114 protein-coding genes, 4 tRNA genes and 2 riboswitches (1 of these 120 cut by a window edge) are annotated in these 114037 nt (G+C 64.9%); of the genes, 60 read left to right on the top strand and 58 right to left on the bottom strand.

The genetic code is table 11. The features are described 5' to 3' along the window. On the top strand, positions 1–1229 hold the 3' portion of the coding sequence (locus ACQR3T_RS00590; RefSeq protein WP_428692209.1) for a DUF2232 domain-containing protein. Its footprint begins 805 nt before the window's first position; 1229 of the gene's 2034 nt are visible here — the last part of the coding sequence; its start codon lies off the left edge, out of view; its stop codon occupies positions 1227–1229. Beyond that, on the top strand, positions 1226–1963 hold the full coding sequence (locus tag ACQR3T_RS00585) for an energy-coupling factor transporter transmembrane component T family protein (protein WP_428692208.1): 738 nt from the start codon (positions 1226–1228) through the stop codon (positions 1961–1963). Before ACQR3T_RS00590 ends, ACQR3T_RS00585 begins: the two co-directional genes overlap by 4 nt. Before the next feature lie 3 nt (positions 1964–1966). On the opposite strand, the gene ACQR3T_RS00580 is transcribed toward ACQR3T_RS00585, so the two are convergent. From ACQR3T_RS00580 to ACQR3T_RS00515, 14 genes are all read right to left on the bottom strand, one after another. Then, positions 1967–3574 carry a VWA domain-containing protein gene (locus ACQR3T_RS00580; RefSeq protein WP_428692207.1) on the bottom strand — a complete coding sequence of 536 codons (1608 nt, stop codon included), beginning with the start codon at positions 3572–3574 and terminating at the stop codon, positions 1967–1969. A 149-nt stretch (positions 3575–3723) separates the two neighbouring features. Then, on the bottom strand, positions 3724–5379 hold the full coding sequence (locus ACQR3T_RS00575) for a substrate-binding domain-containing protein (RefSeq protein ID WP_428692206.1): 1656 nt from the start codon (positions 5377–5379) through the stop codon (positions 3724–3726). Positions 5380–5451: 72 nt separating this feature from the next. Then, positions 5452–5883 (bottom strand): type II toxin-antitoxin system Rv0910 family toxin, encoded by a 432-nt coding sequence (locus ACQR3T_RS00570; protein WP_032377358.1) that lies wholly within the window; start codon positions 5881–5883, stop codon positions 5452–5454. Positions 5884–5966: 83 nt separating this feature from the next. After that, a complete protein-coding gene (locus tag ACQR3T_RS00565; RefSeq protein WP_428692205.1) occupies positions 5967–7601 on the bottom strand; it encodes a solute symporter family protein in 1635 nt (544 codons plus the stop codon). Next, a complete protein-coding gene (locus ACQR3T_RS00560) occupies positions 7598–7897 on the bottom strand; it encodes a DUF485 domain-containing protein (protein WP_428693022.1) in 300 nt (99 codons plus the stop codon). The genes ACQR3T_RS00565 and ACQR3T_RS00560 overlap by 4 nt, the downstream gene beginning before the upstream one ends. Positions 7898–8094: 197 nt before the next feature. Next, entirely contained in the window at positions 8095–9837 is a 1743-nt protein-coding gene (locus ACQR3T_RS00555; protein ID WP_032377360.1) for a cation acetate symporter, read from the bottom strand. 6 nt (positions 9838–9843) lie between these two features. Beyond that, positions 9844–10149: a hypothetical protein gene (locus ACQR3T_RS00550; protein ID WP_230594602.1), complete on the bottom strand. Its 306-nt coding sequence runs from the start codon at positions 10147–10149 to the stop codon at positions 9844–9846. A gap of 67 nt (positions 10150–10216) precedes the next feature. Continuing rightward, complete coding sequence (locus ACQR3T_RS00545; RefSeq protein WP_032377362.1) at positions 10217–11017, bottom strand: LytR/AlgR family response regulator transcription factor; 801 nt, start codon at positions 11015–11017, stop codon at positions 10217–10219. Further along, a complete protein-coding gene (locus tag ACQR3T_RS00540; protein WP_428692204.1) occupies positions 11014–12186 on the bottom strand; it encodes a sensor histidine kinase in 1173 nt (390 codons plus the stop codon). The genes ACQR3T_RS00545 and ACQR3T_RS00540 overlap by 4 nt, the downstream gene beginning before the upstream one ends. Continuing rightward, positions 12183–13364 carry an alpha/beta hydrolase family protein gene (locus ACQR3T_RS00535; RefSeq protein ID WP_428692203.1) on the bottom strand — a complete coding sequence of 394 codons (1182 nt, stop codon included), beginning with the start codon at positions 13362–13364 and terminating at the stop codon, positions 12183–12185. The genes ACQR3T_RS00540 and ACQR3T_RS00535 overlap by 4 nt, the downstream gene beginning before the upstream one ends. Positions 13365–13392: 28 nt before the next feature. Next, on the bottom strand, positions 13393–15021 hold the full coding sequence (locus ACQR3T_RS00530; RefSeq protein ID WP_428692202.1) for a Na+/H+ antiporter: 1629 nt from the start codon (positions 15019–15021) through the stop codon (positions 13393–13395). A 78-nt stretch (positions 15022–15099) separates the two neighbouring features. After that, positions 15100–15288 carry an antitoxin gene (locus ACQR3T_RS00525; RefSeq protein ID WP_032377365.1) on the bottom strand — a complete coding sequence of 63 codons (189 nt, stop codon included), beginning with the start codon at positions 15286–15288 and terminating at the stop codon, positions 15100–15102. 40 nt (positions 15289–15328) lie between these two features. Then, positions 15329–17743 (bottom strand): HAD-IC family P-type ATPase, encoded by a 2415-nt coding sequence (locus tag ACQR3T_RS00520; RefSeq protein ID WP_428692201.1) that lies wholly within the window; start codon positions 17741–17743, stop codon positions 15329–15331. A gap of 23 nt (positions 17744–17766) precedes the next feature. Next, the gene (locus ACQR3T_RS00515) at positions 17767–18882 is read right to left on the bottom strand and encodes an MBL fold metallo-hydrolase (RefSeq protein WP_428692200.1); all 1116 of its coding nucleotides are present in this window, start codon (positions 18880–18882) and stop codon (positions 17767–17769) included. Positions 18883–18976: 94 nt separating this feature from the next. Between ACQR3T_RS00515 and htpG the strand changes: the two genes are divergently transcribed. Then, entirely contained in the window at positions 18977–20902 is a 1926-nt protein-coding gene (gene htpG / locus ACQR3T_RS00510; protein WP_037175500.1) for a molecular chaperone HtpG, read from the top strand. Between the two features lie 64 nt (positions 20903–20966). On the opposite strand, the gene ACQR3T_RS00505 is transcribed toward htpG, so the two are convergent. The 4 genes from ACQR3T_RS00505 to shbA form a co-directional block, all read right to left on the bottom strand. Then, entirely contained in the window at positions 20967–22613 is a 1647-nt protein-coding gene (locus ACQR3T_RS00505) for a purine-cytosine permease family protein (protein WP_428692199.1), read from the bottom strand. Positions 22614–22675: 62 nt separating this feature from the next. Beyond that, positions 22676–24013: a methyltransferase family protein gene (locus ACQR3T_RS00500; protein WP_428692198.1), complete on the bottom strand. Its 1338-nt coding sequence runs from the start codon at positions 24011–24013 to the stop codon at positions 22676–22678. Next, on the bottom strand, positions 24010–24981 hold the full coding sequence (locus tag ACQR3T_RS00495; protein ID WP_428692197.1) for a hypothetical protein: 972 nt from the start codon (positions 24979–24981) through the stop codon (positions 24010–24012). Before ACQR3T_RS00495 ends, ACQR3T_RS00500 begins: the two co-directional genes overlap by 4 nt. A 43-nt stretch (positions 24982–25024) precedes the next feature. Further along, positions 25025–25600: an RNA polymerase sigma factor ShbA gene (gene shbA, locus ACQR3T_RS00490; protein WP_428692196.1), complete on the bottom strand. Its 576-nt coding sequence runs from the start codon at positions 25598–25600 to the stop codon at positions 25025–25027. A gap of 197 nt (positions 25601–25797) precedes the next feature. Between shbA and ACQR3T_RS00485 the strand changes: the two genes are divergently transcribed. After that, positions 25798–26745 (top strand): alpha/beta fold hydrolase, encoded by a 948-nt coding sequence (locus ACQR3T_RS00485; protein WP_428692195.1) that lies wholly within the window; start codon positions 25798–25800, stop codon positions 26743–26745. Between the two features lie 67 nt (positions 26746–26812). Here ACQR3T_RS00485 and ACQR3T_RS00480 read toward each other — a convergent pair whose 3' ends face one another. From ACQR3T_RS00480 to ACQR3T_RS00470, 3 genes are all read right to left on the bottom strand, one after another. After that, positions 26813–27487, bottom strand: coding sequence for a hypothetical protein (locus tag ACQR3T_RS00480; protein WP_037175505.1), 675 nt, complete (start codon positions 27485–27487; stop codon positions 26813–26815). A 192-nt stretch (positions 27488–27679) separates the two neighbouring features. Then, positions 27680–29014: an ammonium transporter gene (locus ACQR3T_RS00475; protein WP_428692194.1), complete on the bottom strand. Its 1335-nt coding sequence runs from the start codon at positions 29012–29014 to the stop codon at positions 27680–27682. Further along, positions 29011–29742 carry an enoyl-CoA hydratase gene (locus tag ACQR3T_RS00470; RefSeq protein ID WP_428692193.1) on the bottom strand — a complete coding sequence of 244 codons (732 nt, stop codon included), beginning with the start codon at positions 29740–29742 and terminating at the stop codon, positions 29011–29013. The genes ACQR3T_RS00475 and ACQR3T_RS00470 overlap by 4 nt, the downstream gene beginning before the upstream one ends. 65 nt (positions 29743–29807) lie before the next feature. Here ACQR3T_RS00470 and ACQR3T_RS00465 point away from each other — a divergent pair, with 65 nt between their 5' ends. Beyond that, entirely contained in the window at positions 29808–30872 is a 1065-nt protein-coding gene (locus ACQR3T_RS00465; RefSeq protein ID WP_428693021.1) for an NAD(P)-binding domain-containing protein, read from the top strand. Between the two features lie 4 nt (positions 30873–30876). Here the strand turns inward: ACQR3T_RS00465 and ACQR3T_RS00460 are convergent, their stop codons facing one another. Beyond that, complete coding sequence (locus tag ACQR3T_RS00460; protein WP_428692192.1) at positions 30877–31704, bottom strand: uroporphyrinogen-III synthase; 828 nt, start codon at positions 31702–31704, stop codon at positions 30877–30879. Between the two features lie 40 nt (positions 31705–31744). Next, entirely contained in the window at positions 31745–32593 is an 849-nt protein-coding gene (locus ACQR3T_RS00455) for an aldo/keto reductase (RefSeq protein WP_428692191.1), read from the bottom strand. 89 nt (positions 32594–32682) lie between these two features. On the opposite strand from ACQR3T_RS00455, the gene ACQR3T_RS00450 reads away from it, so the two are divergent. After that, the gene (locus ACQR3T_RS00450) at positions 32683–34314 is read left to right on the top strand and encodes an ABC-F family ATP-binding cassette domain-containing protein (RefSeq protein ID WP_428692190.1); all 1632 of its coding nucleotides are present in this window, start codon (positions 32683–32685) and stop codon (positions 34312–34314) included. A 20-nt stretch (positions 34315–34334) separates the two neighbouring features. Here ACQR3T_RS00450 and ACQR3T_RS00445 read toward each other — a convergent pair whose 3' ends face one another. Next, a complete protein-coding gene (locus ACQR3T_RS00445; RefSeq protein ID WP_428692189.1) occupies positions 34335–35165 on the bottom strand; it encodes an alpha/beta fold hydrolase in 831 nt (276 codons plus the stop codon). Between the two features lie 81 nt (positions 35166–35246). Here ACQR3T_RS00445 and ACQR3T_RS00440 point away from each other — a divergent pair, with 81 nt between their 5' ends. From ACQR3T_RS00440 to ACQR3T_RS00415, 6 genes are all read left to right on the top strand, one after another. After that, complete coding sequence (locus ACQR3T_RS00440) at positions 35247–35702, top strand: MarR family winged helix-turn-helix transcriptional regulator (RefSeq protein WP_428692188.1); 456 nt, start codon at positions 35247–35249, stop codon at positions 35700–35702. A gap of 64 nt (positions 35703–35766) precedes the next feature. Beyond that, complete coding sequence (locus ACQR3T_RS00435; RefSeq protein WP_032377379.1) at positions 35767–36039, top strand: helix-turn-helix transcriptional regulator; 273 nt, start codon at positions 35767–35769, stop codon at positions 36037–36039. After that, a complete protein-coding gene (locus ACQR3T_RS00430; protein ID WP_032377380.1) occupies positions 36036–36587 on the top strand; it encodes a hypothetical protein in 552 nt (183 codons plus the stop codon). The genes ACQR3T_RS00435 and ACQR3T_RS00430 overlap by 4 nt, the downstream gene beginning before the upstream one ends. A gap of 16 nt (positions 36588–36603) precedes the next feature. Beyond that, a complete protein-coding gene (locus tag ACQR3T_RS00425; RefSeq protein WP_269605254.1) occupies positions 36604–37497 on the top strand; it encodes an ABC transporter ATP-binding protein in 894 nt (297 codons plus the stop codon). Further along, complete coding sequence (locus ACQR3T_RS00420; protein WP_032377382.1) at positions 37494–38693, top strand: ABC transporter permease; 1200 nt, start codon at positions 37494–37496, stop codon at positions 38691–38693. Before ACQR3T_RS00425 ends, ACQR3T_RS00420 begins: the two co-directional genes overlap by 4 nt. Positions 38694–38717: 24 nt before the next feature. Next, the gene (locus tag ACQR3T_RS00415) at positions 38718–40202 is read left to right on the top strand and encodes a carboxyl transferase domain-containing protein (protein ID WP_428692187.1); all 1485 of its coding nucleotides are present in this window, start codon (positions 38718–38720) and stop codon (positions 40200–40202) included. Positions 40203–40340: 138 nt separating this feature from the next. On the opposite strand, the gene ACQR3T_RS00410 is transcribed toward ACQR3T_RS00415, so the two are convergent. After that, positions 40341–40739 (bottom strand): hypothetical protein, encoded by a 399-nt coding sequence (locus ACQR3T_RS00410; RefSeq protein ID WP_428692186.1) that lies wholly within the window; start codon positions 40737–40739, stop codon positions 40341–40343. 127 nt (positions 40740–40866) lie between these two features. Here ACQR3T_RS00410 and ACQR3T_RS00405 point away from each other — a divergent pair, with 127 nt between their 5' ends. The 6 genes from ACQR3T_RS00405 (at position 40867) to ACQR3T_RS00380 (ending at position 46813) form a co-directional block, all read left to right on the top strand. After that, entirely contained in the window at positions 40867–41532 is a 666-nt protein-coding gene (locus tag ACQR3T_RS00405) for a methyltransferase domain-containing protein (protein ID WP_428692185.1), read from the top strand. Beyond that, a complete protein-coding gene (locus tag ACQR3T_RS00400; RefSeq protein WP_037175533.1) occupies positions 41529–42137 on the top strand; it encodes a TetR/AcrR family transcriptional regulator in 609 nt (202 codons plus the stop codon). Before ACQR3T_RS00405 ends, ACQR3T_RS00400 begins: the two co-directional genes overlap by 4 nt. 94 nt (positions 42138–42231) lie before the next feature. Further along, positions 42232–43476, top strand: coding sequence for a molybdopterin-dependent oxidoreductase (locus ACQR3T_RS00395; protein WP_428692184.1), 1245 nt, complete (start codon positions 42232–42234; stop codon positions 43474–43476). Next, on the top strand, positions 43473–43970 hold the full coding sequence (locus tag ACQR3T_RS00390) for a hypothetical protein (protein WP_428692183.1): 498 nt from the start codon (positions 43473–43475) through the stop codon (positions 43968–43970). The genes ACQR3T_RS00395 and ACQR3T_RS00390 overlap by 4 nt, the downstream gene beginning before the upstream one ends. Positions 43971–43980: 10 nt before the next feature. Continuing rightward, the gene (locus ACQR3T_RS00385; protein ID WP_428692182.1) at positions 43981–45837 is read left to right on the top strand and encodes a propionyl-CoA synthetase; all 1857 of its coding nucleotides are present in this window, start codon (positions 43981–43983) and stop codon (positions 45835–45837) included. 73 nt (positions 45838–45910) lie between these two features. Beyond that, complete coding sequence (locus ACQR3T_RS00380) at positions 45911–46813, top strand: DMT family transporter (protein WP_032378309.1); 903 nt, start codon at positions 45911–45913, stop codon at positions 46811–46813. A 6-nt stretch (positions 46814–46819) separates the two neighbouring features. On the opposite strand, the gene ACQR3T_RS00375 is transcribed toward ACQR3T_RS00380, so the two are convergent. Further along, positions 46820–48148, bottom strand: coding sequence for a cryptochrome/photolyase family protein (locus tag ACQR3T_RS00375; protein ID WP_428692181.1), 1329 nt, complete (start codon positions 48146–48148; stop codon positions 46820–46822). 141 nt (positions 48149–48289) lie between these two features. Here ACQR3T_RS00375 and ACQR3T_RS00370 point away from each other — a divergent pair, with 141 nt between their 5' ends. The 4 genes from ACQR3T_RS00370 (at position 48290) to ACQR3T_RS00355 (ending at position 51625) form a co-directional block, all read left to right on the top strand. Continuing rightward, positions 48290–48496, top strand: coding sequence for a hypothetical protein (locus ACQR3T_RS00370; RefSeq protein ID WP_032378310.1), 207 nt, complete (start codon positions 48290–48292; stop codon positions 48494–48496). A gap of 17 nt (positions 48497–48513) precedes the next feature. Then, a complete protein-coding gene (locus ACQR3T_RS00365) occupies positions 48514–49242 on the top strand; it encodes a response regulator transcription factor (protein ID WP_037175543.1) in 729 nt (242 codons plus the stop codon). After that, complete coding sequence (locus ACQR3T_RS00360) at positions 49239–50540, top strand: sensor histidine kinase (RefSeq protein WP_428692180.1); 1302 nt, start codon at positions 49239–49241, stop codon at positions 50538–50540. Before ACQR3T_RS00365 ends, ACQR3T_RS00360 begins: the two co-directional genes overlap by 4 nt. A 62-nt stretch (positions 50541–50602) precedes the next feature. Next, on the top strand, positions 50603–51625 hold the full coding sequence (locus ACQR3T_RS00355) for an isopenicillin N synthase family dioxygenase (RefSeq protein ID WP_428692179.1): 1023 nt from the start codon (positions 50603–50605) through the stop codon (positions 51623–51625). Here ACQR3T_RS00355 and ACQR3T_RS00350 read toward each other — a convergent pair. Next, positions 51618–51977: an FKBP-type peptidyl-prolyl cis-trans isomerase gene (locus ACQR3T_RS00350; RefSeq protein ID WP_032377394.1), complete on the bottom strand. Its 360-nt coding sequence runs from the start codon at positions 51975–51977 to the stop codon at positions 51618–51620. The two genes, ACQR3T_RS00355 and ACQR3T_RS00350, sit on opposite strands and share 8 nt — an antisense overlap. 85 nt (positions 51978–52062) lie before the next feature. Further along, positions 52063–52737, bottom strand: coding sequence for a DUF2848 domain-containing protein (locus tag ACQR3T_RS00345; protein ID WP_428692178.1), 675 nt, complete (start codon positions 52735–52737; stop codon positions 52063–52065). A gap of 130 nt (positions 52738–52867) precedes the next feature. Between ACQR3T_RS00345 and ACQR3T_RS00340 the strand changes: the two genes are divergently transcribed. After that, a complete protein-coding gene (locus ACQR3T_RS00340; protein ID WP_032377396.1) occupies positions 52868–54217 on the top strand; it encodes an MFS transporter in 1350 nt (449 codons plus the stop codon). Here the strand turns inward: ACQR3T_RS00340 and ACQR3T_RS00335 are convergent. Continuing rightward, on the bottom strand, positions 54189–54830 hold the full coding sequence (locus tag ACQR3T_RS00335; RefSeq protein ID WP_428692177.1) for a GntR family transcriptional regulator: 642 nt from the start codon (positions 54828–54830) through the stop codon (positions 54189–54191). The genes ACQR3T_RS00340 and ACQR3T_RS00335 overlap by 29 nt on opposite strands. Before the next feature lie 46 nt (positions 54831–54876). On the opposite strand from ACQR3T_RS00335, the gene ACQR3T_RS00330 reads away from it, so the two are divergent. Then, on the top strand, positions 54877–55677 hold the full coding sequence (locus tag ACQR3T_RS00330) for a carbon-nitrogen hydrolase family protein (protein ID WP_155293073.1): 801 nt from the start codon (positions 54877–54879) through the stop codon (positions 55675–55677). Positions 55678–55897: 220 nt separating this feature from the next. Here the strand turns inward: ACQR3T_RS00330 and ACQR3T_RS00325 are convergent, their stop codons facing one another. The 5 genes from ACQR3T_RS00325 to pdxH form a co-directional block, all read right to left on the bottom strand. Then, complete coding sequence (locus tag ACQR3T_RS00325) at positions 55898–57196, bottom strand: citrate synthase (RefSeq protein WP_032377399.1); 1299 nt, start codon at positions 57194–57196, stop codon at positions 55898–55900. A gap of 70 nt (positions 57197–57266) precedes the next feature. Then, a complete protein-coding gene (locus ACQR3T_RS00320) occupies positions 57267–58205 on the bottom strand; it encodes a carbohydrate kinase family protein (RefSeq protein ID WP_037175554.1) in 939 nt (312 codons plus the stop codon). Continuing rightward, positions 58202–59131, bottom strand: coding sequence for an aldose 1-epimerase family protein (locus ACQR3T_RS00315; protein ID WP_428692176.1), 930 nt, complete (start codon positions 59129–59131; stop codon positions 58202–58204). Before ACQR3T_RS00315 ends, ACQR3T_RS00320 begins: the two co-directional genes overlap by 4 nt. Beyond that, positions 59115–60398, bottom strand: a complete 1284-nt coding sequence (locus ACQR3T_RS00310; RefSeq protein ID WP_032378311.1) for an MFS transporter — start codon at positions 60396–60398, stop codon at positions 59115–59117. Before ACQR3T_RS00310 ends, ACQR3T_RS00315 begins: the two co-directional genes overlap by 17 nt. Before the next feature lie 5 nt (positions 60399–60403). Further along, positions 60404–61078 (bottom strand): pyridoxamine 5'-phosphate oxidase, encoded by a 675-nt coding sequence (gene pdxH, locus ACQR3T_RS00305; protein WP_428692175.1) that lies wholly within the window; start codon positions 61076–61078, stop codon positions 60404–60406. Between the two features lie 78 nt (positions 61079–61156). Here pdxH and ACQR3T_RS00300 point away from each other — a divergent pair, with 78 nt between their 5' ends. The 5 genes from ACQR3T_RS00300 to ACQR3T_RS00280 all read left to right on the top strand — a co-directional run bounded on the left by ACQR3T_RS00300 (position 61157) and on the right by ACQR3T_RS00280 (position 66126). Next, positions 61157–62275, top strand: coding sequence for a citrate synthase 2 (locus ACQR3T_RS00300; RefSeq protein WP_428692174.1), 1119 nt, complete (start codon positions 61157–61159; stop codon positions 62273–62275). A gap of 69 nt (positions 62276–62344) precedes the next feature. Further along, positions 62345–63466 carry a phosphoserine transaminase gene (serC, locus tag ACQR3T_RS00295; RefSeq protein WP_032377404.1) on the top strand — a complete coding sequence of 374 codons (1122 nt, stop codon included), beginning with the start codon at positions 62345–62347 and terminating at the stop codon, positions 63464–63466. A gap of 108 nt (positions 63467–63574) precedes the next feature. Next, entirely contained in the window at positions 63575–64246 is a 672-nt protein-coding gene (locus ACQR3T_RS00290; protein WP_428692173.1) for a rhomboid-like protein, read from the top strand. 111 nt (positions 64247–64357) lie between these two features. Beyond that, complete coding sequence (gene sepH, locus ACQR3T_RS00285) at positions 64358–65251, top strand: septation protein SepH (RefSeq protein WP_428692172.1); 894 nt, start codon at positions 64358–64360, stop codon at positions 65249–65251. 143 nt (positions 65252–65394) lie between these two features. Beyond that, positions 65395–66126, top strand: coding sequence for a DUF6928 family protein (locus tag ACQR3T_RS00280; protein WP_428692171.1), 732 nt, complete (start codon positions 65395–65397; stop codon positions 66124–66126). 5 nt (positions 66127–66131) lie between these two features. Here ACQR3T_RS00280 and ACQR3T_RS00275 read toward each other — a convergent pair whose 3' ends face one another. Further along, entirely contained in the window at positions 66132–66401 is a 270-nt protein-coding gene (locus ACQR3T_RS00275; protein WP_428692170.1) for a DUF2537 domain-containing protein, read from the bottom strand. Continuing rightward, positions 66398–67201 (bottom strand): TrmH family RNA methyltransferase, encoded by an 804-nt coding sequence (locus tag ACQR3T_RS00270; RefSeq protein WP_032377408.1) that lies wholly within the window; start codon positions 67199–67201, stop codon positions 66398–66400. The genes ACQR3T_RS00275 and ACQR3T_RS00270 overlap by 4 nt, the downstream gene beginning before the upstream one ends. 108 nt (positions 67202–67309) lie before the next feature. On the opposite strand from ACQR3T_RS00270, the gene ACQR3T_RS00265 reads away from it, so the two are divergent. Next, positions 67310–68509 (top strand): GNAT family N-acetyltransferase, encoded by a 1200-nt coding sequence (locus ACQR3T_RS00265; protein WP_428692169.1) that lies wholly within the window; start codon positions 67310–67312, stop codon positions 68507–68509. Here ACQR3T_RS00265 and ACQR3T_RS00260 read toward each other — a convergent pair. From ACQR3T_RS00260 to ACQR3T_RS00245, 4 genes are read right to left on the bottom strand one after another with little or no spacing between them, the layout of a single operon-like run. Further along, positions 68506–69831: an MFS transporter gene (locus tag ACQR3T_RS00260; RefSeq protein WP_428692168.1), complete on the bottom strand. Its 1326-nt coding sequence runs from the start codon at positions 69829–69831 to the stop codon at positions 68506–68508. The genes ACQR3T_RS00265 and ACQR3T_RS00260 overlap by 4 nt on opposite strands. 44 nt (positions 69832–69875) lie before the next feature. Beyond that, the gene (locus ACQR3T_RS00255; RefSeq protein ID WP_032404402.1) at positions 69876–70523 is read right to left on the bottom strand and encodes a response regulator transcription factor; all 648 of its coding nucleotides are present in this window, start codon (positions 70521–70523) and stop codon (positions 69876–69878) included. Then, the gene (locus ACQR3T_RS00250) at positions 70520–71662 is read right to left on the bottom strand and encodes a sensor histidine kinase (RefSeq protein ID WP_428692167.1); all 1143 of its coding nucleotides are present in this window, start codon (positions 71660–71662) and stop codon (positions 70520–70522) included. Before ACQR3T_RS00250 ends, ACQR3T_RS00255 begins: the two co-directional genes overlap by 4 nt. Then, the gene (locus ACQR3T_RS00245; protein ID WP_032404404.1) at positions 71659–72213 is read right to left on the bottom strand and encodes a CcdC protein domain-containing protein; all 555 of its coding nucleotides are present in this window, start codon (positions 72211–72213) and stop codon (positions 71659–71661) included. The genes ACQR3T_RS00250 and ACQR3T_RS00245 overlap by 4 nt, the downstream gene beginning before the upstream one ends. Positions 72214–72390: 177 nt before the next feature. Here ACQR3T_RS00245 and ACQR3T_RS00240 point away from each other — a divergent pair, with 177 nt between their 5' ends. From ACQR3T_RS00240 to ACQR3T_RS00220, 5 genes are read left to right on the top strand one after another with little or no spacing between them, the layout of a single operon-like run. Next, the gene (locus tag ACQR3T_RS00240; RefSeq protein ID WP_052070307.1) at positions 72391–72618 is read left to right on the top strand and encodes a hypothetical protein; all 228 of its coding nucleotides are present in this window, start codon (positions 72391–72393) and stop codon (positions 72616–72618) included. Further along, a complete protein-coding gene (locus ACQR3T_RS00235; protein ID WP_428692166.1) occupies positions 72615–73550 on the top strand; it encodes an ABC transporter ATP-binding protein in 936 nt (311 codons plus the stop codon). The genes ACQR3T_RS00240 and ACQR3T_RS00235 overlap by 4 nt, the downstream gene beginning before the upstream one ends. Next, positions 73547–74320 (top strand): ABC transporter permease, encoded by a 774-nt coding sequence (locus ACQR3T_RS00230; RefSeq protein ID WP_428692165.1) that lies wholly within the window; start codon positions 73547–73549, stop codon positions 74318–74320. Before ACQR3T_RS00235 ends, ACQR3T_RS00230 begins: the two co-directional genes overlap by 4 nt. 38 nt (positions 74321–74358) lie before the next feature. Further along, on the top strand, positions 74359–75495 hold the full coding sequence (locus tag ACQR3T_RS00225; RefSeq protein ID WP_428692164.1) for a sensor histidine kinase: 1137 nt from the start codon (positions 74359–74361) through the stop codon (positions 75493–75495). Then, the gene (locus ACQR3T_RS00220) at positions 75492–76097 is read left to right on the top strand and encodes a response regulator transcription factor (protein WP_032377416.1); all 606 of its coding nucleotides are present in this window, start codon (positions 75492–75494) and stop codon (positions 76095–76097) included. Before ACQR3T_RS00225 ends, ACQR3T_RS00220 begins: the two co-directional genes overlap by 4 nt. 6 nt (positions 76098–76103) lie before the next feature. Here ACQR3T_RS00220 and ACQR3T_RS00215 read toward each other — a convergent pair whose 3' ends face one another. Genes ACQR3T_RS00215 through ACQR3T_RS00205 form a run of 3 tightly spaced genes read right to left on the bottom strand, consistent with a single transcriptional unit; the run spans position 76104 to position 79365 of the window. Further along, the gene (locus ACQR3T_RS00215) at positions 76104–77375 is read right to left on the bottom strand and encodes an MFS transporter (RefSeq protein ID WP_032377417.1); all 1272 of its coding nucleotides are present in this window, start codon (positions 77373–77375) and stop codon (positions 76104–76106) included. A 57-nt stretch (positions 77376–77432) separates the two neighbouring features. Continuing rightward, entirely contained in the window at positions 77433–77879 is a 447-nt protein-coding gene (locus ACQR3T_RS00210) for a MarR family winged helix-turn-helix transcriptional regulator (RefSeq protein WP_032377418.1), read from the bottom strand. A gap of 34 nt (positions 77880–77913) precedes the next feature. Then, a complete protein-coding gene (locus ACQR3T_RS00205; RefSeq protein ID WP_037175673.1) occupies positions 77914–79365 on the bottom strand; it encodes an NCS2 family permease in 1452 nt (483 codons plus the stop codon). Between the two features lie 59 nt (positions 79366–79424). Between ACQR3T_RS00205 and ACQR3T_RS00200 the strand changes: the two genes are divergently transcribed. Together ACQR3T_RS00200 and ACQR3T_RS00195 are read left to right on the top strand one after the other, a co-directional pair. Further along, positions 79425–79664, top strand: a complete 240-nt coding sequence (locus ACQR3T_RS00200) for a DUF2530 domain-containing protein (protein ID WP_032377420.1) — start codon at positions 79425–79427, stop codon at positions 79662–79664. Between the two features lie 141 nt (positions 79665–79805). Beyond that, entirely contained in the window at positions 79806–79949 is a 144-nt protein-coding gene (locus ACQR3T_RS00195; protein ID WP_155289340.1) for a hypothetical protein, read from the top strand. On the opposite strand, the gene ACQR3T_RS00190 is transcribed toward ACQR3T_RS00195, so the two are convergent. The 3 genes from ACQR3T_RS00190 to ACQR3T_RS00180 are packed head-to-tail and all read right to left on the bottom strand — an operon-like array spanning position 79918 to position 84183. Beyond that, on the bottom strand, positions 79918–80469 hold the full coding sequence (locus ACQR3T_RS00190; RefSeq protein ID WP_428692163.1) for a phosphatase PAP2 family protein: 552 nt from the start codon (positions 80467–80469) through the stop codon (positions 79918–79920). The two genes, ACQR3T_RS00195 and ACQR3T_RS00190, sit on opposite strands and share 32 nt — an antisense overlap. After that, positions 80459–83188 (bottom strand): sacsin N-terminal ATP-binding-like domain-containing protein, encoded by a 2730-nt coding sequence (locus ACQR3T_RS00185; protein ID WP_428693020.1) that lies wholly within the window; start codon positions 83186–83188, stop codon positions 80459–80461. The genes ACQR3T_RS00190 and ACQR3T_RS00185 overlap by 11 nt, the downstream gene beginning before the upstream one ends. Then, positions 83185–84183, bottom strand: coding sequence for a DUF3027 domain-containing protein (locus ACQR3T_RS00180; protein ID WP_428692162.1), 999 nt, complete (start codon positions 84181–84183; stop codon positions 83185–83187). The genes ACQR3T_RS00185 and ACQR3T_RS00180 overlap by 4 nt, the downstream gene beginning before the upstream one ends. A 59-nt stretch (positions 84184–84242) precedes the next feature. Here ACQR3T_RS00180 and ACQR3T_RS00175 point away from each other — a divergent pair, with 59 nt between their 5' ends. From ACQR3T_RS00175 to ACQR3T_RS00165, 3 genes are read left to right on the top strand one after another with little or no spacing between them, the layout of a single operon-like run. Continuing rightward, positions 84243–85091, top strand: a complete 849-nt coding sequence (locus tag ACQR3T_RS00175) for a glutaminyl-peptide cyclotransferase (protein WP_428692161.1) — start codon at positions 84243–84245, stop codon at positions 85089–85091. A 4-nt stretch (positions 85092–85095) separates the two neighbouring features. After that, positions 85096–86790 carry an MFS transporter gene (locus tag ACQR3T_RS00170; RefSeq protein ID WP_428692160.1) on the top strand — a complete coding sequence of 565 codons (1695 nt, stop codon included), beginning with the start codon at positions 85096–85098 and terminating at the stop codon, positions 86788–86790. Next, positions 86787–87299: a DUF2771 family protein gene (locus tag ACQR3T_RS00165; protein WP_428692159.1), complete on the top strand. Its 513-nt coding sequence runs from the start codon at positions 86787–86789 to the stop codon at positions 87297–87299. The genes ACQR3T_RS00170 and ACQR3T_RS00165 overlap by 4 nt, the downstream gene beginning before the upstream one ends. Positions 87300–87311: 12 nt before the next feature. Here the strand turns inward: ACQR3T_RS00165 and ACQR3T_RS00160 are convergent, their stop codons facing one another. Next, positions 87312–87728, bottom strand: a complete 417-nt coding sequence (locus ACQR3T_RS00160; RefSeq protein ID WP_008719325.1) for a cold-shock protein — start codon at positions 87726–87728, stop codon at positions 87312–87314. A 188-nt stretch (positions 87729–87916) separates the two neighbouring features. On the opposite strand from ACQR3T_RS00160, the gene ACQR3T_RS00155 reads away from it, so the two are divergent. From ACQR3T_RS00155 to ACQR3T_RS00145, 3 genes are all read left to right on the top strand, one after another. Further along, complete coding sequence (locus ACQR3T_RS00155; protein WP_032378319.1) at positions 87917–88135, top strand: hypothetical protein; 219 nt, start codon at positions 87917–87919, stop codon at positions 88133–88135. Between the two features lie 3 nt (positions 88136–88138). Continuing rightward, positions 88139–88513, top strand: a complete 375-nt coding sequence (locus ACQR3T_RS00150; protein WP_032377424.1) for a YccF domain-containing protein — start codon at positions 88139–88141, stop codon at positions 88511–88513. A 276-nt stretch (positions 88514–88789) separates the two neighbouring features. Next, a riboswitch (cyclic di-AMP (ydaO/yuaA leader) is annotated at positions 88790–88991 on the top strand. A gap of 8 nt (positions 88992–88999) precedes the next feature. Further along, positions 89000–89611 (top strand): transglycosylase family protein, encoded by a 612-nt coding sequence (locus ACQR3T_RS00145; RefSeq protein ID WP_032377425.1) that lies wholly within the window; start codon positions 89000–89002, stop codon positions 89609–89611. Between the two features lie 78 nt (positions 89612–89689). On the opposite strand, the gene ACQR3T_RS00140 is transcribed toward ACQR3T_RS00145, so the two are convergent. Beyond that, positions 89690–89878, bottom strand: a complete 189-nt coding sequence (locus tag ACQR3T_RS00140; protein WP_008719333.1) for a hypothetical protein — start codon at positions 89876–89878, stop codon at positions 89690–89692. Between the two features lie 61 nt (positions 89879–89939). On the opposite strand from ACQR3T_RS00140, the gene ACQR3T_RS00135 reads away from it, so the two are divergent. From ACQR3T_RS00135 to ACQR3T_RS00125, 3 genes are all read left to right on the top strand, one after another. Next, on the top strand, positions 89940–92231 hold the full coding sequence (locus ACQR3T_RS00135) for a helicase-associated domain-containing protein (RefSeq protein ID WP_428692158.1): 2292 nt from the start codon (positions 89940–89942) through the stop codon (positions 92229–92231). An 89-nt stretch (positions 92232–92320) separates the two neighbouring features. After that, positions 92321–93976 (top strand): DNA repair helicase XPB, encoded by a 1656-nt coding sequence (locus ACQR3T_RS00130; protein ID WP_032378320.1) that lies wholly within the window; start codon positions 92321–92323, stop codon positions 93974–93976. Positions 93977–94015: 39 nt separating this feature from the next. Next, positions 94016–94705 (top strand): DUF3239 domain-containing protein, encoded by a 690-nt coding sequence (locus ACQR3T_RS00125; RefSeq protein WP_428692157.1) that lies wholly within the window; start codon positions 94016–94018, stop codon positions 94703–94705. On the opposite strand, the gene ACQR3T_RS00120 is transcribed toward ACQR3T_RS00125, so the two are convergent. Next, positions 94686–95672, bottom strand: a complete 987-nt coding sequence (locus ACQR3T_RS00120) for an LLM class F420-dependent oxidoreductase (RefSeq protein WP_094702552.1) — start codon at positions 95670–95672, stop codon at positions 94686–94688. The genes ACQR3T_RS00125 and ACQR3T_RS00120 overlap by 20 nt on opposite strands. 62 nt (positions 95673–95734) lie before the next feature. Here ACQR3T_RS00120 and ACQR3T_RS00115 point away from each other — a divergent pair, with 62 nt between their 5' ends. Both ACQR3T_RS00115 and ACQR3T_RS00110 read left to right on the top strand, forming a co-directional pair. After that, positions 95735–96907 carry a pyridoxal phosphate-dependent aminotransferase gene (locus ACQR3T_RS00115; RefSeq protein ID WP_428692156.1) on the top strand — a complete coding sequence of 391 codons (1173 nt, stop codon included), beginning with the start codon at positions 95735–95737 and terminating at the stop codon, positions 96905–96907. Then, positions 96904–97929, top strand: a complete 1026-nt coding sequence (locus ACQR3T_RS00110; protein WP_032377429.1) for an AraC family transcriptional regulator — start codon at positions 96904–96906, stop codon at positions 97927–97929. Before ACQR3T_RS00115 ends, ACQR3T_RS00110 begins: the two co-directional genes overlap by 4 nt. Here the strand turns inward: ACQR3T_RS00110 and ACQR3T_RS00105 are convergent. Beyond that, a complete protein-coding gene (locus tag ACQR3T_RS00105; RefSeq protein WP_428692155.1) occupies positions 97922–98347 on the bottom strand; it encodes a VOC family protein in 426 nt (141 codons plus the stop codon). The genes ACQR3T_RS00110 and ACQR3T_RS00105 overlap by 8 nt on opposite strands. A 58-nt stretch (positions 98348–98405) precedes the next feature. Here ACQR3T_RS00105 and ACQR3T_RS00100 point away from each other — a divergent pair, with 58 nt between their 5' ends. After that, positions 98406–99026 carry an alpha-ketoglutarate-dependent dioxygenase AlkB gene (locus ACQR3T_RS00100; protein WP_428692154.1) on the top strand — a complete coding sequence of 207 codons (621 nt, stop codon included), beginning with the start codon at positions 98406–98408 and terminating at the stop codon, positions 99024–99026. A 12-nt stretch (positions 99027–99038) separates the two neighbouring features. On the opposite strand, the gene ACQR3T_RS00095 is transcribed toward ACQR3T_RS00100, so the two are convergent. After that, positions 99039–100130 (bottom strand): 3-deoxy-7-phosphoheptulonate synthase, encoded by a 1092-nt coding sequence (locus ACQR3T_RS00095; RefSeq protein ID WP_428692153.1) that lies wholly within the window; start codon positions 100128–100130, stop codon positions 99039–99041. 237 nt (positions 100131–100367) lie between these two features. Next, a riboswitch (cobalamin riboswitch) is annotated at positions 100368–100578 on the top strand. A gap of 130 nt (positions 100579–100708) precedes the next feature. Here ACQR3T_RS00095 and metE point away from each other — a divergent pair. From metE to ACQR3T_RS00065, 6 genes are all read left to right on the top strand, one after another. Continuing rightward, entirely contained in the window at positions 100709–102964 is a 2256-nt protein-coding gene (gene metE / locus ACQR3T_RS00090; protein WP_428692152.1) for a 5-methyltetrahydropteroyltriglutamate--homocysteine S-methyltransferase, read from the top strand. A 107-nt stretch (positions 102965–103071) separates the two neighbouring features. Then, a complete protein-coding gene (locus ACQR3T_RS00085; RefSeq protein ID WP_428692151.1) occupies positions 103072–104118 on the top strand; it encodes an ABC transporter substrate-binding protein in 1047 nt (348 codons plus the stop codon). Between the two features lie 96 nt (positions 104119–104214). Further along, positions 104215–104673, top strand: a complete 459-nt coding sequence (locus tag ACQR3T_RS00080) for a MarR family winged helix-turn-helix transcriptional regulator (RefSeq protein ID WP_428692150.1) — start codon at positions 104215–104217, stop codon at positions 104671–104673. Further along, complete coding sequence (locus ACQR3T_RS00075; protein WP_032377436.1) at positions 104670–105095, top strand: organic hydroperoxide resistance protein; 426 nt, start codon at positions 104670–104672, stop codon at positions 105093–105095. The genes ACQR3T_RS00080 and ACQR3T_RS00075 overlap by 4 nt, the downstream gene beginning before the upstream one ends. Before the next feature lie 11 nt (positions 105096–105106). Next, entirely contained in the window at positions 105107–106102 is a 996-nt protein-coding gene (locus ACQR3T_RS00070) for an NADP-dependent oxidoreductase (protein ID WP_428692149.1), read from the top strand. A gap of 89 nt (positions 106103–106191) precedes the next feature. Further along, positions 106192–107109, top strand: a complete 918-nt coding sequence (locus ACQR3T_RS00065; RefSeq protein WP_428692148.1) for a pseudouridine synthase — start codon at positions 106192–106194, stop codon at positions 107107–107109. Here the strand turns inward: ACQR3T_RS00065 and ACQR3T_RS00060 are convergent. Further along, positions 107036–108154 carry a hypothetical protein gene (locus tag ACQR3T_RS00060; RefSeq protein WP_428692147.1) on the bottom strand — a complete coding sequence of 373 codons (1119 nt, stop codon included), beginning with the start codon at positions 108152–108154 and terminating at the stop codon, positions 107036–107038. The two genes, ACQR3T_RS00065 and ACQR3T_RS00060, sit on opposite strands and share 74 nt — an antisense overlap. A 90-nt stretch (positions 108155–108244) precedes the next feature. On the opposite strand from ACQR3T_RS00060, the gene ACQR3T_RS00055 reads away from it, so the two are divergent. Together ACQR3T_RS00055 and ACQR3T_RS00050 are read left to right on the top strand one after the other, a co-directional pair. Beyond that, complete coding sequence (locus ACQR3T_RS00055) at positions 108245–108829, top strand: helix-turn-helix domain-containing protein (protein WP_032377437.1); 585 nt, start codon at positions 108245–108247, stop codon at positions 108827–108829. 90 nt (positions 108830–108919) lie between these two features. Beyond that, complete coding sequence (locus ACQR3T_RS00050) at positions 108920–109219, top strand: ANTAR domain-containing protein (RefSeq protein ID WP_428692146.1); 300 nt, start codon at positions 108920–108922, stop codon at positions 109217–109219. Between the two features lie 14 nt (positions 109220–109233). On the opposite strand, the gene ACQR3T_RS00045 is transcribed toward ACQR3T_RS00050, so the two are convergent. From ACQR3T_RS00045 to ACQR3T_RS00020, 6 genes are all read right to left on the bottom strand, one after another. Further along, positions 109234–109536, bottom strand: coding sequence for a hypothetical protein (locus tag ACQR3T_RS00045; RefSeq protein WP_428692145.1), 303 nt, complete (start codon positions 109534–109536; stop codon positions 109234–109236). 84 nt (positions 109537–109620) lie between these two features. Further along, entirely contained in the window at positions 109621–110190 is a 570-nt protein-coding gene (locus ACQR3T_RS00040; RefSeq protein ID WP_032377440.1) for a DUF6584 family protein, read from the bottom strand. A 117-nt stretch (positions 110191–110307) separates the two neighbouring features. Further along, positions 110308–110384, bottom strand: a tRNA-Phe gene (locus ACQR3T_RS00035). 56 nt (positions 110385–110440) lie between these two features. Then, positions 110441–110514, bottom strand: a tRNA-Asp gene (locus ACQR3T_RS00030). Positions 110515–110638: 124 nt separating this feature from the next. Further along, a tRNA-Glu gene (locus ACQR3T_RS00025) sits at positions 110639–110711 on the bottom strand. 79 nt (positions 110712–110790) lie between these two features. Beyond that, positions 110791–111459 (bottom strand): TetR/AcrR family transcriptional regulator, encoded by a 669-nt coding sequence (locus ACQR3T_RS00020; RefSeq protein ID WP_032377441.1) that lies wholly within the window; start codon positions 111457–111459, stop codon positions 110791–110793. Positions 111460–112130: 671 nt separating this feature from the next. Between ACQR3T_RS00020 and ACQR3T_RS00015 the strand changes: the two genes are divergently transcribed. From ACQR3T_RS00015 to ACQR3T_RS00005, 3 genes are all read left to right on the top strand, one after another. Continuing rightward, positions 112131–113384, top strand: coding sequence for a lipase family protein (locus ACQR3T_RS00015; RefSeq protein WP_428692144.1), 1254 nt, complete (start codon positions 112131–112133; stop codon positions 113382–113384). A 67-nt stretch (positions 113385–113451) separates the two neighbouring features. After that, a tRNA-Lys gene (locus tag ACQR3T_RS00010) sits at positions 113452–113527 on the top strand. Positions 113528–113788: 261 nt separating this feature from the next. Further along, on the top strand, positions 113789–114037 hold a 249-nt coding region (locus tag ACQR3T_RS00005; RefSeq protein ID WP_428692143.1), incomplete at its 3' end, for an acyl-ACP desaturase.

Raw genomic sequence — 114037 nt, 5'->3', positions numbered from 1 at the left:
GCTCCGGAAAATCGACACTGACGAGGATCCTCGCCGGCCTCGAACCGTCGGAAGGCACAGTGAACAGGCCCGGCGCAACCGGACTCGGTCGGTACGGTGGCACCGCAATGGTTCTGCAGCGACCCGAGAGCCAGATCCTGGGCACTCGCGTCGCCGACGACGTGGTGTGGGGACTGCCGCCCGGCGACTCCCGTCCCGACGTCGACGCCCTGCTCGACGAGGTAGGTCTCGGCGGCATGGGTGCCCGCGACACCGCATCCCTGTCCGGCGGCGAGATGCAGCGCCTGGCCGTGGCCGCGGCCCTGGCCCGCCGTCCCGCCCTGCTCATTGCCGATGAGGCAACCGCCATGATCGACGCTGCCGGCCGCGAGCATCTGGTCTCGCTCCTCGCCGAACTACCTCGCAGACACGGCATGTCGGTCGTGCTCGTCACCCACCATGTCTCCGAAACCGTTGCCGCAGATCGCGTCGTACATTTGCACGAGGGGTATCAGGTACAGCACGACTCGGGGTGGATGCAACCGAATACTGCAAATGCTGCTGTACTGCAGGACAATTCGAGCCAACGCCTGCTCGAAGTAGCCGACGTTCGGCACACCTACAACCGTCGCACCCCCTGGGCGCAGGCCGCACTGAACGGGATCGACATCACAGTCAAGCGTGGTGAAGGAGTTCTCGTTCTCGGCGGAAACGGCTCGGGTAAGTCCACTCTCGCCTGGATCATGGCCGGACTCACCGGCCCGACGAAGGGCACCGCACAGCTCGACGGCAAGGCCATGACCACCCGGGTGGGCGACGTCGGACTGGCATTCCAGCATTCCCGCCTACAGTTGCAGCGCCGCACCGTCTCCGAGGACATCGCCGCGGCAGCCGGGCCCGAAACCGGTTCTGCCACAGTCTCGGCCGCCATGGATGCGGTCGGCCTCGACAGGTCTCTTGCTGCCCGCGAGATCGATTCGCTCAGCGGTGGTCAGATGCGACGCGTGGTGCTGGCCGGGCTCATTGCGCGTCGGCCTCGCGTGCTGGTTCTCGACGAGCCTCTGGCCGGCCTCGATCCACCCGGCCGCGACGACATCATCGGCGTTCTCGCCGGACTACGTGAACGCGGCGTCGGGATCGTCGTCATCTCACACGATGTGGACGGCATGGACACCGTCTGCAGCCGCACCATCACGATGTCCGACGGCCACATCGTCTCCGACTCGATCCTGGGGAGTGTGCCCTCGTGACCACCGTCGTACTGCGTCAGGTCCCCCGGCTCTCGCCGATCCATCGGCTGTGGGCCGGCACCAAACTCGTCGTCGTGCTGCTCCTCAGCGTCACTCTCGTGGTGGCACCGACGTGGCCCGCGCTCGGAATCGTGTTCGGACTGTTGGTGATCGCCGCGATCGTTGCGCACGTTCCGATCACGGCGCTGCCGCGTCCACCGTGGTGGATCTGGGCCTTGTTCGGCGTCGGAGCCTTGATCAATCTGCCGATCGGCAGCGCAGCAGTGCTGGTGTACCTGCGTGCGACGCTCTTCGTCTTCGTGCTGCTCGGTGCCTCGATGATGATCGGCTGGACCACCTCGATGAGTGACGTAGCCCCGGCCGTATCGAAACTCGGCGCACCCCTGAAGAAGCTGAAACTGCCGGTCGACGAGTGGGCGATCGCCGTGGCGTTGAGCCTGCGATCGCTTCCACTGTTGATCGAAGAGATGCGAACCCTCAACGCGGCCCGACGCCTTCGCCCCAAGCCCGTTGTGAACAGTGCCTCGGACAATTCGCTGGTCGACATCGTCACGACGGTCATGTCGGTGGCAATCCGACGGGCCGACGAGATGGGTACGGCCATCACCGCTCGCGGCGGCACCGGGATGATCACCGCCACCGACTCTCGCTTCAAAGCCTCGGACGCCCTGACACTGGCCGTGGTGACAGTGGCCTGCGCCGCAGCCATCTCCATCAGCTTCCTGTGGGGCTGAGGGCTATTCGCCCGCGAGGCGCTCGGTGCGAGAGTTCAACGCCTTCACGAACACATCGGGGATGTCTCGCGGATCCTCGGCGATGTAGCTCGTTCCACCCGTGACCGCTGAAATCTGTTGCAGTGCAACAGGATCTGCATCACTGGTGACGCCGACGGTAACGATGACGATGGGCCGCACCGGATCTTGTTCCTTCTGCAGCGCTGCCAGCAACTGATCCAGCGTGATACTGCCGTCGTCTTCGTTGGCTCCGTCGGTCAGGATGATGACGCTGTTGACGTAGTTCGGGTCGTAGCCCTCCTTGACCCGGCGGAATGCGGCCAGAGTGGTGTCGTACAGCCCGGTTCCGCCTCCGACCAGAGCAGGTAGACCACGAATGGCGTCGAGGATCGCCTGGCGTTGTGGCTTGCCGCCGAACGTGTTGCTCACCGGACCGAGCGGCACCAGTTCTCGATAATCCTGTTTCCCACCGCCGAGCCCGATGGAGAAAGCCCACAGACCCATCTGAGTCTGGTCACTGAACAGATCGTTGGCACCGACCGATGCATCGACAGTCAACGCGATGCGAGTCGAGTCACCCGATTTCGCGGCCATCGAACCGGATACGTCCTCGACGACGAGGGTGCGCAACGGCAGCGCGAGTACGGCCCAATCTCGCAGTGTCGTCTCGATGGACAGGGGGTTCTTGATCTCCAGCGAGGCCACGGATCCGACACCCTTGCCGTCGGGCAGCGGGGTGCCGCTCGCGGTACGGAAGCCGGCCGCGACAAGCGTGTCGGTGGCCGACTGGGTGGCCAGGACCGAGGCCAATGCCGCTCCGGCTTCCTTGACACGGTCGTAATCGGGCCCGGCCGGAGTGGTCACCGCCAACGGATAGTTGAGGAAGTAGCTGCCCGTCGGAGGAACCGACTCGGTGAGCGCCGCGCCCGGGTTGTCCGCCTCGTAGGCGAGCAACGCCTGCTCGGTAGCCACGCTCGTGCCACCCTCGGCGGCCACCTGGGCCACCAGATCCGGGGTGTCGTGGGGAGCGTCGGCAATCCGTCCGAAGTCCTGCGCCATGGGTACCAACGCTGCGGATACGGCCTTGGCATCCGAGATCGCGACCTCGGATTCGGCAAGCGCGCCGAGAATGGCCGCGTTCGACGCACTGCTGGTGAGGGGATCACCGATGCGTTGCCCGGGAAGTTGCAACACGCTGAGCCACGTATCGGTGACCGGCACCGCGTCGGACTTCGAGACCAGAACGGGCACCGTGTTCGCGACGGACGTCTTCGCCAGCTCGGGCAGAGCACCGGTCGAGCGCAGGGTCTTGAGCAGCCACAGCGTCGAATCCGGGATCCACAGGTCCGGGCGGTTCTCGGTGCCCGCGATCTCCGTCGCAGTATCGGTGGGACGCTCGGAGCGGACATCGAAGTTCACGCACCCACGATCGAACTCGCCGGCCCGAGAGACGATCTGCTGCACCGGCTCGGCGATGGACGCGTCCACCGCGAGCGAGACGGTGTCGAGGGAATCGCAGGAATCCGCACCGGATGCACGGACGGCCTGGACGCCGAACCAGCCGCCCGCCGCGACCACGACTACCGCGAGCGCAGCTGCGCCCCAGGTCACGACAGGATTGAACCTACGACTGCTGCCGCTGTGACGTCCCGACATCGACTTCGCCCCCTACTTCGACCCCCGACACACCTCTGCGCCACGGTTACTCCGCACTACCCCAGGTGACGGAGAGCACGCGGCGCACAGCATAGCCGCTCCCGTCACCGACCGGAACGGCTCCTCAGCGCATTCACGAAGACATTCGGGATTTCGGCCGGATTTCGCGCAACGAAGCTCGAACCACCGGTAGCAGCCGAAATTTGCTGCAGCACACCGGCATCGGCGTCGTCGGTGATGCCGATGGTGACGATGACGACCGGCTTGGACGGGTCCTGCTCGGCGCGCAGGGTCGACAACAGCTCGTCGAGCGAGATGCTGTCTGGATCCTCGTTGGTGCCGTCGGTGAGGATGATGACACTGTTCACGGCATCGGGGTCGTATCCCTCCTGCACGGTACGGAACGCTGCCAACGTGGTGTCGTAGAGGCCGGTACCGCCCCCGACCAGCGACGGAAGGGTTCGAGTCTGCTGCAGCAGCACCTCGCGCTGAGTGGTGTTGCCGACCTTCTCGTCCATGCGCCGGATCGGTGCCAGCTCTTTGTAGTCCTGGCTGCTGCCGCCGAGTCCGATCGAAAATGCCCACAAGCCCATCGACGCGTTGTCGGGGAACAGGCGATTGCCGGTCTCGCTGGCCTGCACCGTCATGGCGATGCGGGTATTCGCACCGGCGCTGTAGTTCATCGATCCGGAGACGTCTTCCATCACCAATGCCCGCGAGGGAAGCGCCAGCACCTGATACTGCTTCAGCGTCGACTCGGCGGCCTGCTGATCGGCAATCGTCAGGGGCGTCACCTCCCCGATCCCACGGTCGGAATCCAACACTGCATTGTCCGCGGAGCGCAGGGGTGCATTGTCCGCGGAGCGGAACCCGGCCTCGGACAACGCCTGTTGGCCCTGCTCGGATTCGATGGCCGCCGCCAGAGCCGTTCCGACGGACTTCGCGGCCTCGTGTCGGTCGCCTGCAGGCTCGGTCACGGCCAGCGGAAAGTTCAGGAAGATGCTGCCCGTCGGCGGTACCGTCGCACCGAGATTGTTGTCGTTGTCGATCTGGTACTGCAGGAAGGTCTGCTCCGAGACCACGGCAACTCCGCCGTCGGCGACCACGTCGTCCAGACGAGCATTCGGATCGGCCTCACCGCGGGTCGCGGCCTGAGCCTGTGCGATGGGCACGAGCGCCGCCGAGACCGAGTCGAGGGCCTTCTCGTCCGATCCGGCCTCGGCCACCGCGCCCAGGATCGCCGCGTCGGACATGGTGTTGGTCAACGGGTTTCCGATACGCAGGCCTTCGAGCTTCAAGGCAGTGAGCCACGTGTCGAAGAACGGCACCTCGTCCTTGCGGGCAGCGAGCACAGCGGGGGTACTGGCCACCGACTGACTCGCGAGGTCGATCAGCGACGCGGTGGACCGGACGGTCTTGCCGACCCACAGTGACGAATCCGGAATCCAGAGAGAGGGAACATCGGCACCCTTGGCCACCGCGGCCGAGACCTGACCCGATTCGCTCGCAGTCACGTCGATCCGAGCGCAATCCAGTTCCTCTGCGGACGTGCCGTCGACGATCTTCTGCAGCGCCGGCGCGATCGCGGGATCCGCGGCCAGCGAGTAGGACGCGGGGTCGCCGCATTCGGAACCGAAGGCCTTCTGTGCAACGACCACGCCGCCTGCGACCACGACGAGGAGCGCGACGGCAATGACGCCGTACTTCACCACTCCTCTACTGCTCGTCGTGGACGACGAAGCACTGTGCCTACCGGGCATGACATGACCTCTCCGTAGCGAGCGAGAGGGAGAAGTTCGCCCGCCCCGCCGTTCGGTTCGCCAGATACTACGTCAGGCGTAGATCTTGACGAACGTCTTCAACGAGTTCTCGATGTCGCCCTTGAGTGCACGGGCCACGCCGGAACCGATCGGACCGAACAGCGGTGCACCGCCCAGATTGATGTCGATGGTGATCTCGGAACCGTCGCCCTTGGATTTCACGGACATGTTCAATCCGATCTTGACTCCGCCCTTGCCGTTGCCCTTGAGCTCGAGCTTCTTGGGCGGATCGTAGGACTCGATCTTCCAGGACACCCGGTTGCGCATACCCTTCACGCTGGCGATCGAGTCGAGGGTGGTGCCGACGGCAAGCTGCTCGGGCAGCTCCCCCCGCCACGCCTCGTGGATGGAGAGCCACTGCTCGTACCCGGACAGATCGGACGCGTGCTCCCACGTCTGTTCGGGGGTCAGTGGGACGTCGAGGGAAACCTTCAGCTTGGCCACAGCAGGGATGGTAACCGCTGCGCGAGAAGTGCCCGTGTGAGGCCTTGCTCACACGGGCACTTCTCGACGCGTCTACAGGTGTACTAGTGCGCGCTGGCCTTCTCCGCACCGATGCCGGTGAGGGAGCGAACCTCCATTTCGGCCTGCTTGTCGGTGTTCTCGGTGTCCTTCGAGATCAGTGTTCCGACGATGCCGAGGATGAATGCCAACGGGATCGACACGATGCCCGGGTTGGAGAGCGGGAACCAGGCGAAGTCCGAGCCGGGAATCATCGACGTCTTCGATCCCGATACGGCCGGGGAGAAGATGATCAGCACGATCGTCGAGATCAGGCCGCCGTACATGCTGAACAGTGCGCCCGTGGTGGTGAAGCGACGCCAGAACAGCGAGTACAGAATGGTCGGCAGGTTCGCGGCCGCCGCGACGGCGAACGCGAGTGCCACCAGGAAGGCGATGTTCTGCCCGTTGGCGAGGATGCCGAGGCCGATGGCCAGGATGCCGATGACGACGGCCGTGATCCGCGAGACCTTGACCTGCTTCTTGTCGTCGACCTTGCCCTTCTTGATGACGCTCGCGTAGATGTCGTGAGCGAACGACGCCGACGCGGTGATCGTCAAGCCGGCGACCACGGCGAGGATGGTCGCGAAGGCGACCGCCGAGATGACACCGAGCAGAATGACGCCGCCGAGCTCGAACGCCAACAGCGGGGCCGCGGAGTTCTGACCGCCGGCCGAGGCCAGGATGCGGTCGGGTCCGACGATCGCCGCGGCACCGTAGCCGAGCACGAGGGTGAACAGGTAGAACGCGCCGATGAGCGCGATGGCCCACACGACGCTGCGACGAGCTTCCTTGGCGGTGGGCACCGTGTAGAAGCGCATCAGTACGTGCGGCAGACCCGCGGTGCCGAGCACGAGTGCGATACCGAGCGAGAGGAAGTTGATCTTGGAGGTGGCACTGCCGCCGTACTGAGCACCGGGCTCGATGACGTCGCGGGCACCGACGATCGGGTCGGCCGAGCTCGACACCATCGCCTGAGCGCTACCGAGAAGCTCGGAGAAGTTCAGGCCGAACTTCGCGAGCACGAGAACGGTCATGAATGCGGCGCCGGCGATGAGCAGAACGGCCTTGATGATCTGCACCCAGGTGGTGCCCTTCATGCCGCCGATGAGCACGTACGCGATCATCAGCACACCGACGATGGCGATGACGATGGACTGCCCGGTGCGGTCGGAGATGTCGAGCAACAATGCGACGAGTCCGCCGGCACCTGCCATCTGTGCGAGCAGGTAGAACAGCGAGACGGTCAAGGTGGACAACGCAGCCGCGGTGCGAACCGGGCCTTGCTTGAGCCGGAAGCTCAGCACGTCCGCCATGGTGAATTTGCCGGTATTCCTGAGCAACTCGGCCACCAGGAGCAGCGCGACGAGCCAGGCGACGAGGAAGCCGATGGAGTACAGGAAGCCGTCGTAGCCATACACGGCGATGGCACCGGCGATACCGAGAAAGCTTGCCGCGGAAAGGTAGTCGCCGGCGATGGCGACGCCGTTCTGAGGCCCGGAGAATCCGCCACCTGCGGTGAAGAACTCCGCGGAGGTCGCGTTCTTCTTCGATGCGCGAATGACGACGGCCATCGTGATGATGACGAACGCGCCGAAGATCGCGATGTTGACGAGTGGTTCGCCGACGGTGGTGTCGGCGGCCTGGGCTAATACGTTCACGACTTCGCTCCCTGGGAGGCTTCCATCTCGGCGCGCAAGGCTGCGGCGCGAGGATCGAGTTCACGGTTGGCGAACTTCACGTAGATGCCGGTGATGGCGAACGTCGTGACGAACTGGCCGAGGCCGAGCAGTAGGCCGACATTGATGTTGCCCCACACCTTGGTCGACATGAAGTCGACGGCGTAGGTGCTCAGCAGCACGTAGATGACGTACCAGACCAGGAAGAACCCGGCCATCGGGAACACGAAGCTACGCAGGCGGTGTCGGAGTTCCTGGAACTCGGGACTGGCTTGCATGTCGACGAACGCTTGCGCGTCCGGTGGCGAATTGGTTTCCGGTGCGGTCACCTTGGACTCCTGAAGTAGATGTGAGCTCTAGCTGAGTCGGAACAGTAATGAGAGTCAGGTCACAAAATCAGGAGGTGGCATCGATCACACGGCGGGCTGCGGGAGTGTGCGACGAGCGGTCGAGAATGGCAGATGAGCGGTGCGCCCTACAGTTCGCGCTCTCGGTCTTTGCCCATGTCGAGGCCCTCGGGCAGGTGCAGTCGGGCGAAGATGCGGGAGATGTCCGACGGCACCGTTTTTCGGGTGGCGAGGCTGACGACGATCATCGCGGCGAAGGCGACGGGAACGCTGACTGCGGCCGGGTAGCCGAGTATCGCTGCCGCCCAACCGCCGAGCACGCCGTCGGAGATGGGGGTGACGACGGAGATCGACGCGGCCACCAGGGAGATCCCACCGCCGAGGAACAGCCCGGTTGCTGCTCCTGCTGCAGTCAGTCCGCGCCACCAGATCCCGAGTACGAGCAGTGGGCACAGGGTGGACGCCGCGACTGCGAACACGAGCCCGACGGTGCGTGAGAGGTCGAGTGAGACAACGCCGATCGACAGGGCGAGCGGTACAGCGCCGGCGAGTATCGCGGCGACGCGGAAGTCTCGCACTTTGCCCGAGAGCACATCGGTACTCAACACTCCGGCGATGCTGACCAGCAGACCGGACGAGGTCGACAGGAACGCCGCGATGGCACCGGCGGCCACGAGAGCGGCGAGCAGCTGCCCTGGAATTCCGGACAGCACGGAGCCGGGCAACAGCAGTACCGCGGCGTCCGATGCTCCGGTGATGAGCAGTTGCGGTACGTACAGGCGAGCGAAGACGCCGAGCACCGTGGGGAACAAGTAGAACATGCCGAGCAACGCCAGGACGGTCAACGAGGTGAGACGCGCGGCTCGGCCGTCCGGGTTGGTGTAGAACCGCACCAGCACGTGCGGCAGTCCGAGGGTTCCGAGGAACGTGGCCAGGATCAGCGAATACACCTGATACAGCGGATGCGCGCCGCCCAGTCCCCCGCCGGGCATCGCCCATGCCCTGTCGGTGGTCGGCGCTCCCGCCACCACAGGGACGGGCGAGCCTGCGTCCAACGTGAGCACAGTGCCCGATCCCAGTTCGTGTTCGCCTGCCTCGAGACGCACTCGGCCGTCGACGCTCCCGCCATCGAGGGTGCCGGCCACGGATACGACGATCGGTGAATCCACCTGTACGAGAACATCGGTGGTGATGTCGACCACGGTCTGCTCGGACACGGTCGGTGGGGCCGGGCTGCCGACGCTGCGGTCGTCCGAATAGAAGTGCACGGCCAACACCAATGCCGGGATCGCGATCGCGGTGAGCTTGAGCCAGTACTGGAACGCCTGCACGAAGGTGATCGAGCGCATTCCACCGCCGACGACGTTGGCGATGACGATGAGCCCGACAGCCAGGGCCCCGACCCAACCCGGTACCCCGAGGAGGATGTTCAGGGTCAGGCCCGCGCCCTGGAACTGCGGCACCAGATACAGCGCGCAGATGACCACCACCACCAGCATGGCCACGGTGCGCAACCATGGTGCACCGAGCCGGAACTCGACGAAATCCGGCACCGTGTACGCGCCACTCCTGCGCAGGGGCGCGGCGACGAACAGCAGTAGACCCAGGTAACCCGCGGTGAAGCCCACGGGATACCACAGCGCATCGGCACCGTATTTGGCTATGAGACCGGCGACACCGAGAAACGATGCAGCAGAAAGATATTCACCGCTGATGGCTGCGGCGTTCCACCGCGGCCCGACCGAACGCGAGGCCACCAGAAAGTCCGAGGTGGTGCGGGCCAACCGAACTCCGTAGACGCCGATGCCCACGGTGGCCGCAGCTGCCAGGAGCAGCGCGATCACCGTTGCGACGGGAATGGACTGGTTCACCGGTGCCTAGTCCTCGACCAGACCGACGAACTCCGTCTCGTTGCGCTCGGCTCGGCGCACGTACGCCCAGCCGACCCCGAAGAGCAGCGGATAAATTGCCACCCCCAGTACCAACCACGGCAACCCGATACCCAGCAGGGCGACATCGGTGAAACGCTCGAGCAGCAAGCCCGACAACGGGATTGCGAACAGTATCGACAGCGTCATCACCGCCAACCGCACCGACAGGAGCAGTTGGGCACGAACGAGACTACGAACCAGAGCGTCGCCCACCTCGGTTTGCTCCTGCACTTCGACGCGGGTGCGCACCATCCGTGCGCCGCGACGCTGCGAGAGTACGACGCGCTGCCGATGCGGCTGGCTCACCGCGCACCCCTGATCATCGCGACGACCACGATTGCAGCGGCCCGCGGACCAGTCTGTCCTTGAGCTCCCTGGCGTGCCTGCGGCTCACCGGCAACTCGCAGGCAGCCAGATCGCCGCTGCCCCGCAAGCACACCACCAGACCCGAACCGACGCTGCGGATTCCCGTCACCAGTCGCAGCGAGACCAGATAGGAGCGGTGCACTCGCAGGAATCCTGCATCGGCCCAGCGACTTTCGAGTGCCGAGATCGGTATCCGCACGAGGTGCGAGCCGGTACCGGTATGCAATCTGGCGTAGTCACCGTCGGCCTCGACCCAGGCAACCGAGGACCGGTGCACCAACGTGGTGGTTCCGCCGAGTTCGACCGGAATCACCTCGTCGGCGGAGGTGTCGGCGGCCTGCGCCGGTCGACGGCGGGCAACCAGGACGCGTCGAACGGCCTCGGCGAGCCGATCCTCACGCAGTGGCTTGAGCAGATAGTCCACGGCACCCAGATCGTATGCGGCGAGTGCCCGATCGTCGTGGGCGGTGACGAACACGACGGCGGGTGGCCGCGCGAAGGCCGACAGGATGCCGGCCAGTTCGAGTCCGTCGAGGCCGGGCATGTTGATGTCGAGGAACACGGCTTCGACAACCGGTTGCGCGGAGGTCTGCTGGAGCTGCCGTAGCGCGGTGGTCGCGTCCTGCGCGGTGAACACCTCGGAGACGGCGTCCTGCTCGCGTAGCAGGAAGGCGAGCTCGTCCAACGCGGGGCGCTCGTCGTCCACCGCGAGCACGACCAATCCGCGTCCGCTCGAGGTTCCGGCCTGCGTCATGCCCGCACACCCGGCCTGAATTTCGGCACGCGCATGCTCACCTTGGTGCCTGCGCCCGGTGCGGTGTCCACGACGAGACCGTAGTCGTTTCCGAAGGCCGCCCGCAGCCGATCGTCCACGTTCGCCAATCCGACATGAGCCGCGTCCTCGGTGTGCAGGCTGCCCGACCGCAGCACCTCGGGGTCCATCCCCACACCGTCGTCCTCGATGCTGATCACCGCGTCGGTGCCCTCGTCGGCCGCGATGATCGTCACGCGACCGCCGTCCGCCTTGCCCGACAGGCCGTGCCGGACGGCGTTCTCCACGAGCGGCTGCAGCGCGAGGAACGGCAGCGCAACCCCCAACACCTCGGGCGCGACCTGCAACGAGACCTGCAACGAATCACCGAAGCGAGCGCGCTCGAGCGTCAGATACCGGTCGATGTTGCGAAGTTCGTCCGCGAGCACGGTGAACTCGCCTGCATTGCGGAACGAATATCGAGTGAAATCGGCGAACTCGAGCACCAGTTCCCGGGCCCGATCCGGATCGGTACGGACGAACGACGCGATGGTGCCCAGCGCGTTGTAGATGAAGTGTGGGCTGATCTGCGCCCGGAGCGCCCGCACCTCGGCGCGGTCCAACCGAGCCCTCGAGGCATCGAGTTCGGCGAGCTCGATCTGTCCGCACGCGTAACGCGCGACCTCGGCGATGGCACCGAGCACGCCGGGCCCCGGCTCGTCGACCATGGCCGCACCCAATACCCCGACCACGGGCGAATCGTCGGCTACCAGCGGCTGCGCCACCAGCGCCTTCACCGGGTGGATCGAACCGAGCGGCAGGCGCACCAGCACTCGCCGCTGCCCGTCCACGGCTCGCTTCGCCGCCTCCACGAACGCCGGTGTCAGCTCGTCCCACGGACCGTCCCAGGCCAGCAGGGAACCGTCGGGATCGCAGATACCGAGCGCGTCCGCGCCGGTCAGTACCCGCAGATGCGGCGCGGCGGCCGATGCCGAGCGGGCGTCGAGACCGTCACGCAGCGGCTTGGCCGCCAGGGATGCGGTGTGCAGGGTGGCGTGCACGGCTCGTTCGGCCGGTGTGGTCAGATCGCGTCGACCACGCAGGCTGATGACTGCGATCACCGTGACGATCAGCGCCACGATCACCGCCAGCCAGGCCAGGGCAGCCGTCATCGCCCGCACGTACCCGACGTCGGTACGTTCAGGAATCGTTCGACGAGCCAGTCGACTCCGGTGGCGTTGGCTGCCAGCTCGGCGTGGCCCTGTTGCGGTTCGGACCTGAACTCGACGTCGTCGCCCATGCTGCAGGCCGTCGCAACGGCATCCCGAGTCCACTGCGGATCGATCAGGTCGTCGCGCTCGCCGACCAGTACGAACAGCGGAACGTCGGTGCGCGACGTGGGCAGCGCCACCGATTCGAGCCAGTCCGTCATCCGATTCGCTGCCTGCTCGGTGGCCGGGAGAGCATCGGCCGGGTCGATGACAGCTCCGGCGTCGGCCTTCGAGAAGCCGAGCAGATCGCTGCACGCCGTCAGTGCGGTCACGTTGTCGGCGAACGTGCCGCGGATGTAGTCCGAGCGCTCGGCACTCGGATCCGCGACGTGCAGACCCTCGAACAGGTACGGCACCAGCAGCTGGCGCGGCAAGGTCTGTTCGGTCTCGGGGGCGAGGATGCGAGTCAGATCCGCGGTGGGCGAGAGCGCCGCGGCACCCACCAACTGCAAGCCGTCGCCGTAGTCTGCGCTGTGCTCGGCAGCTGCCCAGACCGCTTGCCCACCTTGGGAAGTGCCCACTGCACCCCACCGGGTACCGACGTCGGGCACCACGTTACGGGCCGCACGCACCGCGTCGATGACGTCGTAGGCGGCGGCGTCCCGGTCGAGGTACGCCGGGTCCCCCGGTGTCCCGAGCCCCTGGTAGTCGGTCACCACCACCACGGTGCCGCGCTCGAGGAACGGCGTCACCAATCCGATGGTGCCCAACAGATTCGGGTAGAGCGAGGGTGCACATTCGTCGGTGACGCCGGTGGTGCCGTGCCCCACCGACACGATCGGCCAGCCGCCCGGAGGCGCAGAACCTTTGGGCACGAACACCGTTCCCGACGTCTCGGTACCGCCACCGCTCACCCCGTCGGTGGTGCGGTAGACGATCTTGAAGGCCGTTCCACCGAGGTACGCGACGCCGATGTCGACCTGGCCCAGCTGCATCGACGACACGATCGCGCCGCGTTCGGAGCCCTCGGGCGCAGCAATCGCAGCAGGGACGGACGGTTCTGTCGGTGACGCCGGCGTGCTGCAGGCGGACAAAGCGAACGCCAGTGCCGTGGCCGCCACCAACCCGCTCGACCTCACTGTCTCTGCGCTCCTACATTGTGTTCGTCTACATCGTGCGTCGTTGGATGCGGGCCTCGGCCGCAATCTCTTCCACGTCCAGACCATTCAACACTGCGCGCAGAGCTTCGTCGTCCAGCTCCCCCGAGTCGCGGGCGGCGACCAGCGCCGCCCGCTGCGCGACCAGCACGTTGTGCCGCAGGGTATCGAACAGCGCTCCGGCCGCCGCGATTCGCTTCTCCCTGTCCTCGGTCTCGTCCGCGTCCAATCGTGCCCGCACCGAACGACGTACGCGCGAGATCACCTCGGCTACCCGATCGCTGTCGACGCCCGCGATTCCGTCCTTCGCGGCACGCTCGAGGTAGGTCTCGGCGGCGGTGCGGGCGATGGCCTGCGAGAGCAATCGCTGATTGTCGGTGCGTTGCTGCTCGAGTGGATCGGCGACGTCGAGTCGGCGGATCAGCAGCGGAAGTGTCAGGCCCTGCAGCAGCAACGTTCCGACCGCGACGACGAACGCGACGGCCTGAATCACTGCGCGACCGGGGAATTCGTCCCCCACCACCGTCGTCAACGGCACACCGGCGGCCGCGGCAAGCGTCACCACTCCGCGCATGCCCGCCCACGAGAGCACCAGGTTCTGCTGCCAGCTCAGACCGGTCTCACGTGGTGCCTTTCGCCGAAACAGTCTGCGAAACAACATATGTCGACCGGAATTGACGAAAATCCAGGCAGGACGGACGGCCATGACCACCACGAGCACCACCAGCGCGTATCCGAATACGTGGTGGACCGGCAGCCCCTCGCGTTGCACTTCCTCGATCACGAATTTCAGCTGTAAACCCATGTAGGCGAACACGAACGCCTCCAGGAGCAGATCAAGCGTGGGCCACACCTGGCGTTCCTGGACCCGAGTGGTGACCGAGACGTCTGCGGTGATGCGTCCCAACACGAAGCCTGCGGTGACAACGGCCAGGACACCGGAGGCATGAATTTCCTCCGCCGCCAGAAAGGCCGCGAACGGCAGCACGAGACCGAGCACTGTCTCGAGGGCCGAGTCGGCGATGCGCTTGCGGATGAACCGGACGATGCGCGACAGGACCAGCCCGACCAGAACGCCCCCGACGATCTCGTAGCCGAAGTACAACACCGGTGAGCCCAGTTCGATGCGGCTACCCGTCACCGACGCCACGGCCAGGGTGAACAGGGTCAGTGCGGCCGCGTCGTTCACCAAGCTCTCGCCGGTGAGGATGGCCATCATTCTCGCGGGGAGGCCGAGCTTGCGGCCGACGGCGATCGCAGACACCGCATCGGGCGGGGCCACGACGGCACCGAGCACCAGGGCCGCACCGAGCGTCAGTTCGGGAATCAGCAGATTCGCGAACCAGCCGACGGCGACCGTCGTCACGATCACCATGACCAGTCCGAGCCGAAGGATCTGGCCGAGGTTCCGGCGGAAGGTGACGAACGAGAAATCGAGCGCAGCCGAGTAGAGCAGCGGCGGAAGCACCACGCCGAGGATCAGCTGAGGCGAGAGACTCACATGCGGAACGCCGGGAACGAACGACGCGATCGACCCGACGGTGACCAGAACGAGCGGGACCTGAAGGTCCAGACGCTTGGCGAAACCGGCAACGGCGATCGCGAAGATGACTACGAGAAGAAGAATCGGTCCGTCCACCGACACGATTGTGCCGTCAGCCGCACACTATGGCGCGACCGACGGCCGCTATGACGAGCTCCGGACGACCGGTACGTCCTACTTGTCCGGAATTGCCTTCTTGGCTGCTTCCTGAACCTTGTCGATCTTGTCGGAGTACTTGCCACCGGTCTTGTTGTCGATGAAGTCCCCCGCCTTCTCGACGACGTCGTCGATCTTGTCCGAGTTCTCGGCCGCAAGGTCCTTGCCCTTGTCGACGATGCCCTTCAGATTGTCTGCGAAGCCCATGACTGTCTCCTGTCGCTGGAATGATCGAACACCTGGAAGCTTACGTTTTGTACTGCGTGTTGCGTAGTGATGTTCGATTGCGCAGTGCCGATCCGAACCGGTGCGCGACCTCGACGAGCGCGATTCCGATGCCGCCGATGATCAATGCACTGGTGGTGGCTCCGATGTTGGACGGGTCGAGCTTGAAGAAGGTACGGCAGAACGGGATTGCGAACAGCAACAGGTAACCGCCGACCGATCCGGCGAGAAGCAGGATCTTCCACCAGTTGTACGGCCGTGCCACGACGGCCAACACCCACAGCGCGATCATGATCAAGGTGATCAGCGCGGTCGTGCTGGCCTGCGTCACCTGAGTCTCGGTGGCGTTCGGGCCCGCGTACACCAGCAGGTAGGACACGAACGTGCACGAGCCGACGATCAGTCCGGACGGGACGGCCAGCCGCATCACCCGCGAGACGAACCCGCTGCGCGCTCGCTCGTTGTTGGGAGCGAGCGAGAGCACGAACGCCGGAATGCCGATGGTGAACCACGCCGCGATCGTCACGTGTCGCGGTAGGAACGGGTACGGAATCGGCTCGAAGTGGAAGATCTGCGACAGCACACCCGAAAGCCCGATGAGAAACGCCAACAGCACCGAGTACACGGTCTTGGTCAGGAACAGATTGGAGACTCGCTCGATGTTGCCGATGACACGTCGCCCCTCCCCCACGACATAAGGCAGAGTGGCGAACTTGTTGTCCAACAACACGATCTGCGCGACGGCTCGCGTGGCCGCACTTCCCGAGCCCATCGAGACCCCGATATCGGCATCCTTGAGAGCCAGCACGTCGTTGACGCCGTCCCCGGTCATCGCGACCGTGTGGCCGCGAGATTGCAACGCGCCTACCATCGCCCGCTTCTGGTCGGGCCGGACGCGGCCGAACGTGGTGGAATTCGCGAGAGTGTCGGCCAGCTTCTCGGAGTCCTCGGGCAGCTCTCGCGCGTCGATCGGGGCGTCGCCGCCGGGTAAGCCGAGCGACCCGGCAACCGCACCGACCGAGACGGCATTGTCGCCGGAAATGACCTTCACCTCGACGTGCTGACTTGCGAAGTAGTCCAACGTCTCTCGGGCGTCCTCGCGCACCTTCTGCTCGAGAATCACCAGCGCTCGCGGGGTCACGATGCCGGGTGCCGCTGCGTCGTCGACGGGGAGGTCGCTGCTGGCGAGCAGCAATACCCGCAGGCCTTTCGAACCGGTGGATTCGGCCAGTCGAGCCGTCTCGGAGCTCGGGTCGAGCAACACGTCGGGGGCGCCCAGCAGCCAGTTTCCGTGCTCCCCGTACGACAGGCCGCTCCACTTCTTGGCCGAGGAGAACGGGGCCACGGCGCTCTGCGTCCACCCCGGCGAGTCGGGGTACGCCTCGCCGACGGCCTGCACGCTCGCGTTGGGCCGCGGGTCGTCGTGCGCCAGAGATGCGAGAGCGGCTGTGGCAGAATCGGAATCGCTGTCGTCGATCAATACCAACTCGTGTAGCCGCATCCCGTTCTCGGTGAGCGTGCCGGTCTTGTCTGCGCACACCACGTCGACCCGGGCGAGTCCTTCGATCGCAGGCAGCTCCTGCACCAGGCATTGCCGTTGACCGAGCCGGATCACACCCACCGCGAACGCGATCGACGTCATCAGCACCAGGCCCTCGGGGACCATCGGAACGAGCGCGGCCACCATGCCGTTGAGGGCCGGCCTCAAAGCCTGCCCGCTGGAGAACAATTGGTTGTAGATGATGAGCGCGCCGGCCGGAATCATCAGGTACGTGATGAACTTCAAGATCTTGTCGATACCGCTGCGCAGCTCGGACTTGACCAGGGTGAACTTGCTGGCCTCCTCGGCGAGCTTGGCCGCGTAGGCATCGCGTCCCACCTTCGTCGCGCGATACGCCCCGCTGCCCGAGACCACGAAGCTGCCCGAAAGTACTTGCGCTGCCTGAAGTTTGTGCACCGTGTCGGCTTCACCGGTGAGCAACGACTCGTCGATCTCGAGGCTCGCGGTCTCGATCACCTCGCCGTCGACGACGATCTGATCACCGGGCCCCAGTTCGACGATGTCGCCGAGAACGACCTCGTCGGGCGGAATCTGTTGCGAGACACCGTCGCGTCGTACCTGCGGCTTGTTCTGACCGACGATCGCCAGCCGATCCAGCGTGCGCTTGGCGCGAATCTCCTGAATGATGCCGATGCCACTGTTCGCGACGATCAACAGCCCGAACATGCCATCGATCACCGAACCCGTCGAGAGCACGATGATCAACAGCACGCCGAGAATTGCGTTGATGCGAGTGAACACGTTGCCGCGGACGATGTCGCGAACCGAACGAGAAGCGCGGGCCGGAACGTCGTTCGATTTTCCCTCGGACTTGAGCCTGGCGACTTCCGCCTCGGTCAGCCCGGAATCACGCTGCGCATCGGCGTCGATAGACATGCGTGCAGCTTAAACCTGTTCGGTCAGCCCAGCCGGGACCACCAACGATCGTCGTGCAGGGTTCGCGTGCCGTCTATGCGCTGCCCCGGCATCGGCACCGCCACCTGCACTCCGACGTCCTGCGCGGCGGCGTGCAGGCGCACGATCGGCTCGGACCACGGGTGAAAAGCCAGGTTGAACGTCGCCCAGTGAATAGGCACGAAGATGCCCGACGCCGTCAGATCCACGTGCGCGGTGACCGCTTCCTCCGGATTCATGTGGATGTCCGGCCACCGCACGTCGTAGGCACCGACGGGAAGAAGCGTCAGATCGAAGGGGCCGTAGTTGCTGCCGATCTCGGCGAACTTCGGTGTGTAGCCGGTGTCGCCGCCGAAGAAGACGCGTCGCACCGGACCGGCGAAGGCCCAGGACGCCCACTGCGTCGAGTCCCGGGTCAGACCGCGGCCCGAGAAGTGCCGAGCCTCGGTGCACGTGACGGTGAGGCCACCGAGGTTCGTCTGCTCGTCCCAGTCCAGTTCGATGATGCGTTCCTCGGGCACCCGCCACTTGCGCAGGTGCGCGCCGGTTCCCAGCGGCACCACGAACGGTGCCGACTGCGTGCTCGCCAACTTCTGCACCGTTGCCTTGTCGAGATGGTCGTAGTGATCGTGGGAGATCACGATGGCGTCGACCCGCGGCAGGTCGATCAACTCGACCGGCGTCGGATGCAGCCGCGCCGGACCCACCACCGAGGACGGGGACACGCGATTGCTCCACACCGGGTCGGCGAGAACGCGATAGCCGTCGACCTCGATGAGCACACTCGAGTGTCCGTACCAGGTGACCGCCAGCTCGCCCGCGTCCACCGGCGCGATCGGCGGTGCCAGCGGAATCGGCCGCTGCGGCCTGCCCTTGCCGCGTTCGGTGACGAGCGAGACGAACATGTTCTTCTCGCCCTTCTCGCCGCGCCCGGGCACGTAGCTGGAACTGGGGTCGGAGTTGTGGAACCGGCGATCGCGGTATCGCGGGGACCCGGCGGCGTAGGGAGTGATGTGCACTCGCCGGGCACCGATGGCCGACGGCAGACCCCACAGGGCACGCGCCAACCATGCCCCGCTCAACGCTGCCGTGGCTCCCAGTACGAACTTCGTCTTCGTCACGGCCACCACAGTAGGCGGCGCCGACGTCTTCGCAGCTCACCCGTAGCCTTGCCGTAGAATATTCGCGTCGGTTTTGCTGCTAGAAGGGGAGACATTGAGTACCGAACAGCTCGAATTCCAGGCGGAGACGCGTCAGCTCCTGGATCTGATGGTGCACTCCATCTACTCCAACAAGGACAGCTTTCTCCGTGAACTGATCTCGAACTCCTCGGACGCGCTGGACAAGCTGCGCCTGGAGTCGTACCGCAACAAGGACTTGGACGTCGACGTCTCGGATCTGCACATCGAGATCGATATCGACTCCGCGGCCCGCACCCTCACCATCCGCGACAACGGCATCGGCATGTCCCGCTCCGAGGTGATCGACCTGATCGGCACGCTGGCGAAGTCCGGTACCGCCGAGGTCCGCAAGAAGCTCAAGGAAGCCAAGGATGCAGCTGCTTCCGAGGAATTGATCGGCCAGTTCGGCATCGGCTTCTACTCCACGTTCATGGTGGCCGAGAAGGTCACGCTGCTCACCCGCAAGGCAGGCGAGAGCACAGCCACCAAGTGGGAGTCCACCGGCGAGGGCACCTACGAGATCACCGACGTCGACGACGCCCCGCAGGGCTCCTCGGTGACGTTGGCGCTCAAGCCGGCCGACGAGGAGGACCACCTCCACGATTACGCGTCCGAGCGCAAGATCAAGGAACTGGTCAAGAAGTACTCCGACTTCATCGCCTGGCCCATTCGCATCGACGTCGAGAAGCGCGTCAAGAGCGAAGAGGAAGGCGGCGAGGACACGGTCACGATCGAGACCGAAACGATCAACTCACAGAAGGCACTGTGGACCCGCTCCAAGGACGAGGTGTCCGAGGAGGAGTACAAGGAGTTCTACAAGCACGTCAGCCACGCCTGGGACGAGCCGCTCGAGGTCATCCCGTTCAAGGCCGAGGGCACGTTCGAATACCAAGCGCTGCTGTTCATTCCGTCGCAGGCACCGTTCGACCTCTTCATGCGCGAGAGCAAGGCGGGCGTGCACCTGTACGTCAAGCGCGTGTTCATCATGGACGACTCGCAGGAACTGCTGCCCGAGTACCTGCGCTTCGTCAAGGGTGTCGTGGACGCAGCGGACCTCTCGCTCAACGTCTCTCGCGAGATCCTGCAGCAGGACCGGCAGATCCGCGCGATCCGTCGACGCCTCACCAAGAAGGTGCTCTCGACGGTCAAGGAACTGCAGAGCGAGCAGCCCGACAAGTACAAGACGCTGTGGTCGCAGTTCGGCACGGTCCTCAAGGAAGGCCTGATCTCCGACAACGACAACCGCGAAACCCTGTTGGGCATCGCGTCGTTCGCGTCCACCAACTCCGAGGAGGGCGTGACCACCCTCGCCGAGTACGTGGACCGGATGAAGGACGGCCAGCAGCAGATCTACTACATGACGGGCGAATCGCGTCAGCAGATCGAGAGCTCGCCGCACATGGAGGCGTTCAAGGCGCGCGGGCTCGAGGTGCTGCTGCTCACCGATTCGGTCGACGAGGTGTGGGTCGGCAACGTCACCGACTTCGACGGAAAGTCGTTCCAGTCCATCGCCAAGGGCGAGGTGGACCTCGACACGGAAGAGGAGAAGAAGGAGTCCGAGGCCAAGCGCGAGGAGCAGGACAAGGAATTCGCAGACCTGCTGACCTGGCTCACCGAGACCCTCGGCGAGGACGTCAAAGAGGTACGTCTGTCGACCCGTCTGACGACGTCACCGGCCTGCGTCGTCGGCGACGAGTTCAGCTTCTCCCCGCAGCTCGAGAAGATGTACAAGGCCTCGGGCCAGTTCGTGCCGACCTCCAAGCGGATCCTCGAACTCAACCCCACCCATGATCTGGTGACGGGATTGAAGAAGGCCCGCGAGGATCGCAGTGACGACCCGCACCTCGCCGAGACCGCCGAATTGCTCTACGCCACGGCACTTCTCGCCGAGGGTACGGAACTGAAGGATCCGGCCAAGTTCTCCCGACTGTTGGCCGAGAGGTTGACCCGCACGGTGTAGGGCTTCGCCCTCGTGCGCGTTTTGCGTACTTCTGACTACGCAAAACGCGCACGAGGGGGGTGGGTCACTGCGGAGGCAGGATGTGCTCCCCCGTCTTGTCGGTGCTCAGCGAGAGCGAACTGATGTACTGCTTCTCGCCGTCCGGCCCCGGCACGTTGGATGCGATCATGTCGGGTCGCTCGAATTCCATGCCGCTGACATGGCACATCACGAGCGCGTCGGACGGGTTACCGTGCTCGTCGAACATCGGCAGGTCGATACCGTCGTCGGTGCGTCGCAGGTAGTACTTGCCCTTGGTTGCCACCGCCAGGATGGGTGGAAGCACCAGTGCGAGAACGAGAGCCACGATCGGCGAGTACGGCTTGATCGCGGACCCGAATGCCCCGAAGAAGACCAGAATCGACAGGATTGCCGAGGCCGCCATGGATCCGAAGCCGACCGGGTTGATGTTGTAGAGCATGCCGCGTCGGAACTCGGGCACCTTGGGCGAGAGCTTCAGGATGTACTTGTTGAACACGATGTCCGAGGCCACGACGGCAATCCACGCGATGCCGCAGTTGGCGTAGAAGCCGAGGATGTTGTTGAGGAAGCTGAACATGTTGGCTTCCATCAGGATCAGTGCGATCGCGAGGTTGAACAGGACGAACACCATGCGACCCGGATACGTCTTGGTGATGCGGGTGTAGGAGTTGGTCCACGCCAGTGATCCCGAGTAGGCGTTGGTGACGTTGATCTTGATCTGGCTGATGACGACCAGGATCACCGCGAGGGTCATGGCGAGCCAGCCGGGCATGAAGTTCTCGTAGATCTCCAGGAACTGGTGCACCGGCTCGTTGGCGATGGTGGATCCGTCGACGACGTTGGCGATCAGGTACACGGCGAGGAAGAGTCCGACGACCTGCTTGAGAGCACCGAAGATCACCCAGCCCGGTCCGGCGAGAAGCACTGCAGTCCACCAGCGCCGGGAATTCTCCGGAGTCTTGGGCGGCATGAATCGCAGGTAGTCGATCTGCTCGGCGATCTGCGCGATGAGCGAGAGACACACGCCGGCCGCGAGCATCACCGATCCGATGTTGACGCCCTTGCCGTCGGCCCCGTCCTGGCCGCCGAAGGCGAAGAACTCGCCGACCGAATCGGGATTGCTGATCACCAGGTAGACGAACGGCAGCACCATCAGCACCAGCCACAGCGGGGTGGTCCAGACCTGAAGCTTGGCAAGGGCTTTCATGCCGTAGATGACCAACGGGATCACCATGATCGTCGATACCGCGTACCCGATGGGCAACGGAATATTCAGTCCCAGCTCGAGTCCCTGCGCCATGATCGAACCTTCGAGCGCGAAGAAGATGAACGTGAACGTCGCAAAGATGACGTTGGTGACCACCGACCCGTAGTAGCCGAATCCGCTTCCCCGAGTGATCAAATCGAGGTCGATGTTGTAGCGGGCAGCATAGTAGGCGAGCGGGAGCCCGGTCAGGAAGATCACGACGGCGAACACCAGGATGCCCCAGAGCGCGTTGCCGGTCCCGTACGAGATTCCGATGTTGGCACCGATGGCGAAGTCCGCGAGATACGCGATTCCGCCGAGCGCGGACGTCGCGACAACACCGGTTCCCCATTTACGGTAGCTACGCGGCGCGAAGCGCAGCGTGTAGTCCTCGAGCGTCTCTTTCAGCGCGGTGTCTGTCGGCGCAGGCTGTACGGCGGTCATGGATCAGTAACGTAGGGCTGCCACGTTGCCGCCGTGTCTTGCGTGTGTGTAGCTACTGTTACTCATTCGGACGATTCGGACATGCGCTCGGGAATCGCCCGCGGAGCGCCCCCGGACGCGTCGGTCACCAGCGCGATGACGCTGGCCAGCACCGGAGCTCTCATCACCCAACCCACCACGGCCCATCCCAACGTCAGATGCTCGAGCGCACATCCGATCGCACGAGTGCCGTCGGCGACGACGCATCCATCGCTGCTCTCGTAGCGGACGCGGCGAAGTGTTCCCGGATGGTCCTCGGCGGCCGCGATCACCAGTCCCGCCGAAGGACGACGTGTGAACCACGGCCCGACGACGCTGCACGGGTCGCACGTGACGGACGCGTACAGCGTCCCCGATGCGCGGTCGGGACGTGCGTGCCATCGAGGGAGCCAGTTGCGAACCTGCGATCGGTGTTCGTTCCAGGCCGGTCCGAACCTCGCTGTCAGATGGGCCGTCTCGTTCCATGCCGCGATGCCGCTACTGAATGCGGCACCCGCCACTGCGGCCAGGATCAGAGCCGGCGCACCGAACAGAACCGCGCCGGTCGCGAGAATCAGTACCGCGCACAGCTGCATCGGATTGGCCACGTAGGCATAGGGTCCCGAGGTCACGAGGCGAGTGGGCGGATCCCAGGGAAAAGGCGTTCCGTGGCCGATGATCGCGAAATCCCAGACGGCGCGCATGGCCACGATACCCAGCACGGCGATCACCTGAATCGTCACCGAATCCAGCGGACCACCTGTCCCGGCGAGCACTCCTGCCCACGACCTTCCGGTCGCCTCGAACGCGGCGGAGGGAATCACGAAGACCAGCAACGACGCGAACAGCATCATCTGCAACACCACCCGAACGCGCAGCGCTCGCCCAGACGCCGTCGCCATGCCCAGAGCGGTTGCCGGAAGCAAACATACGGCAACGGCGAGCACTTCGCCCCGCCACCACGACGGCGTGAGGACCACCAGGGGCTCGAGACTTCCCATCACCAGAACGTCGGCCGTGACCAGAACTGCGACGATCGGAAGCGGATTCACCCAGCGAGACAACAGGATCGGTACCGCTCCCCACAGCAACGCCCAACCGAATATCACATCGACCGGCACCTCGAACCATTCGAGACCGTCGGTCCCGAAGCTCCACCACCCCAGGCGAACCGCGAGTGCATTGACAGGCAGCAGACTCACCGTGCTCCACAGCAACGCCAGCAGCGCACCGCCGCGCACCCTGACGTCCGCTCCGACACCCCACAGACCGGCGATCCACAGCACCGCGACCGAGACCAGCGGCACCATCAGTACCGCAGATCGCAGCACCGCGATGTCCAGACCGGTCTGTACTGCCGAGCTCACGATCACTGCGCTCACGCCTGCAGGTCGAGCGAATCCAGTAGATACTCTGCTGCCCGCTCGGCCACGAAGGTCTCGATGGGACCGAAGTACCAGGCGGGCGCGAGTTGGCGGTCGAAGTTCAACGTCCACGTCACTGCGGTACGGCCGTCGCCCTGCTCGGCCCAGCCGACGTCGATCGTCTTCCAGGTCAGCCACGTCGCGAGTGGGGTCGTGTCCGAGACAACCTGCATCCGAACCGACGTCGTGGTTCGCTCGGTGACCTCGAGCGTCAACGCCGACGACTGCTCACCCCAATGATGAGTGGACATCATCGCGGGCCGATGGTGTGCCCCGGCGAATTCGACGACCCTCCGGTCACCGACCTGCGAGCCCTGCACATCCTCGTGTTGCGGTTCGGGAAACCCCCAGGACAGGATGCCCGACGGCGCGACCTCGTGGAATCGCAGCGGAGAGCCGACAGCCGAGTTCACCTGCGCGGAGGAGGCGTCGAACACGCGGGTTGCCGAGACCGTCGAATCCGAGGGGAAGGTCGTCATCGGCAGCACACCCTCGGACGCCATGACGAGTACGAGCACGGGGAGAACCGAAATCTGGAGCTTGTTACCGCCCTGCCGCCGGACGTAGGAGACGAAACCGACCACGACGATGGCCACGCCGTAGAAGATCGGTGCCGCGAAGATGACGCAGATGAAGCCTTCGCCCAGCACGATCATCGACAGCAACAGGCACACCGTCACCACCTTGACCGTCGTTCCGATGGCGCTGCCCCACGGTGCCGACAGCACGACGACGATTGCGAGTACGGCAGGAATTCCGACGTAGAACGCTGCGGTTTGGTCCTGGCCGGTGTCCTGCAGAATCTTCCGAACGATCACGGCCACGGCGAAGGCGAGCACGATGGCAGCCAACACCCACTGCTGACGGTTCGGTCGGTGCCCCTGCTCTGGCACGAACTCTGGCTCGGGTCCCCCTGTACCGGTCATTGTGACAGTCGATCACACCAGCAGGTGCCTCGCGGCGAATGAGTCAGGCGACTGCGCGGGCGTCGAGCAGCGAGAAGTTCGCAAGTTCGGCACGAAGCATGTTCATCGCCCGATGCTGGGCCACCCGCACGGCTCCGGCCGTCATTCCGAGGGCAGCACCGGTTTGCGGTGCCGTCAGACCCCACACCACTCGCATCAGAATGATCTTGCGGTACTTCGTCGGCAGAGTGTCCATCAGCGCCTGTGCGTGACTGCGCAGTTCGCCGCCGAGAGCGAGCTGCTCCGGCCCGGCGTCCTGAGACTGCTCCTCGGGCATTTCGTCGATGGAGAACGTCTGTCGCAATACAGATTTACGCCCGGCGTCGGCCAACTTGTGGGCAGCGATTCCGTACACGAAGGCCATGAAGGGCTTGCCCATGTCGCGGTACTTGGGAATGGCGGTGACCAAGGCTAGGCATACGTCCTGCACCACATCGTCGGCGGCGACGTCGAGGTTGCCGATTCGGGCGGCGCAATATCTGCGTACCGGCGGCTGGATCAGCACGAGCACCTGCTCGAGGGCGGTTCGATCTCCCGCGACGGCCTGCGGTACTACCTCGTCGAGCCTGTCCACGCCCATGGCCGATCTCCTCACTGGCAACGCGCGCCCTCACCTGAACGCTCATCAGTGCTTCGGTGCAGATTCCCGCTCGGCTTGGTCGCAGTGGCTATCACATCCGAAGAAAATGTGATTCAGGTAACACGGCGTGTCGCGGGAGCGAAGTACCCGACAACAACCTCGTCGCAGCACGTGACCTTCACACCCGCGGAGCGCACATGAACACCAGCGAGCAGACCCATCAGGTCGGTCGCCGCAGCACCGTCGCTGCGGGCGATGGCACTGCACTGGCGGTTCGCGAATTCGGACATCCGAATGCGCCTCTGACCGCGGTGTTCGTGCACGGGCACTGCCTGCGCATGCAGTCGTGGACGGACCTGCGCCGGCAGGTGGAACACACGTGGGGCGACGACGTCCGAATCGTGATGTACGACCACCGCGGTCACGGAGAGTCGAGCGCGGCCGTGCCGGAGAGCTGCACCATAGATCAGCTCGGCGAGGACCTGGCCGACGTCATTCGCGCTGTCGTCCCGGTGGGACCGTTCGTCGTGATCGGACACTCGATGGGCGGCATGACGGCGCTCTCCTACGCGCGTCAGTACCCGGACGCCATCGGCTCCCGCCTCGTCGGGGTCGGGTTGATCGCGACGTCCGCGGGCGGGATCACCGACGACGGGCTCGGTAGTTGCCTCGCCCATCCGGCCGTGTCGGCATTTCAGGCGGCTGTTCGACGCGCCCCTCGACTGATGTCGGGTGCCAAGAGACTCAGCCGCGGGGTCTGCGCCCCCATCGTCAGGACGGCGGGATGCGGCGCCCACAAAGTCAGCCCGCGGGTGGTCACGCTGGCGACGGCCATGCTCGGCGACACGTCCATCGTGACGATGGCCGGGTTTCTCGGCGCGTTTCGAGGCCTCGACGAGGTGGCCGGCCTGGCGGCACTCGCCTCCATTCCGACCCTGGTGCTGTGCGGCTCGGACGACCTGATGACGCCGATGCGCCACTCGGAAACCCTTGCCGCCCACCTTCCCGACGCACGGCTGGTGCGCGTCGCGCAGGCCGGGCACATGGTGATTCTCGAACGAGCACACGAGGTGGCGGAGGCCGTCGTCGAACTCGTGACAACGGCTCGGCGTGCTCACGTGGGGGATCTCGCCCTGGCACGCTAGACCTTTCGACGACTGTGGCCCACACCGAATATCCGATGCGGGCCACAGCACTGTTGTCGAGGCGGTGTTACTTCTTGACTGCGGGCGGAGCGTTGAGCAGCTGGATGAACTGCCCGGCGTTACCGATGACCGCGCCGAGGCCACCGGCGGAGGTGCCGGCGAGCGATCCGATGGCACCGAGGGCGATTGCGCCGATGACGCAGCCGCCGATGGGGCCGGCTCCGAGAAGAGTTGCAACCGGTGCGGTCACGACAACTCCGGTGATGATTCCGAGGAGGCATCCGCCGACGATTCCGGTTGCAGCACCGAGGAATCCACCGACCGAAGCCGTGAGGCTGAGGTTGTCCTTGACACCAGCAACTGCGGCGGGCAGGTCGACCTGCTGCAGGCCGGGGAGAGAGGTGGAGACCGGAGTTGCCGCGGCGGGCGAGACATCGGCGGTCAGGGTGGCGTGGTTACCGTCGATCACGGCGGCGACGGGGTGCGAGAATCCGTCGGCGGCAATGGCCAGCGGAACCGAGTCGACCACGGCACCACTGGAATCGCGAACGACGAGGTGGTTGTCTTCGTTGCTCAGGGTGCCGGCCGTCGTGTCGACGAGGACCTGGTTGCCGGCCTGGGTGACGTTCCATCCGACGGCAGCGGCGGGAGCCGGTGCCGGATCGGCATAGGCGGTGCCCATGGCGGTCGTCATCGCTGCAATGACCAATGCGGACGTTGCCGCGAATCGAGTCAGCTTCATGTTCCTCAGTCTTTCGTCGTGTCCATCACTCGATGTCGAGCAGCGAAAAACTATGGGGACAACAAGCGGTCGAGGCGAACCGAAGATGAACGAACGGGGTCGAATGGAACAACGATCGATCGCATCAACCCGAAAGGGACAGAACGACTTTCAGCGACCGATCGGTACGTAAAGGGCGTGTACGGGTTGCCCCTACTTACCGAAAAGACCAGGCTTGTTGCTGCCGCCGTGGCCCACTCCGAAGTCGTAGGCGGACTCGGCATGCTCGTGCTCGTCGAGGCCGTCGGCTTCGTGCTGCGCGTCGGCGCGCACACCCATGACAGCCTTGATCGCGAACGCGATTCCGGTGGTGACCACCGCGCAGTAGACGAACACCGACACCACCGCGATCGCCTGCACCCACAGCTGGTGCAGGCCGCCGCCGTAGAACAGCCCGTCCACGCCCGCCGGCATCTGCGCGCTGGCTACGAGCCCGATCATCAGCGTGCCGACGATGCCACCGACGAGGTGCACACCGACGACGTCGAGCGAATCGTCGTAACCGAAGCGGTATTTGAGGCCGATGGCCAGAGCGCACAGGGCACCGGAGGCGATGCCGATTGCCGCGGCACCGATCGGGGTGACCGCCGCGCACGACGGTGTGATGGCCACCAGACCGGCCACGACGCCCGAGGCCGCGCCGAACGACGTGGCGTGCCCGTCCCGCCACTTCTCGACGACGAGCCACGCCGCCATGGACATCGCTCCGGCACCCATCGTGTTCACCAGGGCCACTGCGGCGACGCCGTCCGCGGCCAACGACGATCCCGCGTTGAAGCCGAACCAACCGAACCACAGCAACCCGGCACCGAGCATGACGGCCGGAAGGTTGTGCGGTCGCATGGGATCTCGTGGCCAGCCACGACGCTTCCCGACGACCAGCGCGAGCACCAGCCCGGCGACGCCTGCGTTGATCTCCACCGCAGTACCGCCGGCGAAGTCGATCGCGCCGAGCCTGTTCGTCACCCATCCGCCGAACTCACTGGTGAGCCCGTCGAGCGAGAACACCCAGTGCGCCACAGGGAAATACACGAGGGTGGACCACAACGCCGCGAACAGCACCCAGGGAACGAACCGCATCCGGTCTGCGACAGCGCCGGAGATCAGCGCCACCGTCACCATGGCGAATCCGGCCTGGAACGCCGCGAACACCAGTGCAGGAACGGTTCCCACCAAAGGAATCGACACCGCTCCCCCGGCCGAGGTGTACACCCCGCCCAACAGACCCTCGAAACCGGCGTACTGCAACGGGTTTCCGATCCACCCGCCGATCACGTTGTCGCCGAACACCATCGAGAAGCCGAACACCAACCACAACAGCCACACCACGGCGATGGCCGACAGGCTCATCATCATCATGTTCAGCACACTCTTTGAGCGCACCATGCCGCCGTAGAAGAAGGCCAGGCCGGGCGTCATCAGCAGCACCAGCGCGGTGCTGGCCAGCAGCCACGCGGTGTCGCCCGCGTCGGGCGCTCCGGTGATCACTTGCCCACGAACTTCGGCTTGCGCTTCTCGGCACGTGCCCGCCGCGCTTCCTTCATGTCCTCACTGCTCCACGCGGCCTCGAACGCCGCGTGCTGCTCCGGCGTCGGATCATCGTGAATCCCATCGTCGTTGAACACGAGCTTGAGATGACGCAGGGCCAGCGGAGCGAGCTCGGTGATGGACTCGGCGCACTGCGTTGCAACCGCGAGATCTCCGAGTTTGTTCGCCAAACCGGAGGTGAAGGCCTGCTCGGCATACACCCGCTCCCCGCCGAGCAGAATCGTGCGCGCAACTCCCCCACCGGCGAGCGCGGCCAGCCGCTTGATGGTCCAGTTGCTCACGGCAATACCGAGTCGCGTCGATGGAATCTCGAAGAAGCTTCCCGGCGCAACGACCCGAAGATCGCACGCAATGGCCAACTGTGTGCCTGCCCCCACGGCCGGTCCGTTGATCGCCGCGATCACCGGAATCGACACGGACTCGACGGCGATCAACATCTCCTCGAGGATCTGCCCGAACGAGTCGGGAAACGCATCACCGGTCAGATCCGCACCTGCACAGAAGCTGGTGCCCTGACCGGTGATGACGAGAACCCGCGCCCCGTCACGCTCGGCCTGTTCCACACCGTGGCGCACCGCAAGACACAGCTCCGTGTTCAACGCATTGCGTCGATCCGGTCGCTGCAATTCGAGAGTGACGACATCGCCGTCACGAGAGAGTCCGATCACGAGAGCAGAGGTTACCGACCAGTACCGGTTTTACCTACTGGGCGGCTGATCTACTGGTAGACGTGATCGACACTCGAGTTGCCGTCATCGGCGCGGGGCAGGCCGGACTCTCGGCCGGCTACCACCTCCACCGAGCCGGCCTGGACGCAGGCGCAGGCTTCGTGATGCTGGACGGTGCCCCCGGCCCCGGCGGCGCCTGGCAGTTCCGGTGGCCTTCGCTGACGCTGAGCACCGTCAACGGGGTTCACGACCTGCCCGGAATGACCTTCGCCGAAACGCTGGGCGACGAGCCGGCCGACACCATTCCGGCCGCCGAGGCCGTCCCCCGCTACTACCGCGAGTACGAGGACCGCTTCGAACTGCATGTTCGACGCCCCGTCACGGTGACAGTCGTGTGCGATCGCGAACCTCTCTTCCGGGTCGAGGCCGGCGAGACAGTCGTCATGGCCGAGGGATTGATCAATGCGACAGGAACGTGGGAGAAGCCGTTCGTTCCGCATTACGACGGAGCCGAGACGTTCACCGGCAGGCAATTGCACACGAAGGATTACCGGACGGCCGACGAGTTCGCCGGCAAGCACGTCGTGGTGGTGGGCGGCGGGATCTCGGCCGTCCAGCTGCTCGACGAGATTTCCCAGGTGACGACCACAACGTGGGTGACGCGCCGACCACCGGTGTTCCGGGACGGCGAGTTCGATCAGAATGCCGGACGGACGGCCGTGGCGATGGTCGAGGAGAGGGTGCGGGCGGGCCTGCCACCGGGCTCGGTCGTGTCGGTGACCGGGCTGTTGCTGACGCCGTCGTTGGCCGCCGCACGCGAGCGCGGCGCGCTCGAACGCAAGCCGATGTTCTCGGCGATCACCGCAGATTCGGTGGTGTGGGACGACGGATCGAGTCAACGCGCCGACGTGATTCTGTGGGCCACCGGTTTTCGCAGCGCACTGGACCACCTGGCCCCTCTGCGCTTGCGCGGGCACGGCGGAGGAATCGTCATGGACGGTCGACTAGCCACCCGAGTTGCAGCGAACCATCGCGTCCACTTGCTCGGCTACGGGCCGTCCGCGAGCACGATCGGAGCGAACCGCGCCGGACGAGCTGCGGTGACGGAGCTGCTGGAAACGCTGGGCTGAGTCTTCACGGCGAGGCGAGCTGCTCGGTCACGAACTTCGCCAGCGCACCCAATCGTGCCCGGCCCGGCATCGAGGTCGGGACACCCAACGCATCCAACGGTGCCGACGTCACCGGCCCCACGCAGATCGCGGCGACGGGGCCTCGAAGCGCGTCAAGAAAGGCGTCGAGCAGGCCGTTGTCCTTCGCGGTCGAGAGCAGGGACGCGACGGCGGGGGCGCTGGTGAACGTCACCGCGTCCACGCGGCGCTCGATGATCTGCTCCAACAGGTCGATGAGCGGGGCCTGATCCACGGGGCGAATCCAGCGATACACCGGGATCGGCCGGACATGCGCACCGAGTTCCCCCAGGGCGTCGCTCAGGTGGATCGTCGGTTCCCACTCGGTGATGACGCCGTGCAGCTGAACTGCGACGTCCACTCCGGAAACACCTTCGGCGGCAAGATGATCGGAGACTTCCTGCGAGGCCTCGGTGGCCGGCGACCACTCTTCACGAAGCCCCGCGCCGCGAATTGCCCCGCGCGCCTTGGGACCTCGGGCAATGATCCGCGTGTGCCCCAGTGCTGTCAGAAGGTCTTCGCGGATACCCCAGTCGGCGGCCGCGTCGAGCCAGCCCCGAAAGCCGATGCCGGTACTGATCACGACGATCTGCGGTGGGCGCTCGACGATGCCCTCGGTGGCCGACTTCAACTCGGAGTCGTCGATCAGAGGCAGAACGTGAATCGCCGCGGCGTGAACGATGTTCGCGCCGCGGCGTTCGAGCATGGTGGCCAGTTCGTCCGCACGCCGCTCGGCGGTGAGGGCAACGGTCTTGCCGTCGAGCGGTTCCGACATGGGTACAGACTAGGCCCCCGACGTACTTGGAACTGACAGGTCAGCTGCTGAACTTGTCCGGGTCCGGGCCGGTGCGGCCATCGGCGGAGTCCAGCGCATTGATCTGCTGAATTTCGTCGTTGCTCAGCTCGAAGCCGAACACGTCGAAGTTGCTGGCAATGCGCTCGGGGGTCACCGACTTGGGGATCACGACGTTGCCGAGCTGGATGTGCCAGCGCAGGATCACCTGGGCCGGGGTGACTCCGTGCGCCTCGGCGATGGGTGCGAAGGCCGGATCGTCCAGGACGGTGCCGGAGCCGAGCGGGCTCCATGCCTCGGTGGCGATGCCCTTCGAGGTATGAAAAGCGCGGAGCTCTTCCTGGATGAAGCGCGGGTGCAGCTCGATCTGGTTGATCGACGGCGTCTCACCGACCGCGTCGATCAGCTTCTCGAGGGTGGGAATGGTAAAATTGGAGACGCCGATCGAACCGATCCGGCCGTCGGCCTTGAGCTTCTGGAAAGCCTTGAAGGTGTCGATGTACTTGTCGCGATCGAGCTGCTGCCAGTGAATGAGGTACAGGTCGAGGTACTCGAGTCCGAGGCGATCCATGCTCGCGTCGAACGCCTTCAAGGTGGAGTCGTAGCCCTGATCGTCGTTCCACAGCTTGGTGGTGATGAACAGCTCGTCGCGGGCGATGCCGGACTCTGCGATCGCCTTGCCGGTGCCGGCCTCGTTCTCGTACACCTTGGCGGTGTCGATGCTGCGGTACCCGACCTTCAGCGCCTCGGCCACTGCGGCCTGGGCACCGTCGTCGGGAACCTGCCATACACCGAACCCGAGCTGGGGAATGGACGTGCCGTCGTTGAGCACGATGGTCGGGACAGTACTGGTCTCGGCTGAATACGTCATACGAATGGCAACGGTGGGTGAGGTGGTGTTGTTCCCGGGCGGGAGTGGAGCCTGCGGAACGACCAGAAGTTGCGGCCTACAGTTTCGGTGTGACCGCAACGCTTCGTATCGATGATCTCGCCGCCTTTCACGGCGATCGAACTCTGTTTTCCGGGCTCGACCTCACGGTGACCGAGGGCGATGTGATCGGGCTCGTCGGCGCGAACGGCGCAGGTAAATCGACGCTGTTGACGCTGCTCGCGGGGGTGGGGACGGCCGATCACGAGGGTGAGATCTACACCAGCCCGCCCGACGCGACCGTCGGGTACCTGGCACAGGAGCCCGAACGCATTACCGGGGAGACGGTGTTGGATTTCCTCGGCCGGCGGACCGGGGTCACTTCGGCCGAAGCTTCCATGAACGCAGCAGCCGAGGCGTTGGGTTCGAGTGACGAGGACCTCTACACCCCAGCACTGGAGAAGTGGCTGGCTCTCGGCGGCGCGGATCTGGCGGAGCGCACGGCGAAGGTGCTGGCGGATCTCGGTCTGGATGTCGACGGGTCTGCGCTCATGACGGCGCTGTCCGGTGGGCAAGCCGCCCGTGCCGGGCTCGCCGCGATTCTGCTCGCTCGCTACGACATTCTTCTGCTCGACGAGCCGACCAACGACCTGGATCTGGCGGGCCTCGAGCAACTGGAGCAGTTCGTCGTCGCGACGCGGGCGGCAATCGTCGTCGTCAGTCACGATCGTGAATTCCTGGCGCGGACGGTGACGGGAGTCGTCGAGCTCGATCGGGCGCAGCGTCGCATCGATGTGTACGACGGCAGCTACCAGTCCTATCTGGCCGAACGCGAGATTGCGCGCCAGCATGCGCAGGAGAAGTACGACGAGTTCGCGGACACCAAGTCCGCGTTGGAATCTCGCGCGCAGATGCAGCAGAACTGGATGGAGTCGGGGGTACGCAATGCGCGCCGGAAGGCCACCGACAACGACAAGATAGCGCGCAAGACGCGCGCCGAGTCGACAGAGAAGCAGGCCGCGAAAGCCCGTCAGACGCAGCGCCGCATCGAGCGACTCGAGGTGGTCGAGGAACCCCGCAAGGAATGGGAGCTGCGGATGGAGATCGCGGCGGCTCCCCGTAGCGGCACCGTCGTCTCGGTGTTGGGTGGCGCTCTCGTGCGGCGATCCGGGTTCACGTTCGGACCGGTGACGACGCAGATCGAGTGGGGTGATCGAATCCTCATCACCGGGCCGAACGGCTCCGGTAAGACGACGTTGCTGTCGGTACTGCTGGGCAGGCTCAGTCCGGACGAGGGCACAGCCTCACTGGGATCCGGAGTCGCCGTCGGCGAAATCGACCAGGCCAGAGTATATTTCGTCGGTGACGGCACAGTGTCCGACGCCTTGAGCGCAGCGGTTCCCGAGTGGCCCGACGCCGAAGTCCGCACACTGCTGGCCAAGTTCGGACTACGCGGCGACGACGCACTCCGGCCGGCGTCCTCACTCTCGCCCGGTGAGCGAACCCGAGCGGCACTCGCTTTGCTGCAGGCCCGTGGCGTGAACCTTTTGGTGTTGGACGAACCGACCAACCACCTCGACCTGCCCGCCATCGAGCAACTCGAACGTGCGATGGAGAACTTCGAGGGCACCCTGTTGCTGGTCACCCACGACCGCCGAATGCTCGACACGGTCCGCAGCACTCGTCACTGGACGATGACCGACGGGCAGCTGTCGGAACTGTAAGGGGCAGCACCCGATTCACATCAGCTCAACAGAATCTCGTTCACCTCGGCTGCGGGAAGCATCGGCAACGTGTGATGCGTTGCGTTGTCGAGGATTACCGTCCTCGCTGCAGGCAGCACAGTTCGGACTGCCGCCTCGATGCGGACCGCGTTGTGCACCTTCCCTTTCCCTGCGAGGACCACTGTGGTGCGCACACCGAAGTTCTCGAACTCAGCAGGCTTCGGCCGTTTCGGGACGATGGTTCTTGTGGTCGGGGCATGTGCAGCTCCCAGAGCAAGTACGTAGAGCCAATCCGAATCCAACTGCGCGCCGTCGGTTTCCCATCGGACGAAGCTGCGCTGCCGTTTCTCGTTGGGCGACAGCAGGATCGGCAGGGCATGCAGCAGGTACCGCGGACTCATGGAACCGAAGCAGGAATTGGGATCGAGTAGCGTCAACGCATCGACGCGGCTCTCGTTGCGCAAGGCGTACGCCAGCGCGATCATCGCGCCATATGAATGGCCGCAGAGCGCCGCGGTGGGCAGTTTCAGCTCATCCAGCACCGCCGTCACCCAGTTCAGCAGCTCGTCCACGGAGTCGATGGACCGGTCACCCGGCACGCTCCGACCGGCGTCGCCCATCAGGTCCACCGCGTACACCCGAAAGTGCTGCGAGAGCGCTGCAACGTTGGCGAACCAGACGGTCGACGTCGCGCCCGCGCCCGGCAGTAGCACCAGCGCCGGACCGTCGACGGGTCCGCAGGCGTTGATTCGTGTGGAGCCGTAGACCGTTTTCACGTCGATGGCCTGGGTATGTGCCGGCCACTTCCGCAGCACCCGGTCGTATGCGGCATAGAACTTCTCCAACGTCACGACAACCCTCTATTCTCTCGATGATCGAGATAGTAGACAATAGAGAGACTTCCCGTCCAGCATCTCCCGAGGGATCAGCACATGACCGAGCCCGCCTCTACCGTCCATCAGCTACGCGCACTGACGGTCGACCTCGATCTTCTGGGCGCGGAGTTCGCGCAGAGACATGCGCTCCACCCGACGGATATCCGGGCGCTGATCTGCCTCCTCGACGCGGACCGAGCCGGAACGCGCGCTACCCCCGGTTGGCTAGGAGCCCAGCTGGGCCTGGAATCCGCGTCGGTCACGGCCCTGATCGATCGAATGAGCAAGCGAGACTTGGTATCACGCGAAGCGGACCCAGCCGATCGTCGGCGAGTACTGCTGCGCGTGACCGCGCATGCGTCGGAACTCGGTACCACATTCTTCGGCCCCGTCATCGGCCGAGCAGTCGACGAGCTGGCGCGCTTTGCACCCGAGCAGCGGGCGACGATCGACGAGTTTCTGACGACCATGCGCGCCATCGTTGCCGAAGCCCGGGACCAACAGGAAACGTAGCCGACTCGAGTAGTCCGTTATTAAACGTTGACAGATCGTTGGGTTTATACAACACTTCATTGTCATGAGCCCCATCAAGCGCGGTACCGCGCTCCCGATATTCAACAGGGTGGGTGTTCTGCGGGCAGAACGAAAGATGAGCCGCGCACAACTGGCCGAACTCGTCGAAGTGAATCCCCAGACGGTGGGAGCCCTCGAGCGAGGCGACCACTACCCGAGCCTCGATCTCGCGATGCGCATCTGCGACGTCTTCGATCTGCCGATCGAAGCCGTGTTCTCGCGCACCGAACTCGGACCACTCTCGGCCGAACTCTTCCGAAGGGAAAAGGATCGATGACTACGCCCGGCTCCGACATCCTCACCCGCTACCAGGAGCGTCGCACGCGGCGCTTCTTGGAGAACGACGCGAAAACCCGTCACTGGCTTCCGAACTGGCGCACCCAGAAACGTCGACGCATACTCGCCGTCTTACTGTTGGCGTCCTTGCTCACCCTGTTGGTGATTGCCGTGTGGTCGCTGTTCTCCCGGTGGGCACCGATCGCATGGATCCCGGCCACGGTGATGTTTCTCGTCGCGTGGACGATGCTGCAGACAGTGTCCCGTCGGCACAGCGATGCACCCGTGGGCGCACTCGACGAATGGGAAGTGCAGCAGCGCAACGAAGCACGCTCGATCGGCCTCACCGTCACCCAGGCTCTGGTGATGATGGCAATTCTTCCAGTGATCGTGCTGTCGGGAGGGTACGACAACGAAAACCTTTCTTACGCCGCGGGTTTGTGGACGCTTGTTGCCCTGCTGGCCGGTGGGTGCTCCCCCGCAATCATTCTCGCCTGGATCACCCCCGACCCCGAACCAGAAGACACCGAAGATTTCGACCAGCAGTAACGACCGAAAGGGCACCATGAGCACCCTCACGATCGACTCCGTCTCCAAGAGATACGGCGACAAGATCGCCCTGGACAACCTGAGTTTCGACGTCCGGCCGGGCGAGCTGTTCGGCTTCGTCGGCAGCAATGGCGCGGGCAAGACCACCACGATGCGCATCGCATTGGGCGTACTGTCTGCAGATTCCGGCCAGGTTCTGTTGGGCGGCAAGCCCGTCGACCTCGACGTCCGCCGCACCATCGGATACATGCCGGAGGAACGCGGCCTGTACCCGAAGATGAAGGTCGGCCCGCAACTGGCGTACATGGCCGAGCTCCATGGCTTGTCGTCGAAGGATGCCAAAGCTGCGGTGATTCGCTGGACCGAACGTCTGGGCATCGACGAGCGAGTGAACGACACCGTCGACGCGCTGAGCCTGGGCAATCAGCAGCGTGTACAGCTGGCGGCAGCGCTGGTGCACGACCCCGCGGTTCTCGTGTTGGACGAGCCGTTCTCCGGCCTCGACCCGATCGCCGTCGACGTCATGAGCGAGGTCCTCCGCGAAAAAGCGGCTGCCGGAGTGCCGGTGGTGTTCTCGAGCCACCAACTCGACCTGGTGCAACGTCTGTGCGACCGTGTCGGCATCATCGCCGCCGGCTCGATGAAAGCCGTCGGCACCGTCGACGAACTACGCGGATCGGGAGATTCGCACCTGCACGTCCACGCACCGAACGCTGCCCCCGGATGGGCGTCGGGCATCGACGGAGTGAGCATTCTCGACCACAGCGACGGCATCACCGTTCTGGGGTTGGCACCGGGAGCCGACGATCAAGCAGTTCTGCGGGCCGCGCTCGCGACCGGACCGGTCCATGAATTCTCCATCCAGAAACCTTCCCTGAGCGACCTGTTCCGAGAGGCGGTAGTGGCATGAGCTCCCAACTGAATTCCTTCAGCGCAGTCTCACTGATTGCCAAGCGCGAGTTCACCGTTCAGGTGATGAAGAAAAGCTTCGTCATCAGCAACGTCATCATTCTGGCCGTCATCGTCGGCGGCATCATTGCGTACTCGATCTTCTCCGGCAGCGGCGACGAGGAGCGCGACGTCGTCGGCATCGCTGGTGATCAGTCCATCGCGGCCGTAGTGGAAGCAACCGGCGACGCCGTCGGTTCTCCGGTCGAAGTTCGTGAGATCGCCGACGCGGGGGCCGCACGGAGCGGCGTCGAATCCGGAGATCTCGACGTGGCGCTGGTGCCGGACGGAACCGCAGGCGCATACACAGCCGTCACCGAGTCCGATCTGACCGGGACGTTGAGAGCAGTCGTCGAGGGCAGTGTTGCGACGCAGGCCACGAATGCTGCACTGGCGCAACAGGGTGTCGACCAGAACGAACTCGCAGCGTCGACGGGTGCCGCGACGGTCACCGTCGACGCCATCGATCCGCCGGACCCCGAAGCCGGTCAGCGGACCGCTCTGGCGCTGTCGGCAGTGTTCCTGCTGTACGCCCAGATCATCGGCTTCGGTATGTACGTCGCGATGGGCGTCGTCGAAGAGAAGTCCTCACGGGTGGTCGAACTGCTGCTCTCCACCGTTCGCCCTCTGCAGCTGCTGTGGGGCAAGATCCTCGGCATCGGTGCCGTCGGCATCCTGCAGCTCGCCCTCTACGGAATTGCCGGTGTGGGAGCAGGATTGGGCACTGGCGTACTCACCGTCACCGGCGCTGCGGTGAGTGTCTTCGCTGCTACGTTGGCCTGGTTCATCCTGGGCTTCGCCTTCTTCGCGGTGCTCTATGCGGCGGGCGGGTCGATGGTCTCGCGGCAGGAGGACGTGAACTCGACGACCATGCCGCTCCTGATCCTGATCATGGCAATGTTCTTCGCCGCCTTCTACTCCGTCAGCGATCCGGAGAGCACACTCGCGAACACATTGAGCTGGATCCCCCCGTTCTCCGCGATCATGATGCCGTTGCGCATCGCCGCCGGCGTGACCTCGCCGGTGCAGATTGTCGGATCGGCGGTCCTGATGATCATCACCACCGCCATCCTGGCGATGGGTGCAGCGAAGATCTACCAGCGATCCATTCTGCGAATCGGCAAGACCGTCTCGTGGAAGGAAGCGTTTGCTCGCTAGGGTTTGCTGCGTAGGCTCCCCGATATGAGCCCACGGACATCCGCCGCCGAGATTCTCGACTCCGTTCTCGACGGCGGATCGTTCGTGTCGTGGGACTCCACGCCCGTGGACGTCCATCCTGGGGAGTCCTATCTGAGAGACCTGGCCAAGGCTCGCGAGAAGAGCGGCGTCGACGAGTCGGTGTTGACGGGCGAGGGCACGATCGAGGGCCGACGCGTGGTGATCATCGCCTGCGAGTTCGCCTTTCTCGCCGGGTCAATCGGCGTTGCGGCGGCCGAGCGCATCACCTCCGCTGTCGAACGCGCCACCGCTGAAGGATTGCCGCTGATCGCCTCCCCCACGTCCGGCGGAACGCGAATGCAGGAGGGCACACTCGCATTCGTGCAGATGGTCAAGATCGCCGCCGCCGTCACCGCACACAAGATGGCTCATCTGCCGTATCTGGTGTACCTCCGTAATCCCACGACCGGCGGTGTCTTCGCATCCTGGGGATCGCTGGCCCACGTCACCGTCGCCGAACCCGGAGCCCTGATCGGTTTCCTCGGCCCCCGCGTGTATCAAGCGTTGTACGACAAGCCTTTTCCCGACGGAGTCCAGACCGCCGAGAACCTCTACCAACACGGGGTCATCGACGGGGTGGTGCCGGTCGATCAGGTGAGAAATCTACTCACTCGAGCCCTGCGGGTGATCCTCGACGCCCCGGCGTGGACCGATATCGCTGATGACAGTCCCGCGCCCATGACCGAACGGTCGGCCTGGCATTCGGTGCAGTCGTCGCGTCGCGCCGATCGCCCCGGGATTCGGCAACTGATCGAACATGCTGCTACCGAGCAGGTTCCGCTCAGTGGTACCGGGCAGGGCGAGGCCGATACCTCGATCCTGTTGTCGCTGTGCCGCATCCGCGGCGCATCCTGTGTGTTGTTCGGAAACGACCGGAGCAGCAGCTCGGCCAGCGCGACGATGGGCCCAGCGGCATTACGCGAGGCACGACGCGGAATGCGGCTGGCCGAGGAACTGCGGATCCCGCTGGTACTCGTGATCGACACGTTCGGCGCAGCACTGTCCAAGGAAGCCGAGGAAGGCGGACTGGCACCCGAGATCGCGCGCTCCATCTCGGATCTGGTCACCGTCGACACTCCCACGGTGTCGGTCTTGCTCGGGCAGGGCACCGGCGGCGGAGCACTCGCGCTACTGCCTGCCGATCGAGTCCTGTGCGCCCAGAACGCCTGGCTCGCACCGCTTCCGCCCGAGGGTGCGAGTGCCATCGTGCACCGCGACACCGTCCACGCTGCAGAGATGGCCGAGGCGCAGGGCATCCGGTCGGTCGATCTATTGCGCGACGGCATCGTCGACGCCATCGTCCCCGAACTCCCCGACGCGGCCGACGAACCGGCCGCGTTCTCCGGCCGCATCGCCGATGCCATCGCCCGAGAACTGCGCGGGTTGTGGACCGTCGATCCCGCCACTCGGACTCGGAACAGGCTGGGCCGCTACCGCACGCTGGGATGAGCGGCTCCACCGCATGTGAGCGGGCGCCCCCAATAGGTCGTTCCGCAGGCTCCACTCCCGCCCCCAATAGGTCGTTCCGCAGGCTCCACTCCCGCCCCCAATAGGTCGTTCCGCAGGCTCCACTCCCGCCGACCCCTGCTACGAGTTTTCGTGCACCTGCGAGGTCGCGAGCGCTACCACGTCACCTGCGCGTAGGTCTGCGGGCAACTCGACCGGACTGACACAACTGCGCCCTGGGCTGTGCACGTCGACCTTGACCACCGGACCCACCGAATGCCGATTGACCACAACGGCCTGCAGCAGATCACCGAACTCGGCATCGACGCCCACCTCGCCTGCGATGACCGAGCGCACCCGAGTCACCAGAATGCGGCCCCACTGCACCGGAGTGCCCTGCGCATCGGCCAGATCCTCCAGCGCAACGCCGTCGACGGTGATTCGGCCACACACACAGTGCGTATCGGCGGGCCACAGCGATGGATCGCACCGCGCAACATAGGCGGCACCGAGAGACGGAAGCATGTCGAGAAGTGTCATGAGAAGCAGTCTTGCGCCGCGCGGAGGCGTCGAACAGAGGTGTTGACGCAATCTTGACGGCAGCCACAGGAAATTTGACGAACCTCTCACGGTGCCACCTACTGTACCCGCTGGTACATTCAGTCGGGTGATCGCAGACGACGTCTATCGCCGCGGCCGTGCCGGCCTTCCCTCGTGGCTCACCGATTCCCACGGCCGCCGTACCCCTCTGCCGATCGAACGCTGGCTGGGCGGTGCGCATTCGACAGCGCAAGACATTCGCGCAGACGAGGCGTCGATCGCCTTCTGCTCGGGCCCGACACTCGACCTCGGCTGCGGCCCGGGACGTTTGACCGAGGCCCTCACTCGCGCCGGAGTTCCCACTCTGGGCGTCGACACCTCGTCGGTTGCTGTGGAAATGACGAACCACCGGGGCGGGCGTGCGATGAAACAGGACATTTTCGCTGCGCTGCCCGGGGCGGGTCAGTGGTCGCACGTGCTGCTCGCGGACGGCAACATCGGCATCGGCGGTGACCCGGCTGCACTGCTGACGACGGTTCGATCGCTGCTGCACGAGACGGGTACGGCCATCGTCGAATCCGCCTTCGGGATCGACGATCTGAGCACAATGGTCCGTTGGGAGACGGGTGACTCGATCGGCGAATGGTTCAGCTGGGCCAGCGTCGGCGTGAGCGCGCTGTACGCGCTCGCGGTAACGGCGGGACTGCAGGTCCGGCGAACCATCGAGTCGAACGGTCGGGTATTCATGGAACTCGCTGTTCACAACATCGAGCGAGGAACCGAGGGCCTGTGAGCAAGGAGCTACCGAGAACGGCAAAGGGCCGACGAACCAGAGCGGCCATCGTCGACGCGGCCGCATCGATGATGTACGAGCACGGCGTCGCGGGAACCACTCTCGACGACGTACTTGCCGCATCCGAGACTGGGAAGTCGCAGCTGTATCACTACTTTTCCGACAAGTCGGATCTGGTCGAGGCAGTGATCGCCCGTCAACTCGAACGCGTCCTCGCCGCTCAGCCACGCCTGGCCAACATCGACAGCCTCGACGACATCGACGCATGGGCCGCCGAGGTCGTCCGAAACCACGAGCAGCCCGGGGGGCCGTTCTCCTGCCCCCTCGGCTCGCTTGCCGCAGAACTGAAGAACGACGCGGCGTTCGTCCCCAGTCTTCATGCTGCGTTCCGCCGCTGGGAGCAACCGCTGGAGCAGGGGCTGCGCCGCATGGTCGACCGCGGGGAACTGGACGTGGCAACCGATCCGGCCGCTGTTGCCGCCACTCTGATCGCGTCGCTTCAAGGCGGAATGCTCATCGCCCGTATCGCGGGGGATGTTCGACCGCTCCGCGACGTCCTGGACGCTGCGGTCGCCGCGGTTCGTCGACGCCGCACCGAGACGTGAGAACCGGACGAACTCTGGCGACCGAGCCCCGAGTGCGCTAGGGTCGATCTCACAGTTTGTACTATTGGGTACAAAATGGGAGACGGGAACCAGAATGCAACGACTTCCTACGTTCCGCAGCCCGATCCGCGGCGTCTGGTTCACGTCGGTCCTCGCCTCCGTACTGCTCGTCGTGCTGCCGATCGTGACAGTGACCGGACTCATCTCCTGGGTTGCGTACGGTCCACAATTCGGCCAATCCATGCCGGGTGACGTCGGATGGCTACGGCTACCGTCGTTCGATTGGCCGACCGAACCCGTCTGGTTCTACCGACTCACCCAGGGCCTACACGTGGGCCTCGGACTGATCATGGTGCCGATCGTCTTGGCCAAGCTGTGGTCGGTGATCCCGAAGTTGATCGAGATGCCACCGATTCGAAGCATTGCCCACCTACTCGAACGGATATCGTTGCTGGCTTTGGTCGGCGGTATTCTCTTCGAGATCATCACCGGCGTGCTGAACATTCAGTACGACTACCTCTTCGGGTTCAGTTTCTACACCGCGCACTACTGGGGTGCCTGGGTGTTCATCGCCGGATTCCTGGCCCACGTGGTGCTGAAGTTTCCGACCATGGTCACGGCGCTGCGAACCCGCCCGTTCCTGGAACTGATGCGCATTCGGGTGGCCGACACGGTACCCGACGACGACGAATCAGGTTTGGCCACAACCGATCCAGCTCCAGCGACGATCAGCCGACGCGGAGCACTCGCTCTCGTCGGCGGCAGCGCACTGTTCGTGGCGGTCCTCAGCGCCGGACAGACGACGGGCGGCTTTCTTCGCGATGCGGCGATCCTCCTCCCCCGCGGACGGTCCTACGGCAACGGGCCCAATGATTTTCAGATCAACCGCACGGCCCAGGCCGCAAGCATCGACGAGGCGCGGACCGGCGATTCGTGGCGACTCACCGTACGTGCCGGTGCCACCGAGGTCGTGCTCACCAGAGCCCAACTCGAACAGATGGACCTGCACACCGTCGATCTACCGATCGCCTGCGTCGAAGGCTGGTCGACAGTTCAGACGTGGACCGGTGTTCGGCTGCGAGACCTCGCCGCAATCGCGGGAATCGATTCCGTGGACACCGGTGAGGTGCGTTCCCTCGAACCTTCCGGGTCGTTCAACCGAGTCACGTTCGGGGGACACCAGATGATGCATCCCGACTCGCTGCTCGCCCTTCGAGTGAACGGGGAGAACCTGTCTCTCGATCATGGTTATCCCGCTCGGATCATGATGCCGGCGATTCCCGGGGTACATGCCACCAAGTGGATCGAATCCGTCGAATTCTTCGGGGAGAATGCATGAGTACCTTTCGGGCGCGTTACGGTGCCGGCCCGCTGCACTTGGCGGTGACGGCCTGCTGCCTCGCACTGGGCGCGGTTGTCGTACTCACGATCGGCTTTCCGGCACTGTGGAATACCGACGTCTGGTGGCAGTCCATCGGCTTGTGGTTCGTCGGCGCTGCCGTTGTGCACGACGCGATTCTGTTTCCGCTGTATGCCCTACTCGACCGGACGCTGGTTGCTCGACTCGGCCGATTCGTGAACGCGGTTCGCATTCCGGCGCTCGGCGCAGGTCTGAGCCTGCTGCTCTTCGCCCCTGGAATCTTTTCGCAGGGTAGCGAGACGTACGAGGCCGCCACGGGTCTGACACAGGAGCCCTACGCGATGCGGTGGCTGCTCTTGGTAGCAGGCATGTTCGTGGCCAGCGCAGTGTTGTACGGTGGCCGCGAAGCGCTCCGGACGCTGCGTTCGCGCCCCGTTGGCGATAACCCGAAACGGCAGCATGTGCCCAACTAGGCTCGGTGGCATGAGTGGCGAGTATCGGCAGGCGTTCGACGACAGCATCGACAAGCGTGAACAATTCTGGCTGTCTGCGGCGGCAGAAATCGACTGGGATACCCCTCCCACCAGTGCGTTCGACGGCTCGCACTGGTTTCCCGGGGCCCGTCTGAACACCTGCTTCAATGCCCTCGATCGGCACGTCGATGCCGGGCACGGCGACCGGACCGCGTTGATCTACGACTCGGCGATGCTCGGTCTCACCCGCAGCTACACCTACGCCGAACTGCTCGATCAGGTCGCTCGCTTCGCCGGGGTACTGCGCGAGCAAGGTGTGGGGCCGGGCGACCGCGTGGTGATCTACCTACCGATGATTCCCGAGGCCGTCGTCGCGATGCTCGCATGCGCCAGGCTCGGCGCAGTGCATTCGGTGGTGTTCGGCGGCTTCGCAGCCAAGGAGCTCGCAGCGCGCATCGACGACGCCGAACCGACACTGCTGATCACCGCCAGTGGCGGGTTCGAGCCCGGTCGCGTCATCGAATACCTCCCCTTGGTGGCACGCGCGCTGACTCTCACCACTGCGAAGACGCCATCGGTGATCGTGAAGTCGCGCGAGGGAATTCCCGGCGACCACGAGTGGCTGGACTGGGACACCCTCATCGCCGACGCCAGCGCCGCACAACCGGTTTCGGTGCTGGCCACCGATCCGCTGTACATCCTCTACACCTCAGGAACGACGGGAAAGCCCAAGGGTGTGGTGCGCGACAACGGCGGTCATGCTGTCGCGTTGACGTGGTCGATGCGCAACATCTACGACGTGGGGCCCGGGCAGGTGATGTGGACGGCGTCCGATGTCGGCTGGGTCGTCGGACATTCGTACATCGTCTACGCACCCTTGTTCGCCGGTGCCACAACGGTTCTGTACGAGGGCAAGCCCGTCGGCACTCCCGATGCCGGCGCATTCTGGCGGGTGATCCAGGATCACGGTGTCCGCGCCCTGTTCACCGCACCGACTGCGCTGCGCGCCATTCGCAAGGTCGATCCCCACGCCGCCGAGCTCGAGAAGTACGACGTCTCGTCTCTGGAGACCTTGTTCGTCGCCGGCGAACGCCTCGATCCCGATACCTACGAGTGGATTTCGCGCACGCTCGACCGTCCGGTGGTCGACCACTGGTGGCAGACCGAGACCGGATGGGCGATCTGCGCCAATCTCCGCGGCCTGGAGCCACTTCCGATCAAACCTGGATCGCCGACGGTACCGGTACCCGGCTTCCAGGTCGGCATCCTCGACGCGTCGGGCAATCCGGTGGACGCAGGCACCGAGGGCAACATCGTCGTGCAGCTGCCACTGCCGCCCGGCGCACTGGTAGGTCTGTGGAACGACGAATCACGGTTCCAGCGTTCGTATCTCGATACGTTCCCCGGCTACTACCTCACCGGCGATTCCGGCTACATCGATGCTGACGGCTATGTCTACGTACTCGGGCGGAGCGACGACGTCATCAACGTTGCAGGGCATCGCCTGTCGACCGGGTCGATGGAGGCGGTGCTCGCCGGCCACCCCGCCGTCGCCGAATGCGCCGTCATCGGTATCCACGACGACCTGAAAGGCCAGCGCCCCAGCGGCTACGTAGTACTCAAAGCCGGGGAGAACATCACCGAGGAGCAGCTGCGTACCGAACTGGTCGCCATGGTGCGCGATCAGATCGGTGCCCTTGCGACGTTCCGCGACGTGACGATCGTCGGAGCGCTGCCGAAGACCCGATCGGGCAAGATCCTGCGGAAGACGATGCGCCAGATCGTCGCAGGCGAGGAGTACGGCGTGCCGTCGACCATCGAGGATCCGGCCGTCCTCGATGCACTGGAGAAGCTGCTCGGCAGATAGACGGCGGTAATACGAGCAACCATGGCCGAAACCCGCGCGCCACAGGGATGTCCCGCGCGATAGCGTCATCGTCATGACAGATCTCGACACCCGTCCTGCCGTCGACTGGCTCGCCCTCGGTGCGGTCATCGTCACGGTGGTCTCGTGGGCCTCGGCCTTCGTGGCCATTCGCGGCGTCGGCGAATCCTTCGGTGCCGGCCCGCTGGCATTGGGCCGGCTACTCATCGGCTCGTTCGCACTCGGCGCGATAGTTCTCGTCAAGAGAAGGTGGGTAAAGCCGAACCGCACCCAGTGGCTGCAGATCATCAGCATCGGCGTCTTCTGGTTCGGCATCTACAACGTCTCCCTCAATGCCGCCGAACAACGCGTCGATGCCGGGACGACGTCGATGATCATTCAGATCGGACCGATTCTGGTCGCCCTGTTCGCGGGTCTGCTTCTGGGCGAGGGCTTTCCGAGGTGGTTGGTGATCGGTGCAGGCATCGCGTTCGCCGGGGCCGTCATGGTCGGTGTCGTCACCGCCGTCACCACCACCTCGACCACCAAGACAGACGCCGACTTCCTCGGCATCGCACTGTGTCTGGTGTCCGCGGTGACCTACGCGATCGGAGTACTCAGCCAGAAGCCGGTGCTACGGACGATCCCGGGACTTCAGGTCACGTGGATGGCCTGCACCATCGGCGCGGTGTGCACGCTGCCCTTCGCACCGGCACTGCTCGACGACCTGTCGACCGCCTCGACCGGTGCCACCGGCGGACTGATCTACCTCGGCCTGGTGCCGACGGCACTGGCCTTCAGTACGTGGGCCTACGCGCTGACGAGAATGAACGCAGGCAAGCTCGGCATCACCACGTATGCCGTGCCGCCGATCACCATCACTCTCGCCTGGCTATTGTTGGGCGAGGTTCCGCACTACCTCGCCGTTGTCGGCGGAGTCATCTGCCTCGTCGGAGTCGGATTGTCCCGCAGAAAATAGCAGCCGCTACAGCTTCTTGAACCGTGCGATCGCCACTTCACGCTCATGCTTGTGGTCGACGATCGGCTCCGCGTAGCCCTTGGGGCGACCGAACTTCAACGTGTGCACGGCTTTACCCTCTTCACCACGCAGCTCCGGCACCCAGCGTCGAACGTAGTCGCCGGTGGGGTCGAATTTCTCGCCCTGGGTGATCGGATTGAACACACGGAAGTACGGCGAGGCGTCGGTACCCGTTCCCGCGGTCCACTGCCAGCCGTGCTGGTTGCTGGCCAGATCGCCGTCGACGAGATGCTGCATGAAGTAGCGCGCACCCCGCCACCACGGCAGGTGCAAATCCTTGACGAGGAACGACGCGACGATCATGCGGACCCGGTTGTGCATCCACTTCTCCGAGTTCAACTGCCGCATACCGGCATCGACGATCGGGAAGCCCGTCTCACCCGTGCACCACGCCTCGAACAACTCGTCGGCGTGCTTGCCCGAGTCCAGTTCGATCGCGTCGAACTTCTTGACGTAGTTTTCCCGGGCACTGTCGGGACGCTGAAATAGGATGTCGCCGTAGAAGTCTCGCCAACAGATCTGCCGACGGTACGACGCGGACCCCTCGCTGCGTAGTTTGCCGAGGTCGGCCAACATCGTCCGCGGGTGAATGGTTCCGTACTTCAGATGCACCGACATCCGGCTCGTCGAATCCAGGTCGGGACGATTGCGCTCGTCGTCGTACGCAGCAACCTCGTCGAGAAATTCCTTCCACTGCTTCGACGCGGCGGCCTCACCGGCTGCTGCGTCGGACGCCTCCTTCTCGGAAGGAATCTTCACGCGCCGAACACCTTTGACCTCGTCCGGGTCGACCCACTCTACTGTCTTCGCAGATGTGTCCGCCGGTGCACGCCAGCCGTGTTCCAGCCACTGGCGCGAGTACGGCGTGAACACCTTGTACGGCTCCCCGTCGTTCTTGAGGATCCGCCCGGGGGCGACCGCATACGGGGACCCGGTCTCGACCAGGGTCACCTTCTCGCCCACTCGCTTGTCCCGCTCGCGACCGTACGGGCCGTAGTCGGCACTGATGTGGACGTCCTCGGCGTCGATCGCCTTTGCCACCTTCGGGACCACCGTCTCGGGGTCACCGTGCACCACCATCAACCTGCCGTCGAGCTGCTCGTTCAGTGCCTCGAGGGACCGAAACAGGAAGTCCTTGCGTGGACCGCCGGAGGGCTTCAGCAAGCGGTCGTCGAGCACGAACAGCCCGAGTACCGGATCTCCGGACTCGGCGGCGGCGGTGAGGGTGGGCAGATCCCCCAGACGAAGATCACGGCGAAACCATACGAGCGACATGGTGTCAGTCTTACCCAACCGTCCGGAGTGCAACCCGCACCCTCGCTCCGCGCAATTCTCAGAGAATCGCCAACGACGGCTCACCAAGGCCGCAACATGGGCCTCTACCTTGGGAAACACAGAAGAGAAAAGGAGATCATCATGACGAACACCCGCCCCTTCCCCGGCGCTCTTTCCCTGGTGAACAGCACCTGCACTTTCGAGAAGTACTACGAGCAGCTCTACGCCAAGGCTCCGGCACTCGCCTGGTCACTCGATGCCGACACCGGCCGCCGCAGTGCACTCGAGGAGTTCTTCGCCAAGACGCCCGAGGAACGCCGAACCACCGTCGACAGCTGGGTTGCCTGAACCGTCACAATGGACCGGTGACCGAATCGTCGAGTTCCCCCGCCACCGTCCTCGTCGTCGATGACGACGCCGACGTGCTGTCCTCACTGCAACGTGGACTGCGCCTGTCGGGGTTCACCGTGATCACCGCATCCGACGGAGCGGAGGCACTCGGCGTGGTTTCCAGATCCACGCCCGACGCGATCGTGCTCGACATCAACATGCCGGTACTCGACGGCGCCAGCGTCGTGACCGCGTTGCGTGCGATGGGAAACGACATCCCGATCTGCGTGCTCAGTGCCCGTAGCTCGGTGGACGATCGCATCGCCGGGCTCGAATCCGGTGCCGACGACTACCTCACCAAACCGTTCGTGCTGGCCGAACTCGTTGCGAGGATCCGCGCAATGCTGCGCCGGCGTGGCACCAATCCGGTTGTGCCGGTGGCAGATTCGGGTGTGCCGAACTCGGCGGTGGCCATCGGGAGCCTCGTGGTCGACATCCCCGGTTATCGCGTGCATCGCGGCGGAGTCGACATCGATCTGACCAAGCGGGAATTCGAGCTGCTGGCAATTCTGGCTCGGAACAAGGGCGTGGTCCTCACGCGTGAGCGATTGCTCGAACTGGTGTGGGGCTACGACTTCGTCGCCGACACCAACGTCGTCGACGTGTTCGTCGGCTATCTGCGTCGCAAACTCGAATCCGATGGGTCTCCGCGCATCCTGCACACCGTCCGCGGCGTCGGATTCGTCGTCCGAGACGCCGCATGAGCTTCTCGCTGCGCGCCCGCGTCGCTGCCGCCACAGCCCTCGGTGCCACCCTCGTGGTCGCCGCACTCGCGGTGGTCACCTCGGTCGCCATCTCCCGCAACAACGTCAATCAGCTCGACGAACGGTTGACGACAGCGTCTCAGGTGCTGGTGCCGAATTCGTCGACGTTGGAGGCCTTCATCGATCAACTCTCCGGCGCATTCGCCGTCACCATTCGCAGCGGCGACATCGTGGTCGCGTCCACACCGACGCGGCTGCCCGCGCTGGACACCGGATCGCAGACCGTCGACGTCGACGGTCAACGGTTCCGCGTCTACACGGCAGTATCGACAATCGTGTCCACCATCTCCATTTCGATCGGCGTGCCGGCCCTCGAGGCGCAACAGGTGACCGACGAGCAACAAAAACAGGTACTGATGCTGGGGCTGGTTGCGATCGCGGTGTCCACGGGCCTGGGCTGGCTGTTCGGCGGGCGAGCCGTCAGACCGCTGGTGACGCTGACCCGGCAGGTCAGCGCGCAGCCACCGACCGCTCCCGAGACTCGCACCGGCGTCACCGAGGCTGACGCACTCGCGGTCGCGATCGGGGGCATGCTGACCAGACTCAACGAGGCACAGGACCGCACCAATGCCGCCCTCGACACCGCACGCGACTTCGCGGCCGTCTCCGCACACGAACTACGCACCCCACTGACGGCGATGCGCACCGACATAGAGGTCCTGCGAACCCTCGACCTCGAGCCAGCGCAGCAACGCGAGATTCTGGGTGACCTCGAGCGAACGCAGGGACGGGTGGAGACGACGCTGACCGCTCTGGAACGACTCGCGTCGGGTGAACTGTCCAGTGAGGGCGACAGAGTCGAGACCGACATCATCGACATCTGCGACGTCGCAGCCCAGGACGCGCAGAGACTGCACCCCGAGCTCGACATCCGCGTGGAGTCCGCTCCCGATTCCGAAATCACGATGCGCGCACTACCGACCGGTCTGCGGTTGGCCGTCGACAACGTGATCGGCAATGCCGTCCGGCACGGCAACGCAACCACGATCGTCATCACCGCCGAACGGGTGGACACGACAGTGCGCGTTCTGATCGACGACAACGGATCCGGTGTTCCTGTGGATGAACGCGAATCGGTGTTCGGCCGCTTCGAGCGCGGCACCAGGGCAGCCAAGGGTGGGTCGGGACTCGGCCTGGCACTGGTTGCACAGCAGGCCGAATTGCACGGTGGCCGTGTCTACTTCGCCGACAGTCCACTGGGCGGCGCGCGCCTGGTGATGGAGTTGCAGATTCGCTAGGTCGCGGCATTCGTTACGCGGGAGAAACCCGCGGGACCGCTCGATGCGAGGAGTATGGACCCGTGCACTCGCCATCGGATTTCACCGTTCCCATCATCGACATCTCGCCGTACGTTCTGGGTGACAGCTCCCGGGACGCCGACGCGACCGCGCGCCGGGGAGTGGCATCGAAAGTCGACCAAGCATGCAGCACAGTCGGTTTCATGCAGATCGTGGGACACGGCATCCGAGACGAGATCGTTGACGGGCTCGCAGCGGCGATGGATTCGTTCTTCGGACTCGACCCAGCGCAGAAATCGGCCTACATCTGCCCGCCCGAGCTCAACCGCGGCTACACCGCACCGAAGAGCGAAACGCTGAGCCTGAGCCTTGGGCTCGATTCGGCATCGGGCATGAACGACTACTTCGAGGCATTCAACGTCGGCACCGGTGAGCCGAACACCTGGCCCGAGTCCGCCGGGTTCCGGAACGCCGTCGAACTGTATTTCGCCGAAGCTGCCCGCGTGGCCCGGACGCTGACCGGGGTGTTCGCCGACGCCCTCGGGGAATCGCCGAACCTGTTCTCACGCATCACCGATCGGTCACTGGACACGCTGCGAATGAACAACTACGCGCTCGATCCGGGCACCGAGGTACCGGAGCGCGAACTCACCGGAATGAGCGAGCACACCGACTACGGATTGGTGACGGTGCTGTGGGCCGATCGGGTGCCCGGTCTGCAGGTCCTCGGCACCGACCGGCTGTGGCACGACGTGCAGCCTGCCGAGGGCGCGATGCTGGTGAATCTGGGTGATCTGACGGCCCGATTGACCAACGATCGGTGGATGTCGACTCTGCATCGCGTGCGGCCACCGGTATCGGGCGGGACGATCCAGCGCAGGCGTTCCGCGGCCTTCTTCCACGACGGCAACCTCGACGCGGTGATCGCGCCGTTGGCGTCGTGCATCGAGACAGGCGCAGTGCCCCGGTACCGACCGGTGACCGTGGCCGAACACATTCAGGCAAAGCTTGCAGGTTCCCGAGGCGGAACGGCGAATGCCTCGGCAACCCGCGAAGCCGAGCGGGTGCGACGAGCTGTTACTTGACGTCCAGCAGGTCGATGACGAACACGAGCGTCTTGCCGGAGAGGCGATGACCTGCGCCGGCTGGGCCGTAGGCGAGCTCCGGCGGAATGGTGAGCTGACGGCGTCCGCCGACCTTCATTCCGGGGATGCCGTCCTGCCAACCCTGAATCAATCCACGCAAAGGGAACTGGATGGATTCGCCGCGGTTCCATGACGAGTCGAACTCTTCGCCCGAATCGAACTCGACGCCGACGTAGTGCACCTCGACGGTGCCGCCTGCAACTGCCTCTGCGCCGTCACCCTCGACGAGGTCGACCGTCACCAGGTCCAATGGTGCCGGTCCGGCCTGAAATTCGATCACTGGCTTCGTCACTGAAGTCTCCTGCGGTTGATGCCGGCCCGCCGACGCCGGCTGTGAAGCTCTGGGCATATTCCGCTTCGACTTTACGTCGTGACGGTCAACCAATTGGAGCTGGCATCAAATTCGTCTTGTATTCGCAGGTCAACGTGTTGCCCGTTGCGGGGTCGCCCATCTCCACCTTCCAGGCATCGGAGAACTGATTCACCCCGTGGTGCATCGAGATGGTGCCCGAGATCAATACCGTTCCACGCGAGAACAGTCCACGTTCGGTGAGCACGTCCAGCCAGTACTGCGGAGCGAGAAGATCACCGAGCGTTCCCGACTGGATGAGCACTCCGTCGGCCCACCCGGTCAGGGTGATGTCGTCCAGCCTGTCGGCCACCTCGCTCAACCGCCACGCACCGGTGCCGAGCACGTCGGGAGCCGCGTTCTTGCTCCACGCGACGCTGTGAACTTCCAGGTCACGGTCGGTGTGGTCGCAGGCAACCGTGAGCAGCACGTCGTCGATCGTGTCGCCCAGGATCACCAGAGCCCATTCCGCCTCACCCGAGGTGCGAACGTGCTGGACGGCGACGGCATCGGTCTGCTGCGCCAGGTACGGCGAGATGGGATACAGCGCCGGGGTCACCGTCGGAGCGGGAACACCCAGTTCGGCCAGCTCGGCGATATGCGACGCCACCTCTTCCTGGTTGCGACCGGCATAGCCCGCATTGAGCAGTGCGGTCACTTCTACCGACTCGGTCGTGCCGTCGGGCAACGTGAATGTGAGCATCAGTAAGGACCCTCTCCTCGTAAATTTTCTGTTTCCGATACGCCCAAAGCCTTGCGCATACGTCTTGTATACAGCAAGTATGGAGCACGTACAACGGATAGAGTGATCCCAGGCACACGAAGGAGTCGTCATGACCGAACCAGTTTCGGTGGATAGAAAGGGCCTGGCCAAGGCCTTTGCCGCCAGCCTGACCGGAACGGCATTGGAGTGGTACGACTTCGCCGTCTACTCGGCCGCCGCAGCGCTGGTGTTCCCGCTGGTCTTCTTCCCGGACAGCGACCCGCTGACCGGCACATTGCTCGCCTTCTCCACCTACGCCGTCGGGTACATCGCCCGTCCGGTCGGCGGATTCGTCTTCGGGCGACTCGGCGACGTCATCGGCCGAAAACAGCTTCTCGTCATCACCCTGCTGTTGATCGGCGTCACGACGTTCGCCATCGGCTTGATCCCCGGATACGACACCATCGGCATCGCGGCCCCGATCATTCTCGTCACCATGCGGTTCTGCCAGGGCGTTGCCGTCGGCGGCGAGTGGGGTGGTGCCGTTCTGCTCTCCAGCGAATACGGCGATCCCCGCAAGCGCGGGTTCTGGTCCTCCGCGGCACAGATCGGGCCACCGGCGGGCAATCTGCTCGCCAACGGCGCACTTGCAATCCTGACGCTGTCGTTGACCGACCAGCAGTTCGAGTCCTGGGGATGGCGTGTTGCATTCCTCTTCTCGGCCGTACTCGTCGGGTTCGGTTTGTGGATCCGCCTGAAGCTCGAGGACACCCCGGTGTTCAAGGCACTCCAGGAAAGCGGCGATCGCTCCGAAGCGCCGATCAGCGAGGTGTTCAAGACCGAACTCCGTCCTCTGGTGGCAGGCATCATGTCTCGGGTTGCCCCGGACGTCATCTACGCACTGTTCACGGTCTTCTCGATCACCTACGGCACCCAGAAGTTGGGCTTCGAGCGCAGCGAGGTTCTCACGGCCATTCTGATCGGATCGGCATGCCAGCTCGGCTTGATCCCGCTCGCCGGAGCGGTCTCCGACCGCATCAACCGGCGCCTCGTCTACGGCGTCGCAGCCGTGGGCGGTGTTGCCTGGAGCGCCATCTTCTTCCTCGTCATCGGCGGAGGATCTCTACCGCTGCTGATCCTGGGTGTTGTTGTGGGCCTGGCGTTCCACTCGTTCATGTACGGGCCACAGGCAGCATTCGTCACCGAGCAGTTCAGCGTGCGATTGCGCTCCACGGGTAGCTCGTTGGCGTACACGATTGCCGGAGTGTTCGGCGGAGCGATGGCACCGCTGATCTTCGTGTACCTGTTGGACAAGACGGACAGTTGGGTACCGATCGCCGGATACATCGTGATCGTCGGTGCCGTGACACTCGTCGGCCTCGCACTCGGGCGCAACCCCGACCCCACCGAGGACGAGCACTACGTGCTCCTGAACCAGGAGAACGAAAAGGCTACGCGCGCAGCAGAGTCTGAAGTGTGACCTCGAGGTGAGCGTCGATCTTCTCGTGCACCAGGCCCTCGTCGCCCGCACCCAGTGCGTCGATGATGGCCTGGTGCTCGGCGCACACCCGATGCTGCCGGTTGGCCGCGGTGAACAACGCACTCAAGCCCACGCGAAGCTGGCGCGCTCGCAGGCCGGCATACGTACGAGAGAGCAGATCGCTTCCCGCCGAATCGATCAGACTCTGGTGAAACGTGCCGTCCCAGTCGATGAACTGCTTGGGTGCATCCGCATCGCCCGAGTTCATCAGCAATTCCTGTTGCGTCAGCGCATTCTGCATCTGCACTATCGGAGCATCACCGGCGCGCAGCGCTCGGGTGGCCGCGTGCCGCTCGAGCACGCCGCGCAGATCCATCAGTTCGCCGATCTGCCGTCCGGACATCGCCGGCACGTGCGCACCGCGCTTGGGCACCATCTCGACCAGACCCTCGGACTGCAACATCAGCAGCGCTTCACGAACCGGCGTGCGCGATACACCGATTCGCGTTGCGAGCTCCTGCTCGTTGAGAAAAGTGCCGGTGGCGGCCGGTGACGACAGCACCTGATCGCGCACGAACAGATACGCCTTCTCCCTCCCCGACAGCGACTGCATACGATATGTATACCTGTCTTCCTCCGACGACACCAGGAGTCACACCGTGAGCTCGTCCATCCGCATCAGCCTCGCCCAGATCACCAGCGGCGAACACCCCGCCGAGAACCTCGAACTCATCGACACTCATGCCCGTGCGGCCGCACATGCCGGATCGGACGTCGTCGTGTTTCCCGAGGCGACGATGCGCTGCTTCGGCGGACCCATCCGAAAGTTCGCACAGCCTCTCGACGGCGAATGGGCCGACGCGGTGCGCTCCATCGCGTCGGACGCCGGCATCACCGTCGTCGCGGGGATGTTCACCCCCGCCGTGGATGACCGGGTGACCAACACACTGCTCGTCACCGGCCCCGGCATCGAGGCGAGCTACGACAAGATTCACCTGTTCGACGCATTCGGATTCGCCGAATCCGACACTGTCGCACCGGGTTCGGACCCACTGGTGGTGGACATCGCCGGAGTTCGGGTGGGCTTCGCGACCTGCTACGACATTCGATTCCCGGCGCTGTTCCAGAAACTCGGCGACCTCGGCGCGGAACTCGTTCTCGTTCCGGCATCGTGGGGATCGGGTGACGGCAAGGTCGAGCAGTGGACCCTGCTCGCCCGTGCACGCGCCTTGGATTCGACGACGTTCATCGCAGCCTGCGACCAAGCCGAACCCGCTGCCGCCGAGGGAAATGCGCCATTGGGCGTGGGACACAGCATCGTCTGCTCTCCCACCGGCGAGATTCTCGGGCAACTGGACGCGACGCCCGGCATGCTGACGATCGACATCGACACCGCAATGGTCGACGCCGTGCGAAAGACACTGCCGGTCTTGAAGAACCGCAGGCACTTCGACGCCTGACGGTGCCGCGAACTCGAAGTTAGGGACGGATTCTGGCCCAAATCCGTCCATAACCTCGAACTCGGCGCGCGAACTCGGCCGTCACGCACCGAGATCGCAGTTATGTCGACGAAACAGGCCATATCACCTGCGTAACTGCGAACTCGGCGGGATACGCAGCCCGCATACGACAACGCCGCCGACTCCCGAAGGAGTCGGCGGCATTGTTGTGCAGCGGGAGCTAGCGGGAGCTGACGTCCTGGTAGTCGCGCTCGGTGTAGCCGGTGTAGATCTGGCGCGGACGGCCGATCTTGCCGGTCGTGTCCTCGTTCTGCTCGCGCCAGTGCGCGATCCAGCCGGGGAGACGGCCCATCGCGAACAACACCGTGAACATGCGCGGCGGGAAGCCCATCGCGCGGTAGATCAGGCCGGTGTAGAAGTCCACGTTGGGGTACAGCTTGCGCTCGACGAAGTAATCGTCGGTGAGAGCGGTCTCTTCGAGCTTGAGGGCGATCTCGAGCAGCTCGTCGCCGTTGCCCAGCTTGCCGAGGATCGTGTGCGCAGTTTCCTTGACCAGCGTCGCGCGCGGATCGAAGTTCTTGTACACCCGGTGTCCGAAGCCCATGAGCTTGACGCCGTCTTCCTTGTTCTTCACTCGACGCAGGAAGTCCGTGGCGTCGCCGCCCTCGGCCTTGATCTTGTCGAGCATCTCGAGCACGGCCTGGTTGGCTCCGCCGTGCAGCGGGCCCCACAGCGCGTTGATGCCGCCGGAGATCGAGGTGAACAGGTTGGCCTGCGACGATCCGACGAGGCGCACCGTCGAGGTGGAGCAGTTCTGCTCGTGGTCGGCATGCAGGATGAGCAGCATGTCGAGTGCCTTGACGATCTCGGGATCGACCTCGTACGGCTCGGCCGGGAATCCGAACGTCAGGCGCAGGAAGTTCTCGACCAGGCTCTTGGAGTTGTCCGGGTACAGGAACGGCTGGCCGACGGACTTCTTGTAGGCGTATGCCGCGATCGTCGGCAGCTTGGCCAGCAAGCGGATGGTCGACAGCTCGACCTGTGCCGGATCGTTGGGGTCCAGGGAATCCTGGTAGTACGCCGACAGCGCGTTGACTGCGCTCGACAGCACCGGCATCGGGTGAGCGTTGCGCGGGAAGCCGTCGAAGAACCGCTTGAGGTCCTCGTGCAGCAGGGTGTGTCGACGGATCTTGTCGGTGAACGTCTCGAGCTGATCTGCGGACGGCAGCTCCCCGTAGATCAGCAGGTAGCTGACCTCGATGAACGACGACTTGCCCGCAAGTTGTTCGATCGGGTATCCGCGGTAGCGCAGGATGCCTGCGTCACCGTCGATGTACGTGATGGCCGACTTGGTCGATGCGGTGTTGACGAACCCGCCGTCCAATGTCGTATAGCCGGTGGTGGCCAGCAACTTTCCCAGCTCGATGCCGTTGTTGCCTTCGGAAGCCTCGGCAATCGACATGGAGTATTCGCCACCGGGATAGGTGAGGGTGGCTTTGGCGTCATTCTCAGCGGGCACGAATGGTCCCTCTCGAACTCGTGTAACGGACACGTACTTGAAGCGGACAGTTCTTACGTCGATAGTGAAACTAGTCTCTCGACGCCTCGGACGCCCAGGGAGGGTCGGCACCGGGGCGCGAAACCGTGATTGCCGCTGCCTTCGCGGCGAACTCGAGCGCTTGCTGCCAATCTTGCTTGCTCATCGCTTTCACCGCGTTCGATGTGATAATGGTCTCCTTCTGCAAAAAGCTCAGCAGAGCCCCGTGCACGGTGTCACCAGCGCCGATCGTGTCGACGACATCGACGGCCACACCCGGCACCGAGATTTCGTCGGTTGCAGTGAAGACCGAGATGCCGTCGCCGCCGCGGGTCATGACCACAGCTGTGACCCCGGCCGCGAGCCAGTCGTCGACGGTTGTCCCCTGCGTTCCCAGCCCCAGCCAGAACGAGTCGTCCTCGGACACCTTGAGGATGTCGATGCTGGGCAACCACGAGCGGAAGCGGTCACGGAAACCGTCGGCGGTGATGTCGCCGCTGGTGCTGTCGATGGCGGCCGGGCGAATGTTGGGGTCGAGCATCGTGAGCTTGCCCGCCGCCCGCGCCCGGTGCAGCAATCCCGCGTACATCGACGCACCGGGCTCGTAGAGCAACGACAACGTGCCGAACGAGAGAACACTGATCTCGTCCGGGAGATCGCCGGGATCGGCCACGAGCCGATCGGCGGTGCCGTCGGCATAGAACGAGTACTCGGCGCTGCCGTCCTCGGCGAGAGTGGTCATCGCCAAGGTGGTCGGCTCGTCGCCGCGCTGGACCCACGAGATGTCGACGCCTGCGTCGCGCAGACTCGCCAGGATCTGCTCCCCGAAGGGGTCGCGCGATATCCGTGAGAGATACGCGACGGGCGAACCCAATCGACCGATCGCGACGGCGACGTTGAACGGTCCGCCGCCGAGCTTGGGCGAGAGCAGCGGCCCCTCGTGCACCGGGACCAAGTCCACCAACGCTTCGCCGCACACCAGAATCGTCACTTCTCGTACCTCATTCCCCAGGTGCCCGACCAGATTTGCCCCGGTTCGAGCACGATCAGATCGATCTCGGAGTTCAACGCATCGGGTGGGCACGTCATCGGTTCGATCGCCAACGCCCGCCCTCGGTCGGGGTAGGCCTGATCGTTGTCCGGATCGGCGGTGAACACCTGCACCCAGCCGAAGCTCGCGTCGGTCCACAACACGGTCGCAGTGCCGTCGGGGCCACGCAGAACATGGTTCGCACGGCCGTCGCCGTCGGGCAGCGACGCACTGAACGGGGTGTCCAGCTGCACGCCCTGCAGCGTGCGCGGCTCCCGGAAGTCGTACTCGGTATCGGCCGTCGGAACCGAATTGCCCACGGGCAGATTGCGCACCGGATCGAGCGGTAGCCGTGTCCCGGCCGAGAGCTCGAGCGTGCACTCGTCGAGCGGCACATCCCCCACTCGGACGTAGGTGTGGAAACCCATCCCGTACGGCGCGGCCGAATCACCGATGTTCTTCGCGGACGCCGTCACGGTGAGACCGTCCGCCGACAGCTCGTGCACCACCGTCACCGTCAACGAGAACGGCCATCCCTCATGCGTCCCGACGTCCACACTCTGCTCGACGCGACTGTCGGTGTGCTCGACCAAAGTCCATGCCACCCTTCGGACGAAACCGTGGCTGGCGTTGTTCCGTGAGGGCTCGCTGATCTCCAACCGATGTTCGACGCCTTCGAAGGCGAACGTCCCGTCGGCCGTGCGGTTGGGCCACGGGGCCAACACCAGCCCGGCCGACAGCGGCGGCTTCGAACCCGCCGCCCACGTCTCGGTGAGCGCGGCACCGTCGTATTCGAGAACTCGCAGGCCCGCTCCGACGGCAGCGATGTCTGCCCGATAGTTACCGCTCGTCAACGAGTAGGTCTGTGCGTCAGCCATGACCGCCATTGTTCACCACCACACCAACTCGGTAGCGAATGAATGCCGGAAGCGCCAGCGCAGCGATCGAGACACCGATGACGACCAGTACGCCGCCGCCGGCTGCGGCGGCTGCCGTCCCCACCGACGCGGCTGCGGCACCGTGCAGCACGTCACCGATGCGAGGCCCTCCCGCGACGACGACGATGAAGACACCTTGCAATCGGCCGCGCATCTCGTCGGTCGCGACCGTCTGCAGCATCGTGCTGCGGAACGCCGCCGAGATCATGTCGGCCCCGCCGCCCAGAGCCAGGAACGCCAGCGCGAACCACAGGGCAACGGCGGTCGCCCCGTCGGTGGCCGCGCCGACGGCGACGCCGAACCCGATCATCGCCACGCCCCACACGACGATGCAGATCAACACCGCCAGGCCTTGCCTGCGCACTCGTGGTAGCCAGCCGGAGAACACTCCGCCCACCACCGCGCCGGCGGACATGGCCGCGAACAACATGCCCAGCACCGGCCCGCCCGATGCCGGATCACCGAAGCTCTCGTGCGCAATCTGTGGAAAGAGAGCCCTGGGCATACCGAACACCATGGCAATGATGTCGACGACGAACGAAGCCAGCAGCACCTTCTGGGTGGCGAGATACGCGAAACCGTCGAACACCGAACGCAATCCGGCTCGCTGACCCGACTTCGCCGGCGGAATCCCCGGCAGCCGGATCACTGCCCACAGCGTGGCGAACAGTGCGATGGTGTCGATCAGATACAGCGTCTCGAGCCCGATGTAGTAGATCAGGATGCCTGCACTGAGCGGGCCTGCGATCGCACCGAAGTTCATCACCGTCATGTTCAGCGAGTTCGCGGCGGGCAGCTGCTCGGCGGGCAGGATGCGCGGGAGAATGGCGCTGCGGGTCGGCTGGTTCACTGCGAAGAACGCTTGCTGAACGGCCAACAGCACCAGGATGATCCACACATTGTTCAGGTCGAGAAACGCCTGCAGCCAGAACAGCGCAGATGTTCCGATCAAACCGCACGTGGTGATCATCAGCAGGGTGCGGCGGTCCATCACATCGGCCAGCGCGCCGCCCCACAGACCGAACACGATGAGCGGCACCAGGGCGAACACACCCGTCAGGCCCACGTAGGCAGAGCTCAGCGTGATCTGGAATACCTGTTGCGGCACAGCAACAATGGAGAGCTGGGCACCGATGACGGTGACGATGTTCGCCAGCCACAGCCGACGGTAGGCCGGAGTCTTCAGCGGTGTCGTATCGGCAAGAATGCCGCGCAACCCGCTCACGGCTGCAGACGCTCGATCACACCACTTGCCACCGTCAGGCGAATCCTGTTGTGCATACGGCTGGTTCGGCCCTGCCAGAATTCGACCGTCTCCGGCTCGACGCGAAAGCCGCCCCAGTTCGGCGGTACCGGTACCTCGACACCGTCGAACGTTGCGGTGACCTCGGCCAGCTTGGCGGCCAGGTCTTCCCGCGAGCCGACAGCGCGTGACTGCTCGGACGCCCATGCCCCCAGCTGGGAGCCGCGCGGCCTGGTGCGCCAATAGGTTTCGGTGGTCTCGGCGTCGACCTTGACCACCGAGCCGCGCACAGTGAGCTGCCGGGCACTCGCGATCCACGGGAAAGTCACCGACGCGTAGGGATTCACCGCGAGCGCACGGCCCTTGTACGAGTCGTAGTTGGTGTAGAAGACCACGCCGTCGGCATCGAGACCCTTGCACAGCACGGTGCGAGTCGCGGGTCTGCCTGCCTCGTCGACGGTCCCCAACACGATGGCATTGGGCTCGGGTAGATCTGCCGCTACCGCGTCGGCCAACCACTGCTGTGCCAGCGGGAACCACCCGCCGGCCAGAGCGTCGACATCGAGGTCGTCGGGCTCGCCGTAGTCGACGCGCATGTGCGCCAGGCGCTGTTCATCTGCAGACACGAACCCAGACGCTACTCCCGCGTACATGCTCGCTATGGTTCTGGCACAGTACGCCCGGATGCGGCGCAGAGCCGGGCGCAAACGCGACGAGGGAGTCCACAGGCCATGGCTGTTCAACACGTTCCCGAGGATTTCGTCTCCGGTCTCGAAGGTGTCGTCGCGTTCACCTCCGACATCGCCGAACCCGACAAGGACGGCGGCGCACTGCGCTACCGCGGCGTCGACATCGAAGAACTCGTCGCACAGAACGTCACCTTCGGCGACGTCTGGGCCCTGCTCGTCGACGGCGCATTCGGCCGCGGCCTCCCACCGGCCGAACCCTTCCCCCTCCCCATCCACACCGGAGACGTCCGCGTCGACGTCCAAGCCGGCCTCGCGATGCTCGCCCCCATCTGGGGCTACCAACCCCTGCTCGACATCGACGACACCACCGCCCGCGACAACCTCGCCCGCGCCTCGGTGATGGCCCTGTCCTACGTCGCCCAATCCGCCCGCGGCATCTACCAACCCGCCGTCCCCCAGACCCGCATCGACCAAGCCGCCACCGTCACCGAACGCTTCATGGTCCGCTGGAAAGGCGAACCCGACCCCGCCCACGTCGCCGCCATCGACGCCTACTGGGTCTCGGCCGCCGAACACGGCATGAACGCCTCCACCTTCACCGCCCGCGTCATCGCCTCCACCGGAGCCGACGTCGCCGCCTGCCTCTCCGGTGCCATCGGCGCCATGTCCGGACCCCTCCACGGCGGCGCACCCGCACGCGTACTACCGATGATCGAACAAGTCGAGAGGACCGGCGACGCCCGCGCTCTGATCACCGGCATCCTCGACCGCAAGGAAAAGCTCATGGGCTTCGGGCACCGCGTCTACCGCGCCGAGGACCCCCGCGCCCGCGTCCTACGGGCTACTGCCAAGAGGTTGAACGCACCGCGTTACGAGGTCGCTGCCGCCCTCGAGCAAGCTGCGTTGACCGAACTGCGTGAACGCCGCCCCGACCGCGCCATCGAAACCAACGTCGAATTCTGGGCCGCGGTGATCCTCGACTTCGCCGAGGTACCCGCCCACATGATGCCCGCGATGTTCACCTGCGGACGTACCGCGGGCTGGTGCGCCCACATCCTGGAACAGAAGCGTCTGGGCAAGCTCGTCCGCCCGGCCGCCCTGTACACCGGCCCCGAACCGCGTACCCCCGAGTCCGTCGACGGCTGGGAACTGATCCGGTAGTCGAAGCCGCGGCGGCACCCGACTAGCCTATGGGTGCCATATTCCATCGACGCTAGGACGCGCTACTCCATGGCCGATTTGCCGATCATTCCCGCCGATCTCCTGCCCGCCGACGGACGCTTCGGTTGCGGCCCGTCCAAGGTTCGCCCCGAGCAGCTGCAATCCCTGGTCGACGTCGGCGCGTCCGTGTTCGGCACCAGCCACCGACAGAAGCCCGTCAAGGACGTCGTCGGACGCGTACGCAGTGGCTTGAAAGATCTGTTCTCGCTCCCCGAGGGCTACCAGGTGGTGCTCGGCAACGGTGGCACGACGGCGTTCTGGGACGCCGCTGCGTTCGGCCTCATCCGCGAGAAGTCGCTGCACCTCACCAACGGCGAGTTCAGCTCGAAGTTCGCCTCGGTGGCCAAGAACAACCCCTTCATCGGCGATCCCATCGTCGTCAAGGCCGAGCCGGGCAGTGCACCCGAGCCCACCTCCGACCCGTCCGTCGACCTCATCGGGTGGGCACACAACGAGACGTCCACGGGCGTGGCCATCCCGGTCAGCCGTCCGGCGGGCTCCGAGAACGCCCTCGTCGCGATCGACGCCACCTCCGGTGCGGGCGGTCTTCCGGTGAACGTCGCCGATTCCGACGTCTACTACTTCGCGCCGCAGAAATGCTTCGCCGCCGACGGTGGGCTGTGGGTTGCGCTGATGAGCCCGGCCGCGCTTGCCCGCGTCGACGAGATCGCCTCCAGCGGCCGCTGGGTTCCGGACTTCCTGTCTCTGCCGATCGCCGTCGACAACAGCAGCAAGGACCAGACGTACAACACCCCGGCAGTGGCGACACTGCTGCTGTTCGCGGATCAGATCGAATGGCTCAACTCGCAGGGCGGCCTCGATTGGGCCACCAAGCGCACCGCCGATTCCTCCTCGCGCCTGTACGACTGGGCCGAGAAGAGCGAGTTCGCAACGCCGTTCGTGACCAACCCGGATCACCGCAGCCAGGTTGTCGGAACCATCGACTTCGACGAGAAGGTCGATGCAGCTCAGGTCGCCAAGATCCTGCGCGCCAACGGCGTCGTGGACACCGAGCCGTACCGCAAGCTCGGCCGCAACCAGTTGCGCGTCGGAATGTTCCCGGCCATCGAGCCGGACGACATCACCGCACTGACGAAGAGCATCGACTGGGTCGTCTCCACCCTGAGCTGATTCCAGGGATGAGCTGATTACCAGCAAGCTCACAGCTGGGGCGCTCCCTTCGAGGCCTACACTTGCATTCAAGTACGCAAGCGTAACGACCTCGGAGGGAGCGCTCGTATGTTCAGGCTCCTGGCATTCGCGCTGCGCATTCGCGTGACGCTGGTCTACTGCATCCTCGCGGCGGCAGGCACGGTAGCGCTCGGCCAGATCGGGCCGCACGACCGGTGGCACGTACTGCACGCGGCGAGCACCAACCTGCACAATCTGACCGACGGCCACCTCGCCACCCTCGTCACGAGCGTCTTTCTCACCGAGGGTCGGGTGAACTGGCTGTGGCTCGCCGGAGTCGCAATCCTGTTCGCCGTCGCCGAATGGATATCCGGTTGGCGACGATTCCTGGTCACGTTCAGCGCCGGCCACATCGGCGCGACGGCTCTGGTTGCGGTCGGACTGTTCATCGGAATACGCGTCGATTGGTTGGCCGACTCACTGGCGATGGCAGTCGACGTCGGGGTCAGCTACGCAGCGGCAGCGGTGGCCGGATCCATGATTCGTTACCTGCCGATGCCGTGGCGGCTGGGCTGGGCCGCACTCTGGATCGCGGTCGTCGCCGTCAGCGGAATATCGAACCCGTCGTTCACCGCCGTCGGACACGCGGTCGCCCTGAGTATCGGCCTCGGCCTGGGCGCGTTGTACTTACAGCGGGACGGATCGATGTTGCGTCACAAGGCAATTCACGCAACATCAGCCGATCGAGTGCAGCCGAGCCCGCAGCTGTCTACTCTCTGATGGAGAAACGATCGCCGGCGGAGCGATGCGTGTCGAACACCCACCGAAACCATCGGGTGAACTAGGGTCGAATTCGACGGTATCGCGAGCCGGCGCGATGAGGAGGTCACAGTGCGAGACTTACACGTGGTGGGTCTCGAGGCCGACGGAAAGTTCGTCGTGTGCGCAGATCCCAAGACCGGCGACAGATTCCGGCTTCCGGCCGACGACAAACTCCGCGCGGCCTCTCGCGGCGACATCGCTCGACTAGGACAGATTGAGATCGAAATGGACAGCTTGCTTCGGCCGAAGGAAATCCAGGCTCGAATTCGGAGTGGAGCGACCATCGAACAGGTCGCCGCCGATTCCGGAATGGCCGTCAGCCGCGTCGAGGTGTTCGCTCACCCCGTTCTGCTCGAGCGCTCGCAGGCCGCGTCGATGGCTCAGGCCGGTCATCCGCTGCGCCACGACGGACCCGCCGTCCAGACTCTGCTCGACATCGTCACCCTTGCCTTCCGCGCTCGTGGCCACAATCTCGACGACGCCGAGTGGGACGCGTGGCGCGACGAGGACAACAAGTGGGTCGCACAGCTGAAGTGGCAGGCAGGACGGACCACCAACAAGGCGCACTGGCAGTTCCTGCCCGACGGGCACGGCGGCACCATCGCGCCGCTCGACGACACCGCACACGAGTTGATCGACCCCGACTTCGGACGCCAGCTACGTGGCCTCGCTCCGGTACGCGCCCTCGCGCCCGCATCGGCAGACGACGAGGCCTCGCAGCAGAGCTTCGACGAGTACTACGGAACCACCTCGGACAGCGAACTCGACGCCGAGACCGTCGAGATCGAGGCCGACGAGACCCCGGCCCCCGAAGTCGATCAGCCGCACGAGCCGGTGGCCAGAGGCCCCAAGCCAGCACCCAAGGCTGCACCCGGTCACGGTGGCAAGGACAAACGCGGCAAACCGGCCATGCCGTCCTGGGAAGACGTTCTGCTCGGCGTCCGTAGCAGCGGTCACAATTGACTTCGTCGAGACACAACTGACTTCGTCGATGACCGATTTACCGCTCGGTGACAAATTGCCGACGCTCACGCCGTAGGCTTCCGACGAAGCTTACGGAGAGAGAGGTGCCGGCAGTGGGGGCCAAAGCGTCAACGATCTGGTACGTGGACACACCGGATCCGATTTCTGTCCTCCGAGAGGCAACCACCTCGGACTGGAATGCTGCGACGGCCCTCGTCGGTCGCCTGTACCCCCACCTGACCGCTGTGCCCCTCGGTCAGGGTCCGATATCGACATCGGCGGGTGTGGACGACGATCACGTCTTCATCGGCTGTTATCCGGGCGTGACCGTGGTGTGCGGGTCCAATATTTCGGTCCCGACACCGTCGACGCTTCCCGAATCCTTCACTCGCCCTCTGGCATCCGAGCACACCTATCTAGTCGCATCGGATCCCCAGCACGCGTGGGGCGCCTTCGCCTACTGGGAACGCGGTGAATTTCGTCGATCGTTCAGCGCTACTCCGGTGTACATCTACGAGGACGCAGGCCTACCGCTGGTGTGGGAGCGGTCGTTCTGGGCCGGTGAGCATCCGCTGATCTATCCCCCCGGAGTGATGCCGGATCCGCAGTCTCTGCCGTTTCACCCGCAGGAATTCGCCGAGGCCGCCAACGCCCAATGGCTCGGATTCCGCTACACCGGTGCCCCGCACCCCGGTGAATTCGATCCGGCCACACTGCCGGTCTGCGGCTTCACGATGTACGTTCCCGGGCAGGAGCCACCGCCGCCGAACCAGCAGAGCCGAGGCTCGAACGGTTCGAGTGGCCAGGCCCCCATGCCGGAGGCCTCGGACGAGACGGCACCGCGACCGAAGAAGCGTTGGTTCTCGCGCAAATAGGCGAGTCAGAAGGCCAGGGCCGCGAGTGCCACGAAGCTCAGTAGCGCACCGGCACTCGCACCGTAGACGGCCCAGCGCCAGACCGGGACGGCGAGCCACCGCAGGACCGTCGGGGCTGCGCCTGCCACGACGATGATGTTCAAGCCGATCGCGAGCAGCGGTTGAATTCTGGCCAGTTCCAGGCCGAATGCCGTCAGTGCCACCGCCACCAGTGTCGCCGAGATCAGGGCGATCGGAAGACCGGTCCAGCGAACACCCGGGTCTCGATCGGTCACGTCAAACGCACCCGTTCGTAGAATCCCATTGCCGCAGCCGTCGCGACGTTGAGTGAATCGGTGCCCGGTGCCATCGGAATGCGAGCCCGAATGTCCGTGGCGCGCATGGCATGCTCGGTCAGACCCGGGCCCTCCGCGCCGAGCAGCAACGCGACCTTCTCCCCCGTCATCGCCGTGGCCAGCGATACGGCCTCCGGATTGGGCGTCAGTGAGATCAGCTGAAAACCGTGCGCGCGAACACGATCGAGACCACGCGGCCACTCGGGCACCTTCGCGAAGGGCACGCGCAGCACGTGCCCCATCGACACCCGTACCGACCGCCGGTACAGCGGATCCGCGCACGCGGCACCGAACAGCACGGCATCGACGCCGAGGCCGGCCGCATTCCGGAACATCGACCCGAGATTCTCGTGGTCGTTGACGCCCTCGAGAATCGCTACCGTTTTCGCGCCGGCCAGCACCTCGTCCAGTTCGAGGGCCTGCGGCCTGTTCGCCGCCGCCAACACTCCACGATTGAGATGGAAGCCGACGACCTCGGCCATCACCTCGGCCGACGTCCGATAGAACGGGACATCCGATTCTGCGAGATCGTCGCGCAACGCGTCGAGCCGTCGATCCACGCCGAGCAGGCTGATCATCGGAAAACGTGAGGTCAACAGGCGCTGCGCAACAAGCACCCCCTCGGCGATCACCAAACCCTTGCCCTCGGGCAGATCGGGTCGCCTGTCCGAGGAGTTGAGGTCGCGAAAATCGTCCAGCCGGGGGTCGAGAGGATCGTCGACATCGATTACATGAACCACCCGCTCATCTTGTCACCCGGTCTTTCCGGCAGTCCGTCGGCGAAGGCCTACATCTGTGTCGACGGGTCGTTCCGCAGGCTCCACTCCTGTATGGAAAAGTGAAGAGCGATGACTACCGACGAATCGATCACCATCCGTACCGCCTCCGACCACGACTGGGATGCCGTCGCGCTACTCGACGCCCACGCGTTCGGCGAGCACCAGAACGCCGAGGATCTTGCCGAGACGCAGATCCTCACCAAGTCCGAGCACGTGTACCTGGCATGGGACGGCGAGACCCCGGTGGGTGTCGCCATGCACTTCCCGATGTCGGTGACCGTTCCGGGCGGCGCGCAGGTCGAGGCCTCCGGAGTGTCCTGGGTGTCCGTCGCACCGACGCATCGACGACGCGGCATCCTGCGATCGATGTTCACCCAGCAGCACCGCGCTCTGAACGACGCGGGTGCGCCGCTGTCTTTGCTGACGGCAAGCGAGGCGACGATCTACGGACGCTTCGGGTACGGCCCGGTGACCGAGGAGATCAGCGTCTCGATCGACCGTCGGTTCGCGCAGTTCCGCAAGGACGCTCCCCCGGCGACGGGTGTGCGGCTGATCGAGTCGGCCGAGGCCACCGAACTGCTCCCGGACATCTACCACCGGTGGCAGCAGCAGACCGCAGGCGCGCAGCCCAAGCCGCCGATCCGCTGGGAGCGCTTCTTCGCCGATCGCGAGAACCGACGCGGCGGACTGACCGCACTGTTCTTCATCGCCCATGCCGACGGCTACGTTGCCTACCGCCGCGGACGCAATCCCAGCCGGGTGGTGGTGGAGGAATTCATCGCCGTGACGGACGACGCGTACGCCGCGCTGTGGCAGATCCTGGTCGGGGTCGACCTGGTCGACACCATCGAGGTCCGGCAGGCACGGGACGAAGCACTGCCGTTCCTGCTGACCAACAACCGGCTACCGAAGGTCACGGCTCACCACGACGCTCTGTGGGCCCGCATCATGCACGTCGAGGCAGCGCTCGAGGCGCGCACGTACGCTCTCGACACGTCGCTGATCATCGCCGTCCGAGATCCGTTCCTCGAAGCCGGCGGTACCTACTCGTTCACCGTGACCGATGGCAAGGCGACCTGCACCCGGGTGGAATCCGAACCGGACATCGAACTCGACATCGATGTGCTCGCCAGCATCTACTTCGGCACGCACCGGGCTCGATTGTTCGCCGCGGCCAATCGCCTCACCGCCCGCAACGAGGAATCTCTGCATGCACTGGATCTGACGTTCGGAACAGCGCGCCCGGCCGTCATGGGTTGGGGTTTCTAGACCGGGCTGTTCGGCTTGTCGAGCGCGGTCGCCGCGCCGCCCTCCATCCGGATGGCGGCGGACAGCGTCACCGCGAGCAGCACCGTCGTGTAGGCGATGAATTCGACGCTGCCGTGACCGCTCGTGGCGTGGTAGATCAACGGTGCCGTGCCCCCGAAGAGCGAGTTCGCCACGGCGTAGCCGAAGCCGACGCCCAGCGCTCGGATGTGTGGGGGAAATACTTCCGCCTTGGCGATGCCGTTCACGGACAGGTAGCAGGTGAGCACGAAGAATGCGCTCACCAGGATGACGAGGACGGCAAGTGGGGATGCGAGACGTGCGGTCGCCGGCACCAACGCCCCGGTGGCAGGTATCGCCAGCGCCCCGAACACGACGAGCAGGGGCTTTCTGCCGACACGGTCGCTCAGTGCACCGCCGACCGGCTGCAGCACCATCAGCACAACGAAGGCCGCGAGCACGAGGCCGGTCGCGGTGAGCTCTCCCCGGTCGCCGTCCGCGGCGAAGAACGTCTCGCGAACGATCGAGGGAACCGTGACGGTGTAGGTGTAGAACGCCGCGCTTCCTCCCGCGGTCAGCAGGAACACCCACAACAGCGGACGCCAGTGATCGCGAAACAGCGCTCCCATCGTGGCGTCCCGGTCCGCCTGCGGTGCCGTCGGTTGTCGCGGGGCGCGATCGAGTCCGCGCGCCCACCACAGCGACGCCAGGCCGGCCGCGCCTCCCGCGGCGAAGGCGAGGCGAAAGCCCCACTCGGAGATTGCCGCGCGGTCGGTGCTCGCGAGCAGCACGAGTAGACACGCCTGCGCGAGCACGAGGCCGCCGACGATGGTCGCGGCCTGGAACGAGGCGAAGAATCCGCGATGACCTCGCGTGCCCGACTCGGAGAGCAACACCGTCGCCGCCGCATATTCACCACCGGTTGCGATGCCTTGGACGATGCTCACGACCGCGAGGATCACCGCTGCCCAGGCACCGATGTCGTGGACCGTGGGAGTGACCGCCAGAGCAACCGATCCGGCCGACATGAGCGTGACCGCCGCGACGAGCGCGAACTGTCGGCCTCGCACGTCCGCGAGCCTGCCGAACAGCCACGAGCCGAGCGGGCGCACGACGAAGGTCAGTGCGAAGAGTCCGTAGACGTACACGAGTGAGTTCGTCGAGGCGGGATCGAAGAATTCGGTCCGAAAGTACGGCGCGAACGTGGCGTAGAGGTACAGGTTGAACCACTGCACGAGGTTCGGCACCGAGCCCACCAGAATGACGCGCATCTGTGTACGACGGCCGAGCCCAACTGCAGGCCTCTCCGGGTCGGTGCGATTCACGAGCTGAAAGTACCCGAACACGTGCGTTCCCGCAGGTGAGCCGCTTATCCCGCCAAACCGTGGGTGAATGCGAAGTGCACGGCCTGAGCCCGGTCACGTAGTTGTGCCTTGGCGAACAGATGATTGATATGTGTTTTGACCGTCGCCTCGCTCACGAACATCTGCTGAGCGATCTCCCGATTCGAGAGGCCGGCGGCGATCGCGCGTAGGACGTCCAGCTCGCGTGGCGTCAACCCGGCCGGGATCTGCTGCGTGCGAGGCGCTTCGACGGCTCCGAGCAATCGTGCCTGGACCTCCGGGTTCAGCACCGCCTGCCCCGCTGCGGCCGCTCGCAATGCCGCCGCGATCTCGACCCGTCCGGCGTCCTTGGTGAGATATCCGCGTGCGCCTGCGCCGAGTGCATCGAGTATCGAGCGTTCGTCCGAGAAGGTCGTCAACACCACCACGGGCAAATCGGGGAAGCGCCCCTTCAGGATTCGCGTCGCTTCGATTCCGTCGGTTCCCGGCATCCGCAGATCCATCAGCACTACGTCGAGGGGATCGTCGCTCATCGCCGCGGTCACCTCGGTGACCGCACTCGCTCCGTCGGCAGCGGTCGCAACCACGGTGATGTCCTCTATCAGGTCCAACATCGTGGCCAGCGCCTCACGCACCGACGCCTGATCGTCGGCGATCACTATCCGAATGCTCATGCTCTCGTTTCCGTATCCGGTTCAGCGCGGTTGTGCACAGGAATCCAGGCACGCACAATCCAACCGCGCCCGTCGGGACCAGCAGTGACCGACCCGCCGACGAGCGCGGCGCGCTCGCGCATACCGACAAGACCCATCCCGGTGCTCTCGACCGGGTCCGGTTGCGACAGGGCCGGGCCGTTGGCCACGGAGAGTTCGACCGATCCGGCATCGAACCGAAGCACCACATCGACAGCAGCCCCGGGGGCGTGGTTGCGTGCGTTGGTCATCGCCTCCTGCGCGCACCGAACCATGAACTGGGCCTGCGGAGTATCGAGATCGCGAGCCGTGCCGTCGACACGGAAGCTCGCGTCCTCGCCCACGAGAGCGGCCAACGTCGGCACGAGGGGCAGCGCATCCTGACGCAAAGTCTGCACGGCACGGCGGGTCTCGGTGAGTCCTTCCCGAACGAGACTCTGCGCCTTGCCCACTGCCGCTCTGGCCTCCTCGGCACGGCCGGCGTCGAGCAACGCGTCGGCGACTTCGAGTTGCATGTTGACCCCGGACAGCGAGTGAGCGAGTACGTCGTGAATGTCGCGGGCGATGCGGGCACGCTCGGCCAGGGCATGCTCGCGGAGTTCGGCATCGGTGGCGCGGCGCGCATTACGCAGTGCGTCCAGCCGACTGCGCCGTGAGTACCCGATCAGCACCGGCCAACCCGCGAACAACCCTGTAGCCCAAGGCCATCCGTCGACACCATTGTGTTCGGCGATCAACAGCGCGGTTGCGCACGCCACGCTGATCGCGATCGCGAACGGGAACGAGACGGACGGCTTGAATCGCCACCCCGCATGTCCCGCAATCAGAAACGGGAACAGCGTTGCCGCAGTGGTGCCCCCGAGGGGAAGCATCGCTGCAGACGCGACCAGCGCGACACCCGCACCGACCAGAGACGAACGCGGACCGACGAACCGCCGCGGAATCGCCGATGCCAGCAGCACGACACTGTTGACGACGAGCAGCGCGAGCAGAAGCGGATTGCTCAGGTCCGATGTGGCGAACGCCGCGACGATCACGATGGCCGCAACATACGGCCGGCTCGACAGCCTGAGGCTGTCGAGCGTGGGCAACCGTACGTCGGGGTTGGGTGCCGATGTCACCGAATCTTCGTTCCTCCGCCGCGAACCCGATTGTGCATGTCGGACAGCGTAGGCGAGATCGTGTGGTGACCGGACTTGTCGGCACGCCAGACGATGGTGGCGTCGGAGTGCATGGCGCGGTAGAGAACGGCGATCGACTCGGCGAGGAATCCGATGCCCACGGCCAGCATCGTGGCCTGACCGGCGACGGACGCCGCGGTCGGATCGATGGCGCTCTCCACCGGAATCAGCAGCACGCGGACGGCGATGGCGGCGATCCACAGGCCGATCGACGCGACCGAGTACCGCATCCAGGCCGTCCCGTCCCGCTCGGAGATTCTGACGGTGTAGCCGCGGATCACCCCGAAGCCCACGCCGACGATGCAGCCGAGGAGGAGGAACCCGATGGCCGTGGCCGACAGGTCCGTGGAGTTCAGTGATGCCAACCCGACGAGGGCCAGAATCGCCGGCAACACCAGCATGCGCCGGGCTTCCATGAGCTGGCCGGTCATGCGCCGCACCAGCAGGTATCCGACCAGGAGGACTACGAGAGCAATCGTTGCAATGTTCATGGCAGTAACGCTACGAAGATCGCGGTGGTGGCGAATCGACCCACGGGTGGAGATCGGGTGGAGGGACAGGAGCTGCACGACCCATGACTTTTGTCATGGCTGGACCGTGACGGTGTCACTTCAGGTCATGATGCGCTGCACTGTTTTCGGTGGTCCGGGCGCAGCAGACTCGTAGTCATGAAGCAACCAGACGAAGGAAATCTGTTCACCGATCTGATGGAGCTCGGACCGGCTCCGACCATGGCGCGTGAGATCGTCGTCATCGTCATCAGTCTCGCCATTGTCGCCGTGCTGTTCGCGGTTGTCGGTACGTCGCTTCCGGCGTTCGTCGCACTCGGCGTCATCGTCGCCTTCATGGGCGTCCGGTTCGTCATCGGACTGCGCCAGTGGGGAAAGCAATCATGACCATCATCGACGTCGACGGCATGACGCGTCGCTACGGCTCGGGCAAGAATGCGTACGAGGCCGTCCAGGCTCTCGATCTGCATATCGCCGAGGGTGAGCTGTTCGGACTACTGGGCACCAACGGTGCCGGCAAGACCTCGACTCTCGAAGTGATTCAGGGTCTTTCGCGGCCCAGCAAGGGCACGGTACGGATCATGGGAATGGATCCTGTGGCCGATCGCCGTAAGGTGCGGCCGGCTCTGGGCATCATGTTGCAGAAGGGTGGCCTGCCACAGGATCTGACGACCGCCGAGAGTCTGCGGATGTGGGCCGGCACCTGCAGCGATCCGTTGCCGGTGACCGAGGTACTCGATCGCGTCGACCTGGCCGATCGCGCCGATACTCGGGTGAAGTTTCTCTCCGGCGGCGAGCAGCGCCGGCTGGACCTCGCCTGCGCGATCATCAGCCGTCCGCGCATCCTGTTCCTGGACGAGCCCACCACCGGTCTCGACCCCGAAAGTCGCCGCAACACATGGCGATTGATTCAAGAGCTGAAGAACTCCGGCGTGACGATCATGTTGACGACGCACTACCTGGACGAGGCCGAGTCGCTGTGCGACCGACTCGCGATCATGCACCGCGGCAGGGTTGTTCGCAGTGGCACCGTGGACGAGGTGGTCGCCGATCACCCGGCGAAGATCGAACTGAAGGCCCCGGGCACGGCACTGCCGTCGCTGCCGGGCACGTCCATGGACGTCTCGGGTGACACGATCTCGATCCAGACGTCCTCGGTACAAGACACCTTGACCGACCTGCTGCTGTGGGCTCGCACCAGCGGGGTGACCCTGCACGGTCTCGACGCCCGAGCGGCATCGCTGGAGACCGTGTTCCTTTCCATCGCAGACGAATTCGACAATTCGGACTTCACAGACCAGAAGGTGATGAGCGCATGAACACGATGACCGCCCTGTCGCGAGCAGAGTTCACACTGCTCGGACGCAACCGAGTACTGCTGTTCAACGCGGTCGTCATGCCGTTGATCTTCCCCGTCGTGCTGCTGATCGTCGGCAGCCGGGGCGACGACGGACTGACCGACACCGGCGTCGGTGCCGCGCTCGAGATCTTCGCCCTGTTCCTGTTGGTGTTCATGGTCTACTACAACATGCTCTCGATCTACGCCACACGTCGAGACGAGTTGGTGCTCAAACGACTTCGTACCGGGGAGAGCTCGGACGTTCAGATTCTGCTCGGCCCGGCGATACCCTCACTGATCCTCACCGTCGCACTCGGTCTGATCGTCGGTGCCGTGGTGGTGGCCTTCGGCGGCCCGGTTCCCACCAATGCTTTGCTCGTCGCCGTTGCCCTTCTCGGTGGTGCCGCATTGTTCGCCGCTCTGGCATTGATCACGTCTGCCTTCACCCGCAACGCCGAAGCGGCGCAGATCACCAGCCTGCCGGTCATCCTGATCGCCATGGCCGGTTCGTCCCTGCTGCGCGACGTACTTCCGGATTCGCTGAGCAAGGTCATCGAACTGACTCCGATGGCGGCCGTGTCGGACCTGCTGAACTTGGGCTGGTTCGGTACCACCACGCCCGGCGACACATCGATCGGATTCGCCGGCACCTTCGGCGAGGCCGCAATGCCTCTCGCGGTGATGCTCGCCTGGATCGTCGGGAGCGTACTCATCGCCCGTACGCACTTTCGGTGGGAACCGCGGTCCTAGATCGCACCTTTCGTCGTCCGTCTGCAAGGCTGGAGATCATGAAGCTGTACGAGTACCTCAACCCACTGCACGGCTGGAACGAGAGCAGTGCAGTGGACAAGGTACGCGTCTACACCCGCCAGTCCTTCCTGCTCATCACCGTCGGTGTTGCCGGCGGCGCGATGCTGACAACGCTTCAGTACGACGACTACCTATCGACGGCGGCGGCAGCGGTGTGTGCCGCCGCTGCTTTCGTCGTTGTGCAGCGCACCCCCGAGCTCGGCGGCGAGTCGACGGCCAATCCACGAATCCCGTTGGCGATCATGGCCGTCGCCGCCGTCGTGCTGGTTGCCGGAGGGACCACGAGCAACGCACTGTGGGCCGCCGTACTCGTCACCACTGCGGTCGCGACCCTGATTCCGTTGCGATGGTCCCTGGCCGCAGCCGCGGCGGCCGCTGCGCTTGCGGCGGCTCTGGGAACCCCGGCAGTGGAAACTCTGATACTCGGCATCTTCATCGCCTTCATGGCGTTCACCGTCCAACTGTCGGCGTGGTTGCTGCGCATCGTCACCGAGCTCGACGCCACCCGCGACGCCGCCGCCGCCCTCTCGGTGGCCGAGGAGCGTTTGCGATTCTCGCGAGATCTGCACGACGTCGTCGGACGCGCACTCTCGGCCATAGCCGTCAAGAGCGAACTCGCCGCGACGCTGGCTCGTCGGGGGGACGACCGAGCGGCCGGCCAGATGGACGAGGTTCGCATTCTGGCCCAGGAATCCATGGCCGACGCCAGAAAGCTGGTTCGGGGCTACCGATCGGTCGATGTTGCGTCGGAACTCGACGGAGCTCGATCGCTGCTGTCCGCGGCAGGCATCTCCACCGAACTGGTCGGCGAGACCTCGGTCCTGTCCGAGCGTGCGGCCGAGGCGGCCGCCTGGGTGGTCCGCGAGGGAGTGACGAACATTCTGCGACATTCCGCGGCTACCTACTGCCGGATCGAGCTGACCGACAACAGCATTCGACTGATCAACGATCATCCGCAACCATCGACCGGCCGCGACGACGGCACCGGCCTGAGCGGCCTGCGCGAAAGGTTGGTCGCAGTCGGAGGCACCGTGTCGGCGGAGAAGACCAGCGACGACTTCACCCTCACGGCGATGTTGCCGACATCGCCCCAGAACCAGAGGACCACACCATGATCCGAGTCCTGTTGGCCGACGACGAAAATCTGATTCGATCGGCGCTCGCGACCATGCTCGATCTCGAGGACGATATCGAGATCGTCGGTCAAGCCGACTCCGGCGAGACAGCACTGACCGTGGCGGCCACCCTCGCACCCGACGTGGCCGTGCTGGACTTGCAGATGGGCGGGATCGACGGCATCGAGACGGCCCAGAAGATTGCCGAGACACTGCCCGCCTGCGCGTCGATCATCGTCACCAGTCACGGTCGGCCGGGTTACCTGAAGAAGGCGCTCGAAGCAGGCGTACGGGGGTTCCTGCCGAAGACCACCTCGGCCGCCACCCTGGCCGAGGTGGTGCGCACCGTGCACGGCGGCGGGCGCTACGTCGATCCGACACTCGCCGCGGAAGCCATCGGGGCCGGGGACTCACCGCTCACACCGCGTGAGGCCGATGTGCTCGAGTTTGCCGCCGACGGCGCATCGATCGCGGAGATCGCCCAGCGCGCGCATCTGTCGCCGGGGACCACACGTAACTACCTGTCGGCGGCGGCCGCGAAACTCGGGGCGGCGAACCGGCACGAGGCCTGCGCACTGGCCCGACGCCACGGGTGGATCTGACGAGCGTCAGACCTTGCTTCCGACGGCCACCGTGTCGAGGGTGGGCAGCCGGTGACCGTCGGCGGGCGGCACCACGGTGATCCGCAAGTTGTTGTGCCGCAGCAGATACACGGCTGCGAAGAGACCCGTCGCCAGTGAGATGACGCCGCCGAACACGAGCGGTGCGCGTGGATCGAGGACGTCGGCGAGCCAGCCGAGCACCGGGCTGCCCAGCGGGGTTCCGCCCAGGAAGCACAGCATGTAGATGCCCATCACGCGCCCGCGCATGTCGGACGGTACCGACATCTGCAGAATGTTCATCGCCGACGTCGTGAACGTCAGCGTCAACGCGCCGGTGGGCACCAACAGAATGGCCACCAGAACGTAATTTGGCATCAACCCCACGAGCAGCTCGAACAGCCCGAACGCGATGACGGCACCGATGAAGAGCCGTAATCGCGGGGCCGTGGCGCGCCGGGCCGCCAGGGTCGCTCCCGCCAACGTGCCGACCGCGAGGGTGGTCGACAGCAAACCGTATGCGTCGGCTCCGCTGCCGAACGTGTTGCGCGCCAACACCGACAGACTCAGGGGAAAGTTGAGACCGAACGTCGAGACCATGAACACCGTCGCCAGCAAGACGCGAAGGTCGCCCCGCCCCCACACGTACCGGAAGCCTTCACGCACCTGCCCTTTGGCTCGCGGGGCGGGTTCGACGCGGAAGAGCTGACCGACGTTCATCGCCACGAGGGCACCGAACACCGCGGCGAACGACACCGCGTTGATGAGAAACACCCAGCCGGTACCGACGAGGGTGATGAGCACTCCGGACACAGCAGGCCCGACGATCCGCGCCATGTTGAACGTCATCGAGTTCAACGCGATCGCGTTGGAGAGAGTTTCCTTGCCGACCATCTCGATGGTGAAAGATTGCCGCACCGGCGCGTCGATGGCGGACGAGCAGCCGAGGATGAAGGCGATGACGTAGACGTGCCACAGCTCGACCATGTTGCCGACGTCGAGCACGCCGAGCACCAGACCACAGACTGCGGCGAACACCTGGGTGATCATGAGGAGTTTGCGCTTGTCGTACCGGTCTGCCAGTACCCCACCCCAGACCGAGAGAAACAGCGTCGGCCCGAATTGCAGGGCCATGACTATGCCGACGGCGAAGCCGTTGCCGCCGGACAGCGTCAGTACGAGCCAGTCCTGGGCAACCCGCTGCATCCACGTTCCCACCAGCGAGACGATCTGCCCCGACGCCCACAATCGGTAGTTGCGAGTCTTCAGAGCAGCGAACATCGACGAACCGGATGTAGAGGAAGCAGGGGCCACCATTCAGATAATAAACCTAGGTAACTACTCGGAGTCGCTCACCAGGGCGCCGATGATGTTCACCGCGTCACGCAGAATGTCGAGTTGCTCGGCCGTGAGGCCCGCGAGCTGGGCGGTCATCCACGCCTCGCGCGCGCTTGCCTCGTCGGCGATCAGCTCCTGACCGGCAGGCGAGAGCGAGACGATCACCTGGCGTCCGTCGGTGGGGTGCGGAGTGCGCACCACGAGGCCGAGTTCGGCCAACGACGCGATCACCCGCGTCATCGACGGCGGCTGAACCCTCTCGCGCGCAGCCAACGCACCGGGCGTCATGTCGCCCTCCCGGCTCAGCGTGGCCAGAGCCGACAGCTGCGTCAGTGATACTTGCGAGTCCACTCGCCTACCTCGAAGGTGGCGAGTCAGCCTCACCACCGCAAGCGACAGATCGCTTGCCAATTCCCGGTTGTCTTTAACTACGTTTCCCGACGTCACAGCGCAGAGAATACGCCCTGGTACCGACCGCGCGTCATGTAACCGCCTCGGTGATGGGTCCCACCGCGAAATATGCAACAAACAGCAGTGCAACAATCCACAACAGGGGATGTACCGACTTCGCGCGGCCGGATCCGACCGCAAGTACCACCCAGGTGATGAAACCGACGCCGATCCCGTTCGCGATCGAGTAGGTGAACGGCATCACCACGATGGTCAGGAAGGCGGGCAGCGCGTAATCGAAGCGCTTGAAGTCGATATCGAGTACCTGCCCGATCATCAGCGCACCCACCACGACCAGTGCGGGAGCAGCCGCTTCGATCGGGACGACGGCCGTGAGCGGGGTGAAGAACATGGCCAACAAGAACAGCAATCCGGTGACCACATTGGCCAGCCCGGTGCGGGCACCCTCGGCGATTCCGGACGCCGATTCCACGAACACGGTGTTCGACGACGCCGACGCACCGCCACCGACGATCGCTCCGGCACCCTCGACCACCAGAGCCTTACCGATGTTCGGCAGTTTCCCGTCCTTGTCCAGATTCGCTTCTTTGCCCAAGCCGGTCATCGTGCCCATCGCGTCGAAGAAGTTGGCGAGCACGAGCGTGAACACCAGCAGGCTTGCCGCCAGCACGCCGATGCGAGTGAACGCTCCGAAGAGATCGACGTTGCCGACCAGCGACAGATCGGGAGATTGCACCAACTGGCTCGGCAACTGTGGCACCGACAGATTCCACCCCTTGGGGTCGACGCCATTGGAGGGCCCCACATCGGTGACGGCCTCGACGATCGCCGCGAAGATCGTCGTGACGACGATGCCGATCAGCAGTCCGCCGCGGACCTTGCGCACCACGAGTACACCCATCAGCAGCAGCCCGAACACGAAGATGACCGTCGGCCACGACGCGATCGATCCGTCGATGCCGAGCCCGACGGGAACCGTCGTACCTGCGGCGTCGGGGATACGGCGCACGAAGCCGGAGTCGACCAGCCCGATGAACGCGATGAACGCGCCGATACCGGCGGCGATCGCTGCCTTCAGCTCCGCCGGGATCGCGTTGAAGACCGCCGTGCGGAATCCGGTGACGGCCAGCAACACGATGATGATGCCGTCGATGACCACCAGTCCCATCGCCTCGGGCCACGTCACCTGGGGTGCGATGGTCACGGCAAGCAACGTGTTGATGCCCAGGCCTGCCGCGATACCGAAGGGGTAGTTCGCGATGATGCCGAAGGCGATGCTCATGAACCCGGCTACCAGCGCTGTCACTGCGGCAACCTGGGCCACCGGCAGAATGTTGCCGAGCACGTCGGTCTTGGCCGCTGCGTCGTCGGCGGAGAAGCTGCCGAGAATCAGCGGATTCAGGACGACGATATAGGCCATGGCCACGAAGGTGACCACGCCTCCCCGTACCTCGGACCCCACCGTCGAGCCGCGCTCGGTGATCTTGAAGTAGTTGTCGAGTAGCCGCGACGACAATTGCATGAGCGAACGATAAAGCACACTGCGAGACTTGGGGAAATATGGTGGCGTAGCGTGATTTTGTGGCCGACCTCCCCCAGATCCCGCGCAGCCTCACCGATCCGGTTCCGGTGTTGGCGATCGGCATACTCGGCTGGATCGTCGCGCTGGTGGTGTTCACCGCCACCGGCGACCGCACCGGCGATGCGCTCGCCACGTGCTGGTCCGGCATCGCGGTCGGTGCCGTAGGGTTCGGAATCTTCCTGATGCAGAGAGCCGCGTCACGTCGTGGGAGCAAAACCGCCCAGCGCGGCCTCGATTGAGACCAGCATCACGTTAGCCCGATCACGACACCGCCCCTGACGTGGGCAAACTAACCCCTCAGCCGGTTGAGTAACACAAAGTTAACGTGGACCATGGGTTATGTCAGTCAAACACCCTCTTTGATCCACGAAAGCCAGGCCATGAAGCTCGTCTCTCAGTACCGCAACCGTCGCAACCACGTCCGCTCGCTCCGCGCTCTCTACGCACGCGCCAACGCTGTCTCCAGCCCGGCCATGCGCGACGAGCTGCTCGTCATCGCCCAGCGCTCGGACTTCTCGCGCTGATCTGCCTGACGGCATAGATCCATCCCAGCCCCCACAGGGCACCGAACACCCAGCCGGCCAGCACGTCCGTGGTCCAATGCGCACCCAGATAGATCCGAGAGAATCCGATCAGCAGGGTCGCGACCACAGGTAGCACCAGTAGCACCGGCCGATGCAGCCACGGATGCGGCGATCGCATCATCACCGCGATCGCCACCGTGGCAAGCAACATCGACATCATCGCGTGGCCCGACGGAAACGAATGGCTCGCAATATCCACCAGCCGCTCCGGAATCGGTGGACGCTCCCGCGCGAACGCGAATTTGAGCGCATTCATCAGGCCCCAGCCGGTGAGCATCGAACCCGCGACGACAACGGCATCCGACCTGCGTCCCACGCGAAGCACCGCAACGACGACCACCGCGGACAACAGAAACATCGACACCGTGTTGCCGAGTGTGGTGATGATCCAGAACATCGTGGTGAGCCAGTCGACTCGATGCCCGACCATCCAGTCCAGCACTGTCGCGTCAAAGCCCACGAGGTCGCTCCCAACTCTCCGTGCAGTGGACGGTTCCGTCTGCGGTAACCCATAACGGCACGGCGTGGTCACCGCTGACGTCCCCGGTCGATCGGACCATCAGTTCCCGGTGCACCACCACCCCTCCTGATGGCAGCGGCAATCCCATTACTGCACAGGCCAATACCGCTCCAGGTTCGCGGTCCCAGGAGCTGACACGTCCGACTCCGAGCACTTCTCCGCTGATCGCCTCCGACGCAGGCCCGATGTCGAGAACGTCCGCCAGAGCGGCCGCGGTAGACATGTCCGAGAGAACTGCAACCTCCGGCGGTACGACGCTTGCCAGCCACGGCGTGTCGATCACCAGCGCGTCCGACGCGTCGATGACTGCTCCACCGAGAGTGCGAACTCGATCCGGTGGATCGATGTCGGCGACGTCGATGCGCCCGTCGACAACTGCGGTCGCGATCAGCGTGTGGGTACGTGCGATCACCGCGGGACTCGGATGCCTCTGCGGATCCGACAGAGCCTGCAGCAGTACACGAGCTGTCTCGACGCTCTCGCACTTCGGCGCAGCGAGCACCGCCTCCAGCTCGTCGGCGCGCGGGTGATCCAGCGGATCGAGCAGGCCTGCGAAAGTCTCGTCGGACGGCGCACGGAACGCACTCAGGGGCACCCTCTGCATTCGCGCATGACGCCTGAGCCACCACGCGGTGTAGCCGTCCCGATCGGTCAGAGCCGCACGGGTATTGGGATCGTCGAGCAGAACGGTCAAGGCCTCGGACCAGGCGTCCGAACGAACGAGATCGAGATCTCGGACTGCGAGCAGCGTGTCCGGTTCCGCGGACAGGCCGGACCACCACGCAGGCTCGTCGTCGAGGTCGTGATCCGGCCCGGTCGGCAGCTCGTCGCGTACCACCGAGAAACCCCACCCGACGCCCACCGCACGCAGAGCCCGCTCACCGAACCTCGTCACCACCGCAGGCGCGAGTACGCCGAACGGTGAATCCTGCACCAGCAGATCCGCCAACGGCGCTCCGGGAAGCAACAATTCGTCGGCACTGCGCAGCTCGCCGTGCTCGTCTTCGAGCGGCAGGCCACCGATCCAGCCAGGCAGCTCACCCGCCTCCGCAGCCAGGGCGAGAACGGCATTCACCAAAGTCTCGACGTCGTCGTGGCTGTCCCAGTCGAGATCGTCGAGTGTCGCCTCGAGGGCCGGGTCCGTCAGCAATTCGAATGCGGTTGCCGCGCGGGCACCGAGCCGCGTCAGCAGCGGACTCACTGCATCCGGATGCACCAGACGCACCCATGTCACCGCCGCCGAGGCGTCGGAGCCGATCACCGTTGTTCGTGCACCGGTCACCGTGCGGCCGTCTGCCAGCGGAACAGGCAGAGCAGCAAGCTCTTCCGCAACAACACCGTCGACGACGAGGGGTGTCAACGCGTCGTACAGCTGCTGCCACCACCGCGGCTCGCGATCCAGACCACCGAGCATCTCCGCCAGCCCGGCCGATCCGATCCGGTGCACCCCCACTGCCGAGAGCGCCGACGCGTCGCGCGCTCCCGACAGCGTCGCGTCGACCAGATCGGGTACGACGTCGATAAGCACCGAGGCGAGTTCCTCGGAGGCGTCCGCGACGACATTCGACCGCTCGGGCACGAGGTCGCGTCCGTGCGCACCGGGAAGCCATGGCGCACTCGACAATCGACGGAAGATCAGCTCTCGCAACTGCCCATCGACCTCGCTTCGAGCGAATCCGACCTCGGGCACGAACGACACCCGCGACGACGCAGGCAGTGACGCCACGAAATCCGCGTACCCGCGTGCCACCGCATCGAACGAGACACCCGGCAGCACGCGCCGCCGGTCCGGCTGCATCGGCACATCGGCAATCACCAACGCGGGCAACGACAACAGCTCGTCCGATCGGGTGGGAGCCCGCAACACGTCGGGTGACGCAGGAACGGGTAGACCGTCGACAACGGGAGCCAGCCAGCGCGCGGCAGGGGTGGTGAACTGTCGCCATGTTCGCGATCCGATCGCGATGTCGGCACTCTGGGCGTCGAGTGTCGTTCTGACGCAGTCGATCACAACGCCCTCGATCTCGATCGAGTCCAGCGCTTCGAGTTCGAGAAGCAAATCCGCGGCCTCGTCCGCATATCCGGAGCCAAAGGACTCCGCGTCCGGATCCGTCCGCGGCGTCAGCACGATCTCGGTGTCGAACCCCGCAGCGGGCGGTTCCGCCACCGGCCACGCCAACCTCAGTACCGGCACACCCGCCTCGGGCATGGCCATTCCGCGCTCGCGCAGCGCAGCCGAGGTGCGCCGCGCACTGAACAGCACACCGCCGCCCAGCGATCGCACCTCGATCTCGTCGGACACCGATCGCACCGCGGTGAAACCGACTCCGAACTGCCCGACGCCTCCATCTGCAGCAGTCTTGGCCGACGCTCTCAGGGCCGTCAGTGCATGTACACCCGAAACATCGAGCGCAGCACCGGTATTGGCGATGTGAATGGAACCGGCATCATCGGTCCACACGGCCAATCGACCCGACACACCCGCCCGCGACGCCGCGTCCGCGGCGTTCTGCGCGAGCTCGGTCAAGAGCCGGTCGCGGTAGCCTCCGCGCACCAGATCCGACTCGGACGCCGAATCCTCACGAAGCCGCGTGGGCGACGAGGCCCAGGCCGCGAGAATCGACTCGCGCAGCGACCCGGTATCGAACGGGTCGATCAGCTCGGAGATACCGAATCCTCTTCGTGCACAGTCTCATCAGCCGCCTCGGGTTCCGCCGACTCGCTCGATACCGGAGCCGTTTCACCGGCCGGTACCTCTGCTTCCCGAACTGCCTCCACCTGCACGGCCTCTGCCTCTGCCGGCGCTTCGGTTGCCTCGGTCGGTCCGTCGGACCCGTCCACACTGTCGGTGGTCTCGTCCGCAGAAACGGCCTCGACCGGAGGACTTGTCTCGACCGGAGGCGTCGGCGCTACGGTGACGTCGAGAGCCGCGTCGTCGTACGGCTCGAATTGCGGTGATCCTGCTCCGGTGGGCAGTTCGGTATCGGAGTGCGCACCGCAGCCGTACTCGGCATGCACCACGCGCCCGTCGGCGGCGAATTCGTTGCCGCACACTCCGAATGCGGCAGACAACGATCCGGCGATGGGCAGGTAGAAGCCGCAGAGCCCGCACGTCGACGGCGCAGCCTTGGCCATCTCGGCATCGGGACCGAAATCGCCGTCGTGCCAGCGTTGGGCGGCGTCGAGACGTCCTTCGAGGCTGGTGACCTTCGTTCGACCGAGACCGATCTCGCCGGCAACGTCGTCGACGGCTGGGTCGCCCGAGCTGACGTAGCCCGGCACGAGTCGTGGGTCGTCCTGTCGCGGAGACAGCAGATCGCCAGGTCCCAGATCACCGGGACGGATACGTTCGTCCCACGGCACCCAGGACGGTGCCACCAGAGCGTTGGGGCCCGGCAGCAGAACCAACTCACTGACCGTGGCGCGATCGGCGTCCTCCGGGGCCGCGACCACGACGGCCCACTGCCACCCTCGGTAGCCCTCGAGATCGCTGACGAACCGGTGAGTGGCCGCGCTGGCGTCCTCGACGGTGACCCCGAGATACTCGCCGACACCTCCCTCTCCCAGGTCGAGCAGAGCCTGCCGCGCGAGGTCCACGGCATCGGCCAAGACTGGGCGGATGGAATCGAGCTCTGGAGAAGATACGAAACTCACACATTCAGTTTGCCGCATCGACTCGGTGACGCCCAGTTCGGGCTGCCATCATGGATGCAATGACCGTCCGCGCTCGCACCTTCGCCGCCGTCCTGACCTCTGCACTCGCGGTCACCGCGTGCTCGTCGACATCGGGATCGACGACCGCAGCTCCGACGACCTCGGACTCGGTGCCGACCCTGACCGCAGACGTCGTGCGCGAATACGACCGCGACGACGGCGCGTTCACTCAGGGATTCGAGATCGACGGTGACGTGCTCTACGAAGGCACCGGGCTGGAAGGCTCGTCGTTCGTCAGGCGCACCTCACTCGAGAACATGACCGAGCTCGCGCGAGTCGATCTGCCGTCCGACCTGTTCGGCGAAGGGATCACCGTCGACGGGGACACCCTGTGGCAGATCACCTGGCAAGACGGAGTCGCCATCGCCCGCGACCGGGACACCCTGACCGAACAGCGTCGAGTGAACTACGACGGCGAAGGCTGGGGACTCTGCACCGAGGGCCGAGGAACATCGGACGACCGCCTCGTCATGAGCGACGGCACATCCACCCTGACCTTCCGCGACCCCACCTCATTCGACGCCGTCGACACGGTGGACGTCACACTCGACGGCAATCCGGTGGAACGGCTCAACGAGCTCGACTGTGCCGAGGACGGCTCGATCTACGCCAATGTGTGGCAGACATTCGACATCATGCGCATCGACCCCGACACCGGGAAGGTGACAGCCGTCATCGACGGCACACCGCTGTGGGATTCGATGTCTGCCGCCGATCGAGGCGGAGCCGACGTCTTCAACGGCATCGCACAGATTCCGGGTACGGACCGATTCCTCGTGACCGGAAAATTCTGGCCCAAGATCTTCGAGGTGCGATTCACCGATACCGCGCCCGTAGGACAGAATTGACCCCGTGACCGATCCCCGTCTCCCCCACACCCCACCGGGTGCGGACGACCCCGAACAGAACGGCGTGTCCGGTCACTCCGCAGGCTCCGCTCCTGATCACTCGGATCATCCGGGTCTGGCCAACTACCCGCCCGCACCTACTCACTCCGCCCATGTTCCGAGTCGCCGCGAACCGCTGCCGCCGCTGCATCCGCCTCGAACCGAGAAGATCACCGCTCCGCGTGGCCGGACCGGCGCTCGCAAGCCCCCGCCGATGCCGAAGAAGCTGACCGTCACACGCGTTGCCGCCATGCGCGGCCGCGAGCTCACCGGCAAAGGCATCGCGTCGTTCCAGCGAGCTGCGAAAGCCGACGGTGCGGACAAGTCCGGGCTCACGGCGCTGACCTACGCGACCATGGCCAACTTCGCGTCGGACGCGGCGTTGGCGATCGCCTTGGCCAACACACTGTTCTTCTCTGCGGCCACCGGTGAGGACAAGACCAAGGTCGCGCTCTATCTCGTCATCACCATCGCGCCGTTCGCGCTGATCGCACCGTTGATCGGGCCGCTACTGGACCGCCTTCAACACGGTCGACGCATCGCGCTGGCCACATCGTTCGGGTTGCGCACCGTGCTGGCGGTAGTGCTGGTGTTCAACTTCGACAGTTGGGTGCTGTACCCCGCCGCGCTCGGCATGCTCGTACTCAGCAAGTCCTTTGCAGTCCTCAAGAGCGCGGTGACGCCGCGAGTGTTACCGCCGGAGATCGACCTCGTCCGCGTCAATTCTCGGCTCACCGTCTTCGGTCTGCTCGGTGGCACCATCGCGGCAGGGGCCGTCGCCGGCGGCATCGCGTTCTTCGCAGGCTCACCGGGCGCGCTGTGGTTCGTCGCCGCGATCACCGTGCTCGGCGGCTACCTCAGCATGCAGATCCCGTCCTGGGTGGAGATCACCGAGGGTGAAGTGCCGGCCACCCTGAGCTACCACGCCGACCAGCACGGCAACGACTTCGCCGGAAGCAGTGCCCCGACGGAGAATCTGCGCCGCACGCCGCCGAGCAACACGAAGAACCGCAGACAGCCCCTGGGACGGGCCGTCATCGTGGGACTGTGGGGAAACGGCACCATCCGCATCCTCACCGGCTTCCTGACGCTCTACATCGCGTTCGTTGCCAAATCCCGCACCGAACACGAGCCGCTGCAGCAGGCCGCGATGCTCGGACTCGTCGGAGCCGCCGCCGGTCTCGGCAACTTCGCGGGCAACGCGCTCGGTGCCAGGATCAAGCTCGGCCGGCCGTCGTTGGTCGTCCTACGGTGCACCATCGCGGTGACGGTAGTGGCAGTCGTCGCTGCGATCACCGACAGCCTGCTCACCGCAGCCGTGGCAGCGCTGGTGGCGTCGAGTGCCAGCGCGCTGGCCAAGGTCTCCCTCGACGCGTCGCTGCAGGCCGATCTGCCGCCGGAATCGATCGCGTCGGGATTCGGCCGATCCGAAACCGTCATGCAGTTGTGCTGGGTTCTGGGTGGCACACTCGGGGTGCTGCTCCCCACCGAATACTGGCTCGGTTTCACCGTCGTGTCGGTGTTGCTTACGATCGGCCTCGTGCAGACCTTCCTCACCTACCGCGGCAGATCGCTCCTACCCGGCTTCGGCGGCAACCGCCCCGATCACGTCGAACAAGAAATGTCCGACGGCTCCTTCGGCGAAAACGTGACCAAGTGAATTTCGCTCCTCGCACCAAGAAGATCGCGGCGATCATCGTCGCCGGTCTCGTCGTCATCGCCGTCGCATTCGTTGCGGTGCTCGCCCTGCTGATCGGGAGAGCCCCGGAGAAGGAACCGACCGTCACCGCGTACGCCAACGGACGCGCCGTCGTGGTGGAGCCGTATCTGTACTGCGCTGTCAGCGACCCGCTGTGCACCAACGTCGGTGAGACCACCGAGGTCCAGGTCGGCAACGCCAGGACGGTGCAGCTCTCGCTGCCCGCCCCCATCTACTCCGCACCGTGGGTGCTCGCCGTGGTCTACGGCGACGACAGTGGCGACGTGGTGGAGAACACCGAGTTCAACGAGCCGGACACCAAGCTCAGTGTCACGGTTCCCACGAAGGACGACAGCAACCGGACACTGCTCGGCATCGAGGTGCGCTTGCCCACCGGCATCATCGACACCGATACCAATCAGGAAGGGTTCGTCAGCCACGCCATCTGGTCGATCGGCACCCGCCCGTAGTTTCGGTGGATGTCAGCTGTCGAGCTCACGGGCGACGGCCCGAACGACCTCGGAGATTCGCTGCGCGATCTTGCGATCGGGGTACTTGCCCTTACGGAGTTCGGGCTGCACCGTCGCCTCGAGCAGTGTGATCATGTCCTCGACCATCCCGTGCAGCTCGTCGGGTGTGTGCTTGCGCTCGACGGGCTCACGGCGGGTGCTGCCGGTGTTCTGCCGCACCGACGGTGCCGGCTCGAGCACCTTCAAGCTCAGCGCCTGAGGTCCACGACGTCCTGCAGCCATGCCGAACTCGACGCGCTGACCGGCTTTGAGGCCCTCGACGCCCTCCGGCAACGCCGACGAACGCACGTAGACGTCCTCGCCTTCCTCCTGAGAGAGGAATCCGAATCCCTTGTCGACGTCGTACCACTTCACCTTGCCGGTCGGCACTGAGCTCACCCGTTCATCTGTTGCTGTCGGTCGTTTCGTTGTTCGCGGGCCCGATGTTCGGACCTGCGGTCTGCACAAATTTCGCGTCCCACGAAGACGTAGGACGCGAATACACGAGTCTAGCGCGGTGAGTACCGATGAAGCATTCGAGTTCTTCGCACCCCGCACTTCGCACTACCGTGGTGCACGTGGACACACCGACCCGTAAGAGCAGCACCGTTCTGCTGCGCATCGCGCTCGCACTGTTCGCGATAGGCCTCGTCGCCATCGTCGCGATCCTGCTGTTTCCGATCTTCTCCGACTCCAAGCCCCCGCTGAGCCTGTATCTGACGGCCATGTTCTCGGCACCGGCCGGGTTCGTGCTGGCTTTGGTGTACGCGCTGGCTTCCGGACGGCGGGCTCGGTAGATCATGCGATTGATCCTGAACATCATCTGGCTGGTCTTCGGTGGGCTGTGGCTGGCCATCGGTTACTTCTTCGCCGGCCTTCTGCTGTGCATCCTGATCGTGACCATCCCGTTCGGCATCGCGTCGTTCCGTATCGGTGTGTACGCACTGTGGCCGTTCGGGTCGACGATCGTCGACAAGCCAGGATCCGGGTCCGGCGCGCTCGTCGGGAACGTGCTCTGGTTGATCCTCGCCGGCTGGTGGTTGGCGCTGACTCATGTGGTCACCGCTGTCGCCATGGCGATCACCATCATCGGCATTCCACTCGCGATCGCGAACCTGAAGTTGATCCCCGTATCTCTGATGCCCCTCGGCAAAGACATCGTTGCCGTTCGGTGACTTTCCGGACGACTCTCGCCTCCTGTGACTTCCATCACATAACGCTTGGGTAACAGGCCGGCAACGGACCGGGGTTCACTGCCCGCAACGCCCACTAGCTGGGCGGACGCGAGAGGCCCGAAAGAGGTACGAAATGAGCTCGGGACGACGCCGCGAAATCGACAGTTACCAAATAGTGACGTAAGCCGGGAATTTCAGTACGGTCAGCAGCGGCCGGAAAGTTCGGCCGAACTCCGGTCCGCAGCGCCAAACCTCGTCCCGCGGATACCGGAACACCCTCGACGATCACCCAGGGGACGAGGACGGGGGACCCACGTCCTCCACGGACAACCGGGAAGTTGTCGCAACTCACGAAGTTGCACCGACTTCCCTTGGGGTGAAGCCCAATTGCCCATTCGAGACGAATGAGCGAAAAGGCCGGGCTACCTCTCAGCCCGAACCCGACAGCTGACCTCGCAGGCGCGTGTGGAGAGGATTTCAACTCGTATGAGCGGACGTCATCGCAAGCCGAGCACCACTGGCAAGACCGTCGCGAAGGTTGCTGTCACCGGAGCCATCATGGGCACCGCGGGCATCGCTTTCACCGGCACCGCGAACGCGGCACCGGATTCCGACTGGGATCGCCTTGCACAGTGTGAAGCCGGCGGCAACTGGGGCATCAACACCGGCAACGGCTTCCAGGGCGGGTTGCAGTTCTCCCCCAGCACCTGGAACGCACACGGCGGCCAGCAGTACGCAGCCACGGCCAACCAGGCCAGCCGCGAAGAGCAGATCGCAGTCGCAGAGAAGGTCCTCGACTCGCAGGGCTGGGGCGCATGGCCGTCCTGCTCCTCGAGCCTTGGCCTGAGCAGCGCGCCGACCGAGCGCAGCGTTCCGGTCACCCCCAAGGCACCGGAAGTTCCCGCACTTCCCGACCTGTCGTCCATCCCGGCAGTCGACAGCTCGGCCGAGGTCGTCAACGGCATCGTCACCGCCGTCCAGAACCTCACCAACGATCCGGCGATCGCCTCGTTCGTCCAGAACGCAGCGCAGGGCATCCAGCTCGATCCGCAGGTCGTGAACTTCTACCAGGCCAACAAGGCATTCCTGCCCCAGTAAGCGCCCGCGACGGTTCGCAACTCGTACGAAAAAAGCCCCCGACATCGTCGGGGGCTTTTTCGTACTGCGTGGCCTTTTCTAGCGGTTGACCACGGTCACCGGATGCGCGTAGGGCAGGTCTTCGACGGGCAGCGGGAACTCGGTGTCCTCGCCGAAGGGCGACAAGCCACCCGATCGAGCGGACGAGAGTTCGGTCACCGCATGGTCACCGCGAGCGGTTTCCGGCCAGCCTGGATCGACATAGGGCTTCTTCGACTTGTTCACCATGCGCCTATTTTGACACCTGCCCTGCGGCGAGCACCAGCCCAGGTCTCTAATCTGATAGACGATGACCGACACGACTGCGCACCGACACACCGACACGCCCCCTGATCTACCTCAGTGGATCGCAGCTCGCTCCGACGCCGAGCTGATCAAGGCCATGTCGTTGCGCCCGGATCTGACCGCGCCGCCGCCCGCATCGCTGGCCGTACTCGCCGGACGGGCCGAGCAACGACGGTCGATTCTGCACACCGCGGACACCCTCGACACACTCGCCTTGACCGTCCTCGAGATCCTCGCCATCGAGGAGGCCTACGAACGGCCCGTCACTCGCGCTGCACTACTGGCCGTCGTGGCCAAACGCGCACCGGCCAAGAGCGTCGACAAAGCGCTGGCCCAGCTCCGCGAGCGGTTGCTGGTGTGGGGCGACGCGTCCGGCCTCCGAATCAGCGCGACCGCCGCGGACGCCGTGCCGTGGCGCATCGGACGCGCGCTCGATCCGGTCGACAATCTCACCGAGTCGCACATCACCGCAGCTCTCGCCGAACTCGGCGAGGGGGAACGCAATCTGCTCGACACCCTCGCCAGATCGTCCCCGACCGGCCGCACCCGAGACGCGGCACCTGGCACTCCGCCGGACCGGCCGGTCCAGAAGCTGCTCGCCGCCGGCCTGCTGATCTGGTTGGACGAGCAAACCGTCGAGCTACCCGTCCAGGTGGGGCAGATTCTCCGCGGCGAGCCGATGTCCGATCCACGGTCGCTCGCCGAGCCGAAGCTCGCCACCAAGGCACAGTCGCTCACCGACGTCGATGCCGCTGCCGCAGGCGAGGCCCTCGAACTGGGTAGGCACTGCGTCCTGATCATCGAAGCTCTCTCCGCGTCGCCCGCTCCTGCGCTCAAGGCCGGCGGACTTGGCGTGCGCGAGCTCCGCAAGATCACCAAGGCAACCGGCCTCGACGACGACCGAGTCAGCATCCTCGTCGAACTGCTGGCGGCGGCGCATCTGATCTCCAGCGGAACACCGGACCCGGTTCCCGCGTCCGACACCGGCGACGACTACTGGGCTCCCACACCGGCGGTCGACGCCTGGCTCACCGCTGCCCCGGCGGCCCGCTGGCACACGCTCGCCTCCGCCTGGCTCGAGGTGCCGCGGGCACCGTGGGTCATCGGGATGCGTGACCCCAACGACAAGCCCATCGCCGCCCTGTCCGAGGAAGTTCGCTCTCCGGCAGCACCGCGGGATCGACGGATGATCCTGGAGCTGCTCACCGAACTCGGCAGCGGACACTCGACCCAGCCGGCGGATCTCGCCCGGATCCTGGCGTGGCGTCGTCCCCGATGGTCCGGACGCTTCGGCGTCACACCCGTCGGACACGTCGTCGCCGAAGCAACCGCACTGGGAATCGTCGGCCGCGGAGCGATGTCGACCCCGGGGCGCTCACTGCTGCACGACGGCAACGCCGAGGCCGACATGCGCGCGGCTTTGCCCGAGCCGATCGACTACGTCCTGGTGCAGGCAGATCTCACGCTGGTGGCACCGGGCCCGCTAGAGCCGGACCTGCACGATCGGATCGAACTCGTCGCCGACGTCGAATCGGCGGGGGCAGCGACGATGTACCGGATCAGCGACACGAGCCTGCGACGCGCCCTCGATGTGGGATTGAGCGCGTCCGAGCTGCACGCGCTGTTCGCGACCCACTCACGCACACCGGTGCCGCAGGCCTTGACCTATCTCATCGACGACGTGGCGCGTCGACACGGTCGCCTGCGGGCAGGCGTCGCCGCGTCGTTCGTCCGATGCGAGGACCCGGCGTTGCTGGCGGAGGTGATGGCCTCCCCGGCGGCGGAATCGCTGGCCCTTCGAGCCCTCGCCCCGACCGTCGCGATCTCGCAGGCTCCGCTTGCCGAGGTGCTCTCGGTGCTGGCCGGGGCCGGCTTCGCGCCTGCTGGTGAGGACTCGTCCGGAACCATCGTCGATCTGCGCGCCCGCGGGTCGCGGGTATCGGCACGGCGGCCACGCCAGACGTTCCGAACTCCGGCTGTCCCCACCGAGGAACAGCTGGGTTCGTTGGTGCGTGGGATGCGCGCGGCCGACCGGGCGGCAGGCAACGGCGGTGCGGTGGTGCGCGCCGACGGCTCTCGCGCCAGCAGCACCGCGACGATGACGCTGCTGCAGACCGCAGCCAAGGTCAAACGCAGTGTCAGCATCGGCTACGTCGATGCACAGGGGGTCGCGACCCACCGAATCGTCGATCCGATCAGCATCGGCGGCGGCCAACTCGACGCGTTCGATCCCGCCACCGGAGGGGTTCGGCGCTTCACCCTGCATCGCATCACCTCGGTCGCTCTGGTCGAGTAGTTCGACGCTCACGTGCACGCGCGCCCCTACCTGTGGACAATGGAGAAGTTGCGCTCTTTCGGGCGCGGCGGAAGTCTCTAGGAGGAACCGTGACCGACGGCCCGCTGATCGTTCAGTCCGACAAAACGCTGTTGCTCGAGATCGATCACGAACTCGCGGGTGCAGCGCGGGCGGCCATCGCACCGTTCGCGGAGCTCGAACGTGCCCCCGAGCACGTGCACACCTACCGCATCACCCCGCTGGCCCTGTGGAATGCGCGCGCTGCCGGCCACGACGCCGAGCAGGTGGTCGACGCGCTGGTGAACTTCTCGCGCTACGCGGTGCCGCAACCGCTGCTGGTCGACATCGTCGACACCATGGCTCGCTACGGCCGACTGCAGTTGGTCAAGAGCCCGATCCACGGCCTGGCCCTGATCAGTCTCGACCGCGCTGTGCTCACAGAAGTCATGCGCCACAAGAAGATTGCGCCGATGCTCGGTGCCATGGTGGACGAGGACACCGTCATCGTCCATCCCAGCGAACGCGGACACCTCAAACAGATGCTCCTCAAGATCGGTTGGCCTGCCGAAGACCTCGCCGGATACGTGGACGGCGAAGCTCACCCCATCGAACTCGACACCGAGGGCGGCAAGTGGACACTGCGCGACTACCAGGAGATGGCGGCGGATTCGTTCTGGGCCGGCGGCTCGGGCGTCGTCGTACTGCCGTGTGGCGCGGGCAAGACAATGGTCGGCGCGGCGGCGATGGCACGGGCCAAGGCCACCACACTGATTCTGGTCACCAACACCGTCGCCGGTCGGCAGTGGAAGCGCGAGCTGATCGCGCGCACCTCGCTCACCGAGGAGGAGATCGGCGAGTATTCGGGAGAGCGCAAAGAGATTCGCCCTGTGACAATCGCCACGTACCAGGTGATCACGCGTCGCACCAAGGGTGAATACAAGCACCTGGAACTGTTCGATTCCCGCGACTGGGGTCTGGTGATCTACGACGAGGTCCACCTGCTCCCCGCCCCGGTGTTTCGAATGACGGCAGATCTGCAGTCGCGTCGACGCCTCGGTCTGACGGCAACGCTCGTCCGCGAGGACGGGCGCGAGGGTGACGTCTTCTCGCTCATCGGCCCGAAGCGATACGACGCGCCGTGGAAGGACATCGAGGCGCAGGGGTGGATCGCACCGGCGGAGTGCATCGAGGTTCGCGTCACTCTCACCGATGCCGAGCGCATGTCGTATGCCGTGGCCGAACCCGAAGAGCGCTACAAGCTGTGCTCGACGGCTCACACCAAGATCGCCGTCGTGAAGTCGATCCTCGCCAAACACCAGGACGCTCCGACGCTGGTGATCGGCGCGTACCTCGACCAGTTGAACGAGCTCGGTGAGGCCCTGAACGCTCCGGTCATTCAGGGTTCGACCAAGAACAAGGAACGCGAAGTGCTCTTCGACGCGTTCCGCAAGGGCGAGATTCAGACGCTCGTGGTGAGCAAGGTGGCGAACTTCTCGATCGACCTACCCGAAGCATCTGTCGCAGTACAGGTTTCGGGCACATTCGGGTCGAGGCAGGAGGAGGCGCAGCGCCTCGGCCGACTGCTCCGACCCAAGCACGACGGCGGTCAGGCCCATTTCTACTCGGTGGTGTCGCGCGACACTCTCGACGCCGAGTACGCCGCGCACCGTCAGCGTTTCCTCGCCGAGCAGGGGTACGCGTACCGCATCACCGACGCGGACGACTTACTCGGTCCGGCGATCTGACGCTTCTGTCGGCACGGGCGGCGTGCTAGGAATAGTTGTGTGCGCCGATTCCAGTTCCCAGTAGACGTAGCCCACGCGAAGTCGGTGAACGAGACGTTCACCGAGCTTCGCCGGCTGCGCGCCTCGGCGGCGCTCACTGCCGTGATCCTGACTGCTCTGGGGGTGTGGTTCATCTGGATCGCAACCCCGTGGTCGTACATCCTCGGTGCCGTGTTCTGCATCGGTGCGGCCACCTCACTGTGGGTGATGCTGTGGGCACCGCGCAAGATGGGGTCCATCGAATCGCAATATGCCGCAGGCGATCTGGTTCCTGCGATGGTGGCCGAGAAATTACCGGGCGGAGCTCTGTTGCTGGCCTTGGTCGACATCGCGAAGCCGGGGGTCGAAGAACCGCACTACGTGTTGATCACCCGGGTCGTGCGAGCCCTGCCCGGCCACGCGATGGAGCGGGGAGCGAAGGTGCCCTCGGTGTCGGTTCTCGCCGACCGCGGCGCGAACACGGGCGGGCGAACGTGGCAGTTGGTCTCGGCGATGCCCATCGCCTGGGGCACTCCCGATACCACGGTTCTCGCGCGCGCAACCGACGAGATCACCGAGGGCGAGTGGGCGCTGTTGCACGCGAACATCGGCTTGTCCGAGAAGGTACGCAAGGCAAAGAACCAACAGTTGCTCATCGATCCGGCAGATCTTCCCGACGACCTGAGACGAGCTACGGGAGAGCCGGGATGACCTCGCGCTCGAAGAGTTCGATTCCGGAGCGATCGTAGGCAGCTTCCGGGAAGTAGAAGATTCCGTACGTCATCCCCTGCTCCTGCAGCGCCGTCAGATTGTCGACGATCTGTTCCGGGGTTCCGACGGCCGGCATGCCGCGGAACGCCGTCAGGGCTCCTTCGGCTTTGTCCGCACCCACGTAATCGGTGAGCCGACTCTCCAGGGCGCGAAGCTTGTCTTCCACTTCCGACTCGGTCGCCGCGATGACGACGTTGTAGTTCGCCGAGCGGACGATGGCATCGAAGTCGGTACCCACGGTGGAGCAATGCTCGCGCAGCAGAGCCGATTTGGCGGCGAATCCGGTGGGGGTTCCATCGAAGTTGGTGTAGTTGGCGTACTTCGCGGCGATCTTCAGGGTGACCTTCTCGCCCCCGCCCGCGATCCACAGCGGGATTCCGCCCTCCTGCAGCGGCAGCGGCCGCACCACGGCACCGTCGATCTGGTAGTGCTTTCCGTCGAGGAACACCTCACCGGTCGTCCATGCCTGCTTGAAGATCTGCACGCCCTCGTCGAGCCGACCCAATCGTTCACCCGGAGAGGGAAACCCGTAGCCGTAGGCGCGGAACTCGTGCTCGTGCCAGCCGCCGCCGATGCCCATCTCGACGCGTCCGCCGGAAATGATGTCCACCGTGGCAGCAACTTTGGCGAGGTAGGCCGGGTTGCGGTACGACATCGCAGTGCACATCTGCCCCAGCCTGATCCGGGAGGTGCTCGCAGCCAGTGCGGACATCAGCGACCATGCTTCGTGCGTCGCCTCGTCGGTTGCGGTGGGAACGGTGTGGAAGTGGTCGTACACCCACAGGGACTCCCACGGACCGGCCTCGGCGGCGAGCGCGTGGTCACGCAGCACATTCCAGTGCCGGGCGGGGTCGATACCGACCAGATCCAGGCGCCAACCCTGTGGAACGAACAATCCGAATCGCATGACAGGCACAGTACAGACGCAGGGCGAAAGACCGGTTCCGGCCGGTGAACTACGCTGGACGAATGTCCGAGATGCCGCCCTCGCGCACCGTAGCGCGCCTGCGCCCGTTCGCATCGACGATATTCGCCGAAATGACCGCTCTCGCGGTGGCGAAGAATGCCGTCAATCTCGGTCAGGGCTTTCCCGATACCGACGGGCCGCCTGCCATGCTCGAGGCCGCACGTGAGGCCATCGCGAGCGGACTCAATCAGTACTCCCCCGGCCCCGGTATGCCGGTGCTACGCAATGCCGTCGCCGCCGACCGGGAACGGCGATTCGGGGTGCACTACGACCCCGACTCGCAGGTACTGATCACCGTGGGTGCCACCGAGGCGATCTCGGCATCGCTCCTCGGATTGATCGAGCCGGGCGACGAGGTGCTGCTGATCGAGCCGTTCTACGACTCCTACGCGGCCGCCATTGCCCTTGCCGGAGCGACCCGTACCGCCGTGCCCCTGGTTCCCGACGGCAACGGGTGGACGGTCGACACCGAGGCCCTCGATCGTGCCGTCGGTCCCCGAACACGCATGCTCATCGTCAACTCCCCGCACAACCCCACCGGTACCGTCTTCGACCGCGCCACCATGGTCCGCATCGCCGAGATCGCCGTCGAACACGACCTGCTCGTCCTCACCGACGAGGTCTACGAGCACCTGACCTTCGACGGCACAGTGCACACGCCGATCGCGACGCTGCCGGGGATGTTCGAGCGCACCGTCACCGTCTCGAGTGCGGCCAAGACCTTCAACGCAACGGGGTGGAAGACGGGCTGGGCGCTGGGCCCGGCCCACTTGATCGATGCCGTGCGCGCCGCCAAACAATTCATGAGCTTCGTCGGCGGTACCCCTTTCCAACCTGCCGTCGCCTATGCCCTCGAGCACGAGCAGCCGTGGATCGCCTCGATGCGCGACGGCCTGCAGCGCAAGCGGGACACACTCTCGGCTGCACTCGACGCCGCAGGCGCGGACGTGAAAAACAGCGCGGGAACATATTTCGTGTGCGCCGACGTCGCGCCCATCGGGCGTGGGGACGCGTACGAATTCTGCCGCTCCCTGCCGGATCTGGTGGGCGTCGCAGCGGTTCCGGTCACGGCCTTCGTGGACGAACCAGCTCCCTGGAAGTCGTTGGTACGCTTCGCTTTCTGCAAGCAGGACGAGGTACTCGCCGACGCAGCCGAGAGGCTACGGAGATTGTGACTCCGCAATCGACGATCCCGGCGTACTTCGTCCGACAGGCCGTCGACCTCGCGACGAGCGGCGGGATGGATTTGACCTACCCGTTGTCGATGGCCGGGATCGGGCCCACCATCCTCGGGAACCCGGCGGAACGGCTGACCACCCGCCAAGTCACCGCCTTCACCCAGGCGGTCTGGGCGGTGACCGGCGACGAACTGTTCGGCCTTGCCGCAGTACCGGTGCGGCGCGGCAGCTTTCGCGTGATCTGTCAGACCCTGATTCATTCGGAGAACCTCTGGGCAGCTCTGATCAGGATGTCCGAGACCATGCGGGTGCTGATTCCGGTTCGCCCCATGACGTTGGACCGCACCGAGGAGTCCACGGTGTTGACGATCCACGTCACGCCCACCACTCATCTGACCCCGGAAGCCAACGCCCTCGCCGAACGCTTGCTCACCGACTTCCTGTTGATTCTGCTGCACCGATTCGCGGCGTGGCTCATCGGCAACCGCGTCAAACTGCTGTCGGTGCAACTGCCGTACGCGCTTCCCGGTCCCGAAGCGGGCAAGATGTACGACTCCATTTTCGGGACGCATGTCGAGTTCGGAACCGACCGTGCCACACTGGAATTCGACAGCGCGGTGATGCGAGCACCGATAGTGCAGACCGAGGAGACCCTCGCCGAGTACCTGGCCGAGTCACCCAATCTGCTGTTCTCGTCGCGAGACTACGACAGCACCGCGTCGAGCCAGGTTCGCCGGGCGCTCGAAACCGGCTTCAAAGGCGGCGCACCGGGAACCGAGGACATCGCGGCGATGCTCAACATCAGCCCGCCGCACCTTCGACGCGTCCTCCGGCAGGAGGGCACCTCGATCAACCAACTGCGCGAAGAAGTGCTGCGCGATGCAGCGATCTCAGGGTTGAGCCGCGGAGACAGTGTCGACGACATCTCGGCTCGTCTCGGCTTCTCCGAGCCCAGCGCGTTCCGCCGCGCCTTCAAGCGCTGGACCGGTCAGACCCCCGGCTCGTACCGTCTCAGCTGACGCAGAACTCGTTGCCCTCGGGGTCGGTCATGGTGATCCAGACGCTGGGACCCTGAGTTCCCCGATGAAGTACCGCCGCACCCCGCGCTTCGAGTTCCGTCACCACCGACTCACGCTCGTCACCGACGCGGATGTCGAGGTGCAACCGATTCTTCACCGATTTCGGCTCGGGTACCGACTGGAACAGCACCCGCGGGGAGCCGGGTGAGTCCGGATCGACGATTCCCGCGCCCGCCTGCCACACGAGAACGCCCTCGAAGGTGGTCGTGTCCTCCTCACGAGCATGCCCCGCAGCGACCATCTCGCGAATGAAGTCCTCGTTGCTGGGTTCGGACTGCCAACCCAGCGTCTGTGCCCACCATTTCGCCAGCGCATGAGGGTTCGCACTGTCCACGACGACCTGAAATCGATAGCCCATGCGACGAAGATACCGCCGCGCAGTGGAAATGGGAACACCTGTTCGATACAGTCGATTCATGTCGCTCGCGATGCAAGGCTCGTTGTTCGGTGACGACGACGGTGGCGTCGGGTCGCTGCAGTCCGTCACCCGACGGGAGCTGACGCTCGGTGCCTGGATCGACGTGCGCCCGGGCTGGTTGTCCGATACCCGTCTCTTCGACTCGCTGGTGACCGACGTCGATTGGCGCGCCGAACGCAGACAGATGTACGACCGCGTGGTCGACGTGCCACGCCTGGTCCGCTTCTATGCCGAGCGCGAGCACTGGCCGCACACGGCACTGTACGAAGCGCGTGACGCGCTCGACGACCACTACCGCGCCGAACTCGGTGAGTCGTTCACCACCGCAGGGCTGTGCTACTACCGCAACGGCTCCGACAGCGTCGCCTGGCACGGCGACAACATCGGCCGCAGCGCGACCGAGGACACCATGGTGGCCATCGTCTCGCTCGGTGCGACAAGACAACTCATGCTTCGGCCTCGCGGCGGCGGTACGTCGCTCAAGTTCACGCTCGGGCACGGCGATCTGGTGGTGATGGGAGGCTCGTGTCAGCGCACGTGGGAGCATGCGATTCCCAAGTCCACCCGCGCGATCGGCCCACGCATCAGCGTGCAATTCCGACCGCGCGGGGTTCGTTGACGCGCTGGGTTTTCAGTGCGCAGGGTTCGACGCCCTACGCTTGTCCACCGCCGCAGCCAGCACGTTCAATTGTGTTGCCGTGGTGTCCCAGTCGAGGCAGGCGTCGGTGATCGACTGCCCGTACACCAGGTCTTCGCGGTGGCCGAGTTCGAGATCCTGACGCCCCGCCACCAGGAAGCTTTCGAGCATGAGCCCGACGATGCCGTGTTCGCCTGCTGCGACTCGGCCGGCCACATCGGTGACCACGTCGACCTGCTTGTTGTGGTCCTTGCGGCTGTTGCCGTGACTGGCGTCGATGACGACGCGCTCCGGCAGACCCGACTTACGCAGGCGCGCAACGGTATCTGCGACCGATTCGGCATCGTAGTTCGGTCCGTCGACGCCCCCGCGGAGAATGACGTGGCAGTCCGGGTTTCCGACGGTCCGAACGAGCGCTGCCTGGCCGTCCAGATCGGTGCCGGGGAAGACATGGCTCGCCGCGGCGGCGCGGGTGCCGTCGACCGCCACCTGGATATCGCCCTCGGTGGAGTTCTTGATCCCCACCGGCATCGACAGCGCACTGCACAGCTGGCGGTGCACCTGGCTCGCAGCGGTCCGTGCACCGATCGCGCCGTAGCTCACCAGATCTGCGATGTACTGCGGGGTGATCGGGTCGAGGAATTCGCATCCGACAGGCAGGCCGAGCGCCGAAATATCGAGCAGCAGTTGGCGTCCCACCCGTAGTCCGGAATTGATGTCGAAGCTGCCGTCGAGGTGCGGATCGTTGATCAGTCCTTTCCACCCCAGCGTCGTCCGGGGCTTCTCGAAGTAGACCCGCATGACGATGTGCAGTCGATCGCCCAGTTCGGCTGCCGTGGCGGCAAGGCGCCGCGCGTAGTCGAGGGCAGCATCGGTGTCGTGCACCGAACACGGGCCGACGACGACGATCAGTCGATCGTCGCGGCCGTCGAGAATGTCGACCACGCCGGAGCGGCCGGAGCGGACCGTCGCGGAGATCGCGTCGTCCACGGCATGTTCGCGGCGCAACACCGACGGCGCGACCAGCGGACTGATACTGATCGTCCGCTGATCATCGAGTGACGGGGTGTCGAGAGAGAGCGTCATGAGAGGGTTTCCTGTTCCCAGGCCGACTCAGCATGCTCCACGCGCACTTCGAGCCGGTCTGTATCCGGCTCGTGGGGTGGAGGTCAGCGCATGGCGTCGCTGGCTGACCCACCCGGGGCCGGCCTGCTAAACCAGAAATACGTGCGCTGCATGGAGAGCACCGTAACAGACGCGTCGGCGATGCATCTATGCTCGTCCCTGCAGTCGGTTCGCCAGGTGGTCATGAGGAGCCCCGAAGTTCACCACGGCGCCGAAGCGATGCGCGGCAGTTCCGGCGCGTCGTGAGAGGGAACCCGGTGAGAATCCGGGACTGTCCCGCAGCGGTATGCAGGAACGACCGCCGTCAACAGCACTGAAGAGGCCTCTTCGGGAAGCGACGGCCAGTAGGAGTGGGCTCTTCGTCCACGTGCCCGCGAGTCCGAATACCTGCCGTCTGTGCTGTGCACGCCGTGCGCAGCGGTTCACCGCCTCGTGGAATGGGCGCGTAACCCTGGTACGGCTGCTCGTGGGGCTCTCCGGGATGCGCGCGCCCGAGAAGGCGGTGCGCCATCGATGCAGCAGTCACCTGGAGAACTACCGTGAGTATCGAATTCACCGCCACCGTGCTCGGCTCGGCCCGTATCGGACCGAACCGAGAACTGAAGAAAGCCGTCGAATCCTATTGGGCCGGAACGCTCGACGCACCCGCACTCGAATCCGTTGCGCGGACGTTGCGCGAGAACACCTGGCGAGAACTCGTCGCCGCCGGACTCGATTCCGTTCCGGTGAACACCTTTTCGTACTACGACCACGTGCTCGACACCGCGGTCATGCTCGGCGCACTACCCGAGCGGGTTCGGATCATCGACAGCGAGCTGGACCGCTATTTCGCCGCCGCCCGAGGCAACGAGACCGTCGCACCACTCGAGATGACCAAGTGGTTCGACACCAACTACCACTACCTCGTGCCCGAAATCTCCCCCGCGACAACCTTTTCCCTGCACCCCGAGAAGGTGCTCGCCGAGCTCGAAGAAGCTCGCGCGCTCGATGTCCCGGCTCGACCGGTCGTCGTAGGACCGGTGACGTTCCTGTTGCTGTCGAAGGCTGTCGGCAGCAGCGCCCCGCTACTGGACCGCCTCGACGAGATTCTGCCGCTGTACGCGGAGCTGCTGACCAACCTCGCCGATGCCGGGGCGGAGTGGGTCCAGCTCGACGAACCTGCGCTCGTGGCCGATCGCACCCAGAGCGAGATCGACTGTGCGAAGAAGGCTTACGACTACCTGAGCGCGGTGTCGACGAGGCCTGCCATATTGCTGGCGTCGTACTTCGGTGACCTCGGTGCTGCACTGCCCGTGCTCGCGGCGACCGGCATCGAGGGATTGTCGATCGATCTGACGGTGCCGGGCACCGTGGAGCACGTTGCCGTGGTACCTGCGCTCGCGAGCAAGCACATAGTCGCGGGCGTCGTGGACGGGCGCAACATCTGGCGGTCGGATCTCGACAAGGCGCTGGCAACCTTGGCGAGCCTGTTGGGTAGTGCCGGCACGCTTGCGGTGTCGAGTTCGTGCTCGCTGCTGCATGTTCCGTACACCCTCGACGGAGAAACCGACATCGTCGATCCGCTCCGATCCTGGTTGGCCTTCGGTACCGAGAAGGTTGCCGAGGTGTCCGTTCTCGCCAGGGCACTACGACATGGGACCGAATCGGTGTCGGCCGAGCTCGAGCAGGCCAGGACCGCGCTCGAGACTCGTCGCACCGACCCCCGACTGCACGACGCGGCCGTTCGGGCACGTCTCGAAGCGGGAATTACCGTCGACCGCACCGCGGCCGAGGAACGCCGCCGGGCTCAGGCTGTGCGACTGGACTTGCCGTCGTTGCCGACGACCACCATCGGTTCGTATCCGCAGACCACGCAGATTCGACTCGCTCGGGCAGCCCTGCGCACCGGTGAGATCGACGACGCCGAATACGTGTCCCGAATGCAATCCGAGATCGCCGATGTGGTTGCACTGCAAGAGAACATCGGCCTCGACGTGCTGGTCCACGGCGAACCCGAGAGAAACGACATGGTGCAGTACTTCGCCGAGCAGCTCAGTGGCTTCGCGGCCACGTCGAACGGCTGGGTCCAGTCGTACGGATCTCGATGCGTCCGACCGCCGATTCTGTACGGCGACGTCTCGCGTCCGAAACCGATGACCGTGCATTGGTCCGAGTATGCGCAGTCGCTCACCGACAAGCCGGTCAAAGGCATGCTCACCGGCCCGGTGACGATTCTCGCGTGGTCGTTCGTCCGAGACGACATACCGTTGGCCGAATCCGCAGCCCAGATCGCCCTGGCGATTCGCGACGAGACGATCGATCTGGAGGGAGCGGGGATTCGCATCGTCCAGGTGGACGAACCTGCCCTTCGTGAGCTTCTCCCGCTGCGCTCGAAAGATACAGCGGCGTACCTGGAGTGGGCCGTGCGATCGTTCAAGATCTCGACATCCGGGGTGTCCGACGACACTCAGATCCACACGCATCTGTGCTACTCGGAGTTCGGTGAGATCATCGACGCGATCGTCGACCTGGACGCAGACGTGACGTCGATCGAGGCGGCCCGCTCGCACATGGAAGTACTCGACGACCTGAACTCCGTCGGATTCGACCTCGGTGTCGGCCCTGGCGTCTACGACATCCATTCACCGCGGGTGCCGAGCGTCGACGAGATCACCGAATCGCTACGTGCGGCATTGAAAGCCGTTCCTGCCGAAAGACTCTGGGTCAATCCCGACTGCGGACTCAAGACCCGCGGTGTGGCCGAGGTGGAGCGGTCGTTGAGAAATATGGTGCAGGCGGCGGCCGCGCTGCGCTGACCCCAGGTGAGCGGAACCTCGACCCCTGCTACGAAGTTCCGCTCACCTCGGTCGCGAGGTACAGGCTAGGCTTACCTGCCTACGCCCGCCCTGTGAAAGAGAACGAAGTGAAACGTCTACTCCTGGCCACCACGATCGCCGCAGTCACCGCGCTGACCACTGTCGCCTGCGGCGGCACCGCCGAGCAGACAGCCACGCCCTCCACCAGCGCAGAATCGGCCACCGTCGACGCCGTGACGGACGCACCGGGACCGACTGGCATCCCCGACGGTATGGGTTCGGGAGCGGCCGACGGAGTGTTCCCACGCACCGTCGGCCACTTCGGCGGCTCCACCGAGATCCCCGCCGAACCGAAGAAGATCGTCGTCATCGCCACCGGTCAGCTCGACGCAGCCCTCACCCTGGGCGTCGTACCGACCGGGGCCGCCTACGGTGACGGAGCCGAACTCGTGCCCGACTACATCAGCTTCTCGTTCCCCCAGTACACGGACCAGCTGACGCAGGTGGTGGACGTGGGCAACCGCCAGAGCGTCGACATCGAGGCCATCGCCGCCATCGAACCCGACCTCATCCTGGCGAACAAGACCGGCTCCGAGGACATCTACCCGACGCTCTCGACCATCGCACCGACCGTGCTCACCGAAGGCACCGGAGTGAACTGGAAGCAGGACTTCCTACTGCTCGCCGACGCGTTGGGCCGAACCGAGCAAGCGCAGTCCTTCATCGATACCTTCGTCTCCGACGCTGCAGCACTGGGCAACTCGGTCGCCGGCAGCAGCGGCACCCCCACGGTCTCCTTCGTCCGCTTCACCGCGGATCGGGCGCGAGTGTTCGGCGTCCCCTCGTTCGCCGGTTACATCGCCTGGGACGCCGGGCTGGCACGGCCGGAAAGTCAGCAGTTCGACAAGACCTCGCAGGACTTCAGCGAGGAGGAAATTCAGCTCGCGAACGCCGACTGGGTATTCGTATCGAGCCAGGACGCGGGAGCCGATTCGAGCGCCGCGTCCTACACCACCAACCCGCTGTGGACCGGTATGAGCGCAGCCACCGAGAACCACATCGTGCGCGTCGACGACGATCCTTGGTACCTCAATGCAGGCCCGACTGCGGCAACGATCGTGCTCGACGGCCTGAAGAGCGCCCTACAGAGCTGATCCTCGTCGTGCGCGTTTTGCGCGTTCAGGACCACGCAAAACGCGCACGAGGGTTTTAGGTTGCGTACAACTTAACCGTGCACTACTGTTCTTCACGTGACCAACGAACTCGCACTCGACCGTCAGGTGTGCTTCGCGCTGTACTCCGCATCGCGGGCTACCACCGCGGTGTATCGCCCGATGCTCGACGAGCTCGGCGTCACGTATCCGCAGTACCTCGTGCTGCTGGTGCTGTGGGAGAAGGACGGGCGCGGCGTCAAGGAGATCTGCGCCGAACTCGACCTGGACACCGGCACTCTCTCACCGATGCTCAAGCGACTCGAAGGCCTCGGTTTCATCGAGCGTCGACGGTTGAGCACCGACGAACGCCGCGTCGAAATCCACCTCACCGAGACCGGAAGCGCCATGCGCGCAAAGGCACTCGACATTCCACGCAAGCTGGCCGAGAAGACCGGCATGAACGTCGACGATCTCGTCAGACTCAAAGAAGCGCTCGACGCATTGACGAGCGCTCTGCATCACCCCGATTCGAGCACGACAGAAGGAGAATCATGAAGACCATCTACACCGCCGAAGCCCTCGCGACCGGAGAGGGCCGCAACGGCCACGCCCGCACCTCCGACGGACGTCTCGATCTCGACCTCGCCATCCCGGAGGCCATGGGCGGCAGCGGCAACGGCACCAACCCCGAGCAGCTCTTCGCCGCGGGCTATGCCGCGTGCTTCCATTCCGCACTGCAGATGGTGGCGCGCCAGGACAAGGCCGACGTCACCGATTCGGCCGTCGGCGCTCGTGTCGACATCGGCCCGAACGACGCAGGCGGCTTCCAGCTCGCCGTCACCCTCGAGGTGACTCTGCCGAACCTGAGCCGCGACGACGCGCAGGCCCTGGCCGACAAGGCCCATCAGGTCTGCCCGTACTCCAACGCCACCCGCGGCAACATCGACGTCACCGTCACCGTCACAGAAGACGAGTAAGAGGAAACACCATGAAGGCACACGAAATTCACCTCGCGTCCCGCCCAGAAGGCTGGCCGACCGAAGACAACTTTCGCGCGGAGGTCGTCGACCTCCCCGAACTCGCGGACGGGCAGATCCTCGTTCGCAACATCGTGATGTCGGTCGATCCGTACATGCGTGGTCGGATGAACGACGTGAAGTCCTACGTCCCGCCGTTCCAGATCGACGCCCCGCTCGACGGAGGTGCCGTCGGCGAGATCGTCGAGTCCAAGGCCGATGGCTTCGCGGTGGGCGACGCGGTTCTGCACGGCAAGGGCTGGCGCGATCTCGCCGTCGTTCCGGCCAAGGGAGCGAGCAAGGTCGACCTCTCGGCCGCGAAAGCATCCGCCTACCTGAGCGCACTGGGAATGACCGGAACGACGGCGTACGCCGGACTGACCGAAGTTGCCTCGTTCAAGGAGGGTGACGTCGTCTTCGTCTCCGGCGCTGCCGGAGCAGTCGGGTCGCTCGTCGGCCAGATCGCCAAGGCGCTCGGCGCTTCCCGCGTCATCGGCAGTGCCGGATCCCCGGCCAAGGTCGCCCGCCTGCTCGAGCTCGGTTTCGACGTAGCATTCGATTACCACGACGGTCCTGTTGCCGAGCAGCTCCGCACAGCTGCACCGGACGGCATCGATGTGTACTTCGACAACGTCGGCGGCGAGCACCTCGAAGCCGCCATCGGTTCGATGAACAAGTTCGGCCGAATTGCCATGTGCGGAGCCATCGCTCAGTACAACTCCACCGAGCCGACTCCTGCTCCGCGCAACCTCGCGCTGGCGATCGGCAAGGAGCTGACGCTCAAGGGCTTCATCGTCGGCTCCTACGCCCACGTCACCGAGGAGTTCCGCGCGAAGATGACCGAGTGGCTGGGCAGCGGTGCCATCGAATTCGACGAGACGGTCGTCGACGGTCTCGACAACGCTCCCTCGGCGTTCATCGGTCTGATGAAGGGCGAGAACACCGGCAAGATGGTCGTCACCATCTAGGTCGGACTCGAACAGTTCCACCGCAGACCACACCCCGGCCGGAATTTCCGGCCGGGGTGTTTCCATGTCGACCGATTACAGTCGTGACCATGCCCGCCGCTCCCCTGCCGTTGCGCGACGGCCTCGACCCCACTCGGGTCCGGATGCCCGATATCGCAACCGGGGCCACCGTGCTCGAATACCTGTGTGCACGGTTTCCGCAGGACGCGGCGAGGCTGACCGAGAAGGTGGCGGGCGGCGAAATCGTCGACGCGGCAGGCATACCCATCGATTCGGCGACCGTCGCGAGGCCACGTGCGGACATCTATCTCTACCGCGACCCGCCGGTGGAGCCGACGGTTCCGTTCTCCCTCGACGTCCTCCATCGCGACGAGAATCTACTGGTGGTCGACAAGCCGCATTTTCTGGCCACCACTCCGCGCGGCGCATACGTCGCTCGCTCGGCCCTCGTTCTGCTCCGACGCCGATTCGACCTGCCCGAGCTGAGCCCGGCACACCGTCTGGACAGGCTCACCGCGGGGGTTCTGGTGTTCACCGTGCGTCAGCAGGCTCGCCGGCCGTACCAGGAGCTGTTCGCTCAACGCACCATCACCAAGCAGTACGAGGCGATCGCCCCACTCGCTCACGAACTCCGGTTCCCGTTGACGGTGCGCAGTCGAATCGTCAAGGAGCGCGGCGTTCTTCAGGCCGTGGAGGTACCGGGCGAACCCAATGCCGAGACACTCGTGGACCTGATCGACACCGTCGGGTCCTATGGCCTGTATCGATTGCACCCCCATACCGGGAAGACGCATCAACTTCGGGTTCATCTGTGCTCGTTGGGTATTCCGATCGTCGGCGACAACTTCTATCCCTCGTTCCGTGAGGTCGCCGGCGACGACTACTCCGATCCGCTCCGGCTGCTGGCCCGTTCGATCGAATTCGTCGATCCACTCACTGGTCTGATCCGACGGTTCGAGAGCAATCGCAGTCTCGATCCTCCTGCAGCACAACAGAGTTCTCGATGATCTCGGTGGTGCGCACCGTGATGCGATGCGAGATGACAGCGAGCGCGAACAGTCCGATCGCTACGTTACCCAGCGCGGTGAAACCCTCCTGAGCAAAATCCACCAACGCGTTGAGCAAAGTGAATATCAACGCCGACACGCGGAGGGTGCGCAGCGGCCAGAGCGGACCGTCCTTCCGCAACCGCAGCATCGCAGGGAGCGCCGAGGCGAACGTGATGCACGCACTGACGAACAGGATCCCGCTGGCGATGCCCATTCCGTCGACGTCGATCGTCAGGTCTCGGCGATCGATGTGCAGGTCTCCGAGAACCAGTTCGACGATCCCGAACACGACGCCTGCACCGGAGATCAGAACCAGTCCCCAGCCGACGACGGGAACCCACCGGGCACTGGTGAAGAACGCCGGGATCAGCCGGGGAACGAACTGACGCAAGGAATGGGTGCGTGACGTCGACCGACCACAGGTGCCGAGCACCATCCTGATGCCGGCCACGGTGTCCGGATCGGCTCCCTCCGCCTCGGCCCGCACGAGCATCCGCAGCGCCCAGTCGCGGCGGTGATCGGGGAGTCCGTGCCCGACGCCATCGGCGGCGATTGCAGCCGCGTTGGCCAGCGACTCACCCCGAGAGGGCCGACGGAACTCGCGGACGATCCTGCTGAACACCAACAGCAGGACCACCAGGACGTACATGATTTCCGAGGACGGGCCGTAGAAGTAGTCGTTGTCCTTGGTGACGAACTTGCCCACCTCGTCGAGAAACAACCCGAACCCGACACCGCCGAGCAGCACGGTGAACACTCGAACACCGAACCCGATGAACATCCAGCCGACCAGCAGAGCCAACATCATCGCCGCGCCGCCGTACAGGGCATGCGCGATGTGCAGCGACTTGCCACCGACCTGGGGGTAATGGGTCGCCTCCAGGTACGCCCTGGTGATCAGAATGGTCGCAATGGCCACGACCATGAAGGCCTCGGACGCGGGGCTACCGTAGGCGTCACGAATCACGCCCCTACGTCGTACGCGCCCAGCACGAGCGGTCATGAAGCGAGTATGTGCCGTCCGCCGCCGTCCACGGGCAGTTTTACCCCTGCAAGACTTGACAAATTCGTTTGCTGAAACTGCAATACAGGGATGAAGGAAGCAGCGGCAAGCCTCGACGAGGTCATCGCGGGCCTCGGTCCCCGCCTCAAACGCATCAGGATGGAGAAGAACACCACCCTGGCGTCACTGTCCGAGACCACGGGAATCTCGATCAGCACGCTCTCACGTCTCGAATCCGGCGACCGCAAACCGAGCCTGGAACTCCTGTGGCCGATAGCCCGGGCCCATCAGATGGCGCTCGACGATCTGGTGACCGCGCCGCCTGTCGCCGACCCTCGGGTGCGCACGACGGCCACCGTTCGCGAACACGTGACAATTCTTCCCCTGACTCTGCGCCCGGGCGGACTGCAGGCCTACAAACTTCTGGTCCGACCCGAGGACTCCGAGCCTCGCCCCAGAACGCACGAGGGATACGAGTGGCTCTACGTGCTCGACGGCACCCTGCGGCTGATTCTCGGCGAGCACGATCTGACGATGAAACCCGGTGAGGCAGCCGAATTCGACACCCGGGTACCGCACTGGTTCGGTGCCGTCGGGAACCGGCCGGTGGAGCTGCTGAGCCTGTTCGGACCCCAGGGCGAGCGGATGCACGTGCGGGCGAAACCGACGGTATGAAATGTCATGTCGGTGTGAGACAGTGAAGCCCGCTCGACGCCAGGATCCGCTTCGGTCATCCGCACCGACCACACCATCTCGAGGAAAAAGATGACCGACAGACTTCCCGAATCGCCTGCATCGCGCACTCACGTGGACATCGCAACCGGAGTGCTCATCGGAATCCACGGTGGATCCGTTGCCGACGCCATCGACGAGCTGTTCACGACAGCAAGGCAGCATCGAGTCAGTCTGTTCGAGCTCTCCCGCACGCTCATCACCGTCGCGGAGGGCCGCGATATCGAGCGATCCTCGGCCACCGATGCCGTGTATGCGGTGTGGGGCTCGGCCCTCGGCCGTCGCGGCGCCGAGGCTACGTTCGGCTCGGTCACCGATTCCGCGGCGGTCTGAACCACGCAGACCGGCTAACCGCGCACAGCCGGATCGGTGCGCAGTTCCGGAAACCGGGCCGTCATCGCATCGATGTGGCGATACATCTCGTAGAGCTCGGCCCGGAGCGTCGACGCCTCGGACTCGAACGCTCGGGCTCGGGATTCTGCGCGGTCCGCGCGAGCTCGAAATGCCTTGGACTGTGTGCTTTCGATGGATGCCGAGCACGTCTGGATGTGTTCGGCCAATCCTCGGGCGAACACCCTCGCCTGTTCGAGGTTGACGGCATAATTGTCGTCTCGCGGAGCCGGTGACGGCGCGCCGTTAGCTGTGCCCATGAAAACTCGTCACCCTCGATCGTCGGCCGGAAATTCTTTCGCGACTCTACGCCCGGCGTCGGATACTTCGTCCGTGAACCGGCATCAGCCGAAGACGAGCGCTAGGACCACCGATGCCGAGGTGGCAGCAATGGCGATGACGATGGTCGCCGCGATCGCGCGCTGCCGCACCGTTCGGTAACTCGACCCTGGGCGGTCGTACTCCGAGTCGTCCTGATCGTCGTCCGAGCCGTAGAAGTCGTCGGAGTTCAGCCCGTCCTCGTCGAAGTAGACGACGTCACGCGGCGGCACCCAGCGCTGACCGTTGGCTTCGACGGCGGCCTCGAGTCGTTCGAGACGGACCCGAGCCCGGCCCGGATACCAGTCCGAGGGCGCGTGGATGGGAAGAGCCTCGGCCAGGGCCAACGGTGACCGGTACTGCCTCTGCAGTGCGGCGAATGCAGCCGACGCCGTTGGATCGTCGTCGGATTTGTCGGTGAGGAACCATGCTGCGCCTGCGGCCGCGCGGTCGCCGAGCACAAGATGGGTGTACGCGAGCAGTTCGAGAATGCCCGGCGAGGCCGGGTTCCGACGCAGGGCGCGAACGAGCCGATCCCGAGCACCGATGGTGTCTCCACGCGCAAGATCCTCTTGCGCTCGATCGATCACGTCCACGCGTCGACCTTATCGCTCGACGAGCGATGTCGTCTCGGCACGGAGGCGTCGTGACCACGAAAAAGCCCCTCCCGGATGACGGAAGGGGCTTTCATCGAGCATGTCGATCCAAATCCGTGGTGGCCAGGGCCGGGATCGAACCGGCGACCTTCCGCTTTTCAGGCGGACGCTCGTACCAACTGAGCTACCTGGCCGGGCGGCACCGGTAAAACAATGCCATCGCAATGTCGGTGATTTCGCACCGATGTTGCGACCCTGACGGGACTCGAACCCGCGACCTCCGCCGTGACAGGGCGGCGCGCTAACCAACTGCGCCACAGGGCCTTGCTGTTGTTGCCGCGCTATTTCTAGCGCAGTAACTCTCCGAACTGCAAATCCGCACCTCGTGAAGAGTGAGACGAAGACTGCTGTACTGCCGACCGGGTTGTCAAACCGATCTCTTCCTACGTACCCCCTACGGGATTCGAACCCGCGCTACCGCCTTGAAAGGGCGGCGTCCTAGGCCGCTAGACGAAGGGGGCCCGCCGAACTGCTTCGACGTTACCCTCAACGGCGTTCCGTTGGGAGCTGGGATAGCTTAGGACACTTTCGCTGTAAATCTCAAACCGGCAGGTCAGAGGTGGTTTTCGCGCAGTTTTCGCCGTAGTGCTCCCACCCGTGCAGTTTGAATTCCGCGAGCCAACGCTCGGACGCCATGGCCAAGAGAACGACCTCGACGGACTCCTCGAACCGCTCGCGCAGATCCGCGTTGTCGGCCACCAGATCGGACATGTAGCGCTGACCTGCCATCGACGCAGCGAGGACGCGGACGAACTTGGCCGCGTCGAACTCCGGCTTGAGGTCCCCCATCGCCAGAGCGCGCTCGGCCTGCTTGTGACCTTGCGCTCCCCACACTCGCCCGCCGCCGGAATGCACCTCGGCGTAGAACTCGGGCTCGACTATCAGCCGGAATTCGGCACGCACGATCACGTCGTTCTGGAAGTTCTGCGCTATGTCGTCCACGATGCCCCGGATGACATAGAAGGGGTGTGCGGTGGTGTCGGCCCACTTCTCCGTTATCGCCACATACCGATCCAACCCGGCCGCGAGCACCGCTCTGGCCAGATCCTCCTTGGATTGGAAATGGAAATACATCGCACCCTTGGTGGCGTTCGAGCCTTCCAAGATGGTGTTGACGGATGCTGCTGCGTATCCACGCTTGGCGAATTCCGCCGCCGCCGCCTCTACGATGGCCGCCCGGGTCCGCCGTGCGCGCTCCTGTTGTGCCATTTACTTCGTGCCTCCGAGCCCAAGCGCCCTGCGTATCCACAGGTAGTACAGATAGAGAGTACTTCACCCGAACGACACACGAGTCGACTCACCAGCGGTTCGGTTCGACGGGCACTGCCGACAGAAAATTTGATTAGGCAACCAAAACAAGCCTGATGGTATGGTCTGCGCGGCTCGAGTGCGCTGCAGGGGGTGCGCACTCGAGCCGCTTCACTACCCGGGTACCACCCATCGACAACCACCCGTCCTCATCGCACCCGCACCGTGTCGCACCTCCACCGCGACCACCCGTGCCGTCACCGGATCCGAAGCCGAAAGCGCGCACATCGCCCGATCGACACCTCGAGAACGAAACCGTCGACGCGGTGCCCGACAGTCTCGGGCACCTTCCTCGCTTTCAGTTGAAAGCCGAATTACATTTGCCCATAACAAGTCTCGAGTTACCTTGATTCGCCAAGGTCGTTAGCATATCAAATCTATTGCATGCCAGTGCCTTACGCGAACGAATTTGTCGAGTACATCCAAATCCCAAGTTGGATAATCGATGTCGAAGCAACCGGCAGATAACGTTTTCGACACTTTCGCCATTTCGCACACCCCTCGCGATCGCATCAGCTTACTGTGAGCTGCATCACACATCCGGCTCTGCCTATCGGAAACGAGTGCACGCCATGAGGGGATCGGTCCGAATATTTCGTTCCATGACAACGCTTTTCGCCGTCTCGCTTCTGCTGATCCCGACAACCAGCACGGCGATCGCAGACCCCTTCGGCAACTTCGTGGCCCCCGTTCCCGATCCCGCCCTCTACTTACCCACCCCGCTCGGCGAGCCCTGGTTCGATCCGCCCGCCGGCTACGAACAGCACCCACCCGGGTCCGTCCTGGCAACCCGACAGGTCACCGTCGGGCCGCTGTTCACCCCCGTCAGGTCGACGCAAATCCTGTTCCGTACCAACGATTCCAAGGATCGGCCGGTCGCGGGTGTCACCACGATCATCGTGCCCTCGGCACCGTGGACGGGACCCGGTAGCCGGCCGGTAGTGGCGTACAACATGGCCATCGACTCACTCGGAAACACCTGCGCTCCGTCGTGGACCCTCCCTCGCGGAATCGCGCCGGAGATCGTTCCGGTGCAGTCGTTCCTGGCGAAGAACTATGCCGTCGTCGTCACCGATCATCAGGGGCCGCGCCAGGGATATGCCGCGGGACCGATGGCGGGCCACGCCATCCTGGACGCCCTCCGCGCGATGGTGAAACTGCCCGAGCTGGGCTTGCCTGCAGAGTCTCCGATCGCTGCGACGGGATATTCCGGGGGTGCCATCGCTTCCGGATGGGCCGCGCAGCTGGCTCCCACCTACGCCCCGGACGTGAATCTCGTCGGCGTGGCGTTCGGCGGTGCACCCACCGACTACCGCATTCTGCTGCATTCGCTCAACGGAACGGTGGGGTCGACACTGTTCCTGTCGGCCACGCTCGGAGTCGCCCGAGAGTATCCCGAGATGTTCTCGTTGATGAACGCCAACGGTCTGCGCCTGGCCACCATCGCCAAGGACATGTGCATCTACCTCACCGCCCCGGGAGGCCTGGTGGCTCCCATTCCAGCACAAGCCCTTTCGGACATTCCGGACGTCGATCGGACGCCGATCGCCGAGCAGATCATCGCGTCGACACGCATGGGTGGAGACCGGACACCGACCGTCCCCGTCTTCATCTATCACGGGCAGCAAGAGTTCTGGATACCCGCGGAAGGGGCCGAGAACCTGTACGACGAGTGGTGCGCCAACGGCGCGAGCGTCCGATTGGAGGAATACATCGGCGAGCATCTCGTCGTCGCGGTGACCGGAATCCCCGGTGCGTTCGCCTGGATCGACGACCGTCTGGCCGGCATTCCTGCGCCGAGCGGGTGCAGCAGCTTCGGACGCTGACCCATCGGTAGCAGTGTCGGGGGTACATGCCGTCGGCGCCGCGCGGCCCGTTACACTTTCGAGCCGCGCCCCTATAGCTCAGTTGGTAGAGCTACGGACTTTTAATCCGCAGGTCGTAGGTTCGAGTCCTACTGGGGGCACCACACACTTCCCGGGTAACAGGGATCACACCTGCCCGGTACGTACACTCGGGAGTAACGATCGGCCGAGACGAAGCGACGTGCAGGGGGAACTGCAACAGTCGCGACAGGCCGACCGGTCGATCGACATTGGGGGGATTCGGGTCGGTCGACATCGGACATCACGACTGCCGGAACAGCAAGTGAACAGGCGCGACACGGTTCACACCGAACCTACGGTGCCGTAAGCTGGACCGGTCGTACGCAATCTATGGAGGCGATCTAATGGCGAGGGATCTGACACAGCTCGAGCTTCTGCAGGAGCTGGTACCCACTGCCGAAGACAACGTGAACCGTCACATCACGATGGCGCGCGAATGGCATCCCCACGACTACGTGCCGTGGGACGAAGGCCGCAACTTCGCCGCTTTGGGCGGCCAGGACTACGACCCCGAACAGTCCAAGCTCTCCGACGTCGCCCAAGCCGCGATGATCACCAACCTGCTCACCGAGGACAACCTGCCCTCCTACCAC

The organism is Rhodococcus sp. IEGM1428, assembly GCF_050321865.1.
Taxonomy (GTDB): Bacteria; Actinomycetota; Actinomycetes; order Mycobacteriales; family Mycobacteriaceae; genus Rhodococcoides.
The sequence above is the reverse complement of the archived record's forward strand: the minus strand, read 5'-3'. Positions and strand labels throughout refer to the sequence as shown.

What these genes read in the sequence shown, in the direction of transcription:
- ACQR3T_RS00220 (WP_032377416.1), top strand. Translation starts at nt 75,492, where the DNA reads ATGATCCGAGTCCTGTTGGCCGACGACGAAAATCTGATTCGATCGGCG.
- ACQR3T_RS00315 (WP_428692176.1), bottom strand. Translation starts at nt 59,131, where the DNA reads ATGGCGGTCATGGCTGACGCACAGACCTACTCGTTGACGAGCGGTAAC.
- ACQR3T_RS00070 (WP_428692149.1), top strand. Translation starts at nt 105,107, where the DNA reads ATGAAGGCACACGAAATTCACCTCGCGTCCCGCCCAGAAGGCTGGCCG.
- ACQR3T_RS00335 (WP_428692177.1), bottom strand. Translation starts at nt 54,830, where the DNA reads ATGCAGTCGCTGTCGGGGAGGGAGAAGGCGTATCTGTTCGTGCGCGAT.
- ACQR3T_RS00065 (WP_428692148.1), top strand. Translation starts at nt 106,192, where the DNA reads ATGCCCGCCGCTCCCCTGCCGTTGCGCGACGGCCTCGACCCCACTCGG.
- ACQR3T_RS00385 (WP_428692182.1), top strand. Translation starts at nt 43,981, where the DNA reads ATGAGTGGCGAGTATCGGCAGGCGTTCGACGACAGCATCGACAAGCGT.
- ACQR3T_RS00150 (WP_032377424.1), top strand. Translation starts at nt 88,139, where the DNA reads ATGCGATTGATCCTGAACATCATCTGGCTGGTCTTCGGTGGGCTGTGG.
- ACQR3T_RS00340 (WP_032377396.1), top strand. Translation starts at nt 52,868, where the DNA reads ATGACCGAACCAGTTTCGGTGGATAGAAAGGGCCTGGCCAAGGCCTTT.
- ACQR3T_RS00345 (WP_428692178.1), bottom strand. Translation starts at nt 52,737, where the DNA reads ATGCTCACATTCACGTTGCCCGACGGCACGACCGAGTCGGTAGAAGTG.
- ACQR3T_RS00050 (WP_428692146.1), top strand. Translation starts at nt 108,920, where the DNA reads ATGACCGACAGACTTCCCGAATCGCCTGCATCGCGCACTCACGTGGAC.
- ACQR3T_RS00140 (WP_008719333.1), bottom strand. Translation starts at nt 89,878, where the DNA reads ATGGTGAACAAGTCGAAGAAGCCCTATGTCGATCCAGGCTGGCCGGAA.
- ACQR3T_RS00095 (WP_428692153.1), bottom strand. Translation starts at nt 100,130, where the DNA reads ATGACGCTCTCTCTCGACACCCCGTCACTCGATGATCAGCGGACGATC.
- ACQR3T_RS00100 (WP_428692154.1), top strand. Translation starts at nt 98,406, where the DNA reads ATGTCGCTCGCGATGCAAGGCTCGTTGTTCGGTGACGACGACGGTGGC.
- ACQR3T_RS00380 (WP_032378309.1), top strand. Translation starts at nt 45,911, where the DNA reads ATGACAGATCTCGACACCCGTCCTGCCGTCGACTGGCTCGCCCTCGGT.
- ACQR3T_RS00300 (WP_428692174.1), top strand. Translation starts at nt 61,157, where the DNA reads ATGGCTGTTCAACACGTTCCCGAGGATTTCGTCTCCGGTCTCGAAGGT.
- ACQR3T_RS00545 (WP_032377362.1), bottom strand. Translation starts at nt 11,017, where the DNA reads ATGACGCAGGCCGGAACCTCGAGCGGACGCGGATTGGTCGTGCTCGCG.
- ACQR3T_RS00145 (WP_032377425.1), top strand. Translation starts at nt 89,000, where the DNA reads ATGAGCGGACGTCATCGCAAGCCGAGCACCACTGGCAAGACCGTCGCG.
- ACQR3T_RS00410 (WP_428692186.1), bottom strand. Translation starts at nt 40,739, where the DNA reads ATGACACTTCTCGACATGCTTCCGTCTCTCGGTGCCGCCTATGTTGCG.
- serC (WP_032377404.1), top strand. Translation starts at nt 62,345, where the DNA reads ATGGCCGATTTGCCGATCATTCCCGCCGATCTCCTGCCCGCCGACGGA.
- ACQR3T_RS00495 (WP_428692197.1), bottom strand. Translation starts at nt 24,981, where the DNA reads ATGACCGGTACAGGGGGACCCGAGCCAGAGTTCGTGCCAGAGCAGGGG.
- ACQR3T_RS00015 (WP_428692144.1), top strand. Translation starts at nt 112,131, where the DNA reads ATGAGGGGATCGGTCCGAATATTTCGTTCCATGACAACGCTTTTCGCC.
- ACQR3T_RS00455 (WP_428692191.1), bottom strand. Translation starts at nt 32,593, where the DNA reads ATGACGTATTCAGCCGAGACCAGTACTGTCCCGACCATCGTGCTCAAC.
- ACQR3T_RS00460 (WP_428692192.1), bottom strand. Translation starts at nt 31,704, where the DNA reads ATGTCGGAACCGCTCGACGGCAAGACCGTTGCCCTCACCGCCGAGCGG.
- ACQR3T_RS00045 (WP_428692145.1), bottom strand. Translation starts at nt 109,536, where the DNA reads ATGGGCACAGCTAACGGCGCGCCGTCACCGGCTCCGCGAGACGACAAT.
- ACQR3T_RS00060 (WP_428692147.1), bottom strand. Translation starts at nt 108,154, where the DNA reads ATGACCGCTCGTGCTGGGCGCGTACGACGTAGGGGCGTGATTCGTGAC.
- ACQR3T_RS00230 (WP_428692165.1), top strand. Translation starts at nt 73,547, where the DNA reads ATGAACACGATGACCGCCCTGTCGCGAGCAGAGTTCACACTGCTCGGA.
- ACQR3T_RS00560 (WP_428693022.1), bottom strand. Translation starts at nt 7,897, where the DNA reads ATGCAAGCCAGTCCCGAGTTCCAGGAACTCCGACACCGCCTGCGTAGC.
- ACQR3T_RS00240 (WP_052070307.1), top strand. Translation starts at nt 72,391, where the DNA reads ATGAAGCAACCAGACGAAGGAAATCTGTTCACCGATCTGATGGAGCTC.
- ACQR3T_RS00245 (WP_032404404.1), bottom strand. Translation starts at nt 72,213, where the DNA reads ATGAACATTGCAACGATTGCTCTCGTAGTCCTCCTGGTCGGATACCTG.
- ACQR3T_RS00395 (WP_428692184.1), top strand. Translation starts at nt 42,232, where the DNA reads ATGCAACGACTTCCTACGTTCCGCAGCCCGATCCGCGGCGTCTGGTTC.
- ACQR3T_RS00215 (WP_032377417.1), bottom strand. Translation starts at nt 77,375, where the DNA reads ATGTTCGCTGCTCTGAAGACTCGCAACTACCGATTGTGGGCGTCGGGG.
- ACQR3T_RS00135 (WP_428692158.1), top strand. Translation starts at nt 89,940, where the DNA reads ATGACCGACACGACTGCGCACCGACACACCGACACGCCCCCTGATCTA.
- ACQR3T_RS00255 (WP_032404402.1), bottom strand. Translation starts at nt 70,523, where the DNA reads ATGAGCATTCGGATAGTGATCGCCGACGATCAGGCGTCGGTGCGTGAG.
- ACQR3T_RS00370 (WP_032378310.1), top strand. Translation starts at nt 48,290, where the DNA reads ATGACGAACACCCGCCCCTTCCCCGGCGCTCTTTCCCTGGTGAACAGC.
- ACQR3T_RS00430 (WP_032377380.1), top strand. Translation starts at nt 36,036, where the DNA reads ATGACTACGCCCGGCTCCGACATCCTCACCCGCTACCAGGAGCGTCGC.
- ACQR3T_RS00415 (WP_428692187.1), top strand. Translation starts at nt 38,718, where the DNA reads ATGAGCCCACGGACATCCGCCGCCGAGATTCTCGACTCCGTTCTCGAC.
- ACQR3T_RS00505 (WP_428692199.1), bottom strand. Translation starts at nt 22,613, where the DNA reads ATGACCGCCGTACAGCCTGCGCCGACAGACACCGCGCTGAAAGAGACG.
- ACQR3T_RS00540 (WP_428692204.1), bottom strand. Translation starts at nt 12,186, where the DNA reads ATGACGGCTGCCCTGGCCTGGCTGGCGGTGATCGTGGCGCTGATCGTC.
- ACQR3T_RS00290 (WP_428692173.1), top strand. Translation starts at nt 63,575, where the DNA reads ATGTTCAGGCTCCTGGCATTCGCGCTGCGCATTCGCGTGACGCTGGTC.
- ACQR3T_RS00225 (WP_428692164.1), top strand. Translation starts at nt 74,359, where the DNA reads ATGAAGCTGTACGAGTACCTCAACCCACTGCACGGCTGGAACGAGAGC.
- ACQR3T_RS00420 (WP_032377382.1), top strand. Translation starts at nt 37,494, where the DNA reads ATGAGCTCCCAACTGAATTCCTTCAGCGCAGTCTCACTGATTGCCAAG.
- shbA (WP_428692196.1), bottom strand. Translation starts at nt 25,600, where the DNA reads ATGGGCGTGGACAGGCTCGACGAGGTAGTACCGCAGGCCGTCGCGGGA.
- ACQR3T_RS00480 (WP_037175505.1), bottom strand. Translation starts at nt 27,487, where the DNA reads ATGAAGCTGACTCGATTCGCGGCAACGTCCGCATTGGTCATTGCAGCG.
- ACQR3T_RS00115 (WP_428692156.1), top strand. Translation starts at nt 95,735, where the DNA reads ATGTCCGAGATGCCGCCCTCGCGCACCGTAGCGCGCCTGCGCCCGTTC.
- ACQR3T_RS00550 (WP_230594602.1), bottom strand. Translation starts at nt 10,149, where the DNA reads ATGGTGCGCACCCGCGTCGAAGTGCAGGAGCAAACCGAGGTGGGCGAC.
- ACQR3T_RS00175 (WP_428692161.1), top strand. Translation starts at nt 84,243, where the DNA reads ATGACCGTCCGCGCTCGCACCTTCGCCGCCGTCCTGACCTCTGCACTC.
- ACQR3T_RS00105 (WP_428692155.1), bottom strand. Translation starts at nt 98,347, where the DNA reads ATGGGCTATCGATTTCAGGTCGTCGTGGACAGTGCGAACCCTCATGCG.
- ACQR3T_RS00375 (WP_428692181.1), bottom strand. Translation starts at nt 48,148, where the DNA reads ATGTCGCTCGTATGGTTTCGCCGTGATCTTCGTCTGGGGGATCTGCCC.
- ACQR3T_RS00360 (WP_428692180.1), top strand. Translation starts at nt 49,239, where the DNA reads ATGAGCTTCTCGCTGCGCGCCCGCGTCGCTGCCGCCACAGCCCTCGGT.
- ACQR3T_RS00265 (WP_428692169.1), top strand. Translation starts at nt 67,310, where the DNA reads ATGACTACCGACGAATCGATCACCATCCGTACCGCCTCCGACCACGAC.
- ACQR3T_RS00235 (WP_428692166.1), top strand. Translation starts at nt 72,615, where the DNA reads ATGACCATCATCGACGTCGACGGCATGACGCGTCGCTACGGCTCGGGC.
- ACQR3T_RS00390 (WP_428692183.1), top strand. Translation starts at nt 43,473, where the DNA reads ATGAGTACCTTTCGGGCGCGTTACGGTGCCGGCCCGCTGCACTTGGCG.
- ACQR3T_RS00440 (WP_428692188.1), top strand. Translation starts at nt 35,247, where the DNA reads ATGACCGAGCCCGCCTCTACCGTCCATCAGCTACGCGCACTGACGGTC.
- pdxH (WP_428692175.1), bottom strand. Translation starts at nt 61,078, where the DNA reads ATGTACGCGGGAGTAGCGTCTGGGTTCGTGTCTGCAGATGAACAGCGC.
- ACQR3T_RS00425 (WP_269605254.1), top strand. Translation starts at nt 36,604, where the DNA reads ATGAGCACCCTCACGATCGACTCCGTCTCCAAGAGATACGGCGACAAG.
- ACQR3T_RS00520 (WP_428692201.1), bottom strand. Translation starts at nt 17,743, where the DNA reads ATGTCTATCGACGCCGATGCGCAGCGTGATTCCGGGCTGACCGAGGCG.
- ACQR3T_RS00485 (WP_428692195.1), top strand. Translation starts at nt 25,798, where the DNA reads ATGAACACCAGCGAGCAGACCCATCAGGTCGGTCGCCGCAGCACCGTC.
- ACQR3T_RS00195 (WP_155289340.1), top strand. Translation starts at nt 79,806, where the DNA reads ATGAAGCTCGTCTCTCAGTACCGCAACCGTCGCAACCACGTCCGCTCG.
- ACQR3T_RS00055 (WP_032377437.1), top strand. Translation starts at nt 108,245, where the DNA reads ATGAAGGAAGCAGCGGCAAGCCTCGACGAGGTCATCGCGGGCCTCGGT.
- ACQR3T_RS00525 (WP_032377365.1), bottom strand. Translation starts at nt 15,288, where the DNA reads ATGGGCTTCGCAGACAATCTGAAGGGCATCGTCGACAAGGGCAAGGAC.
- ACQR3T_RS00435 (WP_032377379.1), top strand. Translation starts at nt 35,767, where the DNA reads ATGAGCCCCATCAAGCGCGGTACCGCGCTCCCGATATTCAACAGGGTG.
- ACQR3T_RS00020 (WP_032377441.1), bottom strand. Translation starts at nt 111,459, where the DNA reads ATGGCACAACAGGAGCGCGCACGGCGGACCCGGGCGGCCATCGTAGAG.
- ACQR3T_RS00205 (WP_037175673.1), bottom strand. Translation starts at nt 79,365, where the DNA reads ATGCAATTGTCGTCGCGGCTACTCGACAACTACTTCAAGATCACCGAG.
- ACQR3T_RS00575 (WP_428692206.1), bottom strand. Translation starts at nt 5,379, where the DNA reads ATGCCCGGTAGGCACAGTGCTTCGTCGTCCACGACGAGCAGTAGAGGA.
- ACQR3T_RS00075 (WP_032377436.1), top strand. Translation starts at nt 104,670, where the DNA reads ATGAAGACCATCTACACCGCCGAAGCCCTCGCGACCGGAGAGGGCCGC.
- ACQR3T_RS00120 (WP_094702552.1), bottom strand. Translation starts at nt 95,672, where the DNA reads ATGCGATTCGGATTGTTCGTTCCACAGGGTTGGCGCCTGGATCTGGTC.